At 50.9% G+C, this 100274-nt stretch carries 121 protein-coding genes, 4 tRNA genes and 1 pseudogene; 55 read left to right on the top strand and 71 right to left on the bottom strand.

The features are described 5' to 3' along the window. The 16 genes and pseudogenes from G403_RS0113520 to G403_RS0113450 form a co-directional block, all read right to left on the bottom strand. A pseudogene (locus tag G403_RS0113520) lies at positions 1–329 on the bottom strand (transposase); the annotation flags it as partial. 47 nt (positions 330–376) lie between these two features. Continuing rightward, positions 377–4042 (bottom strand): hypothetical protein, encoded by a 3666-nt coding sequence (locus G403_RS0113515; RefSeq protein WP_027854455.1) that lies wholly within the window; start codon positions 4040–4042, stop codon positions 377–379. 69 nt (positions 4043–4111) lie between these two features. Beyond that, a complete protein-coding gene (locus G403_RS0113510; protein WP_027854454.1) occupies positions 4112–4330 on the bottom strand; it encodes a hypothetical protein in 219 nt (72 codons plus the stop codon). Between the two features lie 29 nt (positions 4331–4359). Next, positions 4360–4722: a hypothetical protein gene (locus tag G403_RS0113505; protein WP_027854453.1), complete on the bottom strand. Its 363-nt coding sequence runs from the start codon at positions 4720–4722 to the stop codon at positions 4360–4362. A 59-nt stretch (positions 4723–4781) separates the two neighbouring features. Next, positions 4782–6176, bottom strand: coding sequence for a hypothetical protein (locus G403_RS0113500; RefSeq protein WP_027854452.1), 1395 nt, complete (start codon positions 6174–6176; stop codon positions 4782–4784). Between the two features lie 3 nt (positions 6177–6179). Beyond that, positions 6180–6677 carry a hypothetical protein gene (locus tag G403_RS24560; protein WP_051299014.1) on the bottom strand — a complete coding sequence of 166 codons (498 nt, stop codon included), beginning with the start codon at positions 6675–6677 and terminating at the stop codon, positions 6180–6182. 12 nt (positions 6678–6689) lie between these two features. Then, positions 6690–8591, bottom strand: a complete 1902-nt coding sequence (locus tag G403_RS0113490) for a hypothetical protein (RefSeq protein ID WP_027854451.1) — start codon at positions 8589–8591, stop codon at positions 6690–6692. A 297-nt stretch (positions 8592–8888) separates the two neighbouring features. Then, on the bottom strand, positions 8889–11654 hold the full coding sequence (locus tag G403_RS24555; RefSeq protein WP_051299012.1) for a coiled-coil domain-containing protein: 2766 nt from the start codon (positions 11652–11654) through the stop codon (positions 8889–8891). Positions 11655–11665: 11 nt separating this feature from the next. After that, complete coding sequence (locus G403_RS23310; protein WP_036233780.1) at positions 11666–12238, bottom strand: hypothetical protein; 573 nt, start codon at positions 12236–12238, stop codon at positions 11666–11668. 66 nt (positions 12239–12304) lie between these two features. Beyond that, positions 12305–13723, bottom strand: a complete 1419-nt coding sequence (locus G403_RS0113475) for a N4-gp56 family major capsid protein (protein WP_027854450.1) — start codon at positions 13721–13723, stop codon at positions 12305–12307. Positions 13724–13740: 17 nt separating this feature from the next. After that, positions 13741–14892 (bottom strand): hypothetical protein, encoded by a 1152-nt coding sequence (locus tag G403_RS0113470; protein ID WP_027854449.1) that lies wholly within the window; start codon positions 14890–14892, stop codon positions 13741–13743. Next, positions 14892–15245, bottom strand: a complete 354-nt coding sequence (locus G403_RS0113465; protein ID WP_027854448.1) for a hypothetical protein — start codon at positions 15243–15245, stop codon at positions 14892–14894. The genes G403_RS0113470 and G403_RS0113465 overlap by 1 nt, the downstream gene beginning before the upstream one ends. Positions 15246–15320: 75 nt before the next feature. Then, the gene (locus G403_RS0113460) at positions 15321–17444 is read right to left on the bottom strand and encodes a portal protein (protein ID WP_027854447.1); all 2124 of its coding nucleotides are present in this window, start codon (positions 17442–17444) and stop codon (positions 15321–15323) included. A 157-nt stretch (positions 17445–17601) separates the two neighbouring features. After that, positions 17602–17919, bottom strand: coding sequence for a DUF4376 domain-containing protein (locus tag G403_RS0113455; protein WP_169719907.1), 318 nt, complete (start codon positions 17917–17919; stop codon positions 17602–17604). Further along, the gene (locus tag G403_RS25320; RefSeq protein WP_156899704.1) at positions 17903–18229 is read right to left on the bottom strand and encodes a hypothetical protein; all 327 of its coding nucleotides are present in this window, start codon (positions 18227–18229) and stop codon (positions 17903–17905) included. Before G403_RS25320 ends, G403_RS0113455 begins: the two co-directional genes overlap by 17 nt. After that, positions 18226–19785 (bottom strand): hypothetical protein, encoded by a 1560-nt coding sequence (locus G403_RS0113450; RefSeq protein ID WP_027854445.1) that lies wholly within the window; start codon positions 19783–19785, stop codon positions 18226–18228. The genes G403_RS25320 and G403_RS0113450 overlap by 4 nt, the downstream gene beginning before the upstream one ends. 123 nt (positions 19786–19908) lie before the next feature. Here G403_RS0113450 and G403_RS0113445 point away from each other — a divergent pair, with 123 nt between their 5' ends. The 4 genes from G403_RS0113445 (at position 19909) to G403_RS0113430 (ending at position 21605) form a co-directional block, all read left to right on the top strand. After that, complete coding sequence (locus tag G403_RS0113445; protein ID WP_027854444.1) at positions 19909–20643, top strand: PhoH family protein; 735 nt, start codon at positions 19909–19911, stop codon at positions 20641–20643. Next, a complete protein-coding gene (locus tag G403_RS0113440) occupies positions 20621–20845 on the top strand; it encodes a glutaredoxin family protein (RefSeq protein ID WP_027854443.1) in 225 nt (74 codons plus the stop codon). The genes G403_RS0113445 and G403_RS0113440 overlap by 23 nt, the downstream gene beginning before the upstream one ends. Positions 20846–20847: 2 nt before the next feature. Next, positions 20848–21318 carry a nucleoside triphosphate pyrophosphohydrolase family protein gene (locus G403_RS0113435; protein WP_027854442.1) on the top strand — a complete coding sequence of 157 codons (471 nt, stop codon included), beginning with the start codon at positions 20848–20850 and terminating at the stop codon, positions 21316–21318. A gap of 83 nt (positions 21319–21401) precedes the next feature. Beyond that, on the top strand, positions 21402–21605 hold the full coding sequence (locus G403_RS0113430; RefSeq protein WP_027854441.1) for a hypothetical protein: 204 nt from the start codon (positions 21402–21404) through the stop codon (positions 21603–21605). A 29-nt stretch (positions 21606–21634) separates the two neighbouring features. Here the strand turns inward: G403_RS0113430 and G403_RS0113425 are convergent, their stop codons facing one another. From G403_RS0113425 to G403_RS0113375, 11 genes are read right to left on the bottom strand one after another with little or no spacing between them, the layout of a single operon-like run. Continuing rightward, a complete protein-coding gene (locus tag G403_RS0113425; RefSeq protein ID WP_027854440.1) occupies positions 21635–22024 on the bottom strand; it encodes a D-Ala-D-Ala carboxypeptidase family metallohydrolase in 390 nt (129 codons plus the stop codon). A gap of 2 nt (positions 22025–22026) precedes the next feature. Continuing rightward, a complete protein-coding gene (locus G403_RS0113420) occupies positions 22027–22323 on the bottom strand; it encodes a phage holin, lambda family (RefSeq protein WP_051299010.1) in 297 nt (98 codons plus the stop codon). A 58-nt stretch (positions 22324–22381) separates the two neighbouring features. Next, positions 22382–22894 (bottom strand): DUF1353 domain-containing protein, encoded by a 513-nt coding sequence (locus tag G403_RS24550; RefSeq protein ID WP_051299008.1) that lies wholly within the window; start codon positions 22892–22894, stop codon positions 22382–22384. Positions 22895–22904: 10 nt separating this feature from the next. Next, a complete protein-coding gene (locus G403_RS0113410) occupies positions 22905–23423 on the bottom strand; it encodes a hypothetical protein (protein ID WP_027854438.1) in 519 nt (172 codons plus the stop codon). Positions 23424–23473: 50 nt separating this feature from the next. After that, on the bottom strand, positions 23474–23806 hold the full coding sequence (locus tag G403_RS0113405; RefSeq protein WP_027854437.1) for a hypothetical protein: 333 nt from the start codon (positions 23804–23806) through the stop codon (positions 23474–23476). A gap of 47 nt (positions 23807–23853) precedes the next feature. After that, the gene (locus G403_RS25315) at positions 23854–25917 is read right to left on the bottom strand and encodes a hypothetical protein (RefSeq protein WP_156899703.1); all 2064 of its coding nucleotides are present in this window, start codon (positions 25915–25917) and stop codon (positions 23854–23856) included. Next, positions 25917–29786 carry a hypothetical protein gene (locus tag G403_RS0113395; protein ID WP_027854436.1) on the bottom strand — a complete coding sequence of 1290 codons (3870 nt, stop codon included), beginning with the start codon at positions 29784–29786 and terminating at the stop codon, positions 25917–25919. The genes G403_RS25315 and G403_RS0113395 overlap by 1 nt, the downstream gene beginning before the upstream one ends. Beyond that, positions 29777–30484, bottom strand: coding sequence for a hypothetical protein (locus G403_RS23300; protein ID WP_051299007.1), 708 nt, complete (start codon positions 30482–30484; stop codon positions 29777–29779). Before G403_RS23300 ends, G403_RS0113395 begins: the two co-directional genes overlap by 10 nt. 48 nt (positions 30485–30532) lie before the next feature. Beyond that, entirely contained in the window at positions 30533–32158 is a 1626-nt protein-coding gene (locus G403_RS0113385; protein ID WP_051299005.1) for a hypothetical protein, read from the bottom strand. Then, on the bottom strand, positions 32136–32297 hold the full coding sequence (locus G403_RS25310; RefSeq protein ID WP_156899702.1) for a hypothetical protein: 162 nt from the start codon (positions 32295–32297) through the stop codon (positions 32136–32138). The genes G403_RS0113385 and G403_RS25310 overlap by 23 nt, the downstream gene beginning before the upstream one ends. After that, entirely contained in the window at positions 32290–32991 is a 702-nt protein-coding gene (locus G403_RS0113375; RefSeq protein ID WP_027854434.1) for a hypothetical protein, read from the bottom strand. The genes G403_RS25310 and G403_RS0113375 overlap by 8 nt, the downstream gene beginning before the upstream one ends. Positions 32992–33687: 696 nt before the next feature. On the opposite strand from G403_RS0113375, the gene G403_RS0113370 reads away from it, so the two are divergent. From G403_RS0113370 to G403_RS0113175, 37 genes are all read left to right on the top strand, one after another. Beyond that, positions 33688–33915, top strand: coding sequence for a hypothetical protein (locus tag G403_RS0113370; protein ID WP_027854433.1), 228 nt, complete (start codon positions 33688–33690; stop codon positions 33913–33915). A gap of 549 nt (positions 33916–34464) precedes the next feature. Continuing rightward, the gene (locus tag G403_RS0113365; protein ID WP_027854432.1) at positions 34465–34743 is read left to right on the top strand and encodes a hypothetical protein; all 279 of its coding nucleotides are present in this window, start codon (positions 34465–34467) and stop codon (positions 34741–34743) included. Between the two features lie 154 nt (positions 34744–34897). Beyond that, positions 34898–35173 (top strand): hypothetical protein, encoded by a 276-nt coding sequence (locus tag G403_RS0113360; RefSeq protein ID WP_027854431.1) that lies wholly within the window; start codon positions 34898–34900, stop codon positions 35171–35173. Between the two features lie 235 nt (positions 35174–35408). Continuing rightward, positions 35409–36500, top strand: coding sequence for a DUF4326 domain-containing protein (locus G403_RS25550; protein WP_211232682.1), 1092 nt, complete (start codon positions 35409–35411; stop codon positions 36498–36500). Then, positions 36491–36733, top strand: a complete 243-nt coding sequence (locus G403_RS0113340) for a hypothetical protein (protein WP_027854430.1) — start codon at positions 36491–36493, stop codon at positions 36731–36733. The genes G403_RS25550 and G403_RS0113340 overlap by 10 nt, the downstream gene beginning before the upstream one ends. Before the next feature lie 51 nt (positions 36734–36784). Then, positions 36785–37075 (top strand): hypothetical protein, encoded by a 291-nt coding sequence (locus tag G403_RS25470; RefSeq protein ID WP_036233773.1) that lies wholly within the window; start codon positions 36785–36787, stop codon positions 37073–37075. Beyond that, positions 36981–37880, top strand: a complete 900-nt coding sequence (locus G403_RS0113330; RefSeq protein WP_051299002.1) for a hypothetical protein — start codon at positions 36981–36983, stop codon at positions 37878–37880. The genes G403_RS25470 and G403_RS0113330 overlap by 95 nt, the downstream gene beginning before the upstream one ends. 200 nt (positions 37881–38080) lie before the next feature. Next, on the top strand, positions 38081–38455 hold the full coding sequence (locus tag G403_RS25305; protein ID WP_156899701.1) for a hypothetical protein: 375 nt from the start codon (positions 38081–38083) through the stop codon (positions 38453–38455). A 24-nt stretch (positions 38456–38479) separates the two neighbouring features. After that, positions 38480–38662, top strand: coding sequence for a hypothetical protein (locus tag G403_RS0113320; RefSeq protein ID WP_027854427.1), 183 nt, complete (start codon positions 38480–38482; stop codon positions 38660–38662). Between the two features lie 2 nt (positions 38663–38664). Then, complete coding sequence (locus G403_RS0113315) at positions 38665–39903, top strand: DNA-directed RNA polymerase (protein WP_027854426.1); 1239 nt, start codon at positions 38665–38667, stop codon at positions 39901–39903. Positions 39904–40098: 195 nt separating this feature from the next. Beyond that, positions 40099–40305, top strand: a complete 207-nt coding sequence (locus G403_RS0113310; protein ID WP_027854425.1) for a hypothetical protein — start codon at positions 40099–40101, stop codon at positions 40303–40305. A gap of 8 nt (positions 40306–40313) precedes the next feature. Continuing rightward, complete coding sequence (locus tag G403_RS0113305) at positions 40314–40610, top strand: hypothetical protein (protein WP_027854424.1); 297 nt, start codon at positions 40314–40316, stop codon at positions 40608–40610. Positions 40611–40616: 6 nt separating this feature from the next. Continuing rightward, a complete protein-coding gene (locus tag G403_RS0113300; RefSeq protein WP_027854423.1) occupies positions 40617–40952 on the top strand; it encodes a hypothetical protein in 336 nt (111 codons plus the stop codon). 213 nt (positions 40953–41165) lie between these two features. Beyond that, on the top strand, positions 41166–41456 hold the full coding sequence (locus tag G403_RS0113290; RefSeq protein WP_027854421.1) for a hypothetical protein: 291 nt from the start codon (positions 41166–41168) through the stop codon (positions 41454–41456). Between the two features lie 84 nt (positions 41457–41540). Continuing rightward, positions 41541–42587: an AAA family ATPase gene (locus G403_RS0113285; RefSeq protein ID WP_036233770.1), complete on the top strand. Its 1047-nt coding sequence runs from the start codon at positions 41541–41543 to the stop codon at positions 42585–42587. A gap of 13 nt (positions 42588–42600) precedes the next feature. Beyond that, positions 42601–43083, top strand: coding sequence for a hypothetical protein (locus tag G403_RS0113280; protein WP_027854419.1), 483 nt, complete (start codon positions 42601–42603; stop codon positions 43081–43083). A gap of 1 nt (position 43084) precedes the next feature. After that, complete coding sequence (locus G403_RS0113275; RefSeq protein WP_027854418.1) at positions 43085–44296, top strand: vWA domain-containing protein; 1212 nt, start codon at positions 43085–43087, stop codon at positions 44294–44296. An 8-nt stretch (positions 44297–44304) separates the two neighbouring features. Beyond that, positions 44305–44616, top strand: a complete 312-nt coding sequence (locus tag G403_RS0113270; protein ID WP_027854417.1) for a hypothetical protein — start codon at positions 44305–44307, stop codon at positions 44614–44616. Continuing rightward, positions 44613–45908 (top strand): ATP-dependent DNA helicase, encoded by a 1296-nt coding sequence (locus tag G403_RS0113265; RefSeq protein ID WP_027854416.1) that lies wholly within the window; start codon positions 44613–44615, stop codon positions 45906–45908. Before G403_RS0113270 ends, G403_RS0113265 begins: the two co-directional genes overlap by 4 nt. Next, the gene (locus G403_RS0113260) at positions 45877–46389 is read left to right on the top strand and encodes a hypothetical protein (protein ID WP_027854415.1); all 513 of its coding nucleotides are present in this window, start codon (positions 45877–45879) and stop codon (positions 46387–46389) included. The genes G403_RS0113265 and G403_RS0113260 overlap by 32 nt, the downstream gene beginning before the upstream one ends. A gap of 3 nt (positions 46390–46392) precedes the next feature. After that, positions 46393–49116, top strand: a complete 2724-nt coding sequence (locus tag G403_RS0113255; protein ID WP_027854414.1) for a DNA polymerase — start codon at positions 46393–46395, stop codon at positions 49114–49116. Between the two features lie 53 nt (positions 49117–49169). After that, positions 49170–49754, top strand: a complete 585-nt coding sequence (locus tag G403_RS0113250) for a hypothetical protein (protein ID WP_027854413.1) — start codon at positions 49170–49172, stop codon at positions 49752–49754. Positions 49755–49856: 102 nt separating this feature from the next. Next, positions 49857–50429 carry a hypothetical protein gene (locus G403_RS23285; RefSeq protein ID WP_036233768.1) on the top strand — a complete coding sequence of 191 codons (573 nt, stop codon included), beginning with the start codon at positions 49857–49859 and terminating at the stop codon, positions 50427–50429. Continuing rightward, positions 50419–50643: a hypothetical protein gene (locus G403_RS0113240; RefSeq protein WP_027854412.1), complete on the top strand. Its 225-nt coding sequence runs from the start codon at positions 50419–50421 to the stop codon at positions 50641–50643. Before G403_RS23285 ends, G403_RS0113240 begins: the two co-directional genes overlap by 11 nt. Positions 50644–50661: 18 nt before the next feature. After that, a complete protein-coding gene (locus tag G403_RS24980; protein ID WP_084404031.1) occupies positions 50662–50979 on the top strand; it encodes a hypothetical protein in 318 nt (105 codons plus the stop codon). Beyond that, entirely contained in the window at positions 50972–51454 is a 483-nt protein-coding gene (locus tag G403_RS24975) for a helix-turn-helix domain-containing protein (protein WP_084404030.1), read from the top strand. Before G403_RS24980 ends, G403_RS24975 begins: the two co-directional genes overlap by 8 nt. Further along, positions 51438–51659 carry a hypothetical protein gene (locus G403_RS0113225; protein ID WP_084404029.1) on the top strand — a complete coding sequence of 74 codons (222 nt, stop codon included), beginning with the start codon at positions 51438–51440 and terminating at the stop codon, positions 51657–51659. Before G403_RS24975 ends, G403_RS0113225 begins: the two co-directional genes overlap by 17 nt. After that, positions 51649–51831: a hypothetical protein gene (locus G403_RS25300; RefSeq protein WP_156899700.1), complete on the top strand. Its 183-nt coding sequence runs from the start codon at positions 51649–51651 to the stop codon at positions 51829–51831. The genes G403_RS0113225 and G403_RS25300 overlap by 11 nt, the downstream gene beginning before the upstream one ends. 339 nt (positions 51832–52170) lie before the next feature. Further along, a complete protein-coding gene (locus G403_RS24970; protein WP_211232681.1) occupies positions 52171–52380 on the top strand; it encodes a hypothetical protein in 210 nt (69 codons plus the stop codon). Beyond that, the gene (locus G403_RS25295; protein WP_156899699.1) at positions 52377–52535 is read left to right on the top strand and encodes a hypothetical protein; all 159 of its coding nucleotides are present in this window, start codon (positions 52377–52379) and stop codon (positions 52533–52535) included. Before G403_RS24970 ends, G403_RS25295 begins: the two co-directional genes overlap by 4 nt. Before the next feature lie 58 nt (positions 52536–52593). Then, positions 52594–52848 (top strand): hypothetical protein, encoded by a 255-nt coding sequence (locus G403_RS0113205; RefSeq protein ID WP_027854408.1) that lies wholly within the window; start codon positions 52594–52596, stop codon positions 52846–52848. Next, a complete protein-coding gene (locus tag G403_RS0113200; protein ID WP_027854407.1) occupies positions 52841–53134 on the top strand; it encodes a hypothetical protein in 294 nt (97 codons plus the stop codon). The genes G403_RS0113205 and G403_RS0113200 overlap by 8 nt, the downstream gene beginning before the upstream one ends. Next, entirely contained in the window at positions 53127–53423 is a 297-nt protein-coding gene (locus G403_RS0113195) for a hypothetical protein (RefSeq protein ID WP_027854406.1), read from the top strand. The genes G403_RS0113200 and G403_RS0113195 overlap by 8 nt, the downstream gene beginning before the upstream one ends. Then, a complete protein-coding gene (locus tag G403_RS0113190) occupies positions 53420–53674 on the top strand; it encodes a hypothetical protein (RefSeq protein ID WP_027854405.1) in 255 nt (84 codons plus the stop codon). Before G403_RS0113195 ends, G403_RS0113190 begins: the two co-directional genes overlap by 4 nt. Before the next feature lie 81 nt (positions 53675–53755). Beyond that, positions 53756–54196 carry a hypothetical protein gene (locus G403_RS0113185; RefSeq protein WP_027854404.1) on the top strand — a complete coding sequence of 147 codons (441 nt, stop codon included), beginning with the start codon at positions 53756–53758 and terminating at the stop codon, positions 54194–54196. Continuing rightward, complete coding sequence (locus tag G403_RS0113180; protein ID WP_027854403.1) at positions 54193–54651, top strand: hypothetical protein; 459 nt, start codon at positions 54193–54195, stop codon at positions 54649–54651. Before G403_RS0113185 ends, G403_RS0113180 begins: the two co-directional genes overlap by 4 nt. Further along, a complete protein-coding gene (locus G403_RS0113175) occupies positions 54635–54919 on the top strand; it encodes a hypothetical protein (RefSeq protein WP_027854402.1) in 285 nt (94 codons plus the stop codon). The genes G403_RS0113180 and G403_RS0113175 overlap by 17 nt, the downstream gene beginning before the upstream one ends. Here G403_RS0113175 and G403_RS0113170 read toward each other — a convergent pair. The 7 genes from G403_RS0113170 to G403_RS0113140 all read right to left on the bottom strand — a co-directional run bounded on the left by G403_RS0113170 (position 54916) and on the right by G403_RS0113140 (position 59256). Then, positions 54916–55779, bottom strand: a complete 864-nt coding sequence (locus G403_RS0113170) for a tyrosine-type recombinase/integrase (protein WP_211232680.1) — start codon at positions 55777–55779, stop codon at positions 54916–54918. The two genes, G403_RS0113175 and G403_RS0113170, sit on opposite strands and share 4 nt — an antisense overlap. A gap of 291 nt (positions 55780–56070) precedes the next feature. After that, positions 56071–56156 (bottom strand) — tRNA-Leu (locus G403_RS0113165). A 35-nt stretch (positions 56157–56191) separates the two neighbouring features. Continuing rightward, a tRNA-Cys gene (locus G403_RS0113160) sits at positions 56192–56265 on the bottom strand. Positions 56266–56282: 17 nt separating this feature from the next. After that, positions 56283–56358: transfer RNA gene (locus G403_RS0113155), tRNA-Gly, on the bottom strand. 127 nt (positions 56359–56485) lie between these two features. Then, positions 56486–57034: a CDP-diacylglycerol--glycerol-3-phosphate 3-phosphatidyltransferase gene (pgsA, locus tag G403_RS0113150; RefSeq protein WP_027854400.1), complete on the bottom strand. Its 549-nt coding sequence runs from the start codon at positions 57032–57034 to the stop codon at positions 56486–56488. 32 nt (positions 57035–57066) lie between these two features. After that, complete coding sequence (gene uvrC / locus G403_RS0113145) at positions 57067–58914, bottom strand: excinuclease ABC subunit UvrC (protein WP_027854399.1); 1848 nt, start codon at positions 58912–58914, stop codon at positions 57067–57069. A gap of 9 nt (positions 58915–58923) precedes the next feature. Beyond that, positions 58924–59256, bottom strand: a complete 333-nt coding sequence (locus G403_RS0113140) for a hypothetical protein (protein WP_027854398.1) — start codon at positions 59254–59256, stop codon at positions 58924–58926. 87 nt (positions 59257–59343) lie between these two features. Between G403_RS0113140 and G403_RS23275 the strand changes: the two genes are divergently transcribed. Together G403_RS23275 and G403_RS0113130 are read left to right on the top strand one after the other, a co-directional pair. Next, positions 59344–60180 (top strand): DUF1853 family protein, encoded by an 837-nt coding sequence (locus G403_RS23275; RefSeq protein WP_051299000.1) that lies wholly within the window; start codon positions 59344–59346, stop codon positions 60178–60180. Continuing rightward, a complete protein-coding gene (locus G403_RS0113130; RefSeq protein ID WP_027854397.1) occupies positions 60177–61085 on the top strand; it encodes an EamA family transporter in 909 nt (302 codons plus the stop codon). Before G403_RS23275 ends, G403_RS0113130 begins: the two co-directional genes overlap by 4 nt. Positions 61086–61141: 56 nt before the next feature. Here G403_RS0113130 and G403_RS0113125 read toward each other — a convergent pair whose 3' ends face one another. After that, a complete protein-coding gene (locus G403_RS0113125; RefSeq protein ID WP_027854396.1) occupies positions 61142–62062 on the bottom strand; it encodes a CysB family HTH-type transcriptional regulator in 921 nt (306 codons plus the stop codon). Positions 62063–62342: 280 nt separating this feature from the next. Between G403_RS0113125 and G403_RS0113120 the strand changes: the two genes are divergently transcribed. Beyond that, positions 62343–64082, top strand: a complete 1740-nt coding sequence (locus tag G403_RS0113120; RefSeq protein WP_245578331.1) for an SLC13 family permease — start codon at positions 62343–62345, stop codon at positions 64080–64082. 114 nt (positions 64083–64196) lie between these two features. On the opposite strand, the gene G403_RS25790 is transcribed toward G403_RS0113120, so the two are convergent. Further along, positions 64197–64328 (bottom strand): hypothetical protein, encoded by a 132-nt coding sequence (locus tag G403_RS25790; protein ID WP_281171147.1) that lies wholly within the window; start codon positions 64326–64328, stop codon positions 64197–64199. A gap of 126 nt (positions 64329–64454) precedes the next feature. Beyond that, entirely contained in the window at positions 64455–65327 is an 873-nt protein-coding gene (locus G403_RS0113110; RefSeq protein WP_027854394.1) for an NAD(P)-dependent oxidoreductase, read from the bottom strand. An 84-nt stretch (positions 65328–65411) separates the two neighbouring features. Here G403_RS0113110 and G403_RS0113105 point away from each other — a divergent pair, with 84 nt between their 5' ends. Continuing rightward, entirely contained in the window at positions 65412–65912 is a 501-nt protein-coding gene (locus G403_RS0113105) for a TlpA family protein disulfide reductase (protein WP_051298996.1), read from the top strand. On the opposite strand, the gene mtnN is transcribed toward G403_RS0113105, so the two are convergent. From mtnN to G403_RS0113090, 3 genes are all read right to left on the bottom strand, one after another. Continuing rightward, positions 65904–66647, bottom strand: coding sequence for a 5'-methylthioadenosine/S-adenosylhomocysteine nucleosidase (gene mtnN / locus G403_RS0113100; RefSeq protein ID WP_027854392.1), 744 nt, complete (start codon positions 66645–66647; stop codon positions 65904–65906). The genes G403_RS0113105 and mtnN overlap by 9 nt on opposite strands. A gap of 145 nt (positions 66648–66792) precedes the next feature. Continuing rightward, positions 66793–67566: a pseudouridine synthase gene (locus tag G403_RS0113095; protein WP_027854391.1), complete on the bottom strand. Its 774-nt coding sequence runs from the start codon at positions 67564–67566 to the stop codon at positions 66793–66795. 56 nt (positions 67567–67622) lie between these two features. After that, a tRNA-Ser gene (locus tag G403_RS0113090) sits at positions 67623–67710 on the bottom strand. 117 nt (positions 67711–67827) lie between these two features. Here G403_RS0113090 and G403_RS0113085 point away from each other — a divergent pair. From G403_RS0113085 to G403_RS0113060, 6 genes are all read left to right on the top strand, one after another. Then, positions 67828–68514 (top strand): Bax inhibitor-1/YccA family protein, encoded by a 687-nt coding sequence (locus tag G403_RS0113085; RefSeq protein WP_051298994.1) that lies wholly within the window; start codon positions 67828–67830, stop codon positions 68512–68514. Positions 68515–68611: 97 nt separating this feature from the next. Continuing rightward, positions 68612–69010 (top strand): sulfurtransferase complex subunit TusD, encoded by a 399-nt coding sequence (gene tusD, locus G403_RS0113080; RefSeq protein WP_027854389.1) that lies wholly within the window; start codon positions 68612–68614, stop codon positions 69008–69010. Continuing rightward, positions 69007–69369, top strand: a complete 363-nt coding sequence (tusC, locus tag G403_RS0113075; protein WP_027854388.1) for a sulfurtransferase complex subunit TusC — start codon at positions 69007–69009, stop codon at positions 69367–69369. Before tusD ends, tusC begins: the two co-directional genes overlap by 4 nt. Before the next feature lies 1 nt (position 69370). Beyond that, a complete protein-coding gene (gene tusB, locus G403_RS0113070; RefSeq protein ID WP_027854387.1) occupies positions 69371–69649 on the top strand; it encodes a sulfurtransferase complex subunit TusB in 279 nt (92 codons plus the stop codon). After that, positions 69649–69984 carry a TusE/DsrC/DsvC family sulfur relay protein gene (locus G403_RS0113065; protein WP_027854386.1) on the top strand — a complete coding sequence of 112 codons (336 nt, stop codon included), beginning with the start codon at positions 69649–69651 and terminating at the stop codon, positions 69982–69984. Before tusB ends, G403_RS0113065 begins: the two co-directional genes overlap by 1 nt. 114 nt (positions 69985–70098) lie before the next feature. Then, positions 70099–70665, top strand: coding sequence for a chemotaxis protein CheW (locus G403_RS0113060; protein WP_084404028.1), 567 nt, complete (start codon positions 70099–70101; stop codon positions 70663–70665). An 87-nt stretch (positions 70666–70752) separates the two neighbouring features. Here the strand turns inward: G403_RS0113060 and G403_RS0113055 are convergent, their stop codons facing one another. From G403_RS0113055 to G403_RS0112990, 14 genes are all read right to left on the bottom strand, one after another. Beyond that, a complete protein-coding gene (locus G403_RS0113055; RefSeq protein ID WP_027854384.1) occupies positions 70753–71853 on the bottom strand; it encodes a malate dehydrogenase in 1101 nt (366 codons plus the stop codon). A 132-nt stretch (positions 71854–71985) separates the two neighbouring features. Further along, complete coding sequence (locus tag G403_RS0113050) at positions 71986–72780, bottom strand: TatD family hydrolase (protein ID WP_027854383.1); 795 nt, start codon at positions 72778–72780, stop codon at positions 71986–71988. Between the two features lie 14 nt (positions 72781–72794). Then, the gene (locus G403_RS0113045) at positions 72795–73145 is read right to left on the bottom strand and encodes a PilZ domain-containing protein (RefSeq protein ID WP_027854382.1); all 351 of its coding nucleotides are present in this window, start codon (positions 73143–73145) and stop codon (positions 72795–72797) included. Positions 73146–73161: 16 nt separating this feature from the next. After that, positions 73162–74154 (bottom strand): DNA polymerase III subunit delta', encoded by a 993-nt coding sequence (locus tag G403_RS0113040; RefSeq protein WP_027854381.1) that lies wholly within the window; start codon positions 74152–74154, stop codon positions 73162–73164. Continuing rightward, positions 74154–74777, bottom strand: a complete 624-nt coding sequence (gene tmk, locus G403_RS0113035) for a dTMP kinase (protein WP_036233761.1) — start codon at positions 74775–74777, stop codon at positions 74154–74156. The genes G403_RS0113040 and tmk overlap by 1 nt, the downstream gene beginning before the upstream one ends. Positions 74778–74779: 2 nt before the next feature. Further along, entirely contained in the window at positions 74780–75817 is a 1038-nt protein-coding gene (gene mltG / locus G403_RS0113030; protein ID WP_245578330.1) for an endolytic transglycosylase MltG, read from the bottom strand. Next, positions 75811–76629: an aminodeoxychorismate lyase gene (gene pabC / locus G403_RS0113025; RefSeq protein ID WP_027854378.1), complete on the bottom strand. Its 819-nt coding sequence runs from the start codon at positions 76627–76629 to the stop codon at positions 75811–75813. The genes mltG and pabC overlap by 7 nt, the downstream gene beginning before the upstream one ends. A 56-nt stretch (positions 76630–76685) precedes the next feature. After that, positions 76686–77924: a beta-ketoacyl-ACP synthase II gene (gene fabF / locus G403_RS0113020; protein ID WP_027854377.1), complete on the bottom strand. Its 1239-nt coding sequence runs from the start codon at positions 77922–77924 to the stop codon at positions 76686–76688. Positions 77925–78016: 92 nt separating this feature from the next. Next, complete coding sequence (gene acpP, locus G403_RS0113015) at positions 78017–78250, bottom strand: acyl carrier protein (RefSeq protein WP_027854376.1); 234 nt, start codon at positions 78248–78250, stop codon at positions 78017–78019. Between the two features lie 205 nt (positions 78251–78455). Further along, positions 78456–79199: a 3-oxoacyl-ACP reductase FabG gene (fabG, locus tag G403_RS0113010; RefSeq protein WP_027854375.1), complete on the bottom strand. Its 744-nt coding sequence runs from the start codon at positions 79197–79199 to the stop codon at positions 78456–78458. Between the two features lie 36 nt (positions 79200–79235). Continuing rightward, entirely contained in the window at positions 79236–80177 is a 942-nt protein-coding gene (gene fabD, locus G403_RS0113005) for an ACP S-malonyltransferase (RefSeq protein ID WP_027854374.1), read from the bottom strand. A 125-nt stretch (positions 80178–80302) separates the two neighbouring features. Then, the gene (gene plsX, locus G403_RS0113000) at positions 80303–81331 is read right to left on the bottom strand and encodes a phosphate acyltransferase PlsX (RefSeq protein WP_027854373.1); all 1029 of its coding nucleotides are present in this window, start codon (positions 81329–81331) and stop codon (positions 80303–80305) included. A 2-nt stretch (positions 81332–81333) separates the two neighbouring features. Then, on the bottom strand, positions 81334–81516 hold the full coding sequence (gene rpmF / locus G403_RS0112995) for a 50S ribosomal protein L32 (protein ID WP_027854372.1): 183 nt from the start codon (positions 81514–81516) through the stop codon (positions 81334–81336). A gap of 17 nt (positions 81517–81533) precedes the next feature. Continuing rightward, positions 81534–81971 carry a YceD family protein gene (locus tag G403_RS0112990; protein ID WP_245578328.1) on the bottom strand — a complete coding sequence of 146 codons (438 nt, stop codon included), beginning with the start codon at positions 81969–81971 and terminating at the stop codon, positions 81534–81536. 200 nt (positions 81972–82171) lie between these two features. On the opposite strand from G403_RS0112990, the gene G403_RS0112985 reads away from it, so the two are divergent. After that, positions 82172–82762, top strand: coding sequence for a Maf family protein (locus tag G403_RS0112985; RefSeq protein ID WP_169719906.1), 591 nt, complete (start codon positions 82172–82174; stop codon positions 82760–82762). 26 nt (positions 82763–82788) lie between these two features. Here the strand turns inward: G403_RS0112985 and sppA are convergent, their stop codons facing one another. The 10 genes from sppA to G403_RS0112935 all read right to left on the bottom strand — a co-directional run bounded on the left by sppA (position 82789) and on the right by G403_RS0112935 (position 93007). After that, complete coding sequence (gene sppA / locus G403_RS0112980) at positions 82789–83829, bottom strand: signal peptide peptidase SppA (protein WP_027854369.1); 1041 nt, start codon at positions 83827–83829, stop codon at positions 82789–82791. Then, positions 83826–84494, bottom strand: coding sequence for an HAD-IA family hydrolase (locus G403_RS0112975; RefSeq protein ID WP_036233791.1), 669 nt, complete (start codon positions 84492–84494; stop codon positions 83826–83828). Before G403_RS0112975 ends, sppA begins: the two co-directional genes overlap by 4 nt. Before the next feature lie 96 nt (positions 84495–84590). After that, on the bottom strand, positions 84591–85889 hold the full coding sequence (locus G403_RS0112970) for a (Fe-S)-binding protein (RefSeq protein WP_027854367.1): 1299 nt from the start codon (positions 85887–85889) through the stop codon (positions 84591–84593). Beyond that, a complete protein-coding gene (locus G403_RS23270) occupies positions 85886–86416 on the bottom strand; it encodes a hypothetical protein (protein WP_051298992.1) in 531 nt (176 codons plus the stop codon). The genes G403_RS0112970 and G403_RS23270 overlap by 4 nt, the downstream gene beginning before the upstream one ends. A 172-nt stretch (positions 86417–86588) precedes the next feature. Beyond that, positions 86589–87908: an NAD(P)/FAD-dependent oxidoreductase gene (locus tag G403_RS0112960; protein WP_027854366.1), complete on the bottom strand. Its 1320-nt coding sequence runs from the start codon at positions 87906–87908 to the stop codon at positions 86589–86591. A gap of 42 nt (positions 87909–87950) precedes the next feature. After that, positions 87951–89687 (bottom strand): PAS domain-containing hybrid sensor histidine kinase/response regulator, encoded by a 1737-nt coding sequence (locus G403_RS0112955; RefSeq protein ID WP_027854365.1) that lies wholly within the window; start codon positions 89685–89687, stop codon positions 87951–87953. Positions 89688–89690: 3 nt separating this feature from the next. Then, the gene (ercA, locus tag G403_RS0112950; RefSeq protein WP_027854364.1) at positions 89691–90854 is read right to left on the bottom strand and encodes an alcohol dehydrogenase-like regulatory protein ErcA; all 1164 of its coding nucleotides are present in this window, start codon (positions 90852–90854) and stop codon (positions 89691–89693) included. 286 nt (positions 90855–91140) lie between these two features. Next, positions 91141–91536 carry a GFA family protein gene (locus tag G403_RS0112945; RefSeq protein ID WP_027854363.1) on the bottom strand — a complete coding sequence of 132 codons (396 nt, stop codon included), beginning with the start codon at positions 91534–91536 and terminating at the stop codon, positions 91141–91143. Between the two features lie 110 nt (positions 91537–91646). Next, positions 91647–92354 (bottom strand): P-loop NTPase family protein, encoded by a 708-nt coding sequence (locus G403_RS23265; protein ID WP_036233755.1) that lies wholly within the window; start codon positions 92352–92354, stop codon positions 91647–91649. 119 nt (positions 92355–92473) lie between these two features. Then, a complete protein-coding gene (locus G403_RS0112935; RefSeq protein ID WP_027854362.1) occupies positions 92474–93007 on the bottom strand; it encodes a macro domain-containing protein in 534 nt (177 codons plus the stop codon). A 137-nt stretch (positions 93008–93144) separates the two neighbouring features. Here G403_RS0112935 and G403_RS0112930 point away from each other — a divergent pair, with 137 nt between their 5' ends. From G403_RS0112930 to G403_RS0112920, 3 genes are all read left to right on the top strand, one after another. After that, positions 93145–93501 carry a hypothetical protein gene (locus G403_RS0112930; RefSeq protein WP_027854361.1) on the top strand — a complete coding sequence of 119 codons (357 nt, stop codon included), beginning with the start codon at positions 93145–93147 and terminating at the stop codon, positions 93499–93501. Then, positions 93489–93887 (top strand): MerR family transcriptional regulator, encoded by a 399-nt coding sequence (locus G403_RS0112925; RefSeq protein WP_156899698.1) that lies wholly within the window; start codon positions 93489–93491, stop codon positions 93885–93887. The genes G403_RS0112930 and G403_RS0112925 overlap by 13 nt, the downstream gene beginning before the upstream one ends. A 61-nt stretch (positions 93888–93948) precedes the next feature. After that, a complete protein-coding gene (locus G403_RS0112920; protein ID WP_027854359.1) occupies positions 93949–94527 on the top strand; it encodes an NAD(P)H-dependent oxidoreductase in 579 nt (192 codons plus the stop codon). Here the strand turns inward: G403_RS0112920 and G403_RS0112915 are convergent. The 7 genes from G403_RS0112915 to G403_RS0112885 form a co-directional block, all read right to left on the bottom strand. Next, on the bottom strand, positions 94524–96437 hold the full coding sequence (locus G403_RS0112915) for an alpha/beta hydrolase family protein (protein WP_169719905.1): 1914 nt from the start codon (positions 96435–96437) through the stop codon (positions 94524–94526). The genes G403_RS0112920 and G403_RS0112915 overlap by 4 nt on opposite strands. After that, positions 96409–97629 carry a pyrroloquinoline quinone biosynthesis protein PqqE gene (pqqE, locus tag G403_RS23260; RefSeq protein ID WP_051298989.1) on the bottom strand — a complete coding sequence of 407 codons (1221 nt, stop codon included), beginning with the start codon at positions 97627–97629 and terminating at the stop codon, positions 96409–96411. The genes G403_RS0112915 and pqqE overlap by 29 nt, the downstream gene beginning before the upstream one ends. Beyond that, entirely contained in the window at positions 97601–97894 is a 294-nt protein-coding gene (pqqD, locus tag G403_RS0112905) for a pyrroloquinoline quinone biosynthesis peptide chaperone PqqD (protein ID WP_051298988.1), read from the bottom strand. Before pqqD ends, pqqE begins: the two co-directional genes overlap by 29 nt. Then, entirely contained in the window at positions 97891–98646 is a 756-nt protein-coding gene (gene pqqC, locus G403_RS0112900; protein ID WP_051298986.1) for a pyrroloquinoline-quinone synthase PqqC, read from the bottom strand. The genes pqqD and pqqC overlap by 4 nt, the downstream gene beginning before the upstream one ends. A 9-nt stretch (positions 98647–98655) precedes the next feature. Continuing rightward, on the bottom strand, positions 98656–99576 hold the full coding sequence (gene pqqB / locus G403_RS0112895; RefSeq protein ID WP_027854355.1) for a pyrroloquinoline quinone biosynthesis protein PqqB: 921 nt from the start codon (positions 99574–99576) through the stop codon (positions 98656–98658). A gap of 111 nt (positions 99577–99687) precedes the next feature. Then, on the bottom strand, positions 99688–99759 hold the full coding sequence (gene pqqA, locus G403_RS24965) for a pyrroloquinoline quinone precursor peptide PqqA (RefSeq protein ID WP_003243383.1): 72 nt from the start codon (positions 99757–99759) through the stop codon (positions 99688–99690). 233 nt (positions 99760–99992) lie between these two features. Beyond that, positions 99993–100274: group II intron maturase-specific domain-containing protein (locus G403_RS0112885; protein ID WP_027854353.1), on the bottom strand; the 282-nt coding region annotated here is incomplete at its 5' end.

Here is a 100274-nt window from a genome sequence, read left to right as displayed (position 1 = left end):
GAACGAGACCATCACTTGGGTTTGCGGTCGAGCTCCGCCTGGGCGAAAAAAGCAGCCGCCTTGCGGAGGATCTCGTTGGCGCGCTTCAGTTCGGTGTTTTCACGCTCCAGTTGCTTGAGTCGTTCACGTTCAGAAAGGCTGGTCCGGCCGTCTTCCTGCGTGACCTCTGTGCGTTTGCACCAGGCTCTCAAGGTCTCTGGCGTACAGCCAATCTTACTGGCAATTGAGCAGATCGCCGCCCACTTGGACGGATATTCGCCTTGCTGTTCAATGACTAACCGAACAGCTCGCTCCCGGACTTCGGGGGAGTATCGTTTTGGTGAGTTCATAACTCCATCCTCTCAAGATATGGAGTCTCCGGTAAAGCCGGGGCGGTTCAACCTGCAACGGTATCCACAAGCTCAGCTTTTAACTGGGGGCCAATCTTATTGTTACCTGCTTTAACTGCCTCAATGAGTTGTTTAACAGGTTCGCTGTTAACAACCTGAGCCTTCTCAGCTGCTACGATATCAGGGGCATTTGGACTTGGAATTTCATCTACTGGTTGGCCGTTTTGTTGTGTAGTAGTTACACCTGTTGGAGTCATTTCCTGTAAACCATCCATGATGGCCTTAGGCTCAAAAGTGATAGCCTCACCAGACTCAGTTATTGCCTCTACCTCAGTTACGTACCCACCTTCCGTATTGGGTGTAGAGCGTGTTTTACCCGTCAAAGTAACAGTTACAGGATCAGTTCCTTCACCTATTTGTACTGTAATCTCTTGACCGCTGTTCTCCGTTGCCCATGTAACAGGATCATTTTGAACAGCGTTAAAAGAGTTTGAGCCAACAGTAGCAGTTTGACTGGTTTCAGCCATGGAATCGTATTCGGCGTAATAACCTGCCGTTGAATCCTGCGTATTGGACTCTTCGGTATCAGTGTCAACCGAGGGTTGATTTGTTACTTGAGTCTGTGTGGTTTGTACAGATGAAGGCTGTACGTTGGTTTGTTCGGTGCTTCCAACCAGATCGATATTGGGATTCAAAGTAATGGTCTTACCACGGGAAGTAACCGCCTCGGCCCGGATCTCCTCTTTACCGTTACGCATCACCTTACGGGTATTACCGGTCACAGTGGCCTTAAACATATTGGCCTTACCGTTCGGGTATTTAACCTGAACTTCCTGACCCTGGTTCTGTGTTGCCCAGGCTTTAGCGTTAACAGGCTCCTGAGGTGCAGTAGCTTGAGTCGGTGTGACTGGCTCAGTTTGCTCAGTATTTTGGGTAACCGGAGCCTCCGTTACCATTTCACCGGTTAACTTCAGACGGCTTTGGGACTCAGCCTGGAATGCCTGCAGCGCGGACGCTTCTGCTTCAGCAGCAACGATCATGCTGCTAGGTGTATTCGCTGTAATGCTGTACCCGGTACCATCCTGACGCTGGTAAGTACTGTTAACCTCAGAGACAGTGTTACGCAGCTCCGCTGCACGTTCCTGGGTCAAGGATCCTCGCTGCTCTTTAAGTTCAACCGCCGCATCATACGCACGGCGGAAATCCTGAGCCCGTTGAACCTTGGATTCGGTGAAATTATTAAGCTCGGACATCAACCGTGAAATACGCGGCTGATTGCCTGTTTCAATCAAGGTTGATAAGGCAGTTCGGTACTGCTTGATACCGCGCCAGTTACCGTCCTCGCTACCTTCAAAAATATCCTTGGATACCCGTTCAGTACTCTCAGCCTCTGAAATAGCGTTCTGAGACGCCGCAAAGGATTCCAGGTACTCACGCTGCTCTGTAGTCAGAACACTGCTCTTGAGGGCTTTCTGGACGGTATCTGAGCCAATAGATTGGGGCGCGTACATCGCTGCGGTAACGATACGTTGAGCCAGTGGCTTCAGTTCATCTTCGGCTGCCGTACCCTCTTCCAACTGAGTCGCAGCAGACTCGTTAGCTTCTACGTTACCGTGGGTATACGAGCGAATCTCCTGAAGCAGAGTCGCGGCTTCAGTGACCATTTTATCGAGGGCCTGTTTACGACTCTCTATTTCTTGTTTTTCTTGTGTTTTTTGAGCAGCGTTGCCTGACTCCCTTATTGCGTCGAGTTCCCCAAGGATACTTTCCTGCTCACCAATTAGACTACTAAACACTTTGGTTGCTTCCTGCGAATTCTGCGCACGCTCCCCTTCCGTGGCGCTTTCCTGCATGTTGCGGGATTGTATGGTTGATAAGGCTTCGATGGGATCGAAATCCTCACGGGTATTATCCAACACACGCGTAAGGTCACCGGACTCCACAGCCTCTTTACGGATTTGCTTCTTGGTGGCATCCGCATCAAAGCGCTTCTGGATCTCTTGGATATCGGCGTTATTACGCTCTACTTCTTCTGGGGTTACCCCATCGACCTCGTTGCGGGCGCGGAGTATATCAACCTTTTCTTCAGGGGTAATTGTTTTGTCGCTGGTTCGCAACAAAGAATCAGTGTCGCCGCTGTTCATGACCCGTTCGCGGACTTTAGTGACATTTGCGGCTTTAGCTTTACCAGGTGTTTTAGCTACTTCAATACCTGTTTGAAGTGTAGCTTTGGCAATGGCCGGTGCTTTAAAAGCTGAGCCAGTCACACCACCGCCGATACCTTCAAGGAAGGCTTCTTTCAATACAGTGTTATCGTCTACCTTTGATAGATCAGTGTGTCCCTGCATTAAGGTTTCTTGGCTCAAGGACTGCAATCCGCCAGTAACAGTCTCGATACCAGTAGTTGCAGCAACAGCACCAGTTTCTTTAAGTACTTTACCTGCAGAATTAACGATAGGACTCAGTTTCTCACGAGCGTCAGTTACGGCTTTACCCAAGCTCTGTGTTACTTTTGAACGCAGTAAGAGTCGTGATGCAGCATCAGTAGAACCAGCGTCAAGGGCGAAATGTGCCAAGGTACCAAGAGCCATGTTATTTAGCTCTTCATCTGTGGGGGCACGGTTGTTCTCTTTTACAAAGCGGTTAAAAGCCTCGCGTTGAGCTTCAAACGCATCACCACCAGCTGATGCCATATTGAAGGCGGTACCAAATTTACGGCCCCCAAGGGCATAAGCAGCTAAATCAAGTGCTTGATCAGTAGCAACATCAATAGCACCAAGAGGATTGTCGATAACTCCTTTACCAACGTCTATTGCTGAGCGACCAACAGATCCACCCAATCGAGTAATACCGTCCAGGTAGTTCCCTGCATCAAATTCTTGATAAGCCTTCTGACGGTTATCAGCTTCCGCTTCTACAGCACTACCTATAGTGTTTGTAAGCTCATCAGCTTTCTTAGGGTTATTAATATGCTGCGGCACATACTCTTTGAAAAAGGCATCAATTTCTTCTGCACTTTCAAGTTTAGAAAAAGCATCTTCCAAGTGCTGTTCATTGGTAAGATGGCTATATCGTCCACCACGACCATCTTGATAAAGTACAGGGCGCTGATCCAGTATCGCTTGTTGCTCTTCAGAGATACCCATGCCTTGTAACTTGAGCATGGTTTCCTGAAGGTTGACTTGCCGAACAGCTGCTTCTTCAGGAGAAATTTCACCATTATTGATTTGTTCACCTAATTTAGACCCAGCAGCCACAAGGTCATTAAGTGCTTTTTGGTGATGTTTCTTCTGCATAAAGATGTCTCTGGACTGCTCATCAGCAACAGAGAAATCAACTTTGCCTCTGAATTCCTGAACGGATTCACCGATACCAGAAACGATATCTCGCCCAGTAGTGGTAACCACAGCACCTGCTTGCTTTAAGTTACCAGCTAAAGAATCACGATCAGTATCCGTAGCCCAAGCATTGGCGTTACGATCAACCATCGTTTTAAGGCGTTGATCTACATCAGCTCGCTCATCCTGAATGCGTTTTTCAGGTACATACTCGGGTATATCAGGAATGGGTGTGAAATTAGAAGTTACTTGCCCAATCTGCTGTTGAGTAATTGAGCTGTTCTTGGTCAGCCTGCCCTTACGGCGATCAATCGCTTCAAGTAATTGCTCAGCTTTTGCATAAGGGTTTTGAGGGGTATTGCTAGAAGAGTTCATAAGCTGTCTCGGCTGCATTAAACCAGAGGGTAGTTTAATACTTATACGATTTTCGAGACAGCTTATAGGCTATTTTTTATTATTGGCTTCTTGAGACTCCTTCCCTTTTTCTTGCGTTTTCTTGGCTAAGTCTTTTTCTACTTCTTTCAGTGACTCATTAAGTACATCCCCTGTTTGAACAAAAAACTGTAGCAAATAGTTTATTGCTTCAAACATTATGACAGTGAGATTAATGCCCAACTTTATAAAAACAAAAGGTAATACCAACAGTTTAATAAAGACTTTCATCACTAAATCCTTTTATTAAACAGTTAGTACTACAGCTTTAACTTACCTTTCATTGTTATCAGCTTTTCATTGTATTCTTCTTCAGTAAAAACACCTTTTTCTTTAAGGTCCTTAATTTTGTTTATCTGATGAATAGTCCAGTAATTTTTAATTTCCATTAATGCTTTACATACGCCCTTAATAACCATTGGCAAAAAGAACAGTAAAGACAATAAAAAAGCAAAAGCAGCTGTAGTAAACCCAATCTCTAAATATTCTCTTAGACTGTCAATCCTAGTTAAATAATCTAATGTAGAATTAACACCATATTCATAGAGCAGGTAACACACTGACATAAAAAATGCAGTGGGTAGCATAAGAACATAAATAAAAACAAAACGTTTAATTGGCATATAAGGCCTCGTATCCTTAACAAGTAAAGGCCACTTATGTGGCCTTGAATTTGTTTGATTTATCTTAATGAGTCATATAATTTCCTACGACTTCTGGCCGCTTCTTCAATTGCACGTAGATCTCTACGCTCTAAAGAATCAAATTCAGCTAATGATCCACGGGTTTGTTTTATCGCATTAGTGGTATCTTCGTGTTTTCGCCGGTAATTTTCATACTCGCTTATAACAGCGTCGAGATTATTTTTAACTGCGTTAAAATTAAGCTCTCCGCCATCTTCACTATTATCGTGTGTTTGTTCTCTAGCAATAGCTTCAAGAAGTATTGGCATTGCCATTTCTCTGGCTTCATCTTTTGACTTACCAATACCGGACTCTATTAATTTATCAATAGTAGCCTTTACTGCGGTATCCATCTGACCGGTTAAATTGTTTTTATCAGCATCAAATTCTTCACCGTTAATTACAGTGAATGTATCATCAGCAATGTTGTAACGCTTTAGCACTTCGTTGTTCACATCACCCAATGACATGATCTGCTGTCCTTGCTTAGCAAATTCAGGTATCCGCCCCAATTCAGCTTCCAACTGCTGAATCGCCCCTTCTGTTTCAGTACGTTTTCTAGCGTACTCATCAGACCGGAGCTGTTGGGCATCCTTTATAGTACGCATCTGCTCTGATGTAAATCCATTGGTATACGCCCAACGATCCTCCAGACCTGCAAGGTGCTTATCCACTTGTGAGTAAGGGATACCTGCCTCTTCTGCCCGTGCACGGATTGTTTCGCGTGCTTCGGTAAGTCCGATATCCGGGTTAGAAAGAACTGCACCAACAAGCTGATCTGCTTGTGCTGACCATTGCTGAGTCTTCAGATCAAGAGCGCGATCAGATTGGTAATCATTCCATTTTTGAGCTTCCCGCCCACGCTGGGTTTGCTGGTAAAGAGAGTCTTTCAACAGCTTCTGAAGATCAGGCTGAGCCGCAATACTAACCCCAGATTGTGAAATATCCTCCGCAGATACGGCTGAAGGGTCTTGCATAATACGGGCGGTTAAAGCATCGATAAAAGGCTTGTCAGCCTCGCGCTGCTTCATAGCGTTGTATTGGTTGATCTCAGTTTCATCACGCCGGATCGTATCATCCTGTTGCCCCAATGCCTCATACAGCTTGGAGGTATCTACCTGAGCCCCAAAGCGTTGCTTCAGGTAATCCGGTGTCATCTCCTGTTGTAGGGCGTTGTACTCATCCATGGTGCCTGCAGCGCGAATACGGGCCAGTGCCTCCTGGGTATTCAGATCCTTCTGGTTATCCCAATTAGCCACTTGGTTCTGTTGATTCTGTTGAGCCAGCTTGGTAAGACGATCCAGGCCACCCACCAAGGTTTCACCACCGGATCGCATCAGTATGTTGGCGTCTGAGAAATCAGGGGCTGTTAAGTTTTTCCAGGTAATCGCCATGGATCAAACTCCATATTTTTTCATGTAGGAGTCCACAGACTCATAGGCTGATGGGTCAGCAGCCAAACGCGCAGCTTGTCGATCACGCAGCTGGTTGTTTGTCAGTGTACGCTGATTCTCAAACTGTTGACTGAAGGCTTTCTTCTGAAAGTTCAACTGGTCCTCTGCCAGATCAAGCTGTTTCATGCCTTGCCAGGATTGAGCCAGTCCACTCAACGCACTACCGGCCGTTGGGATGATACCGTTGGTAACAGCACCATTGGGATCTTTACCACCGAACCAAGCCAATTGTGTGGCGTCATCCATACCGAAAATAGTGTTACCCGGATTGGTTCCATAGTTAGCGCCCAGGCCATTAATGGAGCCGTTATTCAGGCCGTAATTACGCATGGAAACAAATTCATTAGTTGGTACACCAGTCGCCGTAAGCTGGGAATTGATACCTGCATCCCCCTGGTTCAAGGCATTTTTAAGTAGATCAAGAGCGTCACTAATATTCATCTATTTTGTCCTTTAGACTGTACTGGAGGTTTTAGGTAATGCCAGCATCGTATCGACAAAATAGGAAATAGCATCGAGAGCCAGTGTTCCCACATTACCTGTGTGTATGGTGCGTTGGTAAAAATCATCTGGAGTTTCGCTCGGGTCATAATAGGTCCCCGAATTAATAAACAGATACGGATCAATTATATCTGAAGTCTCAAGCATTTCAGTAACAGCATCTAGCCTTTCCTGTTTCTCCTCAGACTCTTTTTGGAAGTCCTTATACTCATCCATCAGGTCTTCTAAATCAGCTTGTACAGAAGACTGTATACCGCCAATAATTCCGTTGACTGTAAACAGTAATTCCTCTGCAAAAGGTACCCCTTTTAACGAACCAACCTTAATACTCTTACCAAAGGTATATACGGACAAGACAAAAGCACTGATAAACGCCGCTTCGATACCAATGATATCGACCAGTAGCTTGAAGCCCAGGTTGACAACATAAGCAACCGCTAAGGTTTTACCTAGTGCTGTTGCCCCGGCAATGAGTCCTTGGGTAGCAAACGTCTCTCCTATACTGGTAAGGGTGCTTGCCATCCCTCCCAAGTAAAAGGTACCTACAGTCATGATGAACTTAAAGAAGGTGGTTTCGTACCATGCCAACTTAACCTTCTCATAACTGTTGATCACCATCTGGAACGAATCGTAGTAAATACCATTCTGTGTCCGGACGGAGTAGTCGTTGATAATGTGGTAGTTGAGAGGAATTAAGAAGCCATCCTCTGTTTGGGCATCCTCCAGCGTATAGATAACATCGTGCTCGTTATAGACGTTGTTATAGTGTTGAAGTCCGTGAATAGTAATCTCTTCGTAAAGGTGACTAGTGATCTGCTTACGCAGTGTAAGGATGTCTTCGTTATAAACCCACCAGCGTATACCTTCTTGGCCTGGATCAATCATCTGACGGTTCTCACCGTTGATATCAACCTCTCGAGTTACGGTGCCAACAGAGCCGATCGATCCGTATTTGACGCTGACATCAATGTAGTTGTACTTGAGAAATACCCGTAAACCGGCATCTCCAATATGTTCGATTTGAGCCTGCGGTGACTGATCCTTTTGTATGTAGCCGAACTGGCTCGACGGGATAGCATCCCGACTCAATACCCACTGAACCTTGGATGAAGGATTCTTGTTGTAGAGGAACTTAAAGTAATCAAACAGGTATTGGTGAGCGTATTCACTATCGGTCATGATGTTAAACCCGAACATCACATACGCATGGTCAATGTCGTCCACATCCGGGTTATCGTTAATACCCTCAGCCAGTGAATCAATCGCAATACCGGTCTTCTTCAGTAAGGCTTTAGAGGTCAGATATTGTGCCCCGGTACGTACCTCTTCCCGTGTCAGGTCCAGGTTGTTTTCCCGAATAGGGATTACCGGAAAATAGGGACTGGCTTCTGCCTCAGACTCAGGGCTATCCAGATCCGGGTAAATACCGCTACCTAACTCATAGAGCCAGAATTTGTTACCCAGGAAGTCACTGGTTACCGGATCATAGAGTGAGTACACCACTTGGTAGTAATCAGCCTTAGGATCGTAACTGACAGGGATATTCACCAGTTCTTCATGCAGTGTTTCAGCATATTGAACCCCTTCACCTTCAAAGGTACGACGGCGAGTAGTCCAGCTATAAGTCACCTGAATCTCATTAGGATTCTCTGTAAATACAGCAGAGGCTACCTGCTCTTTCACCTTATCGTTAAACTGAGGGGCGCTTAGCACACGAGATGGCATCAATAAGCCATACTGCTCATCTGCATACTTACACGCCAGGAACAGGGCATCCGGATCCTGTAGGCGAGCGCTATTGATCACAACAGTATCTGTCTCCTGGCTCTGAATCACAGCCAGTAGTTCATCCATTGGTACACCGTCAACCTGCGTATAGCCATCAGGAAGGCCAAAATGATAGTGATCCCTGGCGTACCTATAGGCCCGCTTCATCTTATGGTGTAGGCCCCCCTGTAGCGCGCTGGAAAGGGTATCCGTAATACTGCTTCCTGCCAGGATCCCATTAACGATCTGTTTAGTAAGGTAGTCATCCCCGGTATCTTCCTTGAGGAGGTTAACCGTTTGAGAGCCTACGTATGTTCTGGATTGACTAAAAAAACTCATAGATACAAATAAGGGGGCCTAAGCCCCCTCTCTCCTCTCGTCCAGTTAAACCCCGATTCCGGTTTTCGCTTTCCCCACCACGGAGTCGATTGACGTATTCGCCAATGACGATGGCGGAGCAATCCCTTCATCTGTTGAACGCTGGATGGACCACGCATCCACCAGGATCTTGGTCAGTTTCTGCTCTGCATCTCGAGAGAAGCCATCTGCCTGAGCTGTGTAAAGAGCTTTTTGCTTACCGATATAACCAGCTACTGAGGCGCCATTTACTGTATCCAGTATCTGAGCCTGTTCGGTGTATTTCTTCTGCGTCAGCATATCCGTTTCAGCAGCAACCTTAGCGATCTGGTTCGACAGAACAGAGTTCTGTGTAATCGCATTTGTAAGGTTCTGGTTAATTAGGGATGTCTCTGCATCAGTTTTAAGTTTATCCGCTGCCAGGTTTACCGTACGTTGGGAGATATTCTCAGTTTCTGCATCAGTCTGAAGTTCTTGAGATACCAGCAAAAGAGTTTGCTTAGCAATCCGATCTTCTTCAGCTGCCAGATTCAACCGCTGCTGATCACTCACCAATTTATCGGAATCAATTTTTGATTTCTGTGAGGTAACCAATGCAGTTTCCTGAGCCGTCTTACTCGCATCAGCAACCAAGTTGAGCTTACGCTGTGTAGCCAAGGCTGTTTCTGCATCAATGCGTAACTCTTCTGAAACCAGATTAATTTTCTGCTGGTCTATCAAAGCCTTATCAGACGCAGTTTTTGTAGCCTGAGCCTGTATCAGTGCAGTTTCCGCATCGGTCTTCAGCTCTTGTGAAACAAGGTTGAGCGTTTGCTGCGTGGTGTGTGCCGTATCAGCATCAACTTTCAATTCCTGCGAGGTAATTAGAGCAATATCAGCATCGATCTTTTGCCCCGCTTTAGGGATATTAAGAGCTTCTGCAATCAAGTTCAGTTTCTGCTGACCAATCAAGTTAGCGTCAGCAGTTACTTTGGTTTGTTGAGCTTGAGCCAGTCCAATTTCAGAGTCGATCAGTCCACCCAGCTCATTACGTTTAGTCTCAGAGGTTATCTGTTCAAGTATGAGATCATGGTCTGCACCGGTCTTAGTTGCCTGTGCACTAACCAGGCTGGTTTCCGCATCCAGCTTGGTACCAACTTTTGTAAGGTTGGCAGCCTCGGCAACCAAATTATTGGTTTGCTGGCTCACTTGGGCCGTTTTGGCAATTAGAGCAGCTTTCTCTTGATCCAGTAACCCGTCCAAGGCATTGCGTTTCTGTTCGCTAGTAACCTGCTCATCAACCAATGCTGTTTCAGCATCAACGCGCAGACCTTCTTTAACAAGGTTAGCTGCTTGCTGTGTTGTCAGGGCTGTGTCTGCGTCTACTTTCAGCTCTTGAGCGGTTAACAATGCTGTTTCTTTATCGAGCTTTTGTCCGATTTTAGCGATGTTGGCATTTTCAGATGTCAGGTTAGTACGCTGCTGAGTGGTCAGGTCTTTATCGGCAACTTGCTTATCTTCCTGCGCACCGATCAATCCAATTTCAGCATCTAGCTTACTTCCAATTTTAGGAATATTGAGAAGCTCGGCTTGCATGTTGATAAGCTGTTGGTCAACAACATTCTTATCAGCTCCAACTTTAGCCGCCTGTGCACTGGCCAGTGCAATTTCTGAGTCTGCCTGGATCACGCGCTTAGCAATAAGATCCGATTCATATCCAGCCTTATCTGCCTGTGCGGCTGCCAGGGCAATTTCAGAATCCATCAAGCCGTTAAGCATATTACGTTTGGACTCTGTATCTGCTTGCTCATCAATAAGTGTTTTTTCAGACCCAACTTTGGTTATTTGAGCATCTACCAGCAGTTTGTCAGAGGCTGCTTTTGTAACTTGTGCGTCAACCAGCGACTTATCAGAGGTTGTTTTGGCAGCTTGAGCATCAAGCAACGCGCCCTCTTTAGGGATATTCACAAGTCGAGCTTGGGCTATTGTGACTTCTTCTTCAGCCAGGGCAACTTGAGCCTGAGCCAAGGCCAACTCTTCATCAGCCTGTAGCACACGTTTTGCAATCAAGCTGGATTCATGTCCTGCTTTTGTGGCCTGAGCCCCAGCCAGGTCAATCTCAGCATCAATCAGGCCACCAGTAGCGTTACGTTTAGCTTCTGAGTCTTTTTGTTCATCAATATAACTTTTCTCGGAGCCTACTTTAGTAACCTGAGCATCTACCAGTAGTTTTTCGGCATTTGTTTTACTGGCTTGAGCATCCAGCAATGTACCTTCTTTAGGTACGTTAACCAATTTAGCCTGAGCAATCCCAACTTCAGCTTGGGCTACCAATACTTGCTGCTGTTTAATTGCAAGTTCTTCATCAGCTTGTAGCAAGCGTTTATCGGCTAGATCAATTTCTTTGTATGTCTGAGCCTCTTGAGCAGCCATCAGAGAAATCTCAGCGGCCACCTTAGGCACTTCTGCGTTAATTTTCGCTATTTGGGCATCAACTAGTAACCCTTGCTTTGTAAGGTTATTACCCTCAATAAGGAGGTTATCTTGTTGAGTTTCAACCAACGCGATATCTGCATTGACCTTAGCGACCTGTGCAGCAATCAGTGCATCCTGCTGCTGTGCTTGAAGGAACTTAACTGACTGATCCATGACCGCAGTTAACGATCCCAGGTATACCTGAGCGTATTCCGTGCTCTTGATTCGACCCGAGCGATACTCACCTTCAAGGTGTTCTCGGGTTATTTGCATCAGCTTATCAAATACACCAGTACCACTAACGGTTACCGTTGTAAGATCGTCAACTGCTATAGCCATGGTTCAGTCCCTCACCCTTCGACGCCGCGTGAGAGAGCCTGCTGGCGAGCTAGTTCTTTAAGTTCTTTCTCGGTCAGCTGAGGCAGTACCTCGATAGCGAACTCATTCACCAGTTTGCCCTTACGGATCTTCTGGCCGTTGGGTGCTTTCTCGGTATAGAAGTACTGGTACTGGCGGGACAGCATTTGCTTGTAGATGATCTTCGGTACGTGGTACTCCACGTTGAACGGAACCATCTTACGTTGGGTGCCAACGATAGAGTTAGAGACGGTAAAGATCTCACCCGGCCACTCTTTTTTGAGTGGGTTCATGCAGGTCACGCGGATACGAACCAGGGCCTCTGCATCTTTCTTCAGCCGGCGGCGCAGAGCTGCAGAAGATTCGACGTTTTTACCGATACCAGCGGAAGTAGTAGGTGCTGGTTCATTGGTGGAGTCGCTGGACTCAGTACCTTCCATTTTGTCTTCGATTTTCTTGGCCAGTGCATCTTCACCGATGCTGGGGTGATACTTGATGCCCATCTTGTCAGCACGGGCTTTTAGGGAATCCAGGCGAGAGGGAGTAGTGATGGTATCTTCGCTCATGATGCTTCTCTTTCAGAGGATATTATCCGGAAGGTGAAGGCTCCCCCCGAAGGAGGAGCCAACCGATTACAGCGGTGCAGCAGTCTTCACGAGGGCGATACGCTCGGGGCGATACACCATGAAGCCGTAGTACCACTTGATGGACATGAAGCCAGTTTCACCGTATGGATCGTTGGCATAGGATTCCGGGGACTCCGGCTTGCTGTGCTTGATCTTGAACTTCACAGTTTTGCCGTCGGTCTGGAAACCGATAGTGGTGAAAGAGCTATCACCAACCACCAGCATCGGGTACACGTTGTACCGGTCGCCAGTTTCGTGGTGAGTTGCAGTACCAGATGCGTCAGCACCGGCACCTTCCCAGTGCATCATTTCCGGAACCACAACGATACGGAAATCACCAACAGCGCCTACTTCACCTGTCAGGGTTTCACCTGCAGCGGCGTAGTGCTGAACAGCGATGAACGCTTTATCGTTGTGCAGATCTTTCATGCCCTGCAGAAGAGGGAGCAGTTCAGAACCCACGTACATTACGCGGCACGCCGGAATGGTCTTGGTATCGATCATACGAGTACCGGTGATGACCTTGGTGTGCTTCGGTGTACGGTTGTTATCCAGGTCGATGCTCAGGCGCATCAGATCGCCGTAGGTCACTTCGCAGGTGTCATCGATTTCAGCGTTCTCAGTGGCAGCACCCGCGTAGCGGATAACACCGGCAGAGTTCAGCAGGTCGATCTGCAGAGCGTCTTCAGTGATCTCGTTGGCACCCATAACCATTTCGCGGTTAACGTGCATGGCCAGTTCGGAGTCGGTATCGAAGTCCAGAGATTCCTTGGTGTATTCATCAAAGAAACCGAACTTCTCCAGGGTGCCCTCGATTTCCACACGGGTGAAACCAACGCGGTTAACACGACCACCAGTTTCAGACAGTGCGGGCATCTTGGAAGCGATGGTACCCACGTCCTTGGAAGAGCCGTACAGGTTACCGGAGCCCTGCTGGATCACAGCACCAACACCCAGATCAGCGATAGCAGTGGCCTTAGCCAGGGTCGCTACCTTGAAGTGAGTAGAACCAGTCACAGTGATGGTAGCGAAGCCAGTACCCGCAGAGTCATCTGCACCGGCAACAGCGGTTACACCATCCAGGTTGTCAGCGATAGCGGTAGCAGCCGCTGCTTTACTTGCGTTTGCGACAGACAGTACGTTACGCGGCAGAGTAACGTAGTACTGATCAGTGGTAATGGTTACACCAGCTGCATCGATACCCTGATCGTTGATGTTGCGATCATCGAGCAACGGGAGGTAATGGTACTTCTTGATCTTCTTACCGAAGTGCTTCGGCATAGAGGTAACGTCAGCCAGCTGGCCGAAGTACTGTTCTTTTTTCGCTTCGATGAGTGCCTTCTTCTGGTAGTAGAAGGTATTCATCTGAGGTCCGATAGTGGACGGCTGTCCACCGGCCGGATCGTTATAAATCTGCTGAGTCATTTTTTACTCCAGAGTAATCACAAAAACTTAGGTGCTACGAGTTTGTCGAATTCATCGTCCGACAAAGCGAGCGGATTAAAATCGTTGGGTTGAGATTGCGGAGCTTTGCCTTTACTGGGCGCTGCTGCACGCTTACGATCATTAATTTGTGGGTCCGGAGTTTTACTGGGTTTTTCTTCTGCCTGAACAGACTTTTTAATTGACTCAGTGGCGGTAGGAGTGGGTTGATTAAACCGTCCTTCAGCTTCAAGTCGGTCGCCTATTTGTTTATAGGCTGCCAGGTCAGAGATTCCATTTAACCGGCCCAACATGCGCTCACGCTCTATTACCGAGTTAATTTGAGCGTAGATACCATTACCTACATGCTCATTGATTACTTGGATAATCTGCGGATTGCTGGCTATTACCTTACGGCTTTCTGAGTCCCACTTATTGCTAATGATATCAACGGTTTCGTTGTAACTGGGGGAATGCTCGATTTGATCGAGTACCGTGTCCAGCTCCATTTGATTTTCATCAACAGTGTAAGTGCCTGGATTATATTCGTCGGCCTTATCGGTATTTACATCAAGTGGGTCAATGCCGCTGTCCTTGATGAGTTTACTAATAGCATCTGGGTTTTTCTTTTCCAGATCTATTAAATAAGATAATTTATTTTCGTCAAGAAGACCATTATTTTCCAGCATTTTCATCAACCGAAGATTCGGTTTTAAACTGGCCATCTTCTTATTGTAGTTTGCACCCATTTGCATAAGGCGGCGGGCATCATCGATATTATCGATCTGCATCTCACGACCATTCGCTTTAAAAGGCGCAATCAGTTTTTTATATTCAGCTTCGTAATCAAACGCGGGTGTGGTTTCTTTTTCCTCACCTTTATCATCATCCGAAGGCTCAGCCGCTTCTTCTGTTACTGGCTCATCTGAAGGTTTTTCTTCAGCGGCAGGGTCGGCTTGATCAGTGTCCTGTTCATCAGTATCGGATTCACCGTCATCAGCTGCTTCTTCCTCTTCTGCAGGAGTATCTTCTTCAGATACTTCTGAGCCAGTCTCATCAACGGACTCTTCGGCTTTAGGTACCGGGATGTCTTCCGGTACCTCCATTGCCATGAGTTCTTCGTCAGACATCTCCAGAGGGTTCACAGTGTCATTCAGCGAATCCTGACTCATTAGGCGTCTCCTTCAGCCTCTTCAGCACGCATGAGTTCCAGTTCCTGTTCGCTATCTGCGATCTCTTTTTCCGCCATATTGCCCATGGTCAGAATGGTCTGCAGGTAGTTACGCAGCGAACCGATACCGTCCATTTCTTTCAGGAGCGCCTGCTGGCGTTCTTCGGACTGGAACTGAGGATCACTTTTCAACATGACCAAACGAACCGGTTCATTTTCAAAGTAACCTTCCATGATGATCTTTTTGAAATCGCGGTTAGAGCGCAGGCGCTTAACAGAGCGAGCCAGATCAGCCATACGCTCAGCTTCTTTGATGTTCAGTTCGATGGTTTCGATATTCATGTCTTCGTTCATGGTGTTTCTCCGTGTCCTCTTCCCTTCGTGGGAACGAGATATTTAAGAGGTGCCCAGTTGGGCACCAGGTTTGGGTTAATTAGTTGTTACGGGTTTGGGTTGAAGTGCAGCTTTCACCACTTCCAGTTGTGCATTAGCGCGGGCCTGAGCCCCTTGTTTCTCGAGATCCCGTTCCTGCTTAACGCCGGCTTCTTGCTCAACGAAATCCAGGGTGTTGAGATCAGTTTCACTTTCCAGGTTGGCGGCTTTGGCCTGTTCGGTACCGACCTTGGCTTGATCCAATGGAATACGTGCTTGTGAGTAATGCGCGGCAATCGCCATTTCTTTCTGGATCTGTGCCTGCAGAAGTTGCATCTGCAGTTCATCCATCGGGTTAGGCTGTGGCTGGTAGTTCTCAATGCGCTTAGCCAGATCAGGCATCTTGCGCAAACGAGCAATGTCAGAGAGCAGCATTTTGCTCATCTCGGGATCCATGGTGTTACCCATGGTTTGAAGCATGAATGCCAGCTCCTGGGCCTTAGCGTTATCCTCTTCGGCTGTACTGATCGACAGCTTCAGATCGAACTCACCAGACAGGTCATCCCGACGCACAGTCACGAACTCTTCATTCGTGATCCGTACCACTTCCTCATCAGAGAGGAATACTGCGTTCATGGAGATGAACTTACGACCGATCTCAATGATCCCGGCTGCCAAACGGCGCAGAATACCCAGCTCACGCTTGGAGGCAGCATCCAGGGCTCCACGTACACCGGCAGCTACATCCCCCAGTGATTCGCCAGATACACCGTTGTTGAATGCCTTAACGCCTGTCAGGGATTCTGCTTCGTTGTTCTGAAGCTGTAGCATCACTTGAGCTGAAGCCGGTATTTCCGGGTAGGTGTGCATGTGGAAAGCCACACGGGGATCAACATTACCGTTGTACTCGTAGTCTTCACCGCGCATGAACTTGCGTTTGTTGGTGAAGTCCAAAGCATCCTTTCGAACGCCCGTCTGACCATTGGCACTCTTACCCATGATGTCGATCATGCCGCGAGTGACTGCACCAATAACCTTCTGGTTATCTTCCAGAAGAGCACCATCTGGCTCCCCGAACAGGGATTTGCGCACCGGTAGGTAGGGAATAATTACGAACGGGAGTTTCTTATCCGGGAAAGGACTTTCTTCCATTCGGATAAGAGCATCACCGACCCAAGCAGCCACGATCGGAACCAGGTTCCCGGTACCATGAATATCAGATAAGCCCCAATACTCACGTACGATGAAACGCTTACGTAAGTTATCCTGGAAGTTGAAACTCTCGTTATCCTGGCTCTCATGATCCGGATCACCCAATATGGAACTGTTGGTGATATTGATCATGTTCAGGTTTTTGTAGCGCCCGTCTTTCTGAAGCTCAGCAATGGAGCTCTCAAACGAGTACACAAAGAAGTTGGCTTTATCCGCCTCCCCATTGCAGGAAGGATCAATAACTACGTTGCGGTAGTTACAAATCTCAAGGGTAGGTTGATTACGAACGGTAACAGACCGTTCTTGTTCCTCCTCTCCTGCCAGTACCGGCTGCAACAACTGACCACTCTGTTGTGAGCGCTTATACCCTTCAAGCAACTCAGGGCGTACGCTTTCCAGCTGAGATGGGTCTGTCTGCTCAACTTGACTGATGTACTGGTACATCTGAGGGATCTGAGGATTCGTGGTGGGTACGTAGTCATAGACCGGTACCATCTCGGTATAGGTTTCTTCTTCGAAATCCCATCCGACACGCACGATAACCGTGCCTTCATCTACTGCAGTACGAACGTACTCATCAATGAACTTGGTCTTGTTGATCTTGTTGTTGAACTGGTGGTTGAGAACCAGCTGGTTCTGGATCGCTGCTTCCCGATCCTCATACGTTACCGGAGTGACATTGAACACATCGTCGGTGCTGAGGAACGGTTCAGATAAAGCTGCGTATCGCCATTCTGCTTGTTTACGAATGACCTTGGGAACAATCCTTGAACTACCTTCCGGTGACTTAACAACGGCAGCTCCACGTACATGAAGGTTATCAAGCCAAGTATCAATTTTACCGATTTGTTTATCGGCCTCGATCTTGGCGTCTTCATAATCACGCTTCAGATCAATGATACTCGGTTGTTTTTCCCAAGAAGTGAGTTTCGCGTTAGCTTCTACAAGCAACTGATTAGCGTCACTCATTTAATGCGATACCTTTGCAAGAAGGGAGGAATAAATAACAACCGATTTAACATAATCAGTTATCTATTTCCGCGCATTCTAATCCCGGTTTTTATTTTTGTACATTAAAAATAAACAAAAGCGCTACTAATTTAGCGCTTTTATGTTTGTTTTTGGTTTATAAACTATCTTTACCATTCCAGCTTTCAATCATTATTGATTCGAAATGAGAGTCAACAGCTTCAGCAAATTCAAGAAATTCTTCAGGACTGAATGTGTAATAGGTATCCATTTTGGTTCGCCACACAAAAGAACTCATAGGTTCATTCAAAAGTTTCCTCTTAACAACCTTGAGCGCACGATCCCCTATAAGAGATCGGCTTTTTTCATCGATCTGGAATACGCTGCCTCCCCAGTTAATACCTTTTTCTATTTCATGGTCACGCCACTCATTATACCGAGAGTTTTTGTTTTTAGACTTATGGGTAATAAGCATATTCAAATACCTTTTTTCTGTATGATGGGCCTGCTTCAACATGAATTACGTAATTACCTGGGGCATCAAATGAAAGTTCGGGCTGTTCCGAGCATTCATATCTTTCCCCTTCTATTGTAAGTACACATGGTAAAGGTAGGTTACTCAATTCAAAATCAAGGCAAGTTTTTAGTTCACCCTCTTCTATGTAAAATTCGCCATCAAGTGAGTTTTCTATTTCTACACCATTTTCAGGTGGAGATAGTGAATCAGCCTGTAATTGCTCACTGATAACTCGACCATCATCATTAAAAATAGCAAACCTTTTCATCGTTTAGCCCCCAATATTGAAATGTTTCCACCGGCAAATAATCCAGTACCATTACCAGTATCAGAGACACCAGTAACGTAAATTTTTACTGTATTAACCCCAGGTTGCATAACTACTTGGCGTGTCATGGCAAAAATATCACCGCGCATAGAACCAGAGTGATAAATGATTCCACCGTTTAGCGTAACAGCAATACTCCATACAGCTTGAGCATCAGAATCAGATTCAGTAATTGTCCCGTGGCGTCCACTCGCAGAAACCATAGCGTCCAGTGTGGTTGCGAGTGTGTTGGTGAAAGTTGCTACAACTGCTTCTGTATACCCTGTTATTGATCCTGAAGTAATAGTGGATAAAGTAACACCAGATAGCGTAATGTCGCTTACCTGGTTAGCTGTTACAGGTACCGTAACAGCGTTCTGACCTATTTGAAGAGTCTCTACAACAAGGTTACGGATATAGGCCGCTTCAACAAAAGCCTCTCCTGATTGTGTATCAACACCGAGTACTACATTAAGTGGATCAGTTGGATCCAGGACTGAAAAGTTGTCAGCAGTAATTTCAAACTTGGTTGGCTCATCAACACTGTTTATCAATGACACACCAGCAACGCGGCCGTTTACGTCTGTGCGTATGGTCCAACTTGCGGTAATGCCATCAATGGTCTGCATCTGTTGCTCTACTAGTGCAGTGTTACCATCCATCGTACTAGATAAGCTGTTTATTTGCTGAGCCAGTACAGAATTCTCAGTGGCCCTTGCAGTAGATTCATTAGTGATAGCTGCACTGAGAGAGCTCTCAGCAGTATCGAGATCTGCGGTTAGCGTGCTTATTGACTGAGCAAGCGCATCAGTAGCAGATGCTCGGGTCTGTTGCTCAGTCGTAATGGCGGCATTCACATTCGTTTCTAACGATGTGAAATTAGTGTTCATTTGCGTAATATCGGTGCTAACAGCTTCGAGGGCTGAAACCCTGGCTTGTTGCTCTGAAAATATTGAAGCGGATAACGCGGTTGTTTCAAAATCAAGCGATGCTTCTAAATTAGTAACTTGGGTATTTGTAAGAGTAATACCGTTTATCAGGTCCTGCTCTGTTGCAGTAAGCTGGGTGGTATACGCAGCTAAACTCGCCGTTATACTTAAATTTAAGTCGTTAATACTGTCTTCAAGCTCATTGTCTTTTAGGACTCTAGCAGCCGTTTCAGCATCTAAAGAAGTGGTCATTACACCCAATGACGTATTAGTGCTGGCCAGCAAATAATCCATGCGCGTGTTGATTAGATCATCCTGCGCAATACGCGTAACAGCTTCATGGCTGATAGCTGATTCCAGTGTTGGAAACGACATTTCCAACCCATCAATACGAAAATCTGTAGCAGCGTTTTCAGAAGCGCGTGTAGATTCTTCAGATAGGATTGAAGTATTAAGCGCATCGTCCTGGGAAATACGAGCCAGCCGCTCAGTATCTACCGTGGATAAACGAGATGCGATTTCTGTTTCCAGCATTGTACGCAGCTCATCTATCTGCTGCTGGAGTAACTCATTCGATATTTCGGGCATTTTAATTCCTGATCGGTAGAAACCGCTGGCGTATAAGCTCAGAACAAAAATTCGCTGTCCGGTATAAGATTCAGAAAAGTTCCTTTATTATTATCAGACCATTTTAAGGAATTACCTTGAATTATGAAAAGAGAAAATAAGAGGACTACCCGTGCAGAAAAGGTTGAGAAGTCATTTAAACCTGCCCCTCCACTAGAAGGTCAAAACCCGAACCAACGAAAGTATATAGAAACAGTTAAAGCCCACCCCATCACCTTCGCTACCGGTTTAGCCGGAACCAGTAAAACCTATATACCTACCCGTTTAGCCTCTCTTTTTCTTCAACAAGAAGCGATTGACCGTATTATTTTAATGCGCCCTGCCATTTCTGCTTCTCAGTCCGTTGGTTTCGCCAAAGGTACCCATGAGGAAAAAATGAAACACTGGTTGCGCCCTATTTTGGGAGCACTGGAAGATGAGTTTTCATTTGGGCAAATCGAATACATGCTTAAAGAAGAGATTCGTATGTTGGATTTCTGCCCTCTTGAAAACGTAAAAGGTAACAGCTGGCACAATGCTTTTATCATTGTCGATGAAGCAGAAGACTGCACGCTGGATGAGATTAAACACCTGGTTACTCGGGTGGGTAAAAACAGCACCATGGTTATCTGTGGTGATCTGGATCAAACGGATTTGAAAAGCTCGGGCATGGGTGAGTTTTTAGGCCTACGCACCCGTAGTCCCATCTTAGAGCGCTCTACTCAACACATTCACTTTGGTACCTATGAAGAAATCGTTCGGTCAGATATCTGCCGAAACGTCGTAATGGGTATTCATGAAGCAATGGGAATTCTCCATGATCAAAGTCCTCGGACATAAAGACTGCAGTTTCTGTAAGCAAGCCATTCTTCTCCTGGCTACCAGTGGGAAGAGCTTCTCTTATGTTGATGCACGCGAGCCTGAAAACGCTGCCCTGATTCAAGAGCTGCGCGATGAAGGTATCTCCACTGTCCCCCAGATCTGGATCGGTAACGAGCGGATCGGTGGATTCAATGAACTTAAACTTAAATTGAGCCAGTAGTAATGAGCAATTTTTCTGACGTATCTTTTCTGAACACACTGATTGGTAACCCTCAAGGTAACCTGGAAGCCCTCGATTGGGTCGCTGTTGAAGCGCAGCTGGGACTGATTGAGGAAGAGTTCAATGAACTCAAAAAAGCCGTACAGGAGCGTAATATCGAGCAGGTACGCGATGGCGCTAGTGATGTCTTGGTGACCACCTACGGCCTTCAACACCGCGCTGGTATTGATGCTGATGCAGATATGGCTGAAGTGCAGGCATCCAACCTCAGTAAATTCTGTAAGAGCCACAGCGAAGCAGAACAAACGGCTATGGCCTATGAGAAACTGGGTCTGGATGTCACTTTCCGTACACCAACACTGGATCTGATCACGGTAATTTCAGCGAAAGATCAGACAGGTAGTGACGGTAAGTTCTACCCAAAAGGAAAGTTATTGAAGTCAGTCAACTTCAAAGAGCCTAGTTTTTCGTAAAAATATTTGACTCACTTTCTTGCACTGGAATAAAACTTGCACTATTACTTTGATCAACTATTAACCACACAGGACACCACATTATGGGTACCTCCTCGGTTTCTAATGTTGTATCAATGCGCAGCTACGTGTTTGTTTCAGTCAAAGGCCAGACCAAACTGGCTTTGCGGGAAGGCAAGGAATACTCCTTCGATCCTACCTGTAACGCGATCAATGAGATGCTCGAAAATGAGTTGGTAAAGCCTGAGCATGTTAGAGGCTGGATCGATCGGTATGGTTCAGTATGAAAAAACCCCCAGTAATTGGGGGTTTCTTTTTACCATCGAGCCGGTACTTGCCGAGTATCCAGATGGGTAAACGTATTGTACTTCCCAATCCCGTATTTCTCCGGGTACTTGGCGTTCAGGTACTCATATACATCATGAGGTGAGACACCACGGATTCGAAAGTCGATAGCACGCGCTTTCGGGTGTTGGGATTTGTCTGTACTCCCTGGACCTCCCTGAGAGACAGGTTTGCGGTTATAAGTAAGACACCGAGCACCGCTGGTGATATCCAATATCACCCTATCCACGCCCAGTACGCGGGCGAAGTTATCACAACATTCCTGAACCGCTTCAACCGTTTCGACATCCATCGTGTCGAACCCACATCCGCATTTACAGGCAATTTCATGCCGGTAAATATTCTTACTGAGCTGGCTCATATTTACCCCTTCATTACCTTTTGTCCGATCATCTTTATAGCGATTGCCCGGATCGTAGTACTACCGATAAATCCGATCATACCGCCGAAAAAGATAACCCAGTTTTGGTCATAACCCAGGGCTTCAATGGCAGTACTGGCTGTCATAGCCAGTGAACCACATAAGGCACCTTCCAGGATTATACGAACAATAGAAGTTTCTTTTTGATCATAAACGACACGTAATATCGCTATGACCACTGCCATTAATACACCCTGCACCGAAGGTGGAATATCTTTAAAATGTTCGATCACGCGCATAATCCCAATCACCTGTGACTTAATGCGGAGTATATCAAAATACCCTGCTGATCATTTATTAAATAACCAAGTCTGCTATTATTTTAGGTGGGGTCCAATCCAGATTTTCCAAATACCATTTACGGTCATCCATGGGCGCGAAGAATCGTCCATCATTATCGTTGTATCGACTTCCCCCAAATATACGAACGGCCTGATACATCGCATGACGTTTAATTACAGGAACACCATACAATTTACAGAAATCCAAGAAGATCAAATCAAGTACCTTACGCGGATAGTGATTTAGTCCTACTCCGTTAAGCGCATAGAGATAATCATGTAGGATCGCCGGAATACGGTGTCGCTCATTGACTGAGATAAAACTACGAACGGCTTGAGGGATAGAGGCCAGATCTGTGATGAACCAGGTTGGTACAACAAAATTCATCTGCACTCGAGCAGACCAAAACTCCCAGTCCCCCAGTACGATAAATTCGTTCTTTTTCTCACTGAGTTCATAAATCTCAGATCGACCCCGCTTCAATACCTGATCCTGGAGCCTGTCAAAGGGCTTAACAGCTGCGTTCATGACTTACCCCCTACAACACAGCAGCGGCTTTAATCGCCGTGTCAGCGACCTTCAGGGCCGTTCTTAGGGCATCGTTCACATACACAGCTTCAGTGAGCTGTCGAAACCGGGTATCCAGTATACGGATATCTCGATCAAAGGTACTGAAGGCGGCCCACTGTTCACCGGAGTAATCTGGCTCATGTTGGATCACAATGACCCGCAAATCGGTATACGCCGTCAGTATACGGGCGTACTCGATCTCAATGGCCGGCAGGCTAATGACGATTGAGCCAGGGTCACTCTCATACTTCTCGAGTGCAGCCGCTGATCGCTCCAATTGAGCCAGTGCCTCTGACACTATGGTCCGTTCGGTTTTGCTTAACTCAGTGGCTGTGACTACCTCAACGAGATCGCTGTTCTCGTATTGATACTTCACGTTTACAGCCGCACTGGTAACACCGACAACCTGTTCAGTTGTGGAAAGGTTGGAGCACCCCACCGTCAAAGCGATGAGGGAAAACAGAAAAGCAGTACGAAGTTTTTGCATGGTAACTCCCGTTAATTGAAGAGTACCCTGTAAGTGGTGGATTCTTATTATTAGCCGTATTTAACCCAAGTTTCTCCCAGCAGATTCAGTGCCTGCTCCTGCACACGGCAGATCAGCTCGATAGTGAACTGCCCCATGTTGTTGTCAGCGGTTTTCCAGGGCACGGTGTTCCCCAGGTACACAGCATTGTAGGCTTCAGTAGCTGTCGCGCCTTGTGCCACAGCTTGATTGAATTTCCAGTTGGCAATATCGACAACCCGATCCATACGGTCCATTGATTCTTCATCAGTCTGGAAGGTGAACCCGTCAACTGTGACCGTCTGATTCAGTGACTCTTCAGCACGTAGGGCTTTAGTGCCCTCCAGAACTGGGGGTTTATACACGGGTTTTGACTTGACCAGGTTGCCTCGTCTTGTAAGTTGTCTCTCTATCATGCTGTAGCCTTCCACAGATTCAGTTGAGCTTTGGTCACTTCCTGGCCGCTGTCCCCATTTATTTTAATTGTGACATCCCGGTAGGTATCACCAACGTCTGAAAACTCAACCTCGTCAGAATATGAAAGCATGTCTCCAGAAGGTTGGAGAGTGTGTCCTTGCCAATTGGATGCAAGGTACTTCTCAATGGTACCGTTATTACCTACGCCTATCTCACCTGATGGGGGTGCTTGGTAAGCTATTTTTGAAGTATCGGGGTGAGAGTACTTTTCAGAATAATAGCCCCAAGCCGCCTCACTATAAGCACAGGTTCGTATATAACTACCAGACATACGAATACTTTTATCCCCACTAGGGCTCATTACTACAGGGGCAGGTACTGTTTCAGACCTAATTAGAGTTGGATTACTGATATCTGCGACCGCAGGCAAGGAGTAAAGATAAAAAGTATCATCTGTGCATAACACCATAGTGGTATCACCTACTAACAGGTAACCATTCTTTATGATTGAAGGAAACGGCCCGAAATCGTCAACCAATGTTATGCCATTTTCTGGGTACCATGGAGTGGTAAGACTGTACCTATATAATCTCTTCGTAGTAGCCCCACCTACAAATAGATGCTTACCGTCATTACTGAGAAAAACACAGTAGGGGGTTGGTTCTTGACTACTTACTGAAACATCACCAACTGGTGAAGTTGGAAAATCTGTCCCCCATCCAGAAAGAATAAAATGAAAAACTTTGTCATAGGATGTATCGACTATATAAGCATGGGTGCCTGCGTTGTTTACAAATATACCTTTAGGATTTGGTGTGTAGGACGATGTTGATACGTAGGACATGGAAGAGGATGAAAAATCAAAGTCGTTACCATTGTACAGGTTATGTACTCGATCATATGTTGTAGAAATAGTATACGCGCTTGTGCCGTCTGGGCTAACTGTAAGTCCTGAAAAATCACCTGCTGATATGTAATCTGCACCTACTTCTGTTGAAATAGTAAAATCTAAGACAGCATTACTGTTAAAACTTAAATGTAAGAATTCATCAGTAGTAAAAAACTTATCAACTTGATACCCGGAGAACATTACTTTATTTGTAGCGTAGTCATATATTACAGAAACAAGGTCTTGCTCTTCACTTATATAGTTAGCTGTGGCCTCCACTGTAGCAGTGGAAAAATCATTTACTCCAACCCCCTTTATCAAATACAAATAGTGATTACCACTCTGTATAGCAGCTATAGTCATTCCATCTGGTAGTAGTGTTGCATAGTCATACGTGTAGCTAGTTATGGTGGTTTCATAATTAAACGAATTGGAGCTTAAATCACCTGCTGTAGATAAAGAGTAAGATACTATGGAGCGTACAGATCCATTTCCTATAACATAAATAAAGTCTTCTTCAGTACTTACACAAAATGACTTGGGAGCAGTTGTAAAAATACCAGTCAGGTCCATATATGAAGTAGGACTTGCTGGTAGTGTTGAAAAATCACCTGCTGTTCCTAGTTCATATTTTCGAATATAAAAGACACTGCTATCACTTACCATGGCATAAACAGAAGTGTGATCCTTATTCGGAAAAACCGACATAATAGATCCACTACTAAAAGTAACTATTTGAGTATATCCGCCAGAAAACCCATCAGATAATATACCAGGTGTATTTAACGAAATTTCATTAATGCCGGTACCGTACATAAAATAAAGTTTTGTCCCATCCAGGGATAGCCACCCACCAGAATACGTTGTGAGATTTCTAGGACTAGGTGAAACATCTGTAATACCGCCTTTTAAAGTACCTATTACTGAGTCTTGGGATAGCCGTATTTTTGTCGCATCTTGGTCTAACTCGTAATAGTCTGTAGTACCTATTTGAGATAGAAGGGTACCCAATGGTTCATTAGTATAAATTTCAGTTGCAGTCCACCCCGTCTTATCAACTGGTATAGGTGTGTGTGTGATCTCCAACTTCCCCTTCACCCAATCAGAATCACCGGCTTCTTGTGTTTGAATAGCGCTGATCCATTCAGCATTGTCTTGGTTAGCAATCATTAAACAGTCCACCCTGTGTTTGAAGAGAAAGTACCAAACCCGGCTGAGTCAATAATCACAGCGTCATCACCTGTTGTGGGAATGACTATGTTTATGATCAAAAGGGATTCGTTAACTATTGTGGTACCGATCCCTACTTCAGTTACCTCAACTGTAATTGTGGCGTTCGTATCGGCAGTTACAATCGGTAGCGTCCAATGAAGTAAATTGGCCACTTGCTGTACCGAGCCAGTAGAAACAGACGGGTAATACACCAGATACGGGTTGTAGTTAACGATCTGGAATGTGACTACTTCATCTTCAAGTGACGAAGAAGGTCCTTGTAATAAAGGTTGTTGAGGTGCTGCGAATGTTGATAAATACCCAACAAACCCTCGCCAGGTCGTTCCGTCATAAACGTATTTAACCTGGATATTGTTATCTGACAGCGTAGCATTTTGGGCTACTCCATCAATGGTTTCACCGTTGCGATCCACAGTCAGATTATTTGTCGCCCAGCTGGTTTTATCACACGCCAGAATTACTGTATCACCAGCACCTGGCGACGCTGGTAGTGTAATAGTGAAAGCCCCTGCTGTGGTATCTGCAATCACATACTGAGAAGCAGTAACGGTGGCGTTCGCTACTTTAAACACATACTCAAATCCGGCTCCTCCTGATGACTCGCCTAACGCAGTTAACTCGGCCCAAATAGCTGAATCATCAAATATCGTATCTGTGAATACGGCACCGGCTGGGACATCGGTTAGTACTTGGGTGGTGTTTACTTTACTGGCGAGTAAAGCGTCAACTTCACCCTCTGTGTAATAGAGATCATCATGGGCATGCGTGGTAGGCACACGAGGATCCGTTAAGCGTGAATCGTTACCTAATACCACTTGAGTAGATAAGGCATCACCAGTTCCTGGTACGTCACGGCTTGCAGCAGATCCGGCATCAGTTACCTGATTGAGGGAGTGTGTGTGAACCGATGCTGCTTTACCAGCTACCTCAGCTTGTAACGAGGTGTCATCATAAACAGTATCGGTAAACACCGCCCCAACAGGTACATTAGTTTGAACTTGGGCGTCATCAACTTTACCAGCCAACAGTGAATTTACTTCGGCTTCGGTATAGTAGCGATCATCATGTGTATGGGCCGTTGGATTTCGTGCATCGCTCAGCCGTGAATCGTTCCCAAGTACCACTTCTGTCGCGCTTGCATCGCCCGTCTCAGCGACGTTTTTGCTTGCAGCTGTTCCCGCATCAGAAACATCAGAAAGCACGTGTACGTGCCCCGTTGACGCTTTTCCAGCAACATCTGTTTGCAAGCTGCTGATCGACGCTTGAATTGCTGTATCGTCATAGACGGTATCGGTAAACACAGCGCTAGCCGGAACATCCGTCAGTACGCGTTCATTGTTAACCTTTCCATTAAGTAACGCGTTGGTTTCGGCTTCCGTGTAATACAGATCATCGTGCGTGTGAGCGGTCGGGGCTCGAGCATCAGAGAGACGCGAATCGTTGCCCAACACCACCTGAGCGGCTGAAGCGTTACCTGTCTCTGCTACATCGCGACTGGCTGCCGTTCCCACATCGCCTGCCTGCAATGCGGTATCCGCTTTACCACCTTGAGCAGCGGTTGCAAAATCAGTCACATCCGACGCCGCTGCGGTTCCAGCATCGATAATCTGACTCAGGACATGATTGTGCGTACTGTTGGCTTTACCGGCGATCTGATCCTGTAGAGCCGTATCGTCATACAGCGTGTCCGTAAACACCGCACCGGCCGGCACATCGGTCAGGACTCGACTGTTATCAACCTTTCCAGTCAGCAGTGAGTTAACTTCGGACTCGGTGTAATACACGTCGTCATGGTTATGCGTGGTTGGTGCGCGAGCATCGGACAGACGGCTGTCATTACCCAGTACTACTTCAGTGGCACTGGCATTACCTGTAACTGGGGTATTTTTAGTTGCTGCCGTGCCTAAATTGGCTCTTTGCTCATACTGAGGATGTGGGTCAGGATCTGCCTCGTGAGAATTTAATGAACCACTCGGTTCAAAGTCAGTAATTGATGCAGAGGCTGCACTACCAGCATCCAATATATCTTCCAGATAAATATCTGCATCTGAGCTGCCTACTCTGAACCAACCCAGACTTACAGGGTTATACACCAGGAGGTCATCTGTTTTGTAATACGTGCCACCCAAAGTACCGGCGACCGCAATACGATAAATAACTGAGCCTTCTGGAGGGGATGGTGGTAGATTACCGGGTGAGGCATCCCAATCACCCGCCATTGCCATACCATTAGTCAGGCCAGCTGCTGCTTGCTGAGCCTCGTCACGCGCCTGTTCAGCGGCAGTTTTGGCAGTTACCGCCTGATCTCTAGCGGTTTCTGAATCGGTTACATAACTGGCAATTGTTGATTGGGCTGTTTCAACTGCAGTTCTATCAGAGGCGACCTGTGCAGCATCCAATACTACTTGGTCAGTGTCATCAGACACCTGTTGAGCCAGTAACATAACTGTACTTTCAGACGCAGCGGCATTATTTGCATGATCTGAAGCAGCTGTAGCTGAACTAGCAGCATTGAGGGCGAAGGTTTCAACAGCTGTGCGATCATTCGCAACAGCTTGAGCTGCAGAGTCCACAGCAACCCTATCTGCATTAACTGCTGCTTTATCGGCAGCAACGGTTGCTGCATCCCCTTCTACAGCTATTCGATCTGAAGCAACGGTTGCTGCATCTAAAGTAATTTGCGCTGCATGAGCCTGAACTTCGCTTTTAGCGGCAGATACCGTAGTGGCATCACTGGTTACTTGAGCACTCAGTGTGACTACCTGAGCATGCTCATCTGCCGCTTTTTGGGCGTGGTGAAGTGCTGAATAACTGCCAGGGTACCCTGTGATTTCTATATCAACCGCATGTTCAGCCCACTCTGCTGCCATACTTTCATGGGCTGCCGAATCAACCTGTATACCCTGCATGTCCGTATACAGGTCGTCAATGACGGTTTTAGTAGCGTCAACATTTACGCTTGTGGTCTGTACCTGGCTCGCAGCTGCCTCGGCAGAGGCTTTATCTGAGGCTACTTGAATAGCGTCTGCAGCAACCTGAGCCGCATCCGCTGTAACCTGCAAGGTTAGAGTCTCAACTTCAGCTCGATCAGCTGACACAGTTAGCTCTGCTGCTTCAACGCTCACCTTATCAGCTGCAACCGAAGTACGAGCTGCCTCTACCGTTGCCTTATCTGTGGCCACTTGGGTAGCCATAGATTGAGCCAATGAAGCGCTATTACTAGCAGATTCCTCCAAAGATTGTACGTTGGCCTGAGCGGCTGTGATGGTATCCAGTGCAGCTATTACTGATACCAAATTAGCCTCAACCGCCGTTTTTGCAGTACTAACCGCAGTTGCATCAGTCCCAACTTGAGTGGCACTGGCTTCAACCGATAGGCGATCAGTAGAAACAGCAGCTTTGTCTGTACTAACTTGAGAGGCTAGAGCATTAATAGAGGTTAATAATGCTGACGTATCCAAATACGCTTGTTCAGCTGCAGCCTCAGAAGCAGAAATGGAATCGATAACTTCCTGGGTAATACCGATAAGGTCATACCGGCCCCATGTACTATTAGTGTGTATATACAGTGTTGAATCAGTTGTGTTGTAGTACACATCCCCATTTTGAATCGGGCTACCATCAACACGAGTCGTAGGCTCGCTACTTAAATCGCCATAAATGCGTTTAAGACTGTCTAATAGAGCACCATCGACTGCTTGAATAACGTCAATGTTATCAATTATCAGTTGGATATTATCTACAAGACTTCTAAAAAACTTATCTGTGAGAGCTGTTTTACTCTCAAAACTGGATTTTAAACCCACCCGCGCATCTCCAATTTAGTATTGTTGATGGTTTCATTCTGAAGTAGGTTGCTGTTTTGAATATCCAGAAGTGCCTTCTCGTATTTTGAGTAAAGGAATCCAGAGTTTTGAACGGCTTCCTGGTTTTGAAAACTACCGGTAATACGTGAACCCACGTAGTAAAGCAGCGGCTCCAAATAAGCAAACGAAAGGTCAACCTCAAAGGTTGTAGGGTCTGCAATATCGGTTGGAATACGCGGGTGATCGGCTCTATATATGATTGACACTGCAGAGCCAATAGTTTCGAAAGGAATCTGGATAACATTGTATTTAGGTGTATATACAGCCATAGCGGAATCAGCGTCATTTAGAGGTAGCTTAGTCCCATCCTCCATATAGACGCGTTCAATGACCAGTATATTGTCCTCAAACGGTTCATCTGCTGTGTCAATAATGTACTTAACCGGTTCAGTTGAGCCAGTATTACTGACAGCAAAATCTGAGTGCAGCGTATATATCGAATTACCAACCTGCTGATCAACAATAACCTCCTGCTGCTTCAAAGGAAGCCGCGTATGGAGGTTGGTAAGTCCAAGGTTAATCTGAGAAATAATCTTCGGGTAATCAGCCGGATCAATCTGCCCATTTTCACCAGTACCGAAGAAATATTGAGAAAGTTCACCTTCAGTAAGGTGACTGAAAATATCTGACAAGAGCATAAAAAACCCCGATGGTTATTTATCGGGGTTTAGTTTAAAGGATAGCTTTTAAACAATATAGGAGTTTATTCTGGAAACTGGTTCATCCTCCACATCCAACTCCCAATATTCTTTCTGGTCTATTTGGAGCAAATTAGCGATTTCAGACGGTTTCCACGCATTTAAACTACTCAACATGGAAATAGTATCGATAAAATCGTCGTGTTTGCTTTTAAAACCGCCCGGAGAAGCCAGAGACAACTCATCAATTGCCTCTATCATTTCCGGTGTATTCTTTAACTCCTCAGGGAAGAACATCTTCTTCGCCTTAAACATCGGCACCATGGTATTAAACCGCACCATTTTATTGGTGTTGGGTCGAATACCTGCCTTGCTATCATTCCCCTCCGACGCCAGATTGAAGTAGATGTTACGCGAGAGCATCTCATTCTGGATCCAGGCCACAAAACCGGCCTGCTGTCCCGTCACTTCCACCCCTACCGACTGCGGTCGGTATTCCTGAGCCAGTCTGAACAGATCATTCATGTTCTTGTCCATCAACTGGCGCTTACACACCCCATCTACCCACAACCAATCCCCGTTATGGTTATAGGCCCACACTGAAATAACCGAAAAGTCCGCACTGGTCTTCTCACTGGTGGCAAAGTCAGTCGTGATATAGAAGTTGAACCGGGAACGCTGATCTAAAACGAGGCTGCGGCGGTACCATTGGATATCATGGTCCTGAATCAGGCGATCATCATCGCTCATGATCCGCAACATAAGCTCTTGGTTGAAGGTATCTACCTTGCCGAGCTTAACAGCATCCGTGTACTGCTCCATCACGTAGTCATAGGTGAAACGATCCGGCCATGAGCCCTTGAAATCCTTACGATCACAGGGAAATTTCTCACACACCGGGAACACGTTCACATCCCATGCACCAGATTCCACCGCCTTATACAGCGGATCTTTCGCGTTAAAGGGGGTACCCGACCAAATAATCAGGTTCTTCTTAGGATGCAGCGCGTAGTTCACCGCCTTATAAACGGTATCCTCTACCGCTGATATAACCGTCGCAGATCGAGCGTCCTCATCACTGATCAGGTCATCAAGGACCGCCAGCTGGGGGCGTTTACCCATCTCCTTGGCACCACGCACACCCGTTTTTGCTCCATAACCTTTTATGATTAGGGTATTTCCATCAGCATTACGGAATTCCCAGCGGATATCCGTAAATTTAGCGAGTGGCACATACTGCTTCAGAAACTCGGAGTTCTCCCAGCGATACTCCAAGTTCTTACGCATGTTCTTCACACCGTTTTCGATGGAATCCGATACGTATAGAGCCAGGTCAACCTTACCGAACCCTGGAATTTCCCCATAGGTAGCGATATACAGGAACAGGTATTCACCCATTACTGTGGTTTTAGCGATACCTCGGTGGCAGAGGTTAGCGATGCGCCGGCCGCCCCGTGTCAGGGTATCCAGCATGTGGTAATGAACCAGTGGTGTCAGGTTCTCCTCACCATCCGCCCCGTTCACCATCTTGATAAAGGTTACAAACTCAAGGGCGAACTCACTGGGTACGTAATAAGGATCGACCGTATAGCTGGTGGAGTTAAGGTAGTCCTCTACCTTTTTGGCTCCTCCCAGGGCATCTTCGATTACGTCATGAACGGATAGGCTGCTCATCACCTGGCTCCTCATCTGGATCATCGTAATCATCAAACGCCGCCAATAGAGCAAGCGCAGCCAGAACCAGCAGTACCAAAAACAGTAAGCCACCGGTCATACAGAAGAAGACGATGGCACCTTGAGTCAAATCACTCATTACCCACCTCTCTGAACTCCCCTTCAATGGCCAGCTTGGTATGCGCAACTTCTTGAGCATCCATAGCACCGGACTGCATCATCAGCCGCTGTTGCCGTACCAGCTCAGCAGTCGATTCACGCAGGGCCTGAATGGTGGAGTCCTCTTTCATACCCACCTCCAGTTCTACCTTCTGTGTCTCCGGCATCTTCAAATGCGTCAAAATAGAGTTAGCCGCATCAGTACGTACTTTTTCCGACTGTGCCGTGATCATAAGTTCAGCCTGAACATTCAGAGCCTTCTGATAAAGGTCCTGGTTCAATACCCAACTGGGTACCAGACTCTGTTCATAGATCAGGTTCACCAGTTTGGATTTGTTATACGCCGTCACATAGGAGGCGATATCCTTTGAGTCCACACCACGGGTAATAAAATCCTGATACTTATCCGGAAAGGTTTTGGTATAGGCGACAATATTTGAATCACCGAGTAGCTTATAACTAACATACCGAACCGCATCCAGATAACTCTGGATCTTGAACTTACCTTTACTCATCACATTGGCGTAACCCAACAGGTTATCCCGATATACCTCACGGAATGCGGGATCACTGATTGTCTGGTTTACCTTATCAATGAGTTCTTGGTTTACTGACTTCTTTACTTGAGGGGGTAATGCTTTACGGAACTGTTCAGCCGTTAAAAGTCCACTCATTAAAATTGACTCCAACCACTTTAATGGTGTTTAGTTTATAGGCTTTATATACTAAATCCCACCATAGTTTTATTTGGAGTAAGTATGTAAAAAATATTGACGTCGGTTTTTTAAATTATATACTGACCTCGAGTTTTACAGATTTACATCTTCAAACTCGTATCCTGTAAGCGGTATCGGATTCAGTATCCAACTTAGGCCCACCTCTTTGGTGGGCTCTTTTTTGCCTGTAATATACACTCCCTCTGGTTCGACATCCCTCCGCTCGTAAACTCGCTCGGGTGTCTCTCATCGGTCGATAAAACCCCTTAATACCTTACCCCCTCTAAAACGCTCTATAAGCCTCTCTGAGCCAGCTCAAATAAAACAGGCCCGAGTATCAGGACCAGATAGTAGCCGCCCCGTCACGGAGCTAAATGGAGCCCTGGGGTTGGGGAAAAATACTCACAATATTATTTTGGAAGGGTTTTGGGAATTTTTTAATATTAGTACGGTTGTTGATAATAATTCTCAACTCGCATGGAGAGAATTTTTATAATCTAGGTACGGTTGCATTACTACAGTCCGCGAACCGGACAAACGAAACATCCCCCCCGGTGCTAATCCTCATAGCGCTCAGCTCCACCCACCCCACTCAGCCGCTTCGCGGGTGCCACGGTACCATCCAATCAATCAACCTAATCAATGGTGATCATCATGCAAGTATTCACAGCTATCGGCGCAGCCATTACTTCAGCCTGTAACGTAGTAGTCAGTGTATGCCAGGGCACTGAGAAGTACGCCTCAGCTTATGGCCGAGTAGGTAACATCGTAGACAGCACAGTAGCTCAGACCGAATCAGAGGTACTGGCAGAACTGGATATCAAACGCGATCAACTCGCTAAACAGATCGAAGAGAATCGCAAGCTACTCACTCAGCAGTAACCATAAGCGCTCCTACCTTCGGGTAGGGGCCTTAGTTCTTTAACACATACACAACACAACACCAGAGATAGTTCCGTCTTAGTAAGTAAGAACCGATACACTCCCGATATCCTAACTTGTTTGGGGTATCGGGCTTCTCAACTTCGGAGATAGAACTATGGAAACATTTCTGTACTACTTTGCCCACAGCTCAATGTACTTAATAACCAACCCAGAAATTACTCTATCCGGAATAGCTGGAATATCTGTTCTTGTTGGGATGGTTAAAATAGCGCTGTACAAATAATCTCACTGCCTTCGGGTGGTGAGTTCTTTTTCTTTCCCTTCTCTTGTGTGGTTGTAGATACACAAACACTACACGCACACCACACAGACACCGCGCGCATGAGCGTAACACTGATTACACTCACAAGCTCTAGGACTTTTTCCTATATCCAGTGTGGATACTCCGTAATCAACTCTTCTGCTAACTGGTTAGTTGGTTTGCCGCTTCGCGGATGGGATGGAGGCATCAAGGCCTTCGATTCTTAATCACTGAGGAGATACACCATGACTGCACTTGTACGTCGTAACACCGATTCCCAGGCTCCGGCTAATGGCAACAGCCGAAATTTTGAGGAGGCTGCTGCCTTCCTGAACGTGGCAGTAAAACTGGAAGGTGGTAAAGACCATCAGTTGGGCGGAATCCCGCTCCGACTGAGCAATGAGATTCATGCTGCCATTGTGGAGCTTGGAAGTCTCGAGGACCTGATCCTTGAATGCTCTCTCCATGTCGTGGAGAAGCGTGAGGGTCCGGTTACCTTCGCCAAGCCTACCGGTAAGAAATAACTCTCATCCCTCATCACCTTCGGGTGGTGGGGGAAATTTCTTTTATGGGAAAGATAGTAGATCCAACTCCAATAGGTATTTGTGGGTGGTGCTCTGTTGTTGTGGGTGCCGCTTCGCGGGTGTGGCGGGAATTAAAGATACTGGAGAGATAGCAATGGCACTGAATAAAATCGAAATGATCGATGCCCTGATTGGGATAATAAACTGCCAGGAAGATATAAGAGATAAAGAAGAAAGCGATGTGTGTGATATACACGCTTCTACTTATTTAAGACTTTCAGAAAATGGAGAAGAATTCATTCCAAGAGTATGTGATGAAGTAGATTGTATGTATTGCCCATTACATCCTACTAACACTTCTGAAGCTAAAGAGTTTCTTGAGGAAATCAAACCATTCGTTAAAGCCATACAGTTAATTGATAAGGAATAAGCGGTGAATATAAACCAGTTTCACTCAATGAATATATTGATATCCAACTTACTTCCAAAAAATAAAAAAGGATGCGGTAAGCTCTGTGTATTTATATCAGAACATAACTTTTGTACTGGAATTGAGTGTTTCGATTGTCCTTTGTATTCAGCTGAAAACTTAGAGGTATTTAAAAGAGATCTGGAAAAAGTAATTCCACTTATAAAAGCCACCAATTTAATTGAGGGCAACTCTAATGATAAAGGTAACTAATAAGTACAAAGATCCCAGACCGGGAATTTATATTGGTAGAGGCTCTCCTTTCGGTAATCCCTTCCCTATCAAAAAAGATGGTGATGATCGTAATACCGTCTGTGATAAGTACGAGGTGTATTTCCATCAGGAGATGAAACGCTCAGGAAGCCCTCTAAAAGCCGCTGTAGAGCATTTAATTGCTGAAGCATCCCAAGGTAAGGAAATTCTCCTTAAATGCTTCTGTAAACCTCTCCGGTGCCATGGTGACACGATTAAGAAATATGTGGAGGAACACATGATTGAGCCAGTACGAGTTCAGAAATATGGATGGGACCGTAAAGTCGGTTATCAGTGCAGCAGCAAAGGTGATAAACGATTCAGTGCTTACTTTGCTCGTATGCCGGATGGACGAACCATCGAAATGCACTACCAATGTGATGTTAAGGGTTACCTTCCAGGGGGCACTAACACGACATTAGGTAAAGGCAAACCACCACTTGATCCATCCAAGGATTTATACGCTGAATATCTGCAATTATGGAAAATATGGGCGGCTAACAATCCTGACCTAATCAGCGAATTGAAAGAAAAAGCCGATCAACATGGTCGGGTCTTGGCGGATTTCTTTGCCACTACTCCAGTAAATCAGGCGCGGGCACTGGCGGAAATACTGGATACGTGGGAAATACCTAAGAAGACTGAATCAACCAAAGTCCGCTGTGTCATTGCAGGGAGCCGTGATTTCAACGATTACGCGTTGCTTGAGAAAGAGATGGTGAAATATCTGAACCAGGTGGCTGAAACAACTGAGCAGATCACCATTATCTCAGGGAATGCCCGTGGAGCTGATTTACTGGGTGAGCGGTTTGCACAGGAATATGGCTTGAAGCTGGAACGATACCCAGCTGAATGGGATCGGTATGGGAAGCGTGCGGGATATCTGAGAAATGAACACATGGCCAATATCGTTAATCATGCAGTGATCTTTTGGGATGGAATATCAAAGGGTACTAAACACATGATCGATATTTGCGATAAAAAGAATATACCGGGTGTTGTGTTTAACTATGGAGATCAACCACCATGGGAGTAAAAAAGGATCCATACCTTATTGAAGATAGGGGCTATACAGTCCCTAAGATATTTACTGTCTTAACTGCAGGGGAAATGAAACAGAGCCTTCACCATTATTCTCAATTAATTAGTGATATCGAAGCAGGAAAACTAAAAAGACCGGAAGAAACAAAAGAAGCCTTTATGCAATATAAGGGTTGGTTTGAGCAACGACTCAAAGAAATAGAATTAACTAAGTTACTCACCAAGTAAATAAGCGCCACCGCCGTGGCGTTGCACAGATTCCCTCAAGAGACAAATAACATGGATAAAGAATTAGCGATGGGATTCATCGGGATCCTTTTCGTCTGTGCGTTATTGGCTGTGGTTGGAAATATGACCATTGAAGATGAATTAATGGAGGAAAAACATTATTGCAATGATGTGTTTAACGGGTTGTATCCGGATTATAACGGCCTGATGAGAAACGGTATCTGTAAGAAGTATGAGGAACCAAGTGATGATCAATCCGAAAGAAACGCAACGTCTCGTGGAGCATATGTACTCCAAAGCCAATATCAACAAAACCGTACTGAAAGCCATATACGATTCTGAAGAACTGGCCGCTATGGTTGATCAGGGTATAAAGCTACTTGAGCAATACATGGATGGTGAGTATTACGAAAGCAAGATGAAGCGAATCGCTCAGCTGTGGTTACTCGATACTAAAGAGATTGTAGAGGAAGTATTGGTCACCATCATCGTGATCGATAAGCCCATGTTGTTCACCTCTGTGGTGGGTCAGCTGGCCGGTGTATTGAACTTCGATAACAAGATCGAAGGGGCTAAAACCACTGCAGAGATACTGGCTGTGTTGTCTGACTTGGGTGCTTATGAGCTGTTCAAGACAGGCAAATACGATTCTATTCAGATCCAGAGCTTCTTTGAAATGGACCACCAACTAATGAATTTCATTAGGCAAACCAAGTACTTACCACCAATGGTATGCCCTCCTGAAGTCATTACCAGTAACTACGATAGCGGTTATCTAACCAAGAAGGAATCCATGATCCTTGGTTGGAATGCCTTCCATGAAGGGAACATCTGCCTGGACTCCATCAACAAGTTCAATCAGGTACCACTGAGCTTGAATGTGGAGTTGCTGAAGACTTATTCCGAAGCTCCTAAGCAGTTACTTACTGATCCTGAGAAACAGGAGCAATGGGAGAAGTTCGTTACTGATTCCTACGTGGTGTACCGAGATCTGGTGAAACAAGGCAACAAGTTCTGGTTGACCCATAAGGTCGATAAACGAGGACGTACCTATGCCCAGGGCTACCATGTATCGAGTCAGGGAAATGCCTTTAGAAAGGCGATCCTTGAGCTACATGATAAAGAGGTAGTGGAAGGTGTCGAATAATCCCCATGACAAAATACGCAGCAAAATAAAACATGATGCAAAGGTATATGCGCTTAAATTAGAGCAAGAGAAATATAAAAAACTACTAAACAGCTCACATAGCACCATGGTTAATTGCTGGTATCAAACCTGTTATGACCGAGCTGTTCAAAAGTTAAAAGAATTAGAACTAGAGGAGCTATTAACACGAGGATCCTAATATGGTTGCTAAAAACCCTGATGATGGATATGAACCTTTATGGCACCAAGGCAATGAAAACCCTATTGGCTTATACTCCATGGAAACCCGTCATATTCAGAATGCTCTGAATCGCTATTATGGTCGAGGTTATCCTAAAAACTCTTGGCAACATCATTATGCTGACTTCTGGATAAAAGAGTTTATTGAAGAACTCCAAGCTCGTGAAGGAGAAATGCAGAGAGATCCAGTTACTAATGAGTGGCTGCATTACAAGGATATTATTGAACACAGAAAAGCCTCTCGATTGATATTAGGCCTTCCGCCTATGAAACCCTCTCGAAAACTAAAAAGCACATCCGAATATACTCCACCTAAAGTATCTCTATTCAGTTGAGGCAATAGCCTCTTAGGAGGTTATATGTCTGTCCCTTTGTCCGAGATGACGTTGGATGAATTAAAAAAAGAGAAAGCGTTATTCCAAGATCTAAAAGATGAGTTTGAATATTACACTCATCAACGAAAAGCTACAGAAAAGCGTTTAGCCAAAATAGAAGAACAGATAAAAATTCGCAAAGTTGAAAAATTAATAACTGGAGAATAATCGTGCAGACATTCACTGGCTATCAGTACCTAATGATCGATGCCGCCAACCACTTCGGCATGGATAAAGAGCTGTTCGAAACCCGCATTCAGTGGGTGAAAGATAATATGAACCAGCTGGAAATGCTGGTGGATCAAGCAGATAAGCCTCCCCTGTTTCTAGCTGCTGTCATGGCTATTCGTGATGCACAGGCTGGTAAACCTTCTGGCCATCTGGTGGGCTTTGACAGTTGCTCCAGTGGTCTACAGTTCATGGCTGTGATGATTGGCTGCGAAGAGACAGCCAAGAACACAGGCCTTGTCGATCCGAGTGTACGGGCTGATATGTATTCCACCTGTACCGACACCATGAACCAGCTCCTGATCAAAGAAGGAATCTCAGTAGCACCTGAGCGTAGCGAGGTTAAATCTGCTCAGATGTGCCATTTCTATGGCTCCAGAGCCAAGCCCAAGGAGATCTTTGGTGAGGATACTGTTGAGCTGGAGAAGTTCTATGAGGCCCAGTACATCGTGGCTCCAGGCGCTGTAGACGTGATGGACACATTCCTGGCGTCATGGGATCGCGATGCTCGAGCACACGAGTGGACACTTCCGGATGGCTTCAAAGCACGCTGTAAGGTGAAGTATGCCTTTGATGTGGAGATCGAAGTGGATGAGCTGGATCATGCTCAGTTCACTCATCGGTTCTATGAGAACCTCTCTACCAATGAATACCAAGCCAAGATTGGTGAGCCGGTAAAGGATGGTCTGTCTAACGCAGCCAACCTGACTCACTCAGTTGATGGCATGGTGGTACGAGAAATGAACCGCCGCTGTAACTACAATCCGGATCAGTTGAAAGGAGCATTGACCTTCATTGAGCGCGTTCTGGAAGAGCGTAACTGTAGCCAGCCCATGCCGATCGATCGATCCAAGTTCATGTCACTGGTTCATGTGGAAACACTGGATCGACTCACTGTAGGTGGATATACCAATGATCAACTGCTTCAGCTGAAAGAAGTAATTGAAGCCTCCCTAAACCACAAACCATTCCCTATCATTTGCGTACACGATGAGTTCAAGTGTCACGCGAACAACTGCAATGCGCTGCGTCAGACCTATATTGATATTCTCGCAGAATTGGCTGATAGCAACATACTGGAAGACCTACTGACTCAAGTATTCGGTGAGCCAGTACCCATCCAGAAACGATCCAATAGCCTTTCTACTTTGATCCGTCAGAGTAACTACGCTCTATCTTGATCAACTGGCCTATCCCTTCGGGGATGGGCCTTTATTTTTTCTGATTCCAGTTAAATAAGGGGTGCCTCCGGCACCCTTCCTGAACGTGTCTTGGAGAACTTCTCCAAGAACTCATACCGATATACTAACTTTACGAATTTTCCATTTATTGGCGATATACAGCCGATAGGTTAAATCCCCTTTTAAGGAGCCAGTATGGCTGAAGAAAACACTCTTGTGCTTGAAGTACTCAAGCGCAACAAACGCCCTATTTTCTCTACTAAGGATAGTCTGGAAGAAGCCCTTCATGAGGCAAACCAGATCCTGGTAGATGCACCGGTCAACAAGGTGCAAGCCGCCCTTTCGGTTTACCACAACACGCTTCTGAGTGAGCTGGAGAAGCAGATTAAGACGCTTCACTAGGAGATATCATGCACCACTACATGATCTACCTAAAGGAAACTGACACCAGTTTTATTTCTTACGAATACACTGCTGAATCAATAACCCAAGCCATTGAGATGGTTCAAGCTGAAAAGCCCAACTGTGTAATCGGTGCCATTCAAAGACTGGGTACAGGTTTACCTATTACTGATGTTGTCTCAGCCACTATGGCGTTTAACGAACTCATGAAAGCTCATCCCTATCTAGAAAACAGCGGCTTCAACATGAGCATCATTAACATGCTTCTCTGTAAAGAGGAGCAACAAGAGAACATTGTTCACTGAGGTCGTATGTCGAGTAACTACCAACCCGGTAAGGGTCTGTTTACTCGTGAGGGTTTAGAAGATGCCCAAATCATTATCCGTAAAGGTGGCCGTTATCGTCAGCTAAAACTCTACCGTCGAGGTAGTCAGCTCTTTATGAAGATGGGCGCTGACTTTATCGCACTGCTGAGTAACGGTCGCACAGCCAATTTCGATTGGTCCTGGGATGAGATCTCTGGAGTTAAACCTGTAACAGGTGAAATGGACCGCCTGCATCTACTTGAAGAAGTTGAGCCACCTAAAGCTCAAAAGAAAACCCAACGGCGCAAAACTGCACCTAAAGTAGTAGGTACGAACGCATGAGAATGATCGCTATCGCCTTGTGCGTGTTCTATCTAACCGTTACCAGTATTTACGCAACCCAGGCAGTTATGGGGAGCGTTGTACTTCATGTACTTTTATCCCTCGCCAGCATTTACCTTGTCGTCTACTACGCCGTATATGTTGCACGCATCATTGAGCGTCGAGTTAAGGAGCGTAAAGCCGCTGAGGAGGCTAATTTAAAAAGGAAATAACATGACCGCCCAACTTGATAGTGAGATCCAGGATCTCAAAGAAGCCCTGGCTCAGGCCCTTACCACGCTTTCAATTACCAAACATGAGTTGGCCGCCACTCAAGGCCTGTTTCGGTGCTATCGTGATAACGTCCGTCACGTTCTCGATCTGAATGATGAGCTGAAGAAATCAGCAACTTACGTACTGGAAGACTACCGGTGCGCCATCAACTGCCTTGAATTCGAGGAAGAACGCGAAGAAGCCATGGCATTGGCTGATGACCTGCAAGACCGTCTCAACGCCTTCAACTGATTAGCGCGCCCTCCGGCGCGTGCTGTCCAGCTACAAACAAACTTTTTCTGATTTCATTCCGATTACCTTTTTGGAGAACTATCCATGGCTAACACCGTGAGCCCTACCCAAGCTGTATCTATCATTTCCCACTACATCCGTGCTGGCGTTGTGCCGATGGTTACTGGTTCCCCAGGTATCGGGAAATCTTCTATCGTTAAACAGATCGCTGATGAATATGAGCTTCAGCTGATCGACATGCGTTTGAGCCAGTGTGATCCGACTGATCTACTCGGATTTCCTACCGTTAACGAAGTTGTGGTTGATGAGCAGAACCTGGGTAAGCGGGCTTCTTATGCACCCATGAGCACCTTCCCCCTTAAAGGCGACACCCTGCCTAAAGGCAAGAAAGGCTGGCTCCTTTTTCTGGATGAGTTCAACTCCGCTTCAATCGCGACCCAAGCAGCTGCATACAAGCTGATCCTGGATCGTCAGGTAGGTCAACATGATCTACATGAAAACGTAGCGATAGTTGCTGCAGGTAACCTGGGTACCGATGGTGCCATTGTGAATCGACAGGGTACTGCCATGCAGTCACGTCTGGGCCACATTACGATTGATATCGATCCGAAAGGTTGGATTGACTGGGCATCTCGTAATGGTGTGGATCATCGTATTTGTGCGTTCATCAACTACAAAGGCGAAAACCTTCACAAGTTTGATCCTCAGCACAATGACCGCACCTTTGCCTGCCCTCGTACCTGGGAGTTTACTTCCAATGTCATCAAGCCAATGACAGATATCTCCATGAGTGATATGCCGCTGCTGTCTGGTTTGATCTCTGAAGGTATGGCCAATGAGTTCATCGGTTACTGCAAGGTCTATAAAGACCTTCTGACTTTTGAACAAATCTGCCAGAACCCGAATGGCGTTCAGCTGCCCAGTGAACCCAGCGTGTACTTCGCCCTTTCTGGAACCATTGCCGACAAGGTGGATGATAAAACCATCGATAAAGCCATGGCCTTCCTGAACCGTGCGCCGGCTGAATTCCAGGTACTGACCCTGCGTGACATCGTACGCCGTAAACGTGAACTGATGCAGTCTGCTCCGGTACGCACCTGGATCGCCTCCACTGCCGCAGAACTCCTCTAAGGGGGGTTCTGCTATGGGAGATCGAACCTGGGTTCAACTTAATTTCCCTGCGGTCTGTAAAGAAAGGGTTAAGGAAATTGACCCTTCTTTACTTACTGATGCTGAAGAAGAAGATGAAATGATTAATTCAGAAGGGGTAACTGTTCTTCTTCTTGAATACTCAGAAGTTAACTACGGTTGTTTAGACATCGAAGAAGACTTTCAAGCAGCAGGTATTCCGTATGACCGTTCATGGGGGCGAGGGGATGACTATAACGCTGGTGCAGAGTGTTTTCGATTAAATCCAGATGGAACAACTCGCCTGCGCCATGTTACAGAGGACGATAATAAACTCAATATTGAGTTTCTTTTGTCGAATATTGAAAACCACAGTGAACTTAAAAGTCACATCCTAAAAGCGCAGGATGAACTTCATTGCCCTCCATTTACCAAAGAGCAAATTGACCTCCATAAAAATTGGAAGGCTATCAAACTCTTAAATCCAACAGGAACCTGATATGACCAGTCTGGCTCATCCGTTTGCCAAGCAGCTCGATAAGGCCAAAATCGGCCTGATGAGTAAGCACAACAGTGTATTCATTTCCACCGTTCTTTTCAGCCTGAAGCAGGTCTGGAAACCCGATCTGTCACCGGACGGTGGTAGCTGCGGAGCAACGGATGGGAAGCACCTGTTCATTCAACCCACTAACTTTATCAACTTGAGTCCCGATCAACGTATCTGGCTCATTGCCCATGAGGCATGGCATGTGGCCTTTAAGCACCTGTTCCGTAAAGGTGACCGTGATCATCAACTGTGGAATATCGCAGCGGATCATGTGATCAATACCATGCTGAAAAATTCAGGATACGACGTACCTGAAGGCCGCCCCTGCAACATGGACTTCCTGGGTAAATCCACTGAAGAAGTCTATGACATCCTGAAGAAAGAACAGGAACAGAATGGAGGTGCAGGCAATAAACCTGAACCTAATGGATCAGGCCAAGGTAATGACCAAGGTGTATGGACACCTGGTAGCTCGGATGGGGATATCATGGATCCGTTTGAGTCCATGTCACCGGAAGAAGCAAAAGCCGTTGAAGAAGAAGTAAACGGTATTTTGATCAAAGCTGCTACCCAATCACGAATGCAGAATGAAGACCCTGGTCATATTCCAGGCGAAGTCGGCATTATGATTGAAAATCTGACCAATCCTAAACTGCCTTGGAACCAGATACTTCGTAACTATGTCTCTGGTTTTGCAAAAAACGATTTTACGTTTAAGCGACCTAACCGTCGCTTTTTCCCGGATCACTATCTGCCGAGCCAGTACAGTGAAGCAATGACCGATATCACCATTGCGGTGGATACTTCTGGTTCTGTAACTGATGAGCAGTTCACTGATTTCATATCAGAGTGCCAGGGTATCAAAGATGAGTTCCTACCGGAAAAGATGACGATCATCGATTTCGATACAAGCATCAAAGACATCAAGAAATTCAATGAGTGCGAAGATCTTCGTTCTGTTGAGTTTCACGGTCGAGGAGGTACCAGCATTAAGCCGGTACTTAAATGGGCAAAAGAAAACCAGCCCACTGTCATGCTGATTTTTACTGATGGCTATTTCAGTATGTATGACGTGAATCCCGGTTGCCCTGTTATCTGGGTTATTCATAGTCGAGACGAGTCTTTCGAATACCCCTTCGGTACGATTCTTAACTATCCCACCTGAGGTTTACCATGCCAGCTAAAAGCACTGTAACGGACAGTAAGAAGCTGCCTCCGGCGAACAATTACGCCCTCATCAAATTCGATTACCAGCGCACCATTTGCCTTCCCTACAGTGCTTTTCAATCTTTCATTGCTTCAATGGAGCTGGCTGAAGGGTATGACGAAACTGATTGGGGTAACCCAAAAATAGTGCCAATAGATCGTAAAAATATGGAAATTACCTTCATCTCGCATGAAGAGTATATCCGCCTAAAAACCGCCCATCTATTAGGGGTCCCCTCTTCTGAAGTGGACCTGAGTCCTGAAGGAAAAGTCGCATGATTTCACTGAATTCCGAACAACAAAACGCTATCAGTGAAATCGTTGATTTCCTGATGACTCCCGGCGAAACAGAGATGGTGGTGGAAGGCCCTGCAGGGACCGGTAAGTCCACCATGATCAACCATATGCTTCAGGTGTATGAGAAGCAGATGCAGGCCATTGCACTGATCAACAATATCGATGCGCCGCACTATGAGCTGATCACCACAGCAACCACCCGTAAAGCAGCACAGGTGATTGCAGAACTGACAGGACAGGAAGCGCTGACAATTCATTCAGCCCTGGGCCTGAAAGTAGAAAATGACCGTAAAACCGGTAAATCCAAACTGGTTCATGGGCGTAACTACAACATTATTGAAGACTCAATCATTCTGATCGATGAAGCGAGCTTCGCAGATAGCAACCTGATTAAAGAGGTTCGTGAAGGGACACTTCGTTGCAAGATTATCTGGATTGGTGACCCTTTCCAGTTGGCATCTATTTATGAGCCAACGCCTCCTATCTTCACTGAGGGGCTGCGCACGGCCAAGTTAACCCAGATCATGCGCAACATGGGTACTGTTCAGCAGGTGTCCCTGGAATACCGCCATGCGGTTGATACCCTGACGTTCCCGAGCATTGGGCTTACTGACGATAAGGTGATCCATGTAGATGGCGCTACCTTTCAGCAGATGATCAATCACCACTTTACTGCGAGCCAGTTAACTCACGGTAACGCAGCGCGAATCCTGGCTTGGCAGAATGATCGCGTAATCCAATACAACGACTATGCCCGCATGATTAACGGTCAGCACGGTCACTTTAAAGAAGGTGAACGGGTTGTTACCAATAAACCCATCATGACGCGATCCGGTACCAAGTACGCCACAGATGCCAGCGGTATCGTGACGGATGTGACTGGAACCATTGAGCAGGCTGGAATCGAAGGACGCTACATTGAGTTGGATGAAAAGGTTCAGCTGTTTGTTCCTGATAATCAACTACAGGTCCGTGCTTTTCTCAAGCAGTTAGCGAAAGAGAAAAACTGGAAAACCTTTTTTGACATCAAGGAAAACTGGGGGGATCTACGACCGCCTTACGCATCCACGGTTCACAAAAGCCAGGGTTCTACGTATGACCGGGTATTCATTGATCTGAGTGATATTGGCCAATGCAACATCCAGTCAGACGTTGCCCGAATGCTGTATGTTGCGTTTTCTCGTGCTTCTGAACAGGTAGTGCTCTATGGGGCATTACCTCCTAAATACGGAGCTATTCAAAATGCGCAAGGAAGAGTTGCAACGGTGGCGTAATAACGTCATTAACGAAATAGTAAATTTCATCTTCTCCCCTTCTCGTCAGTTTTACCAACAACAAATAGAAGAATTTATTATCAGAAACCCTGATAATAATGGCTTTAACTGCTTCTATTTCGATAAAAATGTCTATTCACATTCCAGTTTATCCGTTAGTAAACCGGCTCCTTTATTGGCGTATTCGCTGCATGGGGAGTTTCGTGAAATGGTTAAAAAATACGATGAAGAAATAGACAAGGAAGAAAACGCAGTATTTACTTACCTGCTGATGGGTTTAAGGAAATGTGGTACGGCTGGTGATATGCTGGCCCTTTTTCCTGAGAATATTCACCCAGGTATTCCTGAGCAAATTCGCAAACACAAATCAGCTGATGAAGTCCGTATAACATTGGAAACCATCGAGAAAATAAACAGTGACTTCAAAGATGAAATTGAGTTGATTAACACTCGACTCATTGCCAACCTGTTATTGAGGTAACGTATGCAGCATGTACTGTTTACTGAGAGTGCTCAGTACGATGCTGCGTTGCTGATCAAAACGACTGCATTGAATCGCTCTAAACTACTGGAGCATTACGTGCGCCCGCTTGAGCAACGCAGTATTTCTCAAGATCGTATTCTGGCATTCGATGTGCCTTATAACGGTAAGAATCCCTGTAAAGTCAGTGAGCAAAAAGAGTACCTGAGCAATCTGGTTCAGGGACTTATCGGCTTAGGGGTTCATACACTACTGATTGCAGATTCGGCTTACTTCAAAACCATTACTGGAGTGAAGAAAGCTGAACCTCATTTAGGGTATGTGGTGCCTTGTACTCTGAAGGGTGCTGAGGGGATGAATGCCATATTGATCCCCAATTACCAGCAGCTGTTTTATGACCCCAAGATTCAAACCAAAGTGGATCGCGGGCTGGATACACTTGCTGACCACCTGAAGGGTACTTACCGGGTTCCTGGTCAAAACATCATCCATTCAGAATTTTACCCGGTTAATGATCTAATCGCTGACGCTCTGAACCAGTTATATCAATACCCCGAGTTGACTCTTGATATTGAGGCCTTCTCTCTGCACTTCTGGAAAGCAGGTATTGGTACTGTGGGTTTTGCCTGGGATGAGCACAACGGTATAGCTTTCCCGGTGGATTACGTGGAGGCTCATAAAGTTGCTGAGGTTTACAACCTACTACGCCTGAAGCTACCCATCGAGCCGGGTGAGGATCCTGTGGTGTATACCCAGCGCCGTAAAGAGGCGATGGCTGCGTATCATGGCGTCCAGATTGATAACCCTGTGGTGAAAAAATTGCTACGGGAATTCCTTGAAACCTACCAGGGTAAACTCACTCTCCACAACGCCAACTTCGACCTGAAGATATTGGTGTACGAACTCTGGATGGAGTCTTTGCTGGATGAGAAAGGAAAGCAGAAAGGGATCGAAATACTGACCCGCCTGTTTGACGACACCAAGCTCATTACCTATCTCGCCACCAATTCGACATCCGGAAACAAACTCAGCCTCAAAGAGCAGGCTGCTGAGTTTGCAGGTAACTACGCGCAAAATGATGAGGATATCAAAGATATCCGTCGAATCCCGTTGGATCAACTGCTGCGCTACAACCTGGTTGACTGTTTAAGTACCTGGTTCGTAAAGAAAAAGCATTACCCAACCATGGTCAATGATCAGCAGCTGGATGTGTACGAAACCATCTTCAAGCCTAGCGTCAAGGTGATCCTGCAAATGGAACTCACCGGTATGCCGTTGAGCATGAAGAAGGTGAATGAAGCAGAGAAGGTATTGAAAGCAGAAGCAGAGGCACAACGACTCATCTTGAGCCAGTCACCTCTGATTAAACAGCTTGAAGATTTGCTCACTGCCCGCGCTTGGGAAAAGGACTATACGGATCGACGCGACAAAGCCAAAAATCCGGATAAGATCCTGAAGAAAGACTGGGATACATTTCCCCGTGTTACCTTCAACCCTGGCAGTAACCTTCAGGTACAGGCATTGCTCTATGAGCTACACAACCTGCCGGTGATCGACCGTACCAAAAACAAACAGCCGGCCGTCGGTGGTAAGACCCTCAAAAAGCTGATCAACCACACCCAGGACCAACAGCTGATTGATGTTATCCAAGCACTCAGAGCCTTTGCTGATGCTGATAAAATCCTGACTACGTTCATCAAGGCGTTCAAGGAAAACTCAGTTCAGAAGGAAGATGGCTGGTGGTATCTGCATGGCAACTTCAACCTGGGTGGAACTGTTTCCGGACGCCTCTCCTCATCAGGTCCTAACCTGCAGAACATCCCCAGTAACTCGAAACATGCCAAGCTCATCAAAGCTGCTTTTGTGGCACCGCCAGGATGGTTGTTCTGTGGGGCTGACTTCGCTTCACTGGAAGATCGAATCAGTGCGCTTACTACCAAGGACCCCAATAAACTCAAGGTCTATACGGATGGATACGATGGTCACTGCCTGCGTGCGTATTACTACTTCTCCGATCAGATGCCGGATATAGATCCAAATTCTGTAAGTAGCATTAACTCGATTGAGACGAAGTACAAACCGCTCCGTCAGGATTCCAAAACACCTACTTTCCTACTCACCTATCAGGGCACCTATATCGGTATCATGCAGCAGCTTGGTTGGTCTGAGCAGAAAGCACGATCTATCGAATCTGCCTATCATGATATGTATCGAGTATCGGATGAATGGGTTCAAGGAAAACTGGATCAGGCAGCAAAGGATGGGTATGTCACTGTGGCCTTTGGTCTACGAGTGCGTACGCCCCTTCTGAAACAGTCCTTGATGGGCTCGAGCCGTACACCTTATGAGGCGCAAGCTGAAGGACGAACGGCAGGTAATGCCCTGGGGCAATCCTACGGGATGCTCAATAACCGAGCTGCTATTGAGTTCCAGGAACGTACTCTGGCGTCTGAATACCGCTATGAGATCCTACCGTGTGCCCACATACATGATGCGCAGTACTTCATGATTAGGGACTACGCAGCGCCTATCAAGTGGACCAACGACAACCTACCGGAATGTATGCAGTGGCAGAAACTACCGGAGATCCAGCACCCTCAAGTGGGATTGGGGGGTGACTTGTCTGTGTTCTATCCGGATTGGGCGAATGACATCTCATTACCCAATGGAGCCAGTGAAGAGGAGATCATTTCAATCTGTAAACAGGGTATGGAAAAAGTGGCATAAGCCCACCTTCCGGTGGGTGGCGGGAATCGTCACTCACCAACCCTGTGATCGTTATGAAAAAACAGAAAAAACGCACCAAGAAATATTCACCGCTAAAAAGTTGGGATGCTGAAATACGATTAAGTATGCGCGATGTTGTTGTGCTGTTTATAACAGGACAAAGCGCCTGTACTTTGGTGGATTATAAAACCCGTCAGCTTATTGAAGTAAGCGAATTCAAGTATTCAGCTATTGCTAAAATGAAGCATAACTGGTCTATTTATCTAGCTGCCTTTGGATATTCTCCTTTTACAAAAGAGAATATTATGAAAGGCGACTTGATCGTGACTGACTCAAAATATTACCAGCACGAGCTGACTGATTATCTCAACGATAAGCATGATGAAATCAATAAGCGAATAAACCCTAACCATTTTATTGGTTCAGGGTGGTTTGCTTCCCCTAGAGGCAAGGACTTTTCTGAACACGATGCTTACGAGTTTTTCAAAGCGTTTGGGGCGTTTAACCGTTACCGTGATCCGGAAACTGGGTTGGTCTACGAAACAGACATCCCAGGGCATCCCCCCTCCAACGCGGCTCTTTCATCCGGTCAGCCACTTCCCGACACCGGGAATTCCTCTGATCGTTCGGTTGCATAACGGGCAAGAGATCGAAGCGATTCGGCCTAATTACGTGACCACCTATAAATCGAATCCCGATTACCGGGATATCCATGAAAATCCCATAAACGGAGTAGTTGAATGGGCAATAAAGTAGTGATCGTATCGAATACTGGTAATTTCGATCCGAATATCGTTGAAAACATTTCTGCTCAACTGGCAGAAGCCTTTCCTGACTCTGATATTGAAATCAGTGTTAATAATCGTGAACCAGTGCGCGAAGAAGTAAAAGGCACAGGCCTTGATCTTACTTCGATGTTGGAAGAAATCTTTGGTATCAATCTGGATCAATCTGCACCACCGGTTTTAGAAGATGAGCCCAATACCTGCCCTTCCATGGTGGACGATACGGAAAGTACTGAGCTGGATCGTGTGGTGGTGGTCCCTGAGCGATTTGCCGCCAAACACAGTCCTTACCACAATGAGCTGTTCCCCGGTGTCTGGATCGACGTATACGCCGTTCTGGAGACGTTCCCGATCACTGACCATATCCATGCTCATGTGGTTAAAAAGGCTCTACAGCCGGGTCAGCGTGGCCACAAGGACACTGCAAAGGACTACGAAGAAATCGCCTGGAGTGCCAACGAAGCGCTGGAAAACTACATGGCACGTAATCCCGTCATCGCAGATGAGGGCTATACCGGTGAGCGCTGATCTAATCGACCATACGGATAAACTGGAAGGACATTTACTGGAAATGCGAATTGATGCAATTCGCCAAAAAGCCGGTGAACGTGAGCCGGTTCCCGTGGGTCACTGCCACTGGTGTGAAGAGCCCTTCGAAGAAGGGTCACAGCGCCTGTTCTGCCCCGGTGAAGGCTTAAAAGCCAGCACCTGTGCATTGGATTGGCAAACCAGTCAGCGTTAGTACCAACAGGAGGCTGGTATGAATCAAGCTGTATCACCTCCTGCGCTTTACCTTGAACCGGTGCGTATAAAGCAACCGAGTAAACAGCGCACGGGGGATTTTAAAACCCGTATTGCCGGTATTCCCTGCCAAATCTCAGTAACGCATTACTTGCGTGAACCAGGAAAAGACACCTGGGATTCTGACTGGGATCATACCGGTTATGTTGAATTTGAATTTGAGATACTGGATCAGAGAAATAGGCCGGCACCTTGGCTTTCAAGAAAACTTACGGAAGTAGACCATCATCGATTGCTCACTGAATACGAGCAATATTTGAGTAGTATTCATGCGTAAAATTTGTGCACCCCCTTTTGAATGTGATCGTGAAGCTGTAACGGCGTTGGCAGAAGCAGGAGAATCCAACTCTCGCATTGCCAAGCTGTTTAAATCAACACCTTCTACCATTGCTGTTAGAAGACAACAATGGGGGCTTAAATCCCAAAAGCAGTATTTGTTTGAGGCACAGATAAACCGTACTGATGAATTACTTGCTCAAGGGTATTCTGTTGAAGAAATAGCCAAAAAACTTAACCGCTCTACGCATACCGTGTACCTCTACATACGGCGTAACAATCTCAAAAACAAACCTGAAAAAGTAAGACACCTGGAAGAGATCAGTTTATCTGATCTGCGTTTGTTTATGACTGACCATCTCGATAAAGACGAACCGGTGTGCATTAACTTTATGCAGCGCCCTAAGTGGGTTCTTGTACCCATTGATCAATACATACCCCCTGAGCCAGGAGGCCCTGATGTTGAACATTCTTAAAAAGAGTCCCATGCCGGTGGCTAATACCCTTTCAGCGTTAAGCCTGGGTATACCTGATGATGTGGGGCTGCATGTACGTCGTGGTGTCATCACTGCCACTGTGGGTAATGAGATTCTTCAGCTGGAGAACCAGCCCCATGAACTAGCCGCTGATCTTGAGATGATTCAGCGGTTTATTAATCGGAGGATCAGTCATGTCCGATGAGCCCTCTCTGTGTATTGGTAGTAGTCTTACCAAGAAGTCCTGCTCTAAGCGAATGACCTGTGAGCGTTATCGTAATTACCTCTATTACCAGCAGGTTCAGCAAGAACCTGTGTTGGTACTGACTTCTGATGAGCCCTGCTCTCAGTACATCCCGATCCGCCATGTTGCCTAAATAAGAATAGACAATGGCCCACTGGAAAATATCTAACGATAAGGTGCTGGCTCAGTTGTATCCATCAATGACATTGATTGAACTAAGCCAGTATTTTGGGGTAAGCGATTCCACTATAAAAAATAACCTTCGACGCCTAAAGCTATGCAGCAAGAAAGAGCGACCTATCGATCAAGAGGATCTGTTGGAGCGCTTAATGCTGAATCAGTCTCTTAGTCAAATTGCAGATGAACTGGGTTGCTCTCGCCGTAGGGTTAAACATCATGCAAAAAAGCTGGGTAATGCTTACCGAAATAACATGATCAGACGGGGGTACCCCCCTTAATTCAAGGAACCAGTATGGAACAGATTCTCGAGATCCCTGAAAAAGACAGTGTTTGGGTGCATAACAGCGGTCGCGAATATCGTGTTACGTGTATTACTAATCTTTACACCGTAAATCCTGAACGATATCCAATCACGGTTGTTTACGTTGGCGCTAACGGAAATATTTGGAGCCGTCCTCTTTTCGATTGGCAGCGCAGCATGACTAAAAAGGATAAATCATGAGCGCTTTTATTCTTGTTGTAGTGACGCACGTTTATTTTGGAACAACTGTAACAATGCAAGAGTTTTCTTCAAAAACGTCCTGTGAAGCAGCAATTCAGAGCTTTAAGCAAAATAAAGTAGATGATGTAAATCGCTTGTTTTGTATTCCAAAGTAACTTTTTCATTGCCCCTTCAGTCCTCCATGTGAGGGCTTTTCTTTTTCCGGAGTACTCCATGGATAAGCAAAGAACATTGTCGTCACAGGCCGTGAATATTCTGCGGTGGCTGCGTGACAATAAACACCATTACGGCAGCTGGGAACCGCAGGACAACTATCCTGATGTGACTCACATGGAGCTTCGGGGTCACGATACCAGCGCCACCATCCCAGTCGAGGTAAACACCGAACTGCAGGGGTTGGTGCGGTTCGATATCAAAGACCATTTGTTTTACCCCACCGACGAAGCGCTGGAGATGATAAATGACTGATTTTATTTGGCCTAGTGACCTGGACCGTGCTGAAAATGAAGAGCTGAACCGTGTCTGTGAATACGCCGAAGAGCTACTCAATGAGATTGAGTGGTTGCGTGATCAGCGAGACGAGGCAAGAGAAACGCTTAGTCAGTGGAGTAACGAGAGTGGCCAGTTGAAGACGGCATTAAAGCGTATCCAGCAATGTGGTGAGTGCAGCACAGAGTTCCGTTTGAACTTCGGTTCCAATGGTGAGCGGGATTACTACCGCCAGATAGCGCAACAGGCGCTTAATGATGAGTAAGCGAGAAAAGATGAGTGAAGAATTAAAACCGGTAGCGTGGCAGTTTTACCAAGATGATACCTGGCACACAGGTATGGATATAAACGATCACAGAAAGAATACAGAGGAAGCAGGCTATCCAGTACGTAATTTATATGCCATTCCTGAAAATTGTGTACTGATACCCGTTGGTGATCTGAAAGCAGCAATACGTTTAATGCGAGCAACAGGCTCGAACTCAGGCTGGCATGAAAAAGCGAATGAGCTTGAAGCCATAATCACAGCCGCACAGGAGGAGCAGCAGCCATGACCCCATCAGAAATCAAACAGGCCAACACCCTGATCGAGGATATCGAGGCGCTGGAAGAACTGGCTACCAGTATCGGCAGCGCCGGTCTGATCGGCATATCGCTGACATTCAGGAACCGGGATGACGACAGAAAGATCGGCCCGCATGTGGCCGCCCTACTCCGCAATGCGCTGGAACAGGCAATCGCACAGGAGCGCCAGCAGATAATCGAGAAACTGCGCGCCCACTACGGCGTGGATACGGCGGCATGAGGAGGTAAAGACAGCATGCCCCCCCACACACTGGGACTGGAAACGGGCCTGCCGACAAGCCAACGGACACAGGAGACGGAAATGACAGATCTTACACCACACCTACGGCAGTACATGCACAACGATGGATCTGGCTTTGTTGCTGGATATGACTGTGACGGTATTGAGCGTGTCGTCGCCGGGCTGGACGCCGAGATTGAGCGGTTGCGAAAAATCGAAGCCGAGTATCAGTCAATGTGTGCAGAGCAGTCTGCCCCATTGACCTGCGACTACTGCGGCACCGCCATTAACCACCACCCATGGCACGGCAGTGAGGGTATGAATCGGCACATACACGCCTGCAACAGCTGCCGTCATAAGCTACCTGATGCAGAACGCGACCAGTTGAAGGCTATGGCATTGCGGCTATGCGATGCGGTTGAAAACATGGATGAGTTGCCGCCGACAAAGTATGCGCTCAAGTGCGGGCGATTGGTGAATCAGATCCGCCAGCAGGCCACCGCTGAGGGGGTGAAGTCGTGACATCAAACTGTATTGGCTGGATAGCTTGGTTCAGCATATTGTTCACAGGTATTGGAGGTATTTCATACTTCATTACTTCAATAGTAGGCAACACTGAAAAATACCATGATGAGTTTAAAGATGAATCAATCTGGTTCGTCTCATTTGTTCTAGTTATTTTCAGCATAATTGGGACATTAATGTACTCATTGCGTTATCTAATCCGTCCTTTCTGTAACTGGCTTACTAAAAAAGATCTAAGTCCTTACGATGTTGCTGTTATCGGACTTGGAACAATCACCTTAATTGCATTGGATGACCTTAATGCTGAATGGTGGATTAAGGTTCTTTTCCTCACTGTGATATTTCTGGTAGCTCATTGCATTCTCTTGTTGTTCTCTTGGATAAATAAGGGAGTTAATAAGTTTATCCGTTATTTCATAATTGAAGAGGTTAATAATGAACGCACCAGTTAAGCCTGAAACCCTTGCTGAGCTGGATTACGATCTTCTGGCTACGCTGATAGCTGAAAAGCTCGGAGCCAGTCAGATCAATGAACATACGCTGTGGGATGGGCATCAATGCGCTAAGTACCTGCATGTTGCGTATGAGGCCTTTCGTGATCGTATCAGTAAAGACTCCAAATTCCCCACTCCGGTTGCAGCACCTTATGGTAAAAGCCGAAGTGGGAAACTCTGGTATGCTCAAGAAATTTTGGACTGGGCCAAGAAGCAACGATGCTAATCCAGCTGAGTCGCAATCTCCTCCGCGCTGGCATTGTAATAGGTCATCAGTTCCTTCAGGTTCTTATGGCCTGTTACCCGAGCCAGGTCCAGTATCTCCAGCTTCTTAGCTAACCGAGTTGTAGCCTCATGCCTACTGTCATGAAACACCAGATCCTCAATGGTGGTTTTCTTCAGGTACTTCCTGAATAGCGCATCCCGTTGTTTATCGGTGATACCGAATATGGTCCCCTCTTCTGGCCAGGGCTCTACCTTACGAAACAGTTCAACTGCGCGAGTACTCAAGGGCACAGACCGTGCTGCACCATTCTTGGTCAGCGGCAGACGAGCTACTCGTTTAACCAGGTCCACCTGATCAGGCTTCAAGCCACAGATTTCCCCTGAGCGCATAGCCGTCTCAATAGCCAGCAGGAAGATCACCGCCACCTTCTGCTGTTTCTGTTCCACTGGCTCAGACTCAACGTAGTTGAGTGCTACGAGGATTTCTTCAATCTCCTTATCGAGAATCCGCCGATCCCTCGGTGGTGGATCCGTAGGCCGTTTAAGATCTTTCAGTGGATTATCCTTCATCAGCCGCCAGCGTCTGGCATAGGTCAGGCAGTTGCTGATCAGATTCAGATCCCGGTTCACTGAACTGGGTTTAACGGTTTTTAGTCTAAAGCTGATCCAGTCTTCAAACGTCTCACGCCTGAGATCGATTAACCGTTCTGAAGCGATAGGGAATTGACCCAGGGCTGTCAGACGGATCTTCTCCTTCTCTCCACCGCGTTTCGTCGGTGACACTTCCTCTGCATACCGGACGAACACATCGTTCAATGTATGCGTGTCGCTGACGCCTTCAGCGGCCTTCCCTAAAGACATCTCCTGTTCTGTTGCCCAGCTCTTAGCTTGAGCTTTGGTAGGCCAGGATTTGGTCCTACGCTTACCCCCTACAAATACCTGTGCTTCCCACTTGTCACCACGTTTCCTGAAAGTAGCCATATCGGATCCTGCTGTAATCTCTGCTGTAATTTGCTGTAATCGACGGCAGAAATATGTAAAAGAGTATGAAAATTTGCAAACCGATACGGCACGGGGACCGTGGCTAAGTCATTGATTTTAAGATATTTGCTAAAGATTGTTGAGTTTAGCTAAAGGAAAATAAATACGGAATGGTGCCCCGGACCGGACTCGAACCGGTACAGCCGAAGGCCGAGGGATTTTAAATCCCTTGTGTCTACCAATTTCACCACCGGGGCGGGTGGATCAGTTTTCAGCGGGACGCTGATAAGAATGGAGGCTGGAGTCGGAATCGAACCGGCGTACACGGAGTTGCAGTCCGCTGCATGACCACTCTGCCATCCAGCCATTCTTGAACGACTTGTTGGAGCGGGAAACGAGACTCGAACTCGCGACCCCAACCTTGGCAAGGTTGTGCTCTACCAACTGAGCTATTCCCGCGTCGTCTCAACAAGTGGTGCGTATTATAGAGTTCTGCTCAGGCGTGTCAACTGAATGTCAGAATTATTTTTGCTTAAAGATTAACCACTTAGCGCACCGGGCCCGGTTGTTAACCCTCAAGCAGGGCTCAAATATCCTCGCTCAGGAATGGCCACGCCGCTCGCAGATAGAGGACCATGGACCAAAGCGTCAGCAGTGCCGCGCCGTAAAGCGCCCCCACGCCCACCCAGGAGAGAATGCTGAATGGAGGAAATGCCAGGAGCGCGATAATGGACACCATCTGCAACGTGGTTTTGATCTTGCCGATCGTCGATACCGCTACGCTGGCGCGTTTGCCCAACTCTGCCATCCACTCACGTAATGCGGAGATCACAATCTCTCGCCCGATGATCACCACCGCCGGTACCGTGACCCAGGGTTCGGCGAAGGTTTCCACCAGCACGACCAATGCCGCGGCGACCATCAGTTTATCAGCCACGGGATCAAGGAACGCGCCAAAGGGCGATGCCTGATCGAGCCGGCGCGCCAGGTAGCCATCAAACCAGTCGGTCAGTGCCGCCAGCCCAAAGATGGCAGCGGATATCAGTGATGCGTAGGGAATCGGCAGATAATAGACCAGCACGAACACCGGAATCATCAGGATTCGCAGTAGCGTAAGGATGTTAGGTATTTTCATTAAAGGGTTAGGTAACCTGTCGCGGCGTAGTATTAATGATCCGGGTGCAGCGCCGCATAAATCTCCTCGGCCAATGCCCGGCTAATGGTAGAGATTTTTGCAATTTCTTCAACACTGGCGCTTTCGATATCACGCAGACTGCCAAAATGCCGCAGGAGCTCCCGCCGACGTTTGGGCCCGATTCCGGGGATTCCTTCCAGACTGGATCTCTTTCGCGCCTTTCCGCGCCGGGCGCGGTGACCTGTGATCGCAAACCGGTGCGCCTCGTCCCGAATGTGCTGTAACAGGTGTAGCGCGGGCGAGTCCGCCTGCAGCACCTGTTCCTGACCGGTATCCCCGGCGATCAGTACTTCGAACCCGGCTTTACGGGTCGGCCCCTTGGCAATACCGATCACCAGCACTTCGGTAATCTGCAGGCTATCCAGCACCTCCATCGCCTGAGTCACCTGCCCCTTGCCACCATCGATCACCAGCAGGTCAGGCAGCTTCGCCTCCCCTTTCTTTAACCGGGTATAGCGGCGGGTCAACGCCTGATGCATGGCCGCATAATCATCGCCGGCAGTGATCCCTTCGATATTAAACGTGCGGTAGTCGGACTTCAGGGGGCCATTGCGATCGAACACGACACAGGACGCGACCGTGGCTTCACCGGAGCTGTGACTGATATCAAAACATTCCAGACGCTCCGGCAGGGTATCGAGCCCCAGCAGATCCTGAAGTGCCAAAAACCGATTATGCATGCTCTGCTTACTGGCAAGATGGCTGGCTAACTGTTGCTCGGCATTACTTTGTGCCAGCCGCTGCCAGCCGGCGCGTTCGCCCCGGACGCGGTGTGTCAGGCTCACACGTCGGCCACGTCGCTCGGCCAGGGCCTGTTCAATCAGTTCCGCATCCTCCAGCGGGTAGCTGACAATCAGCAGCTCCGGAATCTCTCGACTGCCGGCCAGGTAGAATTGTGCAATAAAGGCGGCCAATACCTCGGCCGGTTCCTCCTCCACCGTTACCCGTGGATGGTACACTTTACTGCCGATAACCCGCCCCTGGCGCACAAACAGCCCGTGAACCACCACGCCGCCGGCCTGCACCGCGCAGCCGAACACATCGGCATCACCCTGCAAACCGGACACATACTGCTGCTCCTGCACCTGACGCAACCGGCCGATCTGGTCACGTAACTCCGCGGCTTTCTCAAATTCCAAAGCCTGGGATGCCTGCTCCATCTGATTCCCCAGTTCCTCCATAATCGCGTTATTACGTCCTTCGAGGAACATCACCGCGTGGCGCAGATCCCGTCGGTAAGCGTCCGGGGAAACCAGTCCAACGCAGGGGGCACTGCAGCGTTTGATCTGATACTGCAAACACGGCCGTGAGCGGTTACGAAAGAAGCTGTCATCGCATTGCCGGATCAGAAACACCTTCTGCAGAATATTCAGGCTTTCGCGCACGGCAGAGCCGCTGGGAAAGGGACCGAAATAGCGCCCCTTGCCTGCCCGCGCGCCGCGCTGAAACCGCACGGCCGGGTATTCATCCTTGTCGGTCACCAGGATATAGGGATAAGACTTATCGTCACGCAGCAGAATGTTATAGGGCGGGCGGAATTGCTTGATCAGATTTTGTTCCAGCAGCAAGGCCTCGGTCTCACTGTTGGTGATCGTCACTTCAATACGCGCGATTTTGCCCACCAGCGCCATGGTTTTCGTTGTTAAACCGCTGGCGCGGAAGTAGCTGGAGACACGGTTTTTGAGGTTACGCGCCTTGCCGATGTAGAGAATCTCGTCGGCAGCATCATACATCTGGTAAACACCCGGGCGTGAGGTCAGCCGGGCAAGGAAACTCTTGCTGTCGAAGGTGGCAGCGGTTTGCGATGACAGATCAGGCACGGCGAACTCTTATACCTCGGAGCGGTTCAGCTCTTTATTGGCATCCATATGCAGGTGAGTGGCCTGACGATGAATCTCCTTAAGCTGATCCCGGGTCGAGTCGGATATGCCCGCGCCCCGTGATAGAGAAACCTCCAGGTACACGCCGATTTCGGCGTAATAGTAGAGGCGGGCATCAAAGCTCTTGGCTCGCTTGAGTTTGCCCAGGGAGATTTGTGCACCGTTTACCAGGATATTGTTGATATCCGTATCCGACATCAGCGGGTGACGCTTGCTCTGCCGGTTGCTCTGCTGTTTTTCCTGCTTCAGGCGAAGCGCCTGGCGTTTGGTCATCGCTGTCATTCTGCGCTCCTGTCTGTCATCCTAAGCGCGCGAAAGGATCACGCTTTGCGCCATACTCTAGGGAGTTTTAGTTCAGAAGTGAATCGAATGGCCCCACAGAACCCGTACCTGAGCGCAGAACTGGACTGGCTGTGCAATACACCGGACCTGATGTTGCCACCTCATTCACAGACTCGCCCAAGCGCCCTGCAGCAGCCTGTGACCGACTCCACGGCATTGGAAACAACGTATGAACCCAGCCATCGGTTGGGCGACCACTTCGAAAACCTCGTCTTTCAGTACCTCAATTGTAATACCCAAGTCACGGATATAAAAAGAAATATTCAAATCCATGAAGATCTAAAAACACTCGGGGAGATCGATTTCCTGGTGCAACTCCAGCACCACTGGTTACATCTTGAGGTCGCGCTGAAGCTCTACCTGCTCGACGGCACAGGCGACTCACTGACACACTTTATCGGCACCCGACGCGATGATCGACTGGCCAACAAATGGCACCATATGCTGGATAAGCAACTCCACCTGAGTAACCGCCCGGAAGCGAAATACGAACTGGCGGCGCTGGGCATTGAACAACCCGTAGATACGGCGCTCTGGGTCAAAGGCTGGCTGTTCTACCGGCAAGGAAAAATGCCGGGCAACCTCCCTGCCCCGGTTAATCCGCAACACAGCCATGGCTGGTGGATTACTCAGGCCGAACTGCCCTGGCTAAAGCAGGCGGGCCATCGTTTTCTCCTCCCCTCAAAAATGCAATGGCTGTTACCACCGAGCCTGATTGATCCACCACTACTGGATTTCGCCGGGTTGGTGGACCGCGTAATGGGCTCGCAGCGTTCACTGCTGGCACTGGTGGTGGAAGCCGAAGGCAGGGAGCGTTCGCGCGGATTCATTGTGCCTGATCAGTGGTCGGAGTCTCGCCTATGAACCTTCCGCGGTTAAGGGCTCATCTACTGCTATTGCTCTGGGCGGTCCTGGTGGCGTCTTCATTTCCGGTGGCCGATCTGTTCAACCAGGCACTCTCCACCAACCTGTTGGTAAGCGTTCGATTTATCCTGGCCGGCACCATTTTACTGGCCGTCATGGGACGCTCTGCCATGCCGGGCCCCCTCAGCAGCCTGATCTATTCAGTTCTGGGGCTTCTTCTGGGGGGCTTTTTCTCGATCATGTTTACAGCCCTGCACTACACCTCGCCATTAACGCTGGCAGCGCTGTTTGTGACCCAGCCTCTGTTTGCTTATCTGATTTCAGTCGCAGTCAAACTCGAGCCTATGCAGCTCAAGCGCCTGGCGACCCTGAGTGTCGCAGCGGTTGCTGCACTGGTGATTGTCAGCCGGGCCGAGCTGGACCGATTACTCGCATTGGATTTTGGCTTTGGCGAATGGCTTTTTCTGTTTGGCTGCGTCCTATCCGCCGGTTACAACAACCTGTCGCGCTACGCCAGCGATAAAGGGCTGATTCCGGCCAATCCGCTACGAACAACCTGTCTGAGTCTGCTTGCGGGGGGGATTCTGATCGGCTTGCCCGAATCCGTGTCAGGGGGCTTACCGGCTTTCGTCACAGAGATCGGGTTAAACGATCTTGCTGCGCTGCTCTATCTAACCCTGTTCACCACGCTGGTAACCTTTTGGATTCTTCAGCATGTGACGCTGAGGCTATCGCCCAGCATGGTTGCCGCCTATGGTTATCTGCCACCGATGATCGTGCTGTTTAGCGAACTTGCACTGGGGTTAACGCCCTGGCGCAGTGGTTTTTTGCTCGCGGCACTGCTGCTGTGTATCTCGATCTGGCGCCTGACCAATAATGATGGCCATACCCGACCGGCGCGTTAGGGTCATGCTATCGACGGACCTTGTGGTCGCTGCGACCTATCGAAGCTGGGCGGCCATTATCCATCCAACCCAATCGTCAGTCTTCCCTTGTCCAGTTCGGGACTGCAGAGCTGGATAAACCGATAGCCATATTCGCGCAGCACCCGCCCTCGCTTCAGGGCGATGGAGGTAATGTTCTCTTCAAACAGATGCGCGGTATCGAGTAGCAGCAGAGCATGGTCTCGGCTTGGATCGAAGGCCATGGCGGCGATGATACCGATGCCCAACTCCAGCTCGACATAGGACTTGATTACGTCCGCGTCTAGGGCCGACATGACGATATCCGGCTCGATTCCCTGTTGTCTGAACACCTTCTCCACTTTCGAGCGACCGGTAAAACCTTCGTGGTAGGTGATGATCGGGTAATCAGCAATTTGCTTCAGGGTTGGCCGATCCAGCCTGGTCAACGGGTGCCCCCTCGGCACGATAACCGCATGACGCCAGCGATAGAAAGGAAAGGCGGCCAACTCCGGTTGCCGGTCCAGCGCTTCAGTGGCGATGCCGACATCCACCTCGCCACTGCGCAGCAACTGGACGATCTCGTCCGGTCCGGACTGGTAGAGTTTCAGATGTACGTGTGGATAGAGCTGACGGAACTGCGAAATGATCGCCGGCAGGGAGTAACGCGCCTGAGTGTGGGTGGTGGCAATCGCCAGCTCACCGGTATCCTGCCTGCTGTATTCATCGGCCAGGCTTTTCAGATTGGCGGTTTCCTGCAGGATGCGCTCGACGATACGTACCATCTCCTTGCCCGGGCCGGTCAGACCCAGCAGTCGCTTGCCCTTGCGCACGTAGAGCTCGACGCCGAGTTCCTCCTCCAGATCCTTGATGTGCTTAGAGACGCCAGACTGCGAGGTACAGAGCGCGTTGGCGACCTCGGTCAGGTTAAAATCCCGCTTGACGGTTTCGCGCACGATACGCAGTTGCTGAAAGTTCATTTATATTCTCCCTGCCAGCTGGGTAAAATGGCGATATCAAAGCCCTCCGCCGCCCTCTGTTCACCATGGAATAACGTCCATGCAGGGCGGGCGATTAAACGCCTGCCGCTCGTATCTGACTCCCCGCTGCATTTTATCCCGAAGGTGTCGTTTAGCTTTAAATGTGATTAGCATATCTTTTATTATTATTTTTAGTTATTTATATGCCCGGTATTCTTGTCTTCTTTCCCACTGAAGGCAAGTAGCGATGGAATGGCAGGGCTGGTTATCTCTCACACTTATGGCATCAGCATTACTTGCGCTGATGCTTACCCCGATCAAACCTTATCTGGTGATGATGGCCGTGCTCACCATCCTGAGTCTGAGCGGCATTCTGGGCAGTGCCGAGGCGCTCGCGGGATTCGGTAATTCCGGGCTGATCACTGTAGCGGCGATGTTCGTGGTGGCCGCCGGCATGCACGCCTCCGGTGCCGCCGATATGCTGGTCAACCGGGCGCTCGGGCGGCCGCAGTATGAGCGCTCGGCGCTGCTGCGGATTTTCGGCCCCGTCTCACTGCTCAGCGCCTTCCTTAACAACACACCGGTTGTGGCCACCCTGATCCCGGCCATCCACAGCTGGTCTCGCAAGATTGGCGTTGCGCCCTCGAAGCTGATGATTCCCCTTAGCTACAGCGCCATCCTTGGTGGCACCCTGACCCTGATCGGCACCAGCACCAACCTGATCGTCAACGCACAGTACCAGACGCTAACCGGCGAAGCGGGCTTTGGCCTCTTCACCATCACCGCCATCAGCCTGCCGGTGGCGCTGGTGGGTCTCGCTTTTATCTGGCTGTTCTTCCCACGCTGGCTGCCCGATCACCAGAGCCAGGCCGTGTTCGCCAATCTGCGGGAGTTCACCCTGGAGGTCACGGTGGCCTGGGACGGTCCGCTGGTGGGCAGAAGCGTCGAGGCGGCCGGATTGCGGCAGCTGGAGCGGGTCTATCTGGTGGAGATCGAGCGCGATGGCAACGTGCTGGCGGCGGTCTCCTCGGAGGAACTGCTACGTGGCGGTGACCGGTTGGTGTTTGCCGGCGATACAGAGTCGATCGCCGACCTGTTGCGTATTCCCGGAATACTGCCGTCGGCGGAAAACGGCCATTCCCAGGCACTGATGACCGAACGGCCGGAGCGTTGCCTGGTCGAGGCGGTGGTATCGCCCCACTGTGCCGCCGTCGGTCAGGCGATCCGCGACGCCCGTTTCCGTGACCGCTATGGTGCCGTGGTGCTTGCAGTCGCACGCAATGGCGAACGGATCCGCGGCAGCCTCGGTACCATCAAGCTTGAAGCGGGCGATACCCTGCTGCTGGAAGCCAGGCCCGCCTTTGTCAGCCGTCAGCGCTATAACAAGGATTTTCTGCTGGTTAGCGACCTGGATACCGAGACCCCGCGCCACGACCGAGCCTGGCGGGCATGGGCCATCCTGATCGGGGTAATATCGCTGGCGAGTTTCGGAGTGATCAGCATGCTTAATGCCGCTCTGCTCGGTGCGGGGCTGATGATCATCAGCCGCTGCTGCTCGATCAGCCAGGCGGAGCGCAGCCTGGATCTTGAGGTGATCCTGACCATCGCCGCTTCCTTCGCCCTGGGCGCGGCCCTGGAAAAAACCGGCGTGGCCGGTTACCTGGCGACCGGCATCATCGACCTCAGTGGCGGCCACCCCTGGCTGCTGCTGGTCCTGACCTATATCGCGGTGTCGCTGCTGACTGAGGTGATCACCAACAACGCCGCCGCCATTCTGATGCTACCGATCGTGCTGCAGCTGACCGAACAGTCTGGACTGAACGCCGAGCCGTTCGTGTTCGCCATTATGATGGCCGCCTCGGCCAGCTTCGCCACGCCGCTGGGCTACCAGACCAATCTGATGGTCTACGGCCCCGGCGGCTACCGCTTTATGGATTTCGTCCGCGTTGGCCTGCCGATGAATCTGATTGTCGGGGCGGCGACGCTGCTGATTTTACTGGTGGGCTGGCCGCTGAACTAGGACTTCGCAGTAGAGCTCAACGACAGGGCCGATCTATCAACCATCGAATCCGTATATCCCGCAAAAAAGGCACAAAAAAAGCCGCCCTGGGCGGCTTTCTTCGATCAAGCTGAATTATTCGCCTGCTTTGGCGGCATCCTTGGCAATCGCTTTTTTCAGGTAGCGGCCACCCACAACGCCCATAACGATCATGGCGGCGACGATTACAATGCTCGGAGCAAAGGAGATCAGGCTGTATTTATCCATAGAACTGTCGTCTCTTGATTGTGGCACAGTGGAGCTGCGCTCTGTTGAAATTCCGGCGCATTATAATCATTGCCGGAATAAAAGCTATATTTATTGGCTATTTTTTAACCAACTTATTCTGAAGTATTAGTCTCCGCTCTCCAGCCGCTTAAGCAGGCTGGATGTATCCCAGCGACCGCCCCCCATCTGCTGAACATCCGCGTAAAACTGATCCACCAGTGCGGTTACCGGTAACCGGGCGCCATTACGGCGGGCCTCATCCAGCACCAGCGAGAGGTCTTTGCGCATCCAGTCCACCGCAAAACCAAAGTCATAGCGGTCTTCAAGCATGGTTTGGTGACGATTGGCCATCTGCCAGGACCCGGCGGCGCCGTGCTGGATCACATCAAAGACTTCTTCCCCTTCGAGCCCGGACCGCTTCAGGAAGTGTGTCGCCTCGGAGAGGCCCTGCAGCAAGCCGGCGATGCAGATCTGGTTAACCATTTTTGTCAGCTGACCGTTACCGGCATCCCCCAGGTGTTTGATCGCCTTGCCATAGGCCTGCATGATCGGCTCGCCTTTAGCGAAGCTCTCGGGAGAGCCACCCACCATGATACCCAGAACACCATTTTCAGCCCCCGCCTGACCACCGGAAACCGGCGCATCGAGGAAACCACAGCCCTGAGCCCGACACGCTCCATCAAGCTCCCGGGCAATTTCTGCAGATGCGGTTGTATGGTCGATGATCACGGCACCCGCTTCAGCCCCTTTCAGCAAACCGTTTTCGCCCAGGGTTACCTCATACAGGTCACGATCGTTCCCCACACAGGTCATGATAAACTGAGCACCCTCAGCGGCCAGAGCCGGCGTATCCGCACAGGTGCCACCATACTGCTCGACCCAGCGCTGTGCCTTCTCCGCGGTACGGTTATAGACACAGACTTCGTGCCCAGCCTTGACCAGATGACCCGCCATGGGGAATCCCATGGTACCCAGGCCAATAAATGCTACCTTTGCCATAGTCGCTCCTGCTTATATTGCTTGAGTACGTATAATCGCACTGGCACTCGCCAGCGTACAGAGTGAAAACTCAAGGAGATGACCATGCAACGCTTTATCGCAATTATGACACTGGCCTTAGCCCCGCTGCTGGCGACTGCCGCTCCTCAGGGCAATGAGCTCTACAACCTGACTTATTCGGAGGAATCCGGCCAGGAATACAGCTTCAGCCAACACCGCGGAGAGGTCCTGCTGGTGAATTTCTGGGCCACCTGGTGTCCACCCTGCATTCGTGAAATGCCGGCCCTTGACAGTTTAAACGAACGCTTTGAAAACACCCCCTTTCAGGTGATCGCTATCAGCGCCGGGGAAGCACCGGAGGAGATTGCGGAATTCCGGCGCCGGATCGGCGGCAATTTAAAACTACAGATACTGCTGGACCAGAGCGGCGACAGCTTTCCCCGGTTCGATCTGCTCGGACTGCCCATGAGCTTTCTCTATAACCATGAGGGTGAACTGGTTGAAACCATCGCCGGGGAGAAGGCCTGGGACACACCCGAGTGGCATAAGCGGATAGAGACTCTGGTAGAAGCGGCTTCAGACTGAAGCCGCTTTCTCGCTCAGACGTTTCACAATGGCGGTCACCATATCCGCGGAGTGTTTGGCCGCCGTCTCCAGGAACTGGTGAAAAGAGACGCCAGACTCTTTGCCGGCGATATCGGACAAGGCACGGATAACCAGGAAAGGCACATCAAACCGATGGCAGGTCTGCGCAATAGCCGCCGCCTCCATCTCACAGGCTTTCATGGCAGGAAACAGGGCTCTGGCCGCATGCACACGATCAGGGTTATCCATGAAGGCATCACCGGTCGCGATCAGACCGTTCACCGTTTTCATCCCCTGCATACTGCCGATGCACTGTTCGGCGATCTCCACCAACAGCGGATCGGGCGTAAAGGCGGGTGGCAGTCCCGGCACTTGGCCCGGCTCGTACCCAAAAACGGTCAGATCCACATCATGGTGACGCACCTCTTCGGAGATTACGACATCACCAACCTCCAGCTCCGCATCAAAACCCCCGGCTGAGCCGGTATTGATCACGCAGGTAGGTTCGTAGTGATAAAGCAGAATGGCGCTACCGATCGCGGCATTCACTTTACCAATCCCCGATTTAAGCAGCACCACCTCGGTACCGTCGAGGCGTCCGGTATAGAAGTCAAACCCGGCTATGGTTTCATGGGTACGGGAGACCAGCGCGCTTTTGAGCTGCTCTATCTCCTGATCCATCGCGCCGATTATTGCGACGCGCGGCGAGGCGATCTTTTTCAGCCGTTGCCCCAGTAACGGCGTTGAACTATTGGTCTTGGTGTCCACAAGAATTCCGTTGTTGTTACCGGCTTATCGCTGCCGGCTTAGTGTTTTGCACTGATTGGAGCCCGACGGCCCCTGCCTGAAAATAACGCGTTGCCATCCGCGGCGCTGCAAGTTAAGTACCAGAAAAATAGCGTTCTATCGCATCACGCCAGCCAAATCGGTCGAACAGCTCTTTCACCTCTGTATCCAGAGGCGCAGAAACCGTCATCGGTTGTTCGGTAACCGGATGCGTAAAACGTAAATGCGTGGCCATCAACAGCAAACGGTGGATATCAAAATGCTCCCGATAGAGCCTATTATGACGCCCCTCACCGTGCTTGGTATCCCCGACCAACGGATGAAATATATGTTTCATATGTCGGCGAATCTGGTGTTTTCGCCCTGTTTTTGGGCATACCTTTACCAGAGAATAACGGGACTGCAGATATCTGCCCACAGGAATCGGCAACTCCACCGTTGCCAGACGCTCAAACGCGGAGACCGCCTCCTGAGCGTCCTTGTCCGGATCGGCATGTTTGTCGGCAATTTTGTCGTGTATCGGCTTAAGTGGATAATCGATTAAACCACGCTCCGGAGCCCATCCGCGGGTCACACACAGATATTGCTTTTCGATAAGGCGGTCGCTGAACAGGTTTTGCAGGTTGTGAGCGGTTTGCTTATCACGGGCGAAAAGAATAATGCCGGAGGTCGCACGATCAAGACGGTGCACGGTGTGGATCGTCTCGCCCGGAAACTGCGCTTTTACCCATCCCACCAGATGCGGCGTTTTGGCGGGCGCAATCCAGCTGGGGTGCACCAGCAAACCGGCCGGTTTATTGACGGCTAACAGCCACTCGTCCTGATAGAGAATTTCCGGTGAGGCCGCAGGGGCGGGATCGTTGCACATGGAGCGAAAGCGGATGCTCGATAAGCCGTGCCGACTCGGCGCGGGCGGGTCAAAAGTGGCGGAGGGACAGGGATTCGAACCCTGGGAGCCTCTCGACTCGTCGGTTTTCAAGACCGGTGCTTTCAACCACTCAGCCATCCCTCCGTAATCGAGGGTGAGTTTACGTGGAATCTTTTCGTTGTCAAATGGTCGAAAGGCTTGAAAATCCCGTAAATACGCCCATTATGGCAACTGATCCATTTGAAGAGAGCGAGGAGCGCTATGGCGAACGTACAACCCCTGTCAAATCGAGAGCGAACGTATAGTTCATCGGTCGACACCAACAAGGTAATCCGCAACACCTACATGTTGCTATCGATGACACTGGTTCTCAGCGCTGTAACAGCTGGTATCTCAATGGCCATCGATCCACCGTTCCTGGCCTACCTGGGTAGCGTGATACTCAGTTTTGTGCTGCTGTTCGTTCTTAACCGCAAGCAGAACAGCGCAGCTGCACTGCCGCTGACCTTTGCCTTCACCGGTCTGCTCGGCTTCGGTCTGGGCCCACTGCTTAACCACTACCTGGCCCTGTCCAACGGCGGTCAGATCGTGACCACCGCACTGGGGATGACCGCAGTGACCTTCCTTGGCCTGTCAGCCTATGCACTGACCAGCCGCAAGGATTTCAGCTTCATGGGTGGGTTCCTGGCAGCCGGCACCATGGTCCTGCTGATAGCCATGGTTGCGCTGTTTATCCTGCCGATGTTCGGCGTTGATATCTCCGGTATACAGCTGGCGTTCTCCGCTGCCGTGGTGATGCTGATGGCTGGCTTCGTACTCTACGATACCAGCAACATCGTTAACGGCCATTACACCAACTACGTCATGGCAACCGTGAGCCTGTACCTGAGCATCTACAACCTGTTTGTACACCTGCTCGCCCTGGTTGGCGCCTTCAGCGACGACTGATCACGGCCTGACAGCTCACAACAGCCCCGCCCTCTGTTAAGATGGCGGGGCTTTTTTATTGCGCATCTTACTGAGTAGACAGGCCATCGTTCGGACCATGATTTTTTCTATTATCGTGCAGGCACCTCCGGTGCAAAGCCAGGGTGCCGAGACCGCTCTGCGTTTCACGCGCGCCGTGCTCGCGGCAGGTCATCAGGTACACCGGGTATTTTTTTATCGTGACGGCATCCATAACGGCACGGACCTGGCTTCCCATCCGCAGGATGAATCCAGTCTCCCGGCTCAATGGCAAGCGCTGGCTCAGGAGCACAATCTGGATCTGGTGGTTTGCATAGCCGCTGCGGTTCGTCGCGGAATCGTCAATGAGGGAGAGGCCAAGCGTTACCACCATGAGCACTGGAACCTGGCACCCGGTTTTGAGCTGTCAGGGCTGGGGCAACTGGTCGATACCTGCCTGCAGGCCGACCGCGTTGTGACCTTTGGAGGCCGATCATGAGCACGCACCGCTTTCTGGTGATGACCCGTAGCGCCCCCTATGGCACCTCCGCCGCCCGTGACGCATTGGAAACCGCCCTGACCTGCTCGGTATTCGAACAACCGGTGACCCTGCTGTTTCTGGACGATGGCGTGTTCCAACTGCTCAAGGGGCAGGCTCCGGCCTCCATCGAGCAAAAAAATCTGAATGCGATGCAGCAATCGCTGCCGCTATACGATATTGAGCGTCTTTATGTTAGCAAGCGCGCTCTGGAGCTGCGCGGATTATCGGCGGCGGACCTGATCCTGCCGGTAGAATTGATCGATGACGCGGCGCTGCCTGCCCTTCTGGCTCAACACGACACTGTACTGAGTATCTGACATGATCCTGCATACCCTAAACCAGGGGCCGGGCAACCCTGCACTGCTTGAAAACTGCCTGACCGCGATGACAGCCACCGATACCTTGCTGCTGATCGAAGATGGTATCTATTGGAGCCTTCCCGCGTACGCTGACACGCTGGCGCGTGTTCCTGGTCGTGTACAGGCGCTGGAATCGGACCTGACAGCAAGGGGCATCAAGACAGCACTGACAACCGTGGATGACACCGGGTTCGTCGAGCTAACGATCAATCACGACAAGGTAGTGAGCTGGTTCTGATGACGACACGTACAATCAACGGCTGCCCGATCCGCTTCGACAGTGAAGGTTACCTGGAGAACCTGGCGGACTGGACGCCCGGCGTTGCGGAAGTGCTGGCTCAAGAGGAGTCGCTGGTACTGACGGAGGCGCACTGGGAGGTGCTGAACCTGCTGCGCGAGTTTTACCGGCAATATGAACACTCGCCGGCCATGCGCCCGCTGGTCAAAGCGGTTGGACAGTCTCTGGGTAAGGATAAAGGGCGCAGTATCTATCTGATGCAGCTGTTCCCGGGCAGTCCTGCCAAGGTTGCCGCCCGCCTGGCGGGGCTACCCAAACCCGATAACTGTCTTTAGTAGCTTTAAAGTAACATTTCCCTATGTGATACTTGGGGCGGTTGCCTCGTTTTCTACCGAGTTCGCAGCTAGAATGGGAATCGGCACTTAACTGAACTGATTAAGGTACCTCGGATGAGTCTAGAAGCCGCAGCCGAACAGTTGCAGATGCTCAAGGCACTGGAAAAGAAGAAACAAGACACCAGCTCCCGCAAAGCCCAGCAGGAAGAGATCGTCTACCATCAGTGGGCCACTTTCCGCGTCGACAACGAGCTGTATGGCATCGATGTGATGCAGGTTAAGGAAGTGCTGCGTTTCAGCGAGATCACGCCCGTTCCCGGTGCCGACTATTCGGTCCTGGGCATCATCAACCTGCGGGGTAACGTGGTCACCGTGATCGACACACGCCAGATGTTTCGTATGCCTGCGGTTGAACCGGATGACGAGACCCGCGTGATTGTGGTGGAGTTTAACGAATCCGAAGTGATCGGCCTGGTAGTAGACAGCGTCGATGAGGTGCTCAACCTGCCACAAAATGATGTTGAGCGAGCACCTAATACCTCCGGTGACGAGAACAGCAAACGTTTCGTTCAGGGTGTGTGCTACCACGACGGTCTGCTGATCATTCTGCTGGATCTCTCCAAGATGCTGTTGACCATCACACCGATGACGGACGAAGAGATGAACGGCGGCCATTTCTAGAATCGACCGCTCTCTTTTCACTCGGCCCTGTCTATTTTAAAAAACCCGGCTCAACTAGCCGGGTTTTTTATGCCGTGCCGAGGCCGGTCACATCACGCGGTTGGTAGTCAGGTACTTGGATGCGGCATCCGGGCCCGTACCATCTGCGTAAAGAGTAACCCCGGAACGCAGACAGATGGAGAGATTCTGGTGCGACGCTTCGGTCTCGGCCGGCAATAGATGGTTCACTGCCGCCTTCTCCTCCAGCAATTCAGCTTCGGTCAGATTCATCATCTCGCGACTCCAGTCCGAGATTTCCAGGCCGCCGACGATCTGATAACGGCCGTAGTCACAGCGAACCGGGAAAGAATAAAAAATACCCTTTTCCACACCGTAACTGCCATCACTGACGATCCCCATGCTGACAATCTCGCCCGGGTCGGTTCCCAGGATCCAGTCATGCATGTGATCGACTATCGCCTGAGCGGCAGATGCGGCACTGGACAGACCACGGGCCGCAATAATTTCACCGCCTCGGTTCTGTATCTTGGGAATGAAGACCTCTTTGTACCACTGCTGATCAATCTGCCCCATCACCGGTTCATCCAGGACCGTGGCATGATGAAGATCGGGATACTGGGTCGGAGAGTGGTTACCCCAGATCACCACACGGCCGATATTGCGCGGATTGGCGCCGGTGTGATTCGCCAGAATACCCTTGGCGCGGTTATGGTCAAGCCGGGTCAATGCCGTAAATTGCGAGGGGCTGAGTTTGGGTGCATTGCGGCTGGCAATCAGGGCATTGGTGTTGGCCGGGTTACCCACCACCAAGACCTTCACATCCCGGTTGGCCACCTCATTCAAAGCCCGGCCCTGGCGAGTAAAGATCTCCGCATTCGACTCCAGCAGGTCGCGACGCTCCATGCCCGGTCCCCGCGGACGGGCACCGATCAGCAGCGCGTAATGGATATTATTGAACCCCTCTTCCACATTGTCGTGCAGCGTGATCGTATGCAGCAGCGGGTAGGCGCAATCTTCCAGCTCCATGGCCAAGCCACGTAAAGCCTCCATCCGCTCCGGCATCTCGATCAACTGAAGGATGACGGGCTGATCCTTTCCGAACATCTCGCCACTGGCAACCTTGAACAGCAGGCTGTTACTGATTGCACCGGCAGCACCGGTAACGGCAATTCGGACGGGTCTTCTCATGGGGATATCCTCGCAATCGTATTAGACTTTGGTCTAATGAATAACAGATTGCGAGGCGCGGGTCTTGTTCATTTACGAAAAAATAATATCCCGGGCACAAATCTGATCGCCCCGGATAGCCGGTAAACCCGCTTAAACAGAGCGCTCGACGGGTGTGGCACGAGAAAAGAGTCGGTAGAAGTTTTCCCGGGTGATACGGGCGACCTCTTCAACACTAACACCCTTGAGTTCAGCGATGCACTTGGCGACCTGCGGCACGTAGGTTGGCTCATTGGGCTTACCCCGGTAGGGTACCGGCGCCAGATAGGGTGAGTCGGTCTCAATCAACATCTGCTCAAGCGGAACCGCTCGAACCACATCGCGTAGCTCCTCCGCGTTTTTGAAGGTAATGATGCCGGAGAAGGAGATCATAAAGTTCATCTCAAGGGCAGCCTGCGCCATCTCCAGCGACTCGGTAAAGCAGTGCAGCACACCCGCCGTATCGCGGTCAGCATGCTGGTCAATGATATCCAGCGTATCCTGACGCGCCTCACGGGTATGCACAATGACCGGAAGCCCAAGCTCGCTACCCAACTTCAGATGTCCGGCAAAACTCGCTTTCTGCGCCCCTGCCAGCTCCTCGCTGTAGTGGTAATCGAGCCCCGTTTCCCCCAACGCAACAATACCCGGCTTTGAGGCGGCTGCGCGCAGACGCGCTTCGTCATAGGGACACTCTCCCACATGACAGGGGTGAATACCCGCAGAGGTAAAAATATTGTTGAACGGGGCGACCTGGTTATACATCGCATCGAACTGATTGAGGTCGATGGCGACGCAGAGCATCTGCTCTACACCGGCTTCGCCGGCGGCCTGAACAAGATTAGCAAGAGAATCCTCATGGCGGCTGAGATCCAGCCGATCCAGATGGCAATGTGAATCGATATACATGAAAAACCGAATGTTTAGAGGGTGTTGGTACGACGACCTGCGCTCAGTGCGCCCGCCAGATAGGTTTCAACCTTGTTCACCAGCTGGGTATCATCCGAGGAAAGCTGTATCCCTATACCCGGAACACGCCCGCCCTGCGCCGCTTTGGGCGTTACCCAGATCACACGCCCGGTCACCGGAATCTTATCCGGCTCCTCCATCAGCGTCATCAGCATGAACACCTCTTCACCGAGCTGATAGGAGCGTGTTGTGGGAATAAAGAGCCCGCCGTTATTGATAAACGGCATGTAAGCCTTCAGCAGCTCCTCCTTATTGCCGATGACCAGCGAGAGGATACCGTGACTGATTCTTGGAACTATGGCCATACAACAGCTCTCCTGCCTAGCGGATCAGCGCGCGCCAGTCGAAAAGCAGTTTTTCGACCAGCAGCTGCCGATTCGGATTATGTCGCAACATAAGGCTCTTGCGCTCTTCCTGAACGCGGTCAACCAATGCAAAGATTCTAACCTTGTCGGCTCGTTTAGCAACCGCTGCGAGCATTTTACTCATATCTACATTGCTAATGGCAGCATCTGCCGCTCCGGACTGAAGACGGGCGATGTCATTCAGGAGGCTCAACCACCAATCCAGCAGATGGATCAACTCACTCTTATGCAGCTTCTCGGCCAGCGTAATCGGGCTGACGCGGTCCCGTAGCAGATCCGCAAGCCCGGTGAGGAAAGTCCGCCGCAGCTCTAACAATTCCCCGCCATTCAGTTCTACTGCCGCCAGAGGAGCGCCCTGGGCGATAGCAAGCAAACGAGAAGCATCCTCAGCAGTTAGCTCAAGCTTACTCGCCAGCCAGCGTTCACCCTCCTCCGTGCCGGGGGGACGAAAGTCGATCCGCTGGCAGCGACTGCGTATGGTCGGCATCAGTTGGCCGAGTTGATGACACACCAGTATCAACAGCGTATCCTGCCCCGGCTCTTCCAGCGTTTTCAGCAGCGCATTGGCAGAAGACACGTTCATCGCCTCGGCCGGCTCCATGATCATGACCCGGTAGCCCCCCTGCTGAGCCGTACTGTGCAAAACCGTGGTCACCTCCCGTACCTGATCAACGCGAATGGCCTTACCTGCTTCTTCAGGGTGTAGATAAAGCCGGTCCGGGTGGTGTCCGCTGGCGATCAGTTCGCAGCTGCGGCACTGACCGCAAGGCTTTCCATCGAGCGGCTCATGACACAGCAGAAGATGGGCGAGTGCATTAGCAAACGCCGCTTTTCCCACACCCGGCGCCCCGGAGAGCAACAGTGCGTGAGGCAACCGCCCCTGGGCGCGCTGGGCAATTAACTTGTCCCATTGGTCCTGTAACCACGGATAGATCTGCTCATCACTCATCAACGCTTCTCCAGCGTATCGAGTAGTTGATCGATCTGTTTCTGCACGACCTCCAGCGCCGGAGCGGCATCAATGACATGCACCCGCCCGGGCTCGGCTGCGGCGCGCTGCAGATACACTTGACGTACCCGTTCAAAGAACTCGACCCGCTCCGCCTCGAACCGATCAGGCGCACTGCGTTTGCGTGCACGCTCCAATCCCTGCACCACCGGCAGATCAAGCAGAACAGTCAGATCCGGCCGCCGCTCACCCTGAACCAGCTGTTCAAGCTGAGCGACAGGGGCTGAATCAAGCTGGCGACCGCCGCCCTGATAGGCGAAAGTGGCATCCGTAAAACGATCGCACAAAACCCAGGCACCGCGTTGCAAGGCCGGCTCAATAACCTGATTCAAGTGCTGGGCACGGGCGGCAAATATCATCAGCAGCTCGGCCATGTAATCGATCGTTTCTTCGCGCGGTGTCAGCAACAAGCCACGCAGCTCCTCGCCCAAAGGCGTGCCGCCCGGCTCACGGGTGACGACGACCTCACGCCCGGCGCGCTCCAGCCGGTCACGGATATAGTTGAGGTTCGTTGTTTTACCGACACCCTCGATTCCCTCGAGCGTGATAAAGAAACCTGGCATTGTCATCCACCCGGGCTGGAACGATAGTTTTGTTTACGCTTTAACTGGTATTCAGCCACAGCCCGATTGTGCTCGGCCAGTGTTTTTGAAAACTGGTGACTGCCATCGCCCTTGGCAACGAAATAAAGCCACTCCCCGGCTTCCGGGTTCAGTGCCGCATGGATCGCATCAGGCCCCACCAGCGCTATCGGAGTCGGAGGCAGGCCATCAATGGTATAGGTGTTGTACGGTGTGGGTTTGCGCAGGTCACTGCGGCGAATGTTGCCGTCGTAGGCCTCTCCCATCCCGTAGATCACCGTCGGGTCGGTTTGCAGCCGCATACCTCTCTCCAAGCGGCGCACGAAAACACCGGCAATTCGGGGTCGCTCAGCGGGTACGCCGGTCTCTTTTTCAACAATTGAGGCCAGGGTCAACGCTTCATAGGGGGAATCCAAAGGCAGTTCGGCACTGCGTTCAGCCCAGGCCTTATTCAAGGTCTGTTCAAGGTGATCATTGGCACGTGCCAGCAGCTCCAGATCGGTCATTCCCGTCTCGAACTGGTAGGTCTCGGCGAGAAAGAGCCCCTCGGGACTTGGAGCCTCCAGTCCCAGCTCCTCCATCAATGCATCATCACTCAGCTCGGGCAGACGCTGCACCAGTCGCGCTTCGCCGGACAGCGCCATACGCAGCTCCGAAAACCGCGTGCCTTCCACAATCGTGAAGTGATGCTTCAGCGTGTCACCGCGGCTGAACTTGAGCAACAGGTCGCGGACACTTTCACCGGCGTTAAGCCGGTATTCGCCCGCTTTAATCTGCGTAAGCCCCGGCTCCAGGCGGCTGGCAATCCGCAGATAGAGCGGCTTATCGATGATCGATTCCTGTTCAAGTTTATCCGATAACGACTTGAAATAGGTGCCCTTTTCGATCTTAAAGACCTGTTCATCCTGAACATTGGCGGGACTGCTCATAAACCGCTGATAGTCATTCCAGCCCCAGTAAAACGCACCGGCAACCAGGACAGACACAACCAGCAACACGATCAGCAAACGCTTGATCAGCACGCACGATACTCCTTATCCAACTGCTGTTGTAAAAAACGCGTCATTTCACCCACCGGCCAACGCCAATCTTCGAGCGCAACCACCGGCCAGAGACCAATCAGGCTGTTACAGACAAACACCTCTTCGGCGTGGGCAAGACACCCTGGCCGGAAATGACCGATCTCCACACTTACCCCCTGACTCGAAGCAATTTCAATCACCCATCGGCGCAGGATACCTGTCACACCGGCCCCCTCAAGCGCCGGGGTATGGAGCGTTCCAGACTCAACCCAAAAGAGGTTGCTCATGGTCCCTTCAACGACGAAGCCAGCCTGATCACAGACAAGCCCCTCACGGAACCGGCTATCCGTCCACTCCCCCCGTGCCAGCACCTGCTCCAGGCGATTGAGATGCTTTATTCCAGCCAGAAGCGGCTGAATGGCAAGCTTCGTCTGACAGGGGTAAAGGGTAATACCGCTGGTTGCGGGTTCCTCCGGCCAGACAGGAAGATCAGACACCTGCAATATCCAGTTGGGTTTCAGGTCAGGATCCTGAACCGCATAACCACGCCCACCGCTGCCCCGGGTCACAATCAGCTTGACCGCCGCATCGTCCCCGCTCAGCCGCCCAAGCGCCTGAACCACGTCAGACTCTATTCGATGCAGGGGAATATTCAGACGATCACACCCCAGGCGCAGCCGTTCCAGATGCCAATCCAGCAACTGCAAGCGCCCGTGGGCCACCAGGAGGGTTTCAAACACGCCATGGCCGTATGCAAGCCCCCGATCACCGAGGTCGATTCGGGTGTCGGGTTCTCCGTTGATCAGCGTCATTCGAACCATGCGGCAGTGAAGGCGTTGAAGACGGGGCTCAATAACCCCGCCTCAGCTTAGAGCTTGTTGAAAATCAGAGTGCCGTTGGTACCGCCAAAGCCGAACGAGTTCGACATGGCTGCATCGATCGGGCACTCCTGAGCGGTGTGAGCCACGTAGTTCAGATCACAGCCGTCGGATGGGTTATCCAGGTTAATGGTGGGCGGCGCAACCTGATCTCGTAATGCCAAAACACAGAAAGCCGCTTCCACCGCACCTGCGGCACCCAGCAAGTGGCCGATCATCGATTTTGTGGAGCTCATCCGCACATTTTCGGCAGCACTGCCGAGCACGCGCTTGGCCGCATTGGACTCCGCTATATCACCGGCGGGCGTGGACGTACCATGGGCATTGATATAGTGGATTTTATCGACTGCCAGTGCCGAGTCGTTAATGGCGTTCTGCATCGAAAGCGCAGCCCCGGACCCGTCCTCGGGCGGCGCTGTCATATGGAAGGCATCATCGCTCATGCCAAACCCGGACAGTTCGCAATAAATGCGGGCGCCCCGCGCCTTGGCGGATTCGTACTCTTCCAGCACCAGAACACCGGCGCCATCACCGAGCACAAAACCGTCACGATCCTTGTCCCAGGGACGACTGGCTGCAAGAGGATCCTCGTTGCGCGTAGACAGTGCGCGAGCGGCAGAGAACCCCGCCACACCCAGCGGGGTGGTCGCCATCTCGGCACCACCGGCAACCATTACATCAGCATCACCATACTGAATCATACGCATGGCATGACCAATGTTATGCGTGCCCGTGGTACAAGCGGTGGTGATAGCGATATTGGGGCCGCGGAACCCGTACTTGATCGCCAGATTACCGGAGATCATATTGATAATACTGCCCGGTACGAAAAACGGCGAAACCCGACGCGGGCCGGAACCGTTCAGCACGTCATGGGTTTTTTCGATCATCGGCAAACCGCCGATACCAGACCCCAGAGCGCATCCGATGCGGGGTGAGTTTTCTTCGGTGACTTCCAGACCGGCGTCTTCTACCGCCTGAATAGCAGCCGCCATACCGTATTGGATAAAGAGATCCATCTTGCGCGCCTCTTTGGCGCTCATGTAGGGCTCGATATCAAAATCCTTGACGGATGCGGAGAAACGGGTGGCATATTGGCTGGCATCGAAATGCTCGATATCGGCCGCGCCGCTTTGACCGGCGAGTATATTGTCCCAGGTCGCCTTGACGGTATTACCGACCGGAGTCAGCAGACCCAGACCCGTAACCACCACTCTTCTGCGAGACATTACAATCCTCCAGCACTGCAGGCTGTCAAAAGAAAAGCCGCACCATATTCGCGATATAGATGCGGCCTTTCAATCAATTCGGGTGGGATTGATTACTGGTGAGCGTTGATGTAATCGATCGCCAGCTGAACAGTGGTGATTTTTTCAGCTTCTTCATCAGGAATTTCAGTTTCGAATTCCTCTTCCAGCGCCATCACAAGCTCAACAGTGTCCAGAGAGTCGGCGCCCAGATCCTCAACAAAGGAAGCTTCTTTGGTAACTTCTTCCTCTTTCACGCCCAGCTGTTCCGCGATGATTTTCTTAACGCGCTCTTCAATGTTGCTCATATCTCTTCCTATTGTCTTCTCAACACCATCACATCCCAAGATGCGTGACGGAATTTTAGTAAAACCCGAAACGCCATAGCAAGCGTGACGGCCTGGATTTTATTTCTCGTCAAGCTGACGGCCAATTATCCTCAAATCGGCGAAAAAAACAATTCTTTCTATCCGCCGAAATTACCTGACTACGACAGCTTTTTCATGACCTGGATCAGGCCATGTACATACCGCCATTCACCTGAATGGTTTCGCCGGTGACATAGGCACCACCTTCACTGCAGAGGAATCCGATAACCGCGGCAACCTCTTCCGGCTTACCCAGTCGATTCATCGGAATCTGCGACTGCAGATTAGCCTTGTGCTCCTCCGGCAAACCGGAGGTCATATCCGTATCAATAAAACCTGGCGCCACGCAGTTCACCGTTACATTGCGCGAACCAAGTTCCCGTGCCAACGCTCGGGTAAAGCCCTCCATGCCCGACTTGGCTGCCGCATAGTTAGCCTGCCCGGCATTGCCCATGGAGGCTACCACGGAGCTCACGCTGACGATACGCCCCCAGCGCGCTTTGGTCATCCCCCGCAGACAACCTTTTACTACACGATAGACGGAAGTCAGATTGGTATTAAGTACCGAATCCCACTCATCATCTTTCATTCGCATCATCAGATTGTCACGGGTGATGCCTGCGTTATTCACCAGAATCTCGATTGCGCCGAAGTCGCCTTGAATCGATTTAAGCACAGCATCCACAGAGTCAGCACTGGATACGTCAAGCACCAAGCCTTTGCCGCTGTTGCCCACCGCCGCGAGGTATTCACTGATCGCCGCTGCGCCGCTCTCACTGGTTGCAGTGCCGATAACGACAGCGCCCTGCGCGGCCAGATTCTCGGCAATTGCTTTGCCGATCCCCCGGGTCGCGCCCGTTACCAGCGCGATCTTGCCTTCAATGCTCATTCAAGTGTTCCTTGTCGTTCTCTCTTGTCGATTGGCTCACTCGGCCAGCAGAGCCAGAGCCTTATCCAGTCCCGCGGGGTCGTTGATCGCCACTACATTCAAGGCGCGATCCACCTTCTTATTCAAGCCGGCCAAGACCTTGCCCGGGCCACACTCAATCGTGGTAGTCACTCCGCAGGTTAGCATGTTCTGAACACTACGGGTCCACAAAACCGGACTGTAAAGCTGTGTCAGCAGGTTGCGCTTAAGCTCATCAACGTCACTGGGCGCTTCGGCCGTCACATTCTGAATCACCTGGATCATCGGCATCCGCAGGTCGACCCCCTCCAGCGCCTGTGCCATCTGATCAGCGGCGGGCTTCATCAGTGCGCAGTGAGATGGGACGCTGACCGGCAGAGGAACGGCGCGCTTGGCGCCCGCCTCTTTACAGGCTTCGATGCCACGTTCAACAGCCGCTTTTTCACCGGCGATCACAACCTGACCGGGGCAGTTGAAGTTAACTGCGGAAACCACCTCTCCCTGAGCCGCCTGCTCACAGGCAGCGACAACAGCGGCGTCATCCAGCCCGAGAATTGCCGCCATACCGCCGGTACCCGCGGGAACCGCCTCCTGCATATAGCGACCGCGGGCCTGAACCAACCGCACACCGTCGGCAAAATCGATCGCGCCACCGCAGACCAGCGCGGTGTACTCGCCGAGACTGTGCCCAGCCAGCACGGAGGGCGTAGCGCCGCCCTTCTGTTCCCAGAGGCGCCACAACGCGACGCCGGCTGTCAGCAAAGCGGGCTGGGTATTGTGAGTAGCGTTAAGCTCTTCCTCGGGGCCCGATTGCACCAGCGCCCATAGGTCGAAGCCCAGCACATCGGAGGCTTCCTGGAAGGTCTGTTCAATGATGGGGTAGTCAGCGGCGAGTTCCTGCAGCATTCCCAGATGCTGCGAACCCTGTCCGGGAAATACAAAAGCAAGCGACTGCGACATGGCGTCCTCTATTACTTTCCGTTCTTATCCGGCTGTACCAAATCGTTTGATATCAGCGTTGTGGGCGGCGTAGTTTACAGGATTGAGCGGCTATTACAGCCTTTTCCGGCATTAAAGTGAAGCAATCAAGCTTCGCAACGCGCCATCTCTTCTCGTACCCGTTCACCAATCAGCGCCGGCACGTTGAGCCGCGCTTCCTCCAGCGCCTGGTCGATAGCGGCCTGAAAGTATGCGCGATTGGCCCCGCCATGACTCTTTACCACGACACCGTTCAACCCTAACAGCGTAGCGCCATTGCGCCTTCCCGGGTCCAGCTGAGCCTTGAGCTCACGCAAAACCGGCGTGGCAAGCAACGCCAACAACCTGCGATAGGGGTTCCGGCGGAAGCTGGCCTGCACTTTTCTCACCAGAAGTTTAGACAGGCCTTCACAGCTTTTGAGTGCCACATTTCCCACGAACCCATCGCATACCACCAGATCGGCGCGCCCCGCGAAGAGATCATCCCCTTCAAGATAGCCAATAAAGTTCAGCCCGGGGTGGGCTTCGATCAGACGACTGGCTTCGCGCACCATATCGGTACCCTTGTGCTGCTCGGACCCCACATTCAGCAGCCCGATACTGGGACGCGTCTGCTGGTCAATCGCTTCGAGCATAACAGACCCCATGATCGCAAACTGGAGCAGGTTTTCTGCACTGCTGTCCACATTCGCGCCCAGATCGAGCATCTGGCTATAGCCTTTAAGGGTGGGAATCGCGGTGGTTATCGCCGGGCGCTCTATGCCCGGCAACATACCCAGCAAACTACGCCCCAGCGCCATCAAGGCTCCGGTATTACCGGCACTGATACAGGCCTGGGCCGTACCTTCGCAGACCAGAGACAACGCTTTGCCCATGGACGAATCGCGACCGTGGCGTAGCGCCAGGGAAGGCTTGGCAGTACTATCGATCACATCATCGACGTGAAGAAAATTGAGGCGCTGAAGTTGTTTGCCGCGGCAGCGGCGGAGGTAAGGTGTTACAGCATCGGACTGGCCGACCAATATAATCTGTAGGTGCGGATGACGCTTGAGCGCCTCACTGGCCGCAGCAACAGTAACGCGGGGACCGAAGTCCCCGCCCATTGCATCAATGCTGATGCAATACGAAGCCGTCAAGCTTACTCGTCACCCTTGGGTTCGATAACCTGACGGCCACGGTAGAAACCGTCAGCGCTGACGTGGTGACGACGATGAGTTTCGCCGGTAGTCGCGTCAACAGACAGAGTCGGGTTACCCAGCGCGTCATGGGAACGACGCATGTCGCGACGTGAACGAGACTTTTTGTTCTGCTGTACTGCCATGGTGTGTAGCTCCTAAATCAACTCTTATCGGTCTTGCCTTTCAGCTCGGCCAATACACTGAATGGGTTGGGTTTGTTTTCCTGCGTCCGGGCCGCCTCATCAGCATCTCCGAATGAGGTCTGAATTGAGCAGTCTTCGTGATACGCCACCAACGGAAGGCTCAATATCAGTTCATCCTCGATCAAAGACAGCAGCTCGACATCTTCAGCCTCGACGATCAGCGGATCGTAATACCGGGGCAGATTTTTAGCCTGTTCTTCGTTAAGCACCATTGCCAGATTGACCTTGGCCTCAACATCCACCGCGACCGGTTCCAGACAACGCTGGCAGGTTTGCATAACACTGCCATGTGCCGAGCCAGTCACGACTCTTAAACGCTGCTCATCCACCGCAAACTTCAAAGACACATGGATCTCTCCATGACTGTCGACAAGGAGCGAGCACAGACGCGGCATTGCGGATACCTCTGCAATCCCCGTAATTTCTGCTTCTCGATCCGCCAGTTTGCGCGGGTCAACTTTTTTCGGTAAAGGACCGTACGACATAAGCGCGCAATTCTAGGCGCGAACCCCCGAGCTGTCAAAGGGAAGCTTAATAAAAATCGCGCTATCATGGGCGCGGCCATTCAACCACCCCCGCAAGCAGGAGTTTTTTGATGCAACCGGCCCTGATTCTCGCCTCCAGCTCCCCGTTTCGGCGCGCTCTGCTGGAAAAGCTCGGTCTTACCTTCTTAAGCGAATCCCCGGATATCGACGAGTCGCAGCATGCTGATGAGAGTGCCGAACAGCTGGTCGCCCGCCTCGCTCTGGAAAAAGCGCGAACGGTTGCCGGCAACCACCCCAACGCGCTGGTAATCGGATCCGACCAGGTGGCCTGCATCGACGGAACAGTCCTCGGCAAACCCCACACAGAGCCACGTGCCATCGAACAACTTCGAGCCGCATCGGGGCGACAGGTTCGCTTCAGTACCGGACTCTGTCTCTATAACAGTGCAGACAACAGCTACCAGTTGGACGTTGTTCCCTTCGACGTCCATTTCCGGACACTCTCGGATAAGCAGATCCGTGCCTATATTCAAAGAGAGCAACCACTCAACTGCGCGGGGAGTTTCAAATCGGAGGGTCTGGGTATCGCACTGTTTGAAAAGCTGGAGGGCGATGACCCCAACACGCTGATCGGCCTGCCTTTGATCCGGCTGATCGCCATGCTGGAAAAAGCCGGGCTGGATGTGCTACTACCGGACTGAACATCCGGTAGTAGCATGGTTTGACGTCAATGTAGCTGCAGCGGCTGACCCACGCCAACCAGGCTCGCCAGGTGGCTGGCCATGCTGACCCCCAGACGATCAATTAACTGTTCGAACGGGCTATCCTTGGCGCTGTAGTCCACCAGGGTTTCGACACCAATGACCTCGCGGGCCACGTAGCTGGTGCTACCCAGCGCGTCCACCAAACCCAGCTCCACGGCCTGCTCGCCGGTCCAGACCAGGCCCGTAAACAAACGCTCATCATTTTTCAGCCGGTCACCACGCCCCGCTTTCACCTGATCGATAAACTGCTGATGGGTGGTGTCGAGCACCTGCTGCCAGAATTCACGTTCGTTGCTCTCCAGCGGCTGGAACGGGTCCATCAAACCCTTGTGTTCGCCGGCCGTCAGCATACGCCGCTCCACGCCCAGCTTTTCGATCAGATCGACAAAACCAAACCCGGCGGAGACCACACCGATCGATCCCACAAGACTGGCTTTATCCGCGTAGATCTCATCCGCTGCGGCCGCCATATAGTAGGCGCCCGATGCACCGATATCGGTGATAACCGCATAGACTTTTTTCTGGGGATACTTCTCGGATAAACGGTTGATTTCGTCGTAGACGTAACCGGACTGTACCGGGCTGCCCCCTGGGCTGTTGATGCGCAGAATAACAGCGAGGCTGTGCGGGTTCTCGAACGCCTTGCGCAGCGACCAGATCACCGAGTCAGCGCCGGCTTTTTCACCATCGGCGATGGGCCCTTCGACCCTGACGACTGCCACATGGGTTCGGGATGACTCGGACTGAAGTTCCGGTTCCTGGATATACCAAAAGCTACCCAGCAGGGCGAACAGGTAGATAAATGTCAGTCCCTTAAAAAAAATCCCCCAGCGGCGGGTGCGCCGGTGCTCCACATGAAGGCTACTGACCATCTTTTCGATCAGTCGCCACTCTTTAGTGCTACGCTTTTTCGCATCCCGTGTTTGCGCTGGACTTGCCTGAGTTTCGTCGCTTTGAGGTGGGTTAGAGTTCTGTTCGTCTTCGCCCCAGGGGTTATTGCTCACGCTAATGTCCTCACTTCAGATTCGTCCTTGAGACTGTCGAGCCACAGCTCCAGTTCCGGAAAATGGTGAATCTCCGTTACCGGTTTGAAACGACGCAGGCGTTCCAGCTGATGCGCGCCATAGCTGACAGCCACTCCATCCATACGAATACGCTGGCTCATCTCCAGATCGTACTCGGTATCACCAATCATCACCGCATCGGACGCAGTCAGCCCGGTTTCGGCCAGAATCTCCGCCAGCATGCGCGGGTCCGGCTTGGAGCAGGTTTCATCGGCACAACGAGTAATCTCGAACAGCTCACCCAACTGGGTCTGCTCCAGTACTCGATCCAGGCCTCGACGACTTTTACCGGTTGCGACCGCAAGGCGAAAGCCTTTTTCACGCAGGTTGACCAGGGTCTGGCGTACGCCGGGGTAAAGCTCGGTCGGCGTTTTATTCTGAACCAGAAAGTGATGCGCATAGCGTTCACGCATCCGCTCGGTCCCGTCCGGGCAAATTTCAGGGATAAGTGCGCGTATCGCTTCAGGCAGACCGAGCCCGATGATGTTGCGGACCGCCTCCGGACACAGGGGATCGTGCCCCAGCTCATCGGCTGCCGCCTGCATGCTGGCGATAATACGCGCCTGGGAATCAATGACAGTGCCGTCCCAATCGAAGATCAGCATTTTGTACACGCGGGACTCCTTGGCGGATCGTTGCGAAAAAACACCATTCTACATGAGAGATGATGACGACGCAGAGTCCGCCAGTGGAGGCCGAGATTAAACTGCCAGATGGCGGGCCAACAGTTCCGCCAGATGCACGCTGTCGGGACCACCTAAACGTGCCACCTGCTCACGGCAGGAGAAACCGTTTGCCACCAACTCGGCATCCGGGTTTTCGGCGAGTGCCGGCATTAGCGCCAGCTCGGCCATGGCGCGGGAATCCTCGGCGTTTTCCGCCTCAAAGGCAAAACTGCCAGCACCGCCGCAGCAGGAGGCTTCAATAAAGTCGAACTCCAGCTCCGGTATAAGTTTAAGGACTTTACGGACTGACTTCATCGCTCCCACCGCTTTTTGGTGGCAATGACCATGCACCAATACCGGCCGCGTATTGGCAATGGCTTTTAAAGGGAGCTCGAGACGCCCCGCCGCAATCTCTCGAGCCAGGAACTCCTCAAACAGCAGCGCGCTCTTGCCCAGCTGTTCAGCCAGTTCGCCCAGCCCCAGTGTCTGAAATTCGTCGCGCAGCATCAGCAAGGTTGACGGTTCGAGCCCGATAACCGGTCGCCCCGCATCCAGGTGAGGTTTGAGCGCTTCCACCAGTTCAGCCGCTTGCGCCCGCGCCTTGTCGATCATCCCCTGAGAGTATGCGCTGCGGCCACCACAGAACTCCCGCTCCAGCAACTTAACCGAGAATCCGGCCGCCTCCAGTACACGCAGGGCCGCCTCGGCACTGTCCGGCGCATAATGGCGACTGAAGCTGTCCACCCACAGGAGAACTTCCGTGGCTCCCGCTTTTGCGACAGCCGGTGTCAGCTGGGGCGCCGGCAAAGGCCTTGGAATTGGATGCTCCGGGTTTAACCCCAAACGCTTCACCAACCAGGGTGAGTGATTAACAACCGCGATAGAGAGCTTGGTCAAGCGAGGGTGACGCAGCATGTTGGGCAGCTCTGCAAACAGCTTTTGCCGCAGGCTGGGCCCCTCCGCATTCACACGCTGGGCCAGATATTCGGTTCGAATGGTCGCGATATCCAGGTTAGTGTCACATTCACGTTTACAGCCTTTACAGGCGACACAGCAATCCATCGCCTGATCCAGAGTCTGCTTTTCATCCAGGCCGATCTCACCATTGAGAAGCTTCTTGATCAGCCGACTACGCCCCCCGGGCGAATAGGCCACATCATTATGAATACGGAAACTGGGGCACATCACCCCACGATCGATGGGTCGCAGACACACCATGCTGTTGATACAAACCGCCACCGCCTTGGCATAATCACCGCCGGTTTTGGGAATATCGGCGTAGGCGTCACCCAGCCCCGCGTTTTCGTAAGTCGACCAGTCCAGCTCCGGTTTCATACCTCTGCTCCTTCTACAACCACATCGCCACCGTCCTCATCGAGGAAACGCTGGGCGATGCCAAGAAAATTACTGCCGCCGATCTCATCGGTAGGATCCAGTTCCAACAGTTTGCTGAGTACTCGATGCGCCAGAACCACCCGACCACGACGCAGGCGGATGACGCCCAGCGCCTTGAGGCTGAACAGGTAAAGACGTGCCACGCTCTGATCTTCCAGCCAGGGGGCGCTGTCATTGGTGAGTAAACGGTAGTTACGGGTAAACCCGCCCTGCCGCGAGGCTTCATTCAGCGTTCGCCACACCTGCTGCTCCGCCTCTCGATAGCGGGCGGTACGGAAGTAGAGTTTGTAGAGCGCGATATAGGTATCAAGCGCTTCGGGCCAGCGCTCCAGCGCCTGCTTAAGCAGCTTTTCTTTTTCAAGAGGATCGGTTTTGGCAGACGCCTGATAAAGAACCAGCCCCAGTTCGTCGGTTAAATTGTCGGAAAAGTAACGCTGTTTACCATCCAGCAAGGCGATGTTATCCATACCCGTCCTGTCAGCTAAGCTACATTCGAAACGGGCCGCAGCCCGGCAGACGCGGGGTTTGCCGGAGCTGATCGTTACTGCAAGGGGAAAGGAGGAAACAACAGCCCCGACCAGCTCAGGCACACCTGCAACAGACCAGCTGCAAGAAGTGAACCACGACGGGTCGGGCGTGTCAGTGAAGCTTGAGTCGGGGACGGATTACACGGTTGATTCGAGCCACCAAGGCCACCAGAGCAGTCTTGATATACCCAAACAGGGCAACCTGATGCATACGATAGAGTGATACATAGACAAGCCGCGCCAGATGACCCTCAACCATCACGCTACCTTTGGTCAAGTTCCCCATCAGGTTCCCCACGGTGGAATATTTACTCAGCGATACCAGAGAGCCGTAATCTTTGTACTCATAACCGGGGATATCCTCGCCCTTGAGGATCTGACCAAAATGGCGATAAAGATGACTGGCCATCTGATGAGCAGCCTGGGCGCGAGGTGGCACAAGCCCACCCTCCCCATCCCGGCGTTCGCAGGCTGCGCAGTCCCCCAAAGCGAATATCCGCTCGTCCCGGGATGTCCGCAGATCCGGACCCACGACCAGTTGATTACGGTTATTGGTTTCCAGTCCATCCAGTTTTTTCAAAAGCTCAGGCGCTTTTACACCCGCGGCCCAGACAATCAGATGCGCCTGAATCTCTTCGCCATTGCCGGTAATCAGAGCACCATCACGCGCCTCAACCACCTGGGTATTCTCGCGCACATCAACACCGAGCTTACGCAACTCTACTTTGGCGGCGTTGGCAATACGGGGGGGCAGCGCACCCAATATCTGAGGACCTGCCTCGATCAGCGTCACTTTCATATTGCGCGGATCAACCTTGGACAGGCCGTAGGACATCAATTCCTGTGCTGCGTTATATAATTCCGCCGACAGCTCGACCCCCGTCGCCCCGGCCCCCACGATCGCCACGCGTAGGAACCGTTCGCCCTGAGCGCGCTGTCCGCTGAGTTTAAGGCAGGTATCAAGCAGACGGTGATGGAAATTATCCGCCTGCTCACGGCTATCCAGAAAGCAACAATGCTCCTTCACACCAGGTACGCCAAAATCATTGGTCTGACTGCCGACAGCTATAACCAGGTAGTCATAGTAGAGCGTGCGTTCGGGTAGCAGGCGTTCGCCTTCAGCATTGAACACCGGCGCGAGGCGCACGCAGCGCTGGGGGCGATCCACCGCTTCCAGCTGGCCGATCTGAAAGCTGAACCCCGCCTGACGCGCCTGGGAGCGATAGCTGACTTCATCAATACTGGGATCAAGACTCCCGGTAGCGACCTCATGCAGCAGCGGCTTCCAGACGTGGGTCGTCTCCCGGTCAACCAGCGTGACCTTCAACCCCTTTTTGCCGTAGCGCCGACCCAGGCGGGTTGCCAATTCCAGCCCCCCGGCACCTCCGCCGACAATCACCACATGCTGATAAAGGCGCTCCGCGTTTGCCATTTACTACCTCCCGAAAGCCGATCTGAATTTCGGCCCTATAACTTACGTCCCCTGCGGCGGTGTAACCGGCTCCAGCAGGTGACTGATCAACGCACGTAGTTTACCGGGCTTCACTGGCTTATTCAGTACGGCAAGCCCCTGATCACGAAACAACCGGCGAGTCTCACCGCTCCGGTCTGCGGTCAGTATGGCCGCAGGAATACGCTGAGCAAAATGGTCACGCAGGCGCGCGATGCAGTCGATCCCGGTATCTCCGTCATCCAGATGGTAATCCGCCAGTATCAATTCCGGCACCGGCATCGTTTCGAGAGCCTGCGCGTCATACCCGGTCAGGGTTTCCACGTCACAGCCCCAGCCCTCCAGCAAAGCTCGCATACTGACCAGAATCTCAGGCTCGTTGTCGATAACGAGCACCGATGCCCGGTCAAACTCCGCCTGCGCCGGTGAAGAGGACTCGAAGCGCTCCACCTCGTTGGGCTCCCCGGCCAGCGGAACATGCACTCTAAACCGCGAGCCAACACCTTCCCTGGATTCCAGTTCAACTTCAAATCCGAGCACTCGGGCGATTCTTTCAACGATAGCCAGGCCTAACCCCACGCCTCCGCGCTTACCCGGTGTTTTACCCAGCTGTTTAAACTCCTGAAAGATCTCTTCTCGCTTACTTTCGGGAATGCCTGGGCCCGTATCCCAGACCTCCAGAGCGACGCGATCACCCCGACGACGCAGCGCCACCAAGACGGTGCCCTCCTCGGTGTAGCGAATTGCATTGGCTATAAGATTACGCAATACACGGGACAGAAGACGCAGATCGGAGCGCAGGTACAGGTTCTGAGCACGAATTCTGAACTCTAACCCCGCCTCCGCCGCCAACGATTGAAACTCCGCCTCAAGCGAGCGCAGTAACTGGCTGACCGGAAAGGTCTGCAGGTCGGGTTGCACCGCGTTCTGGTCCAGCTTGGATATGTCCAGTAGATCCGACAGCAGATGCTCCGCGCCGGAGAGCGCCAGATGCACGCGCTCGACCAGATCTCCTTCATACACCGGCATATCCCGCTCTCTGAGTGCAGAGACCAGCAGACGTGCCGCATTTAACGGCTGTAACAGGTCGTGGCTCGCTGCTGCCAGGTATTTGTCTTTGCTTCTATTGGCCTGTTCCGCCACTTCCTTGGCCCGGGCCATCTCCCGCTCGGCCAACTTACGCTCTGCCGCCTCTTCACGCAGTCGCCAATTAAGCTGAGTCAGCTCGGCCGTGCGTTCGCTCACGGCACGTTCCAGCGCTTCATTCACAGCCAGCACCTGGTTCTGCATCTGCATACGGCGGGTAATGTCAGCAATAAAGCCTTCGATGATAGGCTGATCCGGGTCCGGCCTTAGCAGCAGGTTCATTGAGACATCAACTAACGCCCCCTGCGCCTGGCGAATGCGGGTCTCATAGAGGAATTGCTGCCCCTCTTCCAGCAAGCGGTCGCGGATCAGTTCAAACTCCGCCTTACCGCCCTCAAGAAAGGTGGCCAGGCGTTCACCCTGCTCCAGAACCTCCTGATCACTAAACCCACACAGTCGCGCAAGGGCAGGGTTGGCCCGCTCGATCACACCCTCGACACTGGCCTGAAAAATGCCGTGAAAAGCATTTTCGAAAAGCCACTTATAGCGGTTGCGCTCGGCCTCGAGCTCTTCGATCTTCCGCTGCAGGGCCGGGTAATAGCTTTTTCGAGCTGACTGACCACCCAGACCTATCAGGTCGTCAATCGATACAGCCGGTTCCGAGGGTTTCTTCATGGATCAGAGGGCTTCCTCGTAAACAAGCTCCACATCGCGCAGGTTTGAGCGGCGTGGATTGGTCAAAATACAGGGATCTTTGATGGCGTTGGCGCTCAAGTAGGGAATGTCCGCCACCCGAACACCATATTTACCGAGCGAACTGCCCAACCCCACATCTCGCTTGAGCGCGGCCACATGGTTGCGCAGGCGCTTGCGAATCTGGTTACTGGTTAAGCCCTTGGTCTCAATACCCATGGTTTGCGCGATAACCGCGAACCGGTCCTCGGCGGAACGATAGTTGTAATCGATCACGTGCTCTACCAATACCGCGTTACACAGCCCGTGGGGCAGATCGAGATAGCCGCCCAGACTGTGCGACATTGCATGCACGGCCCCCAGAATGGCATTGGAGAATGCCAGCCCGGCCTTCATTGACCCGAGCATGATCTGCTCGCGCAGATAGCTATCATCCGGTTGTTCAACAAGTAACGCCAAGTGGTTGTTAATCAAGCGTATTGCATCCAACGCATGCATATCTGTCAGTGCACCACTGCCGGTGGAAACGAACGCTTCAATGGCATGCACCAGTGCATCGATACCCGTGCACGCGGTTAAAAACGGCGACATGGTACTGGTGGTATCCGGATCGATCAGTGATACATCCGGCACCACGGATTTACTGACGATAGAAAACTTTACCCGGTCCTGCTGGTCGGAAATGATGGCAAACTGGGAAACATCGGCAGAGGTACCGGCCGTGGTCGGAATAAACACCAGCGGCGGAATCGGATTATTGATCTGATCGATCCCTTCGAAACTGCGAATCTGCTCACCATGTGCGCTGACAATGCCGATACCCTTAGCGCAATCCATGGGGCTGCCGCCACCCACAGCGACGATCACATCACACCCCTGCTCGCGATAGATTTCAGCGCCTCGCATCACCTCTTCACTGCGCGGATTAGGCGACACATCGGTAAAACGCACACAACCGAGACCCTGCTCCAGCAGCAGCTGCTCGATCTCGATAACCCACCCCGCGTTCACGACGCCAGGATCAGAGACCAACAACACCTTATGCGCGCCGAAAGTTTTGGCGTAGTTCGCTACCATTTTGCGCGCGCCGCTGCCAAAGATTATCTCCGGCGCAACAAATTTTCTCAGACTGGAAATTTCCTGGGACATGCTGTTTTCGCCTCTCAACGGCGCTGAACCTCACCCAATGAGTGACTCTGGCACCGCTTTTTATTTTTATCATTCAACCGGGGAGCGAGTATGCGGTAATTTGGTCGTAATATCCCTGCCTCTTTGGTACTGCTCCCTGTCTTGCAAAAACGTTCCCAGGTCCCGACAGAACCCCTTTAGAATTAGTTATTTCAACACATAAATCAAAGCGTAAATACACAGTGGCTGGAATAAACCCAGGGTATCACCCGCACGGCAACCCATCGCACCGACGCTGTAGCAATTGCTACCGCCCCGGTGGCCAGCCTTCGTAAGCGGGTAAATGATCGTACTGAAGCCATTCCCTGTCCTCAGACGTCCAGATATGCTGAGCGGGCCGGCTACCCGGGTCCTCATCAAGGGTTGCAACACGCACAATCACATGAGGTTGGCCTTCCCGTTCAGCCACCAGGTGTGAGCCACACTTGGAACAGAAGTGGCGCTGCTTACCCGGCGATGACTCAAAGGCTGTGCGGACATCATCTCCACTGACCCAGCGAAAATGATCACGCATCACGCCTGCGGTGGTCGCAAACGCGGCGGCATGGGCTTTTTGACAGGTCCTGCAGTGGCAGTGACCAATCGGCTTGTCGATGCTGTCAATTTCGTATCTGACCGCGCCGCATAAACAGCTGCCTTGCATTTTTGTCGCCCCCTTTTAACGGTGCCCGTCGTTACTGTTGTTGACGGGAATCCCGGCAAGCCCGATGAGTAAAAGCCGAACCGGGCTGGCCGGAACGCAAAACAAACGGTTTATTCTTCTGTTGCTGAAACCTGCGGTAGCAGCTTGTCCAGCTGAGTATAGTTGTTACGCAACCACACTTTCATCCGTTGACGCTCCGCGATATTCATCAGGTCGCGGTTGTTTGCCGCCGCCCAGAAGCTGGCGTTGGCGAAATCCGCTTTATGGGTGAGTTTGGGGTGGAGTTTGCCCAGTTTGAATACGGAAGCCCCGCGCTCGATCGCCGCTTTGTAGGCATCGGACGCCTCAAACTGGCTGAAGTCACCGCCCCGGCCATGATTCTCCACGACAACCCACTTAAGAGACGGTGCCGGATAGCGCGCCAGCGCCCCCTCCAGCAGATCGACCGAGTCCTTACCATCATCCATCACGTGCCAGAGGTAGACCTGATGCCCAAGCTCCTCAAGCAGTCCGAATACGTCAGTTTCTTCAATCCATTCACCCAGCCGGGTTGAGGTCTGAGCGGCCAGATCGATCACCAGGTCCTGATCAGGCTGGGTTTCACAGGTTTCAAGGATGCTATCAAGGCTTTCGTCGTCTCCTACCATCACCGGGGAAGCGAAATCACCATAAAAACGCGAGAATGTGCTGTGCGAGGCGTCGGAGTCGAAGCCCATAAACGGACGGTTAGTATCAATGTAATACTGGGCCAGCAGACGCGACGTCATTGACTTGCCGACACCGCCTTTTTCACCACCGATAAAATGCACATTAGCCATGCTTTAGTCCTTTCTATTCAGGCCTTTCTTTAGGGAGCGTATGAGCGCTGCTCACGCCCAATCACTGTAGCAATCCAATGGGACAATCATATGTCTTTTAACCGATCTACACCGCATTTTTAATTGAGCGCGGCCAATGCACGTTCGTAGCCCTCAAGATCCGACTGGCTGAACAGCACAAAACGAATACGCTTCACCGATTTCAACGAAGGTGCCTGCGCTTTCACCTCATTGACTGCGATCTCGGTCGCCGCCTCAAACGGGAACTGGAACACGCCGGTGGAGATGGCCGGAAAGGCCAGAGACTCGACCCCGTTTTTCTCAGCCAGCTCGAGCGCCTTGCGATAACAGGATGCTAGCAGTTCATCGGAAGGCTCATCACGGCCATATACCGGGCCCAGGCAATGGATGACATACTTGTTTGGCAATTTATACCCGCCACTGATAACCGCCTGCCCCGGCGAGATCGGCGCATACGCCTGACACTCCTTCGCCAGCCCTGAACCGGCAGCCCGGTGAATTGCCCCGGCTACCCCGCCGCCGGGTGCCAGCTCAGCGTTAGCGGCATTCACAATGGCATCCATATCCGGCTGCTCGGTAATATCGCCCTGAACGCACTCAACCCTGACGTCGCTGATCTCTACTTCAGCCATCGCACACCTCCTAGCATTCGATCTGGTAAAAAGCGTAGCTGGTTGAACTAGACGTTGCCCACTCTGGCAGCTTGCGGCACTCTCTTATTGCATCTGTTGTACAGTTACCTATTCAAACCCAGCGAGGAAACTCGGACATGCCCGCGCCACCTCTGTTGATTCTTGCCCTGCTTCCCTTCGCGATTTCGGTAAATGCCAGCGACCTGGAAACGCCCCACTATCAGGTTCAGATCGAAACCCTCTGTGCAGAGGGTAATGTGACCTGTGATCAGGTCATCTACCGGGGTAAGAGCAAAGTAAGCGGCAACAGTATCGAGCTGACCGGCGAAACCTGGCACACCACCTGCGCCGATGGCGTAAGCCCCTGTCGTTTCCTTGGTTACCAATTTCGTAACGGCAACGTGATCTACTACGTACACGAAACCGGTTATCTGGAAGTGATCCGTAATAGATCGGAAACACTGGTTAGCGAGCAGGGCCAGTGGCAGTACTGAAGGAGGAACTCTCTCATATGTATATCGGGGAGCTATGCAAACGAACAGGCGCCTCTCGCAAGGCGATTTATCTTTACGAGCAACTGGGACTTATTCCAACGCCTCCACGTCAGGGTAGCTACCGCGTGTACTCCACCGATATGGTGGAGCTCGTTAAGACGATAAGATGTGCTCAGTCACTGGGCTTTAAGCTCAAGGAGCTGACAGCGCACCTTCTCAATGAAACCGGTAACAGAGCTAACCCCGAAGCGCTGATCACTTTGATCGAACGCAAGCAAAAAGACCTTCGCCATCAGCTAGAAATCACTCAACATCAACTGGTTGCAATTGAACAGCTAAAGCAGGACCTGGCGCAGTCGCCGGATATATGGACCTGTAACCGATAAGTGTTGACCCTGCCCCTAAGGGAAAGGGTTAACCTGATTGCTCACAAAGAACGGAGTCACTATGAGCAAACGTATTCTGGTTATTCTTGGCCATTCATCATCGCAAAGCCTTTGCGCCGCATTGGCGCAAGCCTATGTCGAGGGCGCCTCATCAGCGGGTCATGAAGTGCGGACATTACACTTGGGCGAGCTCGACTTCGACCCAATCCTCCATAACGGCTACAAAGAGATTCAATCTCTGGAACCCGACCTTGTCGAATCGCAGGAGGCGATCCTGTGGGCACAACATATTGTGATCGTATACCCCAACTGGTGGGGCGCAATGCCTGCCCTGCTCAAAGGCTTCATCGACCGGGTATTCCTGCCGGGATTCGCCTTCAAATATCAGAAAGGGGCTCTGATGCCCGATGCCTTGCTCAAGGGCCGAAGCGCCCACCTATTGGTCACCATGGACACCCCACCCTGGTTTTACCGCTGGGTCTACAGAATGCCGGGGCATAACCAGATGAAACGCACCATCCTCGAATTCTGTGGCATCAAGCCGGTGAAGATCACCTCATTTGGGCCGGTGCAAAGCGCTAAGTCTGAAACGCGGGAAAAGTGGTTAGCCCGTGCAAACGGGTTTGGTGTGAACGCCTAAGCCGGGTTATCGATTTCCCGGCAATAGAAAGCATGTTCCAGTTCAAGGACAGACGCCTGGTTCTCGGCCTTCCGAAAGCCGTGCGCTTCGTCCTCAAAATAGTGGGATTCCACCGGTACACCGTTATTCGCAAGGGTTTCGGCCATCTTCCGGGTCTGTTCAGGAAGGACGACCTTGTCCTGCTCACCCTGAAAGAAGATCACGGGGGCGGTTATCCGGTGGGCATTGAACAGAGGTGAGCGGTCCCGGTATCGATCCGCCTCTGTTGCAGGATCACCAATCAGCCAGGAGAGATAGCGAGACTCGAACTTGTGGGTCAGCTCATTCAGGCGGGCCGGGTCCGACACGCCATAGAGGCTGGCACCTGCGGTGAACAGGTTAGAACGCGCCAGTGCCGATAGCGTGGTGTAACCACCTGCGCTATTACCACGGATAAACACGGCGCGAGGGTCAGCCAACCCCTGTTCAATCAGCTGGTTTGCCACCGCCTCCACATCCTGAACATCGGTGACACCCCACTGCCCCGCCAGCATCGTGCGATAGTCGCGACCAAAGCCTGTGCTGCCCCGGTAGTTCACATCCGCAATCATAAAGCCGCGCTGAGTCCAGTATTGGATCGCCGGCTTGAATGTGGGAGCCGTCGCTGCAGTGGGGCCGCCGTGGGTGTAGATCACCAACGGTAATGGCGTGTGTCCATCGATATGGGTCGGGCGATAGAGAAAGTAAGGCACTTCGGTGCTTTCCCCATTTGCCTCTGATCTTACCGCCACGTAACCACGCTGTGGGACGCTGACCGGATAGGCCGGCTGCTCACCACCGGTCAGAAGTGTGCAGCAAGCGGTTTCTGCAGTGGGTGCTGCTATATCGACCGTCATAACAGCTGGCAAGCGATTATCGAACTCGACCACGCAGGCCAGTTGCTCATCTTGAAGACTGAGAGCGTGTAGCCGACTCACGGGCGTTCCTAATTCGACGTTGCGCCAGCCCTGATCATCGAGGGTCAGTAGCTGCGAATTGCCGTTAACCTGGCCCAGGGCATAGAGCTGACCCGCAGACGTCCAACCATAGGTACTCAAACCAAACTGCCAGGGCGCCGTTGTAAACTCGGTGCACTCCGGCCCATCCAGCGATTCAAAACGCTCGCCATCAAAGCGCTCTATCCGCCACCAGCTATCCCGGTCTACCACCACATGCAGGAGGCCATCGGGCGAAAACCGTGGCTGCGCCCACGCCGCCTTGATATCAGACAGCTCCTGCACGTGCCCGGGCATACCGCCGGTATCCAGATTGACCAGACACAGGCGTGTCGAAAGCCAGGGCTGACTCGGGTGATTCCATTCGATCCAGGCCAGCTGATGCCCGTCCGGGCTCAAAGTGGGTGATGAGTAGAAATCAGCGCCCTTCGCCAGCACCGCCACTCGCCCTCGCTGATCGACGGTGACCAGCCGGTTGGCGGGCTCCTGCTTTAACCCAGGGGCATAATGGGTTTCGCTAATGGCAATTAAACGGTTGCGGCCCTCATCAAACAGCAGATCGGCAAATCGGGTATTGGGCAGATCCGTATGCTGGATGGGCTGCCCGCCGTTACCATCGACTCGCCAAATCTGCTGGTCAACATCGTTTACGAAGAAAAGTTGCCCATTAGCTCCTGGACACCAAGCGCCACCTCCGTATTCATGGACCCGGCTGCGAACGCTGAACCCTTCCGGCAACAGCGAGATCGCCTGCCCGTAGTCAAACCGGCACAGCCGGTTCCGGCCGCTCACCGGGTCAAAACGGACACCAATCACCTCACCCCGGTGCCAGCGCAGCATCGCGTAGTCGTGGACGGCGGCGACGGCATTGGCAGCGCTGATTGGCTCTTGCAATGCGCAAAAGCGGTCAGCTAGAGCGGGCGAAGACCCGTTCATCGTCATGCTCGCGCGTATTGAATCGCGTGTTGAGTCGAGAGTTACGCTCATTGCGAAACAGGATCTGTTCCTCATTATGATCCAGCTCTGAACTGGCACGGGCGTCCAGTATCTTTTGATGATCCGGTGATTTGGCACAGACAGGATCTGCGGCGTTCATATCGCCGGTCATCAAGTACGCCTGGCAGCGACAGCCACCGTGGTCGTTTTCTTTCTCATCGCAAGAGCGGCAAGGCTCCTTCATCCACTCGTCGCCGCGAAAGTGGTTGAAGCCATTGGACTCATTCCAAATCTGTTCGAGAGTCTGCTCTTTCACGTTGGGAAACTCGATCGGCAGCATACGCGCGCTGTGACACGGCAAAGCGGTACCGTCGGGTGTAACCGTCAGGAAAATCTCTCCCCAACCATTCATGCACTTTTTGGGACGTTCTTCGTAGTAGTCCGGCGTTACGAAGATCAGTTTGATCGGGTTGCCCTGCTCGGCCAGTTTGGCGCGGTATTCATTGGTGATCCGCTCCGCCCGCTCAAGCTGTGCCTGTGTCGGCAGCAGTTGCTCACGGTTTTCGTATGCCCAACCGTAGTACTGGCAGGTCGCGAGCTCCACATAATCGGCTTCCAGCTCCACACATAGCTCGATAATGCGGTCGATCCGATCGATATTGTGCTTATGGGTCACGAAGTTAAGCACCATGGGATAGCCTTGGGCTTTTACCTCACGGGCCATGGCCAGTTTCTGCGCAAACGCCTTTTTTGAGCCGGCCAACATATTGTTGACCTCCTCATCGGCGGCCTGGAAGCTGACCTGGATGTGGTCTAGCCCCGCTTCACGAAATGCGGCAATACGCTGCGCATTCAAGCCGATGCCTGAGGTAATCAGGTTAGTGTAATAACCCAGATTACGGGCCTCAGCAATCAGTTGTTCCAGGTCGCGGCGCACCAACGGTTCCCCGCCGGAGAACCCGAGCTGTGCCGCGCCCATCTTGCGCGCCTGGCGGAACACATCGATCCACTGGTCGGTGCTCAGCTCCTCACCGGTTTGGGCAAAGTCCAGCGGATTGCTGCAGTACGGGCACTGCAGCGGACACTTGTAGGTCAGTTCAGCAAGCAGCCACAGCGGTTGGCCGTGCGCCTTTTTCTCACGGGCTGCCTCTTTCGCCAGCGTACTAGCCGTAGTGGATCCAACGCTGCTCATGGGCCACCTCCATAAACTCCAGGATATCGCGGCTCAGGTCTCCGGCGTTGGGAAACTTCTGCTCCAACGCCGCACAGATCTCGGCCACCGAACGCGTGCCATCGACCAGGGCGAGAATTTCACCGGCACTGTCGTTCAGTTTAACCATCCCTTCCGGGTACAGCAGTACGTACGCATGTTGCGCCTCCTCCCACTGGAAACGAAACATCCGCTCCAGTGCCGGTACCGCTTTCAGGATGTCCGGTTGGTTGGTCGCCGCATTCATTGGAACAGCCCCCGGTGATAGACTTTCTCTTTGGTCACCGTATGATACGGCGGACGTTCCAGTTCATACGCCATGCTCATGGCATCCAACATGCTCCAGAGCACATCCAGCTTGAACTGAAGAATTTCCAGCATCCGATCCTGCTGCTCTCGGGTCTTGTAGAAATCCAGCGTAATGGTCAGGCCGTGCTTCACGTCACGACGCGCTTCCGTCAGGCGATTACGGAAGTATTGGTATCCCTCTTCCTTAATCCAGGGATAGTGCGCAGGCCAGGTATCCAGCCGTGACTGGTGAATGGTGGGAGCAAAGAGTTCTGTCAGTGAGGAACTGGCGGCCTCCTCCCAGCCAGCACGGCGGGCAAAGTTGACATAGGCGTCCACGGCAAAACGCACACCCGGCAGCACATGCTCCTGGGACAGGATCTCTTCACGGGTCAGCCCCACTGCTTCACCGAGTCTTAACCAGGCCTCAATGCCGCCTTCGGCACCGTCGTAGCCATCATGGTCGAGCACACGCTGAACCCACTGACGGCGCACATCGCGATCCGGGCAGTTGGCCATGATTGCGGCGTCTTTCAGCGGAATGTTGATCTGGTAATAGAATCGGTTGGCCACCCAGCCCCGGATCTGCTCCGGTGTGGAGCGGCCCTCGTACATGTCGACATGAAACGGGTGGTAGATGTGATACAGCCCGCCCTTGGCACGCAGTGCCTGCTCAAACGCCTCGCGGCTCATCGGTTCCAATGTACTCATGACAGACTCCTAGAGTTCGATGCTCATTCCATCGTGAGAGACTTCGATCCCATGCTCGGCCAGGGTGGCACGCTCGGGAGAGTCTTCGATCAGGATCGGATTGGTATTATTTATATGAATCAGCACTTTACGTGGCTTATCTAAGGTATCGAGAAAGGCGATCATACCGTTCTCCCCCGATTGCGGCAGATGCCCCATATGGACACCGAGCTTGTCGCCAACGCCCGCATGGATCATCTCGTCTTCACGCCAGAGTGTGCCATCCACCAGCAGGCAATCACTTTCAGCCATCATCTGTGGCAGGTGAGATTCGATTTTGCCAAGACCCGGCGCATAGAACAGCGATTTACCGGTGACGGTATCGCGGATCAGCATACCGATATTGTCACCGGGATGCGGGTCGTTACGGTGCGGGGAGTAAGGCGGCGCGCTGGAGATCAAAGGTACGGCGGTAAATTCAAGGCCCGGCGCACACTCTATGGTGAAGCGATTGACTGCTTCGTCGACTCGAATGCGGTGACGGTTCAAACCACCATTCCAGTGCTCGAGCATGTTGAAGATCGGAAAGCCCGTGGTGAGGTCCTGGTAGACCATATCGGTGCACCAGACATCCAGCGGACAGCCTTCACGCAGCATCAGCAAGCCTGTGGTGTGATCGATCTGGCTATCCATCAGGACGATGGCGCCGATGCCGGTATCACGCTTGGCGCGGCCTGGCTGCATAGGGCTGAAATCAGCCAGCTGAGCCCGAATATCAGGCGACGCATTAAAAAGAACCCAGTCCGTCCCGTTGCTGGATACGGCGATGGAGGATTGAGTGCGGGGCTTGGCGTTTAGGGTGCCGTTTCGGACGCCTGTGCAGTTATCGCAGTTACAGTTCCACTGCGGGAAACCACCGCCGGCGGCAGAACCCAGAATCTGAACTTTCATTGTTATTGTGTGCCCAGAGTTATGTCGGCGGGACCGACGATTGAGGGGATAGCGATCCGGGCTGGAGAGAAGCTGCCGGCCCAAACCGGCAGCCCCACTCAGAGCGGGCTATCAGCGGTTGGCGAAGTACATGGTGACTTCGAAGCCGATGCGCAGATCTGTGTAAGCAGGTTTAGTCCACATAACGAATACCTCGTTGTTATTGTTAAAGACACCTTGATCATAGGAGCCGGGACGCCCTGGCCATATGGTACTTTGGAACTAAAATTCTCGCGAAATCGTAGGGGCCTGAAATACCAGAGCCCCGGCATCCGCCTTACAGCTCCTACCGGGCTACAGACTCCAATCGAGTAGGAGGAGGTCTTGCGACCTCCGTCCTCTCACACCACCGTACGTGCGGTTCCGCATACGGCGGTTCATGATACACATTTAAGCCGATGATACTGATCCATCAGCGATACCAGTCCGATGCGATCAAACACCTTCTTCGGCAATGCCTGATTCAAGTGCGAGGCGCATGAGTTCCACCAAGGACCACGCCCATTGGTCGCACTGCGCCAAGCCCTGTCTTCAGACAGACCCAGTCGCATCAGCATCTTGACCCGGGTGAACGGCCGCTTCCATTGACGCCAGAGGATTTTGCGCAGATGCCGGCGGATCCAGCCATCCAGCGCCTCGAAGCTCCCTTTCACATCGCT

Source organism: Marinobacterium litorale DSM 23545, assembly GCF_000428985.1.
Lineage (GTDB): Bacteria > Pseudomonadota > Gammaproteobacteria > Pseudomonadales > Balneatricaceae > Marinobacterium_D > Marinobacterium_D litorale.
Note: the sequence above shows the minus strand (reverse complement) of the source record. Positions and strands in the feature narration are given on the sequence as shown.

Excerpts from the sequence above, each read along its gene's own strand:
- G403_RS0113515 (WP_027854455.1), bottom strand. The coding sequence starts at position 4,042 with ATGAACTCTTCTAGCAATACCCCTCAAAACCCTTATGCAAAAGCTGAG.
- G403_RS0113510 (WP_027854454.1), bottom strand. The coding sequence starts at position 4,330 with ATGAAAGTCTTTATTAAACTGTTGGTATTACCTTTTGTTTTTATAAAG.
- G403_RS0113505 (WP_027854453.1), bottom strand. The coding sequence starts at position 4,722 with ATGCCAATTAAACGTTTTGTTTTTATTTATGTTCTTATGCTACCCACT.
- G403_RS0113500 (WP_027854452.1), bottom strand. The coding sequence starts at position 6,176 with ATGGCGATTACCTGGAAAAACTTAACAGCCCCTGATTTCTCAGACGCC.
- G403_RS24560 (WP_051299014.1), bottom strand. The coding sequence starts at position 6,677 with ATGAATATTAGTGACGCTCTTGATCTACTTAAAAATGCCTTGAACCAG.
- G403_RS0113490 (WP_027854451.1), bottom strand. The coding sequence starts at position 8,591 with ATGGATGAACTACTGGCTGTGATTCAGAGCCAGGAGACAGATACTGTT.
- G403_RS24555 (WP_051299012.1), bottom strand. The coding sequence starts at position 11,654 with ATGGCTATAGCAGTTGACGATCTTACAACGGTAACCGTTAGTGGTACT.
- G403_RS23310 (WP_036233780.1), bottom strand. The coding sequence starts at position 12,238 with ATGAGCGAAGATACCATCACTACTCCCTCTCGCCTGGATTCCCTAAAA.
- G403_RS0113475 (WP_027854450.1), bottom strand. The coding sequence starts at position 13,723 with ATGACTCAGCAGATTTATAACGATCCGGCCGGTGGACAGCCGTCCACT.
- G403_RS0113470 (WP_027854449.1), bottom strand. The coding sequence starts at position 14,892 with ATGAGTCAGGATTCGCTGAATGACACTGTGAACCCTCTGGAGATGTCT.
- G403_RS0113465 (WP_027854448.1), bottom strand. The coding sequence starts at position 15,245 with ATGAACGAAGACATGAATATCGAAACCATCGAACTGAACATCAAAGAA.
- G403_RS0113460 (WP_027854447.1), bottom strand. The coding sequence starts at position 17,444 with ATGAGTGACGCTAATCAGTTGCTTGTAGAAGCTAACGCGAAACTCACT.
- G403_RS0113455 (WP_169719907.1), bottom strand. The coding sequence starts at position 17,919 with ATGCTTATTACCCATAAGTCTAAAAACAAAAACTCTCGGTATAATGAG.
- G403_RS25320 (WP_156899704.1), bottom strand. The coding sequence starts at position 18,229 with ATGAAAAGGTTTGCTATTTTTAATGATGATGGTCGAGTTATCAGTGAG.
- G403_RS0113450 (WP_027854445.1), bottom strand. The coding sequence starts at position 19,785 with ATGCCCGAAATATCGAATGAGTTACTCCAGCAGCAGATAGATGAGCTG.
- G403_RS0113445 (WP_027854444.1), top strand. The coding sequence starts at position 19,909 with ATGAAAAGAGAAAATAAGAGGACTACCCGTGCAGAAAAGGTTGAGAAG.
- G403_RS0113440 (WP_027854443.1), top strand. The coding sequence starts at position 20,621 with ATGATCAAAGTCCTCGGACATAAAGACTGCAGTTTCTGTAAGCAAGCC.
- G403_RS0113435 (WP_027854442.1), top strand. The coding sequence starts at position 20,848 with ATGAGCAATTTTTCTGACGTATCTTTTCTGAACACACTGATTGGTAAC.
- G403_RS0113430 (WP_027854441.1), top strand. The coding sequence starts at position 21,402 with ATGGGTACCTCCTCGGTTTCTAATGTTGTATCAATGCGCAGCTACGTG.
- G403_RS0113425 (WP_027854440.1), bottom strand. The coding sequence starts at position 22,024 with ATGAGCCAGCTCAGTAAGAATATTTACCGGCATGAAATTGCCTGTAAA.
- G403_RS0113420 (WP_051299010.1), bottom strand. The coding sequence starts at position 22,323 with ATGCGCGTGATCGAACATTTTAAAGATATTCCACCTTCGGTGCAGGGT.
- G403_RS24550 (WP_051299008.1), bottom strand. The coding sequence starts at position 22,894 with ATGAACGCAGCTGTTAAGCCCTTTGACAGGCTCCAGGATCAGGTATTG.
- G403_RS0113410 (WP_027854438.1), bottom strand. The coding sequence starts at position 23,423 with ATGCAAAAACTTCGTACTGCTTTTCTGTTTTCCCTCATCGCTTTGACG.
- G403_RS25315 (WP_156899703.1), bottom strand. The coding sequence starts at position 25,917 with ATGATTGCTAACCAAGACAATGCTGAATGGATCAGCGCTATTCAAACA.
- G403_RS23300 (WP_051299007.1), bottom strand. The coding sequence starts at position 30,484 with ATGCTCTTGTCAGATATTTTCAGTCACCTTACTGAAGGTGAACTTTCT.
- G403_RS0113385 (WP_051299005.1), bottom strand. The coding sequence starts at position 32,158 with ATGAGCAGCCTATCCGTTCATGACGTAATCGAAGATGCCCTGGGAGGA.
- G403_RS25310 (WP_156899702.1), bottom strand. The coding sequence starts at position 32,297 with ATGAGTGATTTGACTCAAGGTGCCATCGTCTTCTTCTGTATGACCGGT.
- G403_RS0113375 (WP_027854434.1), bottom strand. The coding sequence starts at position 32,991 with ATGAGTGGACTTTTAACGGCTGAACAGTTCCGTAAAGCATTACCCCCT.
- G403_RS0113370 (WP_027854433.1), top strand. The coding sequence starts at position 33,688 with ATGCAAGTATTCACAGCTATCGGCGCAGCCATTACTTCAGCCTGTAAC.
- G403_RS0113365 (WP_027854432.1), top strand. The coding sequence starts at position 34,465 with ATGACTGCACTTGTACGTCGTAACACCGATTCCCAGGCTCCGGCTAAT.
- G403_RS0113360 (WP_027854431.1), top strand. The coding sequence starts at position 34,898 with ATGGCACTGAATAAAATCGAAATGATCGATGCCCTGATTGGGATAATA.
- G403_RS25550 (WP_211232682.1), top strand. The coding sequence starts at position 35,409 with ATGATAAAGGTAACTAATAAGTACAAAGATCCCAGACCGGGAATTTAT.
- G403_RS0113340 (WP_027854430.1), top strand. The coding sequence starts at position 36,491 with ATGGGAGTAAAAAAGGATCCATACCTTATTGAAGATAGGGGCTATACA.
- G403_RS25470 (WP_036233773.1), top strand. The coding sequence starts at position 36,785 with ATGGATAAAGAATTAGCGATGGGATTCATCGGGATCCTTTTCGTCTGT.
- G403_RS0113330 (WP_051299002.1), top strand. The coding sequence starts at position 36,981 with ATGATCAATCCGAAAGAAACGCAACGTCTCGTGGAGCATATGTACTCC.
- G403_RS25305 (WP_156899701.1), top strand. The coding sequence starts at position 38,081 with ATGGTTGCTAAAAACCCTGATGATGGATATGAACCTTTATGGCACCAA.
- G403_RS0113320 (WP_027854427.1), top strand. The coding sequence starts at position 38,480 with ATGTCTGTCCCTTTGTCCGAGATGACGTTGGATGAATTAAAAAAAGAG.
- G403_RS0113310 (WP_027854425.1), top strand. The coding sequence starts at position 40,099 with ATGGCTGAAGAAAACACTCTTGTGCTTGAAGTACTCAAGCGCAACAAA.
- G403_RS0113305 (WP_027854424.1), top strand. The coding sequence starts at position 40,314 with ATGCACCACTACATGATCTACCTAAAGGAAACTGACACCAGTTTTATT.
- G403_RS0113300 (WP_027854423.1), top strand. The coding sequence starts at position 40,617 with ATGTCGAGTAACTACCAACCCGGTAAGGGTCTGTTTACTCGTGAGGGT.
- G403_RS0113290 (WP_027854421.1), top strand. The coding sequence starts at position 41,166 with ATGACCGCCCAACTTGATAGTGAGATCCAGGATCTCAAAGAAGCCCTG.
- G403_RS0113285 (WP_036233770.1), top strand. The coding sequence starts at position 41,541 with ATGGCTAACACCGTGAGCCCTACCCAAGCTGTATCTATCATTTCCCAC.
- G403_RS0113280 (WP_027854419.1), top strand. The coding sequence starts at position 42,601 with ATGGGAGATCGAACCTGGGTTCAACTTAATTTCCCTGCGGTCTGTAAA.
- G403_RS0113275 (WP_027854418.1), top strand. The coding sequence starts at position 43,085 with ATGACCAGTCTGGCTCATCCGTTTGCCAAGCAGCTCGATAAGGCCAAA.
- G403_RS0113270 (WP_027854417.1), top strand. The coding sequence starts at position 44,305 with ATGCCAGCTAAAAGCACTGTAACGGACAGTAAGAAGCTGCCTCCGGCG.
- G403_RS0113265 (WP_027854416.1), top strand. The coding sequence starts at position 44,613 with ATGATTTCACTGAATTCCGAACAACAAAACGCTATCAGTGAAATCGTT.
- G403_RS0113260 (WP_027854415.1), top strand. The coding sequence starts at position 45,877 with ATGCGCAAGGAAGAGTTGCAACGGTGGCGTAATAACGTCATTAACGAA.
- G403_RS0113255 (WP_027854414.1), top strand. The coding sequence starts at position 46,393 with ATGCAGCATGTACTGTTTACTGAGAGTGCTCAGTACGATGCTGCGTTG.
- G403_RS0113250 (WP_027854413.1), top strand. The coding sequence starts at position 49,170 with ATGAAAAAACAGAAAAAACGCACCAAGAAATATTCACCGCTAAAAAGT.
- G403_RS23285 (WP_036233768.1), top strand. The coding sequence starts at position 49,857 with ATGGGCAATAAAGTAGTGATCGTATCGAATACTGGTAATTTCGATCCG.
- G403_RS24980 (WP_084404031.1), top strand. The coding sequence starts at position 50,662 with ATGAATCAAGCTGTATCACCTCCTGCGCTTTACCTTGAACCGGTGCGT.
- G403_RS24975 (WP_084404030.1), top strand. The coding sequence starts at position 50,972 with ATGCGTAAAATTTGTGCACCCCCTTTTGAATGTGATCGTGAAGCTGTA.
- G403_RS0113225 (WP_084404029.1), top strand. The coding sequence starts at position 51,438 with ATGTTGAACATTCTTAAAAAGAGTCCCATGCCGGTGGCTAATACCCTT.
- G403_RS25300 (WP_156899700.1), top strand. The coding sequence starts at position 51,649 with ATGTCCGATGAGCCCTCTCTGTGTATTGGTAGTAGTCTTACCAAGAAG.
- G403_RS24970 (WP_211232681.1), top strand. The coding sequence starts at position 52,171 with ATGGAACAGATTCTCGAGATCCCTGAAAAAGACAGTGTTTGGGTGCAT.
- G403_RS25295 (WP_156899699.1), top strand. The coding sequence starts at position 52,377 with ATGAGCGCTTTTATTCTTGTTGTAGTGACGCACGTTTATTTTGGAACA.
- G403_RS0113205 (WP_027854408.1), top strand. The coding sequence starts at position 52,594 with ATGGATAAGCAAAGAACATTGTCGTCACAGGCCGTGAATATTCTGCGG.
- G403_RS0113200 (WP_027854407.1), top strand. The coding sequence starts at position 52,841 with ATGACTGATTTTATTTGGCCTAGTGACCTGGACCGTGCTGAAAATGAA.
- G403_RS0113195 (WP_027854406.1), top strand. The coding sequence starts at position 53,127 with ATGAGTAAGCGAGAAAAGATGAGTGAAGAATTAAAACCGGTAGCGTGG.
- G403_RS0113190 (WP_027854405.1), top strand. The coding sequence starts at position 53,420 with ATGACCCCATCAGAAATCAAACAGGCCAACACCCTGATCGAGGATATC.
- G403_RS0113185 (WP_027854404.1), top strand. The coding sequence starts at position 53,756 with ATGACAGATCTTACACCACACCTACGGCAGTACATGCACAACGATGGA.
- G403_RS0113175 (WP_027854402.1), top strand. The coding sequence starts at position 54,635 with ATGAACGCACCAGTTAAGCCTGAAACCCTTGCTGAGCTGGATTACGAT.
- G403_RS0113170 (WP_211232680.1), bottom strand. The coding sequence starts at position 55,779 with ATGTCTTTAGGGAAGGCCGCTGAAGGCGTCAGCGACACGCATACATTG.
- pgsA (WP_027854400.1), bottom strand. The coding sequence starts at position 57,034 with ATGAAAATACCTAACATCCTTACGCTACTGCGAATCCTGATGATTCCG.
- G403_RS0113140 (WP_027854398.1), bottom strand. The coding sequence starts at position 59,256 with ATGACAGCGATGACCAAACGCCAGGCGCTTCGCCTGAAGCAGGAAAAA.
- G403_RS23275 (WP_051299000.1), top strand. The coding sequence starts at position 59,344 with ATGGCCCCACAGAACCCGTACCTGAGCGCAGAACTGGACTGGCTGTGC.
- G403_RS0113130 (WP_027854397.1), top strand. The coding sequence starts at position 60,177 with ATGAACCTTCCGCGGTTAAGGGCTCATCTACTGCTATTGCTCTGGGCG.
- G403_RS0113125 (WP_027854396.1), bottom strand. The coding sequence starts at position 62,062 with ATGAACTTTCAGCAACTGCGTATCGTGCGCGAAACCGTCAAGCGGGAT.
- G403_RS0113120 (WP_245578331.1), top strand. The coding sequence starts at position 62,343 with ATGGCATCAGCATTACTTGCGCTGATGCTTACCCCGATCAAACCTTAT.
- G403_RS25790 (WP_281171147.1), bottom strand. The coding sequence starts at position 64,328 with ATGGATAAATACAGCCTGATCTCCTTTGCTCCGAGCATTGTAATCGTC.
- G403_RS0113110 (WP_027854394.1), bottom strand. The coding sequence starts at position 65,327 with ATGGCAAAGGTAGCATTTATTGGCCTGGGTACCATGGGATTCCCCATG.
- G403_RS0113105 (WP_051298996.1), top strand. The coding sequence starts at position 65,412 with ATGCAACGCTTTATCGCAATTATGACACTGGCCTTAGCCCCGCTGCTG.
- G403_RS0113095 (WP_027854391.1), bottom strand. The coding sequence starts at position 67,566 with ATGTGCAACGATCCCGCCCCTGCGGCCTCACCGGAAATTCTCTATCAG.
- G403_RS0113085 (WP_051298994.1), top strand. The coding sequence starts at position 67,828 with ATGGCGAACGTACAACCCCTGTCAAATCGAGAGCGAACGTATAGTTCA.
- tusD (WP_027854389.1), top strand. The coding sequence starts at position 68,612 with ATGATTTTTTCTATTATCGTGCAGGCACCTCCGGTGCAAAGCCAGGGT.
- tusC (WP_027854388.1), top strand. The coding sequence starts at position 69,007 with ATGAGCACGCACCGCTTTCTGGTGATGACCCGTAGCGCCCCCTATGGC.
- tusB (WP_027854387.1), top strand. The coding sequence starts at position 69,371 with ATGATCCTGCATACCCTAAACCAGGGGCCGGGCAACCCTGCACTGCTT.
- G403_RS0113065 (WP_027854386.1), top strand. The coding sequence starts at position 69,649 with ATGACGACACGTACAATCAACGGCTGCCCGATCCGCTTCGACAGTGAA.
- G403_RS0113060 (WP_084404028.1), top strand. The coding sequence starts at position 70,099 with ATGAGTCTAGAAGCCGCAGCCGAACAGTTGCAGATGCTCAAGGCACTG.
- G403_RS0113055 (WP_027854384.1), bottom strand. The coding sequence starts at position 71,853 with ATGAGAAGACCCGTCCGAATTGCCGTTACCGGTGCTGCCGGTGCAATC.
- G403_RS0113050 (WP_027854383.1), bottom strand. The coding sequence starts at position 72,780 with ATGTATATCGATTCACATTGCCATCTGGATCGGCTGGATCTCAGCCGC.
- G403_RS0113045 (WP_027854382.1), bottom strand. The coding sequence starts at position 73,145 with ATGGCCATAGTTCCAAGAATCAGTCACGGTATCCTCTCGCTGGTCATC.
- G403_RS0113040 (WP_027854381.1), bottom strand. The coding sequence starts at position 74,154 with ATGAGTGATGAGCAGATCTATCCGTGGTTACAGGACCAATGGGACAAG.
- tmk (WP_036233761.1), bottom strand. The coding sequence starts at position 74,777 with ATGCCAGGTTTCTTTATCACGCTCGAGGGAATCGAGGGTGTCGGTAAA.
- pabC (WP_027854378.1), bottom strand. The coding sequence starts at position 76,629 with ATGACGCTGATCAACGGAGAACCCGACACCCGAATCGACCTCGGTGAT.
- fabF (WP_027854377.1), bottom strand. The coding sequence starts at position 77,924 with ATGTCTCGCAGAAGAGTGGTGGTTACGGGTCTGGGTCTGCTGACTCCG.
- acpP (WP_027854376.1), bottom strand. The coding sequence starts at position 78,250 with ATGAGCAACATTGAAGAGCGCGTTAAGAAAATCATCGCGGAACAGCTG.
- fabG (WP_027854375.1), bottom strand. The coding sequence starts at position 79,199 with ATGAGCATTGAAGGCAAGATCGCGCTGGTAACGGGCGCGACCCGGGGG.
- fabD (WP_027854374.1), bottom strand. The coding sequence starts at position 80,177 with ATGTCGCAGTCGCTTGCTTTTGTATTTCCCGGACAGGGTTCGCAGCAT.
- rpmF (WP_027854372.1), bottom strand. The coding sequence starts at position 81,516 with ATGGCAGTACAGCAGAACAAAAAGTCTCGTTCACGTCGCGACATGCGT.
- G403_RS0112990 (WP_245578328.1), bottom strand. The coding sequence starts at position 81,971 with ATGCCGCGTCTGTGCTCGCTCCTTGTCGACAGTCATGGAGAGATCCAT.
- G403_RS0112985 (WP_169719906.1), top strand. The coding sequence starts at position 82,172 with ATGCAACCGGCCCTGATTCTCGCCTCCAGCTCCCCGTTTCGGCGCGCT.
- G403_RS0112975 (WP_036233791.1), bottom strand. The coding sequence starts at position 84,494 with ATGCTGATCTTCGATTGGGACGGCACTGTCATTGATTCCCAGGCGCGT.
- G403_RS0112970 (WP_027854367.1), bottom strand. The coding sequence starts at position 85,889 with ATGAAACCGGAGCTGGACTGGTCGACTTACGAAAACGCGGGGCTGGGT.
- G403_RS23270 (WP_051298992.1), bottom strand. The coding sequence starts at position 86,416 with ATGGATAACATCGCCTTGCTGGATGGTAAACAGCGTTACTTTTCCGAC.
- G403_RS0112960 (WP_027854366.1), bottom strand. The coding sequence starts at position 87,908 with ATGGCAAACGCGGAGCGCCTTTATCAGCATGTGGTGATTGTCGGCGGA.
- G403_RS0112955 (WP_027854365.1), bottom strand. The coding sequence starts at position 89,687 with ATGAAGAAACCCTCGGAACCGGCTGTATCGATTGACGACCTGATAGGT.
- ercA (WP_027854364.1), bottom strand. The coding sequence starts at position 90,854 with ATGTCCCAGGAAATTTCCAGTCTGAGAAAATTTGTTGCGCCGGAGATA.
- G403_RS0112945 (WP_027854363.1), bottom strand. The coding sequence starts at position 91,536 with ATGCAAGGCAGCTGTTTATGCGGCGCGGTCAGATACGAAATTGACAGC.
- G403_RS23265 (WP_036233755.1), bottom strand. The coding sequence starts at position 92,354 with ATGGCTAATGTGCATTTTATCGGTGGTGAAAAAGGCGGTGTCGGCAAG.
- G403_RS0112935 (WP_027854362.1), bottom strand. The coding sequence starts at position 93,007 with ATGGCTGAAGTAGAGATCAGCGACGTCAGGGTTGAGTGCGTTCAGGGC.
- G403_RS0112930 (WP_027854361.1), top strand. The coding sequence starts at position 93,145 with ATGCCCGCGCCACCTCTGTTGATTCTTGCCCTGCTTCCCTTCGCGATT.
- G403_RS0112920 (WP_027854359.1), top strand. The coding sequence starts at position 93,949 with ATGAGCAAACGTATTCTGGTTATTCTTGGCCATTCATCATCGCAAAGC.
- G403_RS0112915 (WP_169719905.1), bottom strand. The coding sequence starts at position 96,437 with ATGAACGGGTCTTCGCCCGCTCTAGCTGACCGCTTTTGCGCATTGCAA.
- pqqE (WP_051298989.1), bottom strand. The coding sequence starts at position 97,629 with ATGAGCAGCGTTGGATCCACTACGGCTAGTACGCTGGCGAAAGAGGCA.
- pqqD (WP_051298988.1), bottom strand. The coding sequence starts at position 97,894 with ATGAATGCGGCGACCAACCAACCGGACATCCTGAAAGCGGTACCGGCA.
- pqqC (WP_051298986.1), bottom strand. The coding sequence starts at position 98,646 with ATGAGTACATTGGAACCGATGAGCCGCGAGGCGTTTGAGCAGGCACTG.
- pqqB (WP_027854355.1), bottom strand. The coding sequence starts at position 99,576 with ATGAAAGTTCAGATTCTGGGTTCTGCCGCCGGCGGTGGTTTCCCGCAG.